Here is a 112,651-nt window from a genome sequence, read left to right on the forward strand (position 1 = left end):
GGTTCGCCGCTAAACGCCGCTTCCACGATGCCGAACGCGTGCTGCTGCGCCTGCGAGACACCAGCGCAGAAGCGAAAAAAGAGCTGGAAGAAATTCGCGAAAGCCTGAAGGTAAAACAGAGCGGCTGGGCGCTATTTAAAGACAACTCCAACTTCCGCCGCGCGGTATTCCTCGGCGTTCTGTTGCAGGTAATGCAGCAGTTCACCGGCATGAACGTCATCATGTATTACGCGCCGAAGATCTTCGAAATCGCCGGTTTTGCGAATACCACCCAGCAAATGTGGGGCACCGTCATCGTCGGCCTGATTAACGTCCTGGCGACCTTTATTGCCATTGGTCTGGTTGACCGCTGGGGCCGTAAACCTACGCTGGTTCTGGGCTTCCTGGTCATGGCCGTGGGTATGGGCGTGCTGGGCACGATGATGCACATCGGCATTCACTCCCAGGGTGCACAATACTTCGCTATTGCCATGCTGCTGATGTTTATCGTTGGTTTTGCTATGAGCGCTGGCCCGCTGATTTGGGTACTGTGTTCCGAAATCCAGCCGCTGAAAGGCCGCGATTTCGGTATCACCTGCTCCACCGCCACCAACTGGATTGCCAACATGATTGTCGGGGCTACTTTCCTGACCATGCTGAATACGCTGGGCAACGCCAACACCTTCTGGGTTTACGGGGCGCTCAACCTGTTCTTTATTGTCCTGACCCTGTGGCTGATTCCGGAAACCAAGCATGTCTCTCTGGAGCACATTGAACGTAACCTGATGAAAGGCCGTAAGTTGCGCGAGATTGGCGCCCACAACTAAGTTTTACCTGCCCCTCTCCTCCACGAGAGGGGCTTGCACCTTGCCTCCACCCACTTTATTCTCTGCCGCTATGAAAGCCCCCCGACTCCCCATTGCCATTCAGCAGGCCGTTATGCGCTGCCTGCGAGAAAAACTCCAGCAGGCGAACTCGCATCTGGGCCGTAGCTACCCCGAGCCCAAAGTGGTGTATCAGCAGCGTGGAACCGCGGCAGGTACCGCGTGGCTCGAAAGCTATGAAATCCGCCTCAATCCCGTTTTGCTGATGGAAAACCAGCAGGCTTTTGTTGAGGAAGTGGTGCCTCATGAGCTTGCTCACCTGCTGGTCTGGAAGCATTTTGGCCGCGTCGCGCCGCACGGCAAAGAGTGGAAGTGGATGATGGAAACCGTGCTCGGCGTTCCGGCTCGCCGCACCCACCAGTTTGAAGTCGAGTCGGTACGCAAGAACACCTTCCCCTATCGTTGCCCCTGCCAGCAGCATCAACTCACCGTGCGCCGCCATAACCGCGTGCTGCGCGGCGAAGCCGAATATCGTTGTACACGCTGTGGTCAATTGTTAAAGCCTGATGTTACAACTCACTGTAATTAATAACTATTCCAGAAAAATTTTCCGTCCTGACTGATTGAAACTGGATAAACGATCAGGTAGGGTGCGGACACGTTTTAGCAAGGATTCTGGAAATGTCTCGCAAATTTTCTTTGGCTGTTGCATTCGTTGCAGCCATCAGCTCTTTCTCCGCATTCAGCACGGGTATCAATAGCTTCTCACAGGCCAAAACGGCCGGCGTTAAGGTTAATGCCGACGCACCGGGCGATTTCTATTGCGGCTGCAAAATTAGCTGGCAGGGTAAAAAAGGCGTCCCCGATCTTGAATCGTGCGGGTATAAGGTGCGGAAAAATGAAAACCGCGCCACGCGTATTGAATGGGAACACGTCATGCCGGCCTGGCAGTTCGGCCACCTGCTGCAATGCTGGCAGGATGGCGGGCGTAAAAACTGCGGTAAAGACCCGGTATACCGCAAGATTGAAAGCGATATGCACAACCTGCAACCCGCAGTCGGCGAGGTGAACGCCGACAGAAATAACTTTATGTACAGCCAGTGGAACGGCGGCGAAGGCCAGTACGGCCAGTGCGCAATGAAGGTTGATTTTAAAGATAAAGTTGCCGAGCCGCCGGAACGCGCACGCGGCGCCATCGCCCGCACCTACTTCTACATGCGTGACCAGTACCAGCTCTCACTTTCACGCCAGCAGACCCAACTGTTCCAGGCCTGGGATAAGCGCTATCCGGTCACCGACTGGGAATGCGAACGCGACGAGCGTATTGCCAAAGTTCAGGGTAACCATAACCCATATGTGCTGCGGGCTTGCCAGGCGCGAAACAGCTAACCTACACTAGCGGTCATCTTCTATTACCGTGCAATCTTGCCTCTCTTTGCATAGAGAGGCTGAAACATGTTTGCCTCTGCATTCGGATCTTATAAACCATGCGTATACCCCGCATCCATCACCCTGAGCCCCTTTCCGTCGGCGAGGATATTGCGCTGTGCGAAGACGCCGCTAACCACGTTGGCCGCGTACTGCGCATGGGCGCCGGGCAGGCCGTTCAGCTGTTCGACGGCAGTAACCAGGTATTTGACGCTGAGATAGTTCAGGCGGATAAAAAAACCGTTCGAGTGAAAGTGCTTGCCGCCAGCGAGGACGACCGCGAATCGCCGCTCTGGCTGCATTTGGGCCAGGTGATGTCGCGTGGAGAAAAGATGGAATTTACCATCCAGAAAGCCGTCGAGCTGGGCGTCAACGTGATTACCCCATTGTTTTCCGAACGCTGTGGGGTAAAACTGGATGCCGAAAGGTTGAATAAAAAGCTTCAGCAGTGGCAGAAAATCGCCATCGCCGCCTGCGAACAGTGTGGCCGCAACCGGGTGCCTGAAGTACGCCCTGCGATGGAGCTGGACGCCTGGTGCGCCGAGCAAGATGACGCGCTGAAGCTCAACCTGCACCCGCGCGCCAGCGCCAGTATTAATACCCTGCCGCAGCCCGTAGAGCGGGTACGCCTGCTGATTGGCCCGGAGGGCGGCTTAACCGCCGATGAGATTGCCATGACCGCGAACCATCAATTTACTGATATTCTGTTGGGACCGCGCGTTCTGCGTACTGAGACCACCGCGCTCACCGCCATTACCGCCTTGCAGGTGCGCTTTGGCGACCTGGGCTAAAGGAGAACAACAATGATCAAGCTCGGCATCGTGATGGACCCCATCGCACACATCAACATCAAAAAAGACTCCAGCTTCGCTATGCTGCTGGAAGCGCAGCGTCGCGGCTATGAGCTGCACTATATGGAAATGGCCGACCTGTATCTGAACAACGGCGAAGCGCGCGCCCGCACCCGGCTGCTTAGCGTCGAGCAAAACTACGATAAATGGTACGAGTTCGGCACCGAGCAGGACATCGCCCTGGCCGACCTGAACGTTGTCCTGATGCGCAAAGATCCGCCGTTCGATACCGAATTTATCTATGCCACCTACATCCTTGAGCGCGCTGAAGAAAAAGGCACCCTCATCGTCAACAAGCCGCAGAGCCTGCGCGACTGTAACGAAAAGCTGTTCACCGCCTGGTTTGCTGATCTGACCCCGGAAACGCTGGTCACCCGTAACAAGGCGCAGCTTAAAGCCTTCTGGCAGCAGCACGGCGACATCATCATGAAACCGCTGGACGGCATGGGCGGCGCGTCTATATTCCGCGTGAAGCAGGATGACCCAAATATCGGCGTGATTGCAGAAACGCTGACAGAGCTGGGCAGCCGCTACTGCATGGCGCAGAATTACCTGCCGGCGATTAAAGACGGCGACAAACGCGTACTGGTAGTGGACGGCGAGCCGGTTCCATACTGCCTGGCACGTATTCCGCAGGGTGGCGAAACTCGCGGTAACCTGGCCGCAGGTGGCCGCGGCGAACCTCGCCCGCTGACCGAAAGCGACTGGGAAATCGCCCGCCGCGTTGGGCCAACATTGAAAGCGAAGGGCCTGATTTTTGTTGGCCTGGATATCATCGGCGACCGCCTGACCGAAATTAACGTCACCAGCCCGACCTGCATTCGCGAAATCGAAGCGGAGTTCCCGGTTTCTATTACCGGCATGCTGTTTGACGCCATCGAAAAGCGCCTGGCTAACTAAGCGTGACGGCGGGCGCCTTGCCGCCCGCCGCTTAACTCGCTACGGCTCAGCGGCCGGCCGGGTAGCCCGCACTCCTTCATTAGTGATAAACTGACCACTCTTCGCGCATCCACTGCCGCTTTTTCAACCGGGATCAGAACCTCTGACAATGAATTTACAGCATCACTTTCTTATTGCCATGCCGGCTCTCCAGGACCCCTTATTTAAGCGCTCCGTAGTCTATATCTGCGAATACAACGATGAAGGCGCGATGGGGATTATCATCAATAAGCCGCTGGAAAACCTTCAGGTTGAAGGCGTTCTCGAAAAGCTGAAAATCGAACCTGAACCGCGCGACAGTAGTATTCGCCTCGACAAACCGGTGTTTATCGGCGGCCCGCTGGCGGAAGACCGCGGCTTTATTCTGCACTCTACGCCGGACTCGTTTGGCTCCAGCATTCGTATTTCAGACGACACGGTGATTACCACCTCTCGTGATGTGCTTGAGACGCTGGGCACCGCTAAGCAACCGAAAGAAGTGATGGTGGCACTGGGCTACTCTTCGTGGGAGAAAGGCCAGCTTGAGCAGGAGATTCTGGAGAATTCGTGGCTAACGGCCCCGGCAGCTCCGGAAATCCTGTTCCACACCCCGATAGCCGAACGCTGGCGCGAGGCCGCTCGCCTTATCGGTATAGACATCCACAATATGCCAAACGAAGCGGGGCACGCCTGATGAGCAGCGGAACCCTGATGGCCTTCGATTTTGGCACCAAAAGCATCGGCGTAGCCATTGGCCAGAGAATTACCGGCACCGCCCGCCCGTTAACCGCGCTAAAAGCTCAGGACGGCACGCCGGACTGGAACGCGGTAGAAAAAATTCTGAAAGAGTGGCAGCCGGAAGAAGTCGTGGTTGGCCTGCCGCTGAATATGGACGGCACCGAACAGCCGCTTACGGCGCGCGCACGTAAGTTCGCAAACCGCCTACACGGCCGCTTTGGCGTTAAGGTTTCATTGCAGGATGAGCGCCTGAGCACGGTAGAGGCTCGCGCCGGGCTGTTTGAGCACGGCGGTTTTCGTGCGCTGAACAAAGGCAGCATCGACTCGGCTTCCGCCGTTATCATTCTCGAAAGCTGGTTTGAATATAACCCTTAACGGGTTTACCTGTCGGGCGCGTCGTTACCTGCGCTCTGCAGTTCATGCCTCGCGGCAATTGCCAGAAAATGGCTGCGGTCCCGGTAGCCTGATGAAGGCTGCTTCACCCGGGAGTCAATACGCCGCAGCAGCGCGTCCGGCAGCATAATGTTTAGCCGCAGCTGCTTCCCTTCCAGCGCAGATAAATCCACATCGACCAGTAACCACTGGGTGCAGTAGGCGTAGTCCGGGTTTGCCGCATAAGCAAAAGGCCCGGCATCGCGGAGCTGAGTAATATCCTTTCCGCTCTCCACCATTAAATCGGCAATCGACAGCACCGCATCCTGCACCATCGGCGCAATATCAGCCTGGGTATCTGCCGCCGACACGCAGCCAAAATCATCGTTGCATAACGCGGGTACAACCAGGCCAAACGCTTCGTTTTCAGTTGCGGGTAACTCCACACCAACAGAAAAAAACATCATCAACCTCCGGCAGCGGCAGGCTAAATACCCGCCATTTTACGAATGGATTTGACAGTACCGATGGGCAAATCCTTTTTGGGATGAGGGATCGGGAACGTTTTTCCGGTATCAGGCGACCACCAGATCCAGTGGCTACCTCCCGAACGCCTGACGGGTTCACAACCTGCATCCTTCAATTCCTTTATCAGCTCAGCGGAAGTCATGCTGACCTCCAGAACGATAACCAAAATACACACTAATACACACAAAAGCAATAAAAGCGTTCAAAATATCTTCTCCCATAGCCCGCCGACTGCCCGGTCATCTTCAGCAATTTTTCCTTCACGCAGCCGCTGCGCCTCGCTTTGGGAAAAATTCTGCATGCCGTGCTGCTGGCCGGTTTGCAGCGCGCCCGGTAGCTGATGGGTTTTACCTTCGCGTATCAAATTAGCCACTGCCGGGGTGTTCACCAGCAGTTCGTACAGCGCCACCCTTCCGCCGCCGCTGGCGGCTACCAGTTTCTGCGCCAGCACCGCTTTCAGGCTGCCGGCAAGCTGGGTGCGAATCAGGCTTTTCTCTTCGGCCGGGAAAACGTCAACCAGCCTCTCAACCGCCTGCGTAGCTCCGCGTGTGTGCAGAGTGGCTAATACCAGATGCCCGGTTTCGGCAGCGGTAAGTGCGAGGCGAATGGTTTCGCTGTCCCGCAGTTCACCCAGCAGGATAACGTCGGGATCTTCCCTCAGAGCGGCCTTAAGCCCGGCCGCAAAGTTCTCACAGTGGCTTCCTGGCTCGCGCTGCTGGATAAGGCATCTGGCGGAGGAGTGAATAAATTCAATCGGGTCTTCGAGCGTTAAAACATGGTAATCAGCGTGGTGATTCAGATGCTGGATCATTGCCGCAAGCGTGGTGGACTTGCCGCTCCCCGTCGCGCCGGTGACCAACACAAGCCCCTCCTGCTCCTGTAAAAGCCGGGCAACAAGCGCCGGAGTGCCAATCTCTTCGAGAGACGGGCAGGATGATGCCAGCAGGCGAAGCGCCAGAGAGTACCCCTCACGCTGGCGAAAAGCGTTAGCACGCAGGCGGAGACCGCTCTCAAGCGTGAGGGCAAAATCAAGCTGCCCTGTTTGTTCTAGCTGCCGCCGCTGCTCTTCGACAAGCCAGATATTAAGGAGCGACTCAACCTCAGGGGCCGCTTCCGGGCATAGCTCCAGCCTGCCACATCTTCGCCAGCGCGGCGGTTGACTCGCGCACAGGTGTAGATCGGAGACATTATGCTTTACACTAAGGGCCACAATTTCTTCGATATCCATATCACTCTCCAACGATCATGAATGAGATAGCGCACAATCTGGCACAGGTTCACGGGAAGATCTCAGCCGCTGCGGCACGCTGCGGCCGATCCCCCGAAGAAGTTACTCTGCTTGCAGTAAGCAAAACCAAGCCTGCGAGCGCCATCGCAGAAGCGATTGCGGCGGGGCATTCTGCCTTTGGCGAAAACTATGTTCAGGAAGGTGTGGATAAAATTCACCACTTTGCTGAGCAGGGCGTTGAAGGGCTGGAGTGGCACTTTATCGGGCCGTTGCAGTCGAATAAAAGTCGCCTGGTGGCGGAGAATTTTGACTGGTGCCATACCGTTGACCGGCTGCGTATTGCCAGCCGTTTAAGCGAGCAGCGCCCGCCAAACCTGCCGCCTTTAAATGTGCTGATTCAGGTAAATATCAGCGATGAGCAGAGCAAGTCCGGCATCGCGTTAAGCGAGCTGGAACAGCTGGCAGCAGAAGTCGCTGCCCTGCCGGGCCTGACGCTGCGGGGGCTGATGGCCATCCCGGCTCCGGAACCCGATTACGAGCGCCAGTTTGCCGTCTGCCGCCAGATGGCGGAGGCCTGCGAAGCGCTTAAACACCGTTACCCAACGGTAGATACATTATCTCTGGGCATGACCGATGACATGGAAGCCGCGATAGCCGCAGGCAGCACCATGGTGCGCATTGGAACCGCTATTTTCGGCGCGCGGGATTATTCCGCTCGTTAATCACCATCATTTTTGAGGAACACCATGCTAACGTTGACTTTCCTGGTCAAAACCCTGATTGAGCTTTACGTAATGGTGCTGCTTATCCGCATCTGGATGCAGTGGGCGCGCTGTGATTTCTACAATCCGTTTGCCCAATTTATTGTAAAAATTACCCAGCCCGTTATCGGGCCGCTGCGCCGTGTTATTCCGTCAATCGGGCCGATTGATACATCGTCCCTGCTGGTGGCTTTTATTCTCACCACGCTTAAGTACCCGATTCTGCTGCTGATTCAGTCCGGCGGCCTTTCGCTGGATCCGTTTAATTTAGTCATCGGCGTGCTGTCGCTGCTGAAATCCGCCGGTACGCTGGTATTTTGGGTGATTATTATCCGCTCTCTGATGAGCTGGATAAGCCAGGGCCGCAGCCCGGTTGAATATGTGCTGATGCAGTTGACCGAGCCGATGATGGCGCCAATCCGCCGTATTTTGCCTGCTATGGGCGGCATCGACTTCTCGGCAATGGTGGTCATTCTTATCCTCTATGCGCTGAACTACCTCGGTATGGATCTGTTCCCGGGTCTCTGGTACGCGCTTTGAGTCCAGTGACTCAACTGCCCGACGGGCTGGTGCTAAGGCTGTATATTCAGCCGAAGGCCAGCCGCGACAGCCTGGTTGGCGTGCATGGCGACGAATTAAAAGTCGCCATCACCGCTCCGCCGGTTGACGGGCAGGCCAATGCCCACCTGGTGAAGTTCCTCGCAAAGCAGTTCCGGGTCGCTAAAGGCCAGGTGGTGATAGAGAAAGGTGACCTTGGCCGCCATAAACAAGTTAAAATTATTGGCCCGCAGCAAATCCCGACGGAAGTCGCGGCATTGATTGAACCCCTCGAATAAATACAGGATTCGCTATGCAAAAAGTCGTATTAGCTACCGGGAACGCCGGTAAAGTGCGTGAACTCGCCAGCCTGCTGGCGGATTTTGGCCTCGACGTGGTGGCACAAACCGAGCTGAACGTAGAGTCGGTGGAAGAGACCGGACTGACCTTTATTGAGAACGCCATTCTGAAGGCTCGCCACGCGGCTAAAGTTACCGGGCTACCGGCGCTTGCCGACGACTCCGGCCTGGCGGTGGACGCGCTGGGCGGCGCGCCGGGCATTTATTCCGCACGCTATGCGGGTGAAGAGGCAACCGACCAGCAGAATCTTGAGAAGCTGCTGGTTGCCCTGAAAGATGTACCCGACGATGAACGCCAGGCTCAGTTCCACTGCGTGCTGGTGTATATGCGCCACGCCGAAGACCCAACGCCGCTGGTGTTCCACGGCAGCTGGCCGGGCGTTATCGCCCAGACATCGGCAGGCCAGGGCGGCTTTGGCTACGATCCTATTTTCTATGTTCCGTCCGCAGGTAAAACGGCGGCGGAGCTGACCCGCGAAGAAAAGAGCGCGATTTCCCATCGTGGGCAAGCGCTGAAACTGTTACTGGAAGCAATGCGTAATGGCTAATTTGCCACCCCTGAGTCTCTACATTCACATCCCCTGGTGCGTACAGAAGTGCCCGTACTGTGACTTCAACTCCCACGCGCTAAAGGGCGACGTGCCGCACGAAGAATACGTTGGCCATCTGCTACGTGACCTGGACTGCGATGTGCCGCTGGCACAAGGGCGTGAAATAAAGACCATTTTTATCGGTGGCGGTACGCCAAGCCTGCTCTCCAGCGAGGCCATGCAGATGTTGCTGGACGGCGTTCGTTCGCGCTTAAAACTGGCAGATGACGCGGAAATCACCATGGAAGCCAACCCCGGCACGGTAGAAGCCGACCGCTTTGTTGGCTACCAGAAAGCGGGCGTGAACCGAATTTCCATCGGCGTGCAGAGCTTCAGCGAGCCGAAACTAAAACGCCTCGGGCGCATTCACGACTCAGGTGAAGCGAAAAGAGCGGCAAACCTTGCCAGCGGTCTCGGCCTGCGCAGCTTTAACCTGGACCTGATGCACGGCCTGCCGGACCAGTCTCTGGAAGAAGCACTGGACGATTTGCGCCAGGCGATTGAACTGAATCCCCCACACCTTTCCTGGTATCAGCTGACGATTGAACCGAATACGCTGTTTAGCTCACGGCCGCCAAAATTGCCGGATGACGATGCGCTGTGGGATATCTTCGAGCAGGGCGATAAGCTGCTAACCGCTGCGGGCTACCGGCAATATGAAACCTCGGCCTATGCAAAACCGGGTTACCAGTGCCAGCACAACCTGAATTACTGGCGCTTTGGTGACTATCTCGGCATCGGCTGCGGCGCTCACGGCAAAGTGACGTTCCCGGATGGGCGTATTATGCGTACCGCCAAAACTCGCCATCCTCGCGGCTATATGGAAGGGAAATATCTCGATCGCCAGCACGACGTGGCGCTGGAAGATAAGCCGTTTGAGTTCTTTATGAACCGCTTCCGCCTGCTGGAAGCTGCGCCTCGCAGCGAATTCACGCTGTATACCGGGCTGGATGAAGCGACAATTCGCCCGCAGCTGGATGAGGCGATGGCGAAAAACTATATGACTGAAACGGATGAGTACTGGCAGATAACCGAGCACGGGAAGCTGTTTTTAAACTCCCTGCTTGAACTGTTCCTTGCCGAGTAACCTCTTCCTGTGATGCCCTGGCTGGACGGCCAGGGCGGGCGTACGGATCAGTACTGGTTAAACATTTCCTGAATTTGCTTCGGATCTTTGGTTTTAGTCAGCGCCAGCTGCAACAGCACGCGGGCTTTTTGCGGGTTCAGCGAACCAGAGGCGACAAAACCATACTTCCCATCATCCACTTCCGCATCACGGGTGGTGTAACCTGTCGGCACTCGCGATGAGCGAACCACAACGGTCCCCTCGTGCGCGGCGGTCGCAAGAGTATCGAACACGGTCTTATACAGGTTACCGTTGCCCACACCGGCGCTAACGATCCCTTCATAGCCAGCGTCCACCAGCGCTTTCACCGGCAGGTCAGAGGCATTAGCATAGTTATAGATAATACCCACCTTCGGCAGCTCGCTCAGCGTCGATACGTCAAACGGCGTGGACGTTGTGTGCTTACGCGCCGGAGTGCGTTGATAGTCAATTTTGCCATTATGGATATAGCCCAGCGGACCAAAGTTGACTGACTTGAACGTCGCAACATCCGTAGTACTGGTTTTGGTGACGTCACGCCCATCCAGCACGGTATCATTCATTACGACCATCACCCCACGGTTGGCAGACTGCGGGTCAACGGCCGCGACCACCGCGTTATAGAGGTTAAATGGGCCATCGGCGCTCATCGAGGTCGACGGACGCATCGCGCCTACCAGAACCACCGGCTTATTACATTTCACCGTGAGATCGAGGAAATAGGCGGTTTCCTCCATCGTGTCCGTACCGTGGGTAATAACAAATCCATCGGTTTTATCGCAGTCGGTGTTAATTTTCTTCGCCAGCGTCAGCCAGACCCGATCGTTCATATCCTGCGAACCGATATTAACGACCTGCTCGCCCTTCACCACCGCCAGATCTTTTAGCTGCGGTACCGCGTTAACCAAATTCTCTACGCCGACTTTACCGGCGGTGTAATTAGATTTCGTTGCCGAATCACCGCCTCCGGCAATAGTGCCGCCGGTTGCCAAAATAGTGACATGAGGCAAAGCAAGGGCTGCACCGCTGAACCCCATAACTACTGTGAGAAGCGCCATTTTTCCAAAAAACTTCATTTTAATTCTCCAGTTATGTGAATTTGCCGCATTATCCCAGCATCAAAGATGAATAATGTGACTACAGCCCATTAACCAGATAAACGCTCTCTAATAATCACGATTATTAGATACAGAAACCAATAAAAGGAAAATATTAATAAATAGCAGGAAGCGGGATTCCATTTTTTATCTTTTGCGCTGACGGGAAAAAGTGTTGGTTCTTATATTGTCGATATGTCTGTTACAAAGCCATGCTTAGCGGATAAGCCAGGATAACTGAAAAGGCGGAGTTCAGTTCTGCGGGTAAACCGAACAGCCGCCATGTTGGAACCGGCCGGGAGAGAGCCGGCCTCTGGATTACTTAAGCCCGCTCACCAGCGCCTTGCGGCTCTGCTCGAGGGTGATCACGCGGTCACACACATCTTTACCGAACCTCTGAAAATCCGCTTCCTGATTATTCCACTCTTTCTGAATAGCGGTTTGCAGCCCGCCCAGGCTACCCAGCACGCCCTGCAACGGGTTACCGCCGCCCTTCAGAACCGCCTGCGCGCCCATTTCGTTAATGCTGTCCTGCAAAATCCCGCCCAGCGCCTGGTTCACCAGCTGCTGCCCATCCGCCCGCACCTGATCGATAGCTTTATAGTGGAAGGTCAAACCATCCTGGCGGCGTTCGATAATGCGATTCATCTGCTCTTTGAGCTGAGCATCCAGCTTGGTCAGACGGCCGCGCATGCTGCTGCTTTCGCCCACCTCTTTAGCAATAATGCCGTCCAGCGCGATGCGGCTTTTCTCCACCCGCGAGCGAGCGCCGTTATCGATCCACGGAAGATCCGCGCGCAGAGATTTCTGATAATTCAGCGCCTGTTGGCGTTGGGCGGCGTTCAGCGTTTTCTGCGCGCCGTTGAATTGAACGCTACCGTCAGGGGCAATAACCAGATTACCGTTCTCGCCAACGACCTGAACGGACTGCGGGCTGATAACCACGTCATCACGCGGGTTCACGCTGCACTGATAGTCTGCGTGCGCCGAGGCGGCGGTTACCAGCAGCGCGCCTAAAAGAAGCTTACGGATCATGTTTTCTCCTGAAAATTCAGCTCCTGAAAAAAAGGCCGGTTAATTAACCAGCCTGTTTTTTGCTAATGCTTAATCCCACCAGACGTCGAACAGATCGCTGATGCGAATATCTTCGAGCTTGCGCTCTTCAAGCCATTTACGAATTTGCGCCTGATGCTCTTCGGTGCATTTGCCTATCTCTTCCATGCACACCAGCCCTTCCCAGGCCAGATAACCGCTGCCGTCAAACGCCAGTTTGTTTGGCGCAATGACTTCGGCGATCAGCTCGTCCACGGTTTTATCAATTTGCTCTTCGGAAGTGCCCTCCGGGAAGCGCCAGGCAATAGAGAAACCCAGTTCCTGGAACTCTTCGATATGCATTTTCTTACGCAGACGACGGCTACGATTCTTTGCCATTATTTCACCCTCTCGAACATTAAGTCCCATACGCCGTGGCCAAGACGATGGCCACGTTGTTCAAATTTGGTCACCGGTCGCGTGTCCGGACGCGGTACGTAGTCGTTGCTCTCCGATTGGTTTTTATACCCTTCGATAGAGGACATCACTTCGAGCATATGTTCGGCATAAGGTTCCCAGTCGGTTGCCATATGGAACACGCCGCCCAGCTTCAGCTTGCGTTTCACCAGGTCGGCAAACGGAGCCTGAACGATACGGCGTTTATTATGGCGCGCTTTGTGCCATGGATCAGGGAAAAACAGCTGAACCATGGTCAGAGAATTGTCAGGAATCATGTTTTCCAGCACTTCTACCGCATCGTGGCACATTACGCGCAGGTTCTCTACGCCAGCTTCATGCGCGGTGCTCAGGCAGGCGCCCACGCCCGGCGAGTGCACTTCAATTCCGAGGTAGTTGTGCATCGGGTTCGCCTGCGCCATCGCCACCAGCGAAGTTCCCATACCAAAGCCTATCTCCAGCGTGACCGGCGCTTCACGGCCAAACAGGGTGCCAAAATCGGCTGGTTCGGCCTGGAACTCAACGCCCATCACCGGCCAGTAGTTATCCAGCGCATGCTGCTGGCCCTTCGTCAGACGCCCCTGGCGACGAACAAAGCTGCGGATACGGCGCAGCACGCGGCCTTCTTCATTAAATTCCGGTGAAATGACGTCATTCTTCATGATTTCGTTAACGCTTCGCTTAGTGTTCGGGAAACGGGCATTATCCAAAGTTAAGCATGAGAAGCAAGCACAGGAAAGTTCCGGTTTACAGCTTTAACGCTCTGTGCTGGAATCGGCAGCCTTATTCACCCTTTGCCGGATGCCCAGCATTGACGATGCAAGCGCCTCAATTTGCCCAACAGGTACTCGACTGGTACCACAAGTATGGGCGCAAAACTCTGCCGTGGCAGCAGGAAAAAACGCCTTATAAAGTCTGGCTCTCGGAAGTGATGCTGCAACAAACGCAGGTCGCGACGGTTATCCCCTACTTTGAACGCTTTATGGCGCGCTTCCCAACCGTTACCGACCTCGCCAACGCTCCGCTGGATGAGGTGCTGCACCTGTGGACCGGCCTGGGCTATTACGCTCGTGCGCGCAATCTGCACAAAGCCGCGCAGCAGGTTGCCGATAAACACGGTGGCGTGTTCCCGGAAACCTATGACGAAGTAGCCGACCTCCCGGGCGTTGGGCGTTCTACAGCCGGAGCGATTCTTTCGCTTTCGCTGGGTAAACACTTCCCCATTCTGGACGGCAACGTTAAGCGCGTTTTGGCTCGCTGCTATACCGTTTCGGGCTGGCCGGGCAAAAAAGATGTTGAAAAACGCCTGTGGGAAATCAGCGAGCAGGTAACGCCGGCCAAAGGCGTTAGCCAGTTTAACCAGGCGATGATGGACCTGGGGGCGATGGTTTGCACTCGCTCAAAACCGAAATGCGAGCTTTGCCCCCTGAGCAACGGCTGCATGGCTTACGCCAACCATAGCTGGGCCAACTATCCCGGCAAAAAACCTAAGGTTACGCTGCCCGAGCGCACTGGCTATATGTTAATGATGCAACAGGGCGACGAGGTCTTCCTCGCTCAGCGCCCTGCCGTGGGCCTGTGGGGCGGGCTGTTCTGCTTCCCGCAATTTACGGACGAGCAGGCGCTGCATAACTGGCTGGAACAGCGGGGAATTCCATCGGATAATCTCACCCAGCTAACCGCCTTCCGCCATACTTTCAGCCATTTCCATTTGGATATTGTGCCTATGTGGCTTCCGGTGTCGTCGCCGGGCGGCTGCATGGATGAAGGAGCGGCTCTCTGGTATAACTTAGCCCAGCCGCCATCCGTCGGACTGGCTGCTCCCGTGGAGCGCCTGTTACAACAATTACGCGTCGAACCGGTCGCTATAGCGCCCGTCCGAGCCGCAGAAGAGGATTAATAATGAGCAGAACTATTTTTTGTACTTACCTGCAGCGCGATGCTGAAGGCCAGGATTTCCAGCTCTACCCTGGCGAGCTGGGCAAGCGAATCTATAACGAAATCTCTAAAGAAGCCTGGGCGCTGTGGCAGACTAAACAGACGATGCTTATCAACGAAAGAAAGATGAGCATGATGAACCCGGAACACCGTAAAGAGCTGGAAAACGAGATGGTCAACTTCCTGTTTGAAGGGAAAGACGTCCACATCGAAGGCTTTACCCCGCCGGAAAAACAGTAACCGTCGGCCTCTTTTTGCAAACACAACACGCATACACGGAATGATGAAAAAACTTCTCGCGCTGGCCCTCGTGGCTCCGTTACTCATCTCCTGTTCCAGTAAAAGAGACGGTGATTCTTATAACGAAGCTTATATAAAGGACACCAACGGGTTTGATATTTTGATGGGGCAATTTGCTAACAACATCGAAAATATCTGGGGCATGAAAGAGGTGCTGATCGCCGGTCCTAAAGACTATGTCAAATATACCGATCAGTACCTGACCCGCAGCCACATTAACTTCGACGAAGGTACGATTACCGTTGAAACCATTGCGGGAACTGACCCGGCTGCGCACCTGCGCCAGGCCATCATTACCACCCTGCTGATGGGCGACGATCCGGGTTCTATCGACCTCTATTCCGACGCCAACGACGTGCTTATCTCCAAAGAGCCATTCCTTTACGGACAGGTGGTGGACAACACCGGGCAGCCTATTCGCTGGGAAGGTCGCGCGTCGAAATTTGCCGACTACCTGCTAAAAACTCGTCTTCAGAGCCGCAGTACCGGCCTGAAAATCGTGTATAGCGTTACCATTAACCTGGTGCCAAACCACCTCGATAAACGTGCCCATAAATACATCGGCATGGTGCGCAAAGCCTCGAAGAAATACGGCGTGGATGAGTCGCTGATTCTGGCAATCATGCAGACCGAATCGAGCTTTAACCCTTATGCGGTGAGCCACGCGGACGCACTGGGCCTGATGCAGGTTGTTCAGCACAGCGCCGGGGTAGATGTGTTTAAAGCGCAGGGGAAATGGGGTAAACCGAGCCGCAGCTATCTGTTCGATCCGGAGAGCAACATCGATACCGGCACCGCTTACCTGGCGATTTTGCAGAACAGCTATCTGGGGCAGATTGATAACCCGACCTCACGCCGCTATGCGGTGATTACCGCCTATAACGGCGGCGCGGGCAGCGTGCTTAGAGTGTTCTCAAACGATAAGACTCAGGCGTTTAATCTGATCAACAGCATGGATCCGGGCGACGTTTACCAGACGCTGACCACACGCCATCCTTCTGCTGAGTCTCGCCATTATCTTTATAAGGTGAATACCGCGCAGAAGAGCTACCGTCGGCGATAGTCCAGAACGTTACCCTCACCCTAACCCTCTCCCTAAAAGGGAGAGGGGATCTTCTGGGAGCAAGTTTGCCCCCTCGCACCACTGGAGAGAGGGATCTTCTGGAAGCTCGTTTACCCCCTCGCCCCTCTGGGGAGAGGGCCGGGGTGAGGGGCAATTTCCTCTTAATTCAACATGTACCCATACAGCCGCTTAATCCCATCGGCATCCGTCTCGCTATACACACCCTGTAGCTCAGGCGAGAAGCCAGGCAGCATATTCACGCCCTCTTCCAGAGCCAGGAAATAGCTCAGCGCCGCACCGCCCCACGCCTCTCCCGGCACCACGCACAGCACGCCAGGCGGGTAAGGTAGAGCGCCTTCGGCAGCAATGCGCCCTTCTGACTCACTCAGGCGCACCAGCTCGACGTTGCCGCGAATAAACTCGATATTTGCATCCTGCGGGTTCATAACCACTTTCGGCAGGCTCTGCTTGCGGAACATAGCCTTTTGCAGCTCTTTCACCTCGAAGCTGACGTACAGGTCATGCATCTCCTGGCAGAGCTGGCGCAGCGTGTAGCCCTTGTAGCGCACCGGGTATTTCTGATAGATGGTTGGCAGCACATCCGCCAGCGGCGTGTCGTCCTCAATATGCTGCTCAAACTGGGCCAGCATTGCCACCAGTTGGGCCATTTTCTCAGCGCTTTCGGCCGGAGTAAGCAGGAACAAAATGGAATTGAGATCGGCTTTTTCCGGCACGATCCCGTTTTCACGCAGATAATTAGCTAGGATCGCCGCCGGTACGCCAAATTCGGTGTAATCACCCGTTTGCGGATCGATCCCCGGCGTGGTCAGCAGCAGCTTGCAGGGATCGACGAAGTATTCATCCTTCGCATAGCCTTCAAAGCCGTGCCAGCGCTCGCCCGGCTCGAAGCTAAAGAAACGACGTTCCTGGGCTATCGTTTGCGTTGGATGATCCTGCCATGGGCGCCCCGCGACTTCCGGCGGAATAAACGGTTTGATCATCTTACAGTTAGCGATGATCGCCTTGCGCGCTTCAATCCCCAGAGCCACGCATTCAGCCCAAAGACGGCGCCCGCTTTCGCCCTGGTGAATTTTGGCATTCACGTCCAGCGCGGCAAACAGCGGGTAAAACGGGCTGGTTGAAGCATGCAGCATAAAGGCGTTATTCAGCCGCTTATGCGGGCAGAAACGAGCCTGGCCGCGTATATGGTTATCTTTTTTATGGATCTGCGAAGTCTGCGAGAAACCGGCCTGCTGCTTGTGAACCGACTGGGTCACAAAAATTCCCGGATCGTTCTCGTTCAGCTCAAGCAGCAGCGGCGAGCAGTCCGCCATCATCGGAATAAACTGCTCATAGCCCACCCACGCTGAATCAAACAGGATGTAGTCACACAGGTGGCCGATGTTATCCACCACCTGCCTCGCGTTGTAGATTGTACCGTCGTAGGTGCCAAGCTGGATAACCGCCAGGCGGAATGGCCGGGCCTCATTTGCACGTTCCGGTGCGACTTCTGCAATCAGCTCACGCAGATGTTTTTCTTCGAAACAGTGGGCATCAATCCCGCCGATAAAACCAAATGGATTGCGGGAGGCTTCCAGGTAAACCGGCGTCGCTCCGGCCTGAATCAATGCGCCATGATGGTTTGATTTATGGTTGTTGCGATCAAACAGTACCAAATCCCCGCGCGTCAACAGCGCATTGGTCACCACTTTATTCGCGCCCGATGTCCCGTTCAGAACAAAGTAGGTTTTGTCGGCATGGAATACTTTTGCGGCAAACTTCTGCGCGTGTTTGGCAGAACCTTCATGGATCAGCAAGTCGCCCAGCTTGACGTCGGCATTACACATGTCGGCTCGAAATACGTTTTCACCGAAGAAATCGAAGAACTGGCGGCCAGCCGGATGTTTTTTAAAGAACTCACCGTGCTGGTGGCCGGGGCACGCGAAAGTGCTGTTGTCCATCGCCACATATTTGCTCAGGGTGTTGAAGAACGGCGGCAGCAGGTCTTCTTCGTAGTCGCCGGCTGCGGTTTCCAGCTCCAGAAAATCCTGTGCTTTACCGCTAATCACGCCCGTAACCTCGGGCAGCTCTTCCACAATGCTCTCGCTGAAGATAAATACAGGCAGATTAAAGCCGGTTCGCTTCAACAGCGCCAGAATGCCACTGCGGCTGTCCGCAATGGAGATGACAACTGCCGCAACATCGGTAAAGTCGGTATCGGCAAGCGTGACCACTTCGCGATGAGTTGAGAGTAATGCCACCACGTCGTGGCTTGCGGCAATTTTCAATGATTTCATAAGCACAAATCCCCGTCTTCAAGGATGAGTGAGTGCCAACCGGCACGGCAAAGGGAAAGTTCCCCGGTGAAGGCGTTCTGAAGGTCTTAGGGTGTGAGTCCACTCCGACCGCCAGACATCAGTAAAACCAGGTCAGCCCTGATTTTACTGTTGTCCTGCAGCGAGCATACGTTGCCCTCACCGCATGGTGAGCAAGGGACTTCGGAAGGAAATAACTGCACGGACGAGCGCTATCCCGAAAGATGCGTGGGAATTGAGAGTGAACATCAAAGCGCCCCGTGGTGGATAAGAAAATTCGCGCAATCATGGCACCTTCTTTCGGCAGGTTCAACCTGAACTCTGTAACAGCCAGCACATAAATCATGCAAACGAACGGCCTTATGCAACAAAGCGATTGACGCGGAATAGGGTTTACGGTTTAATGCGCCCCGTTGCCCGGATAGCTCAGTCGGTAGAGCAGGGGATTGAAAATCCCCGTGTCCTTGGTTCGATTCCGAGTCCGGGCACCACTCATTTATAACCCTCGCTTCGGCGGGGGTTTTTGCATTATGAGTCAACAACTTGTTGGTTTACCAGTAGTTACCGCCCTTATCTCTCCTCCGGCCCTGCTTCCCGGTGGTACAAAAAGGTGGTACAAAATGGGCATTATGATACAGCCAACCAAGAACAATTTCGGCGTTTACCTCATCCGTAAAGTCGTCCCCAAACACCTGCAAGGCATACTCAATAAACGTGAGATCAAGTTCACCCTTGATACCAAAGACGTGAGGGAAGCCAGAGAACGTGCACCCGCAAAAATCATTCAGATCGACATGATGCTCAGGCTGGCAGAAAAGCAGCTTAAAGCGGAAGAGTCCTTAACTGATGCTGATATCGAAATGATCGCTGGTGTATGGGCTTCACGATCCATGCAGAATGACGAGCTAATCCGGGAGCGATATCTCGTTGAAGATGTTCTCGATGGTAAAACAGTGCTGCTCCACTCGCCGGAAAACGACATCATTCACGACTGGCTGGAAGACCGCGAACACAAGCCCCGGTACAAGTCAGAAACATGGCAGGCAGAACGTGACGAGTCCATCTGTAAACTGATGGCCTTAGAGCTGGATGAGGCTCTCGAATACACACCAATCGTTCTTACCTCGCTCTGGAGGAAACGTCTGGCTTGGCGGCTTGCTGAACGCCGTAGCGATATCACGAATGCTTACCTTCTGAATCTTCGCCCGCAGATCTACGCAAAAAGCAAAGGTCTGGACGTTCTCCCTACAGAAAGACCCGAAACTCTCACCTTCGCAGACCTGTTCGAACGCTATAAAGAACACGTTCAACGTCATGAACCACTGCGGGCAGAAAGCCGGATTATAGCCTACACAACATCGGCAAATCGCTTCATTGAGTTTATCGGGCAGAAGGCTGTAGAGGACATCACCGTTACTGACCTCGCCGACTTCCGTAACCTGCTCGAAAAGCTCCCTTCCCGTCCTTCTAAGGCGGTACGGTTACTGCCACTGCACAAGCAGGTGAACGCTGAAGGTGAAAAAATCAGCCCTGTCCGCGTTGAAAATATGCTTAAAGAGCTGTCGTCGGTCTTCCGCGTCGCGGTAGAGGACGGCAAACTAACTGAGAATCCGCTAGGTAAGCTGAAGAAACGTAAGATCGTCGCTGGCCCGACAGTCGTCAGATCTTTTAGTCGCGATGAAATCAGCCGAATCTTCTCTCTGCCCGTATTCCACGGTGAAGAAACGCCGTATGGGGCTATGGCGTACTGGATACCATTAATTCTCTACTACTGCGGTGCCCGCGTTGAGGAAATCGCCCAGCTCCGTAAGGGTGACATCGTGGAGGTGGACGGTACCCCCTGCTTCAGGCTGACAATGGGTGAAGGACAGTCGATCAAGATGGGTAACACACGCCAGTTCCCGATACACAGTCATCTGATTGAGCTAGGCTTCCTTGGTTTCGTACAGTCCAGCACCAACCAGCTCTTTACCGAAAAGTCGGAAACAAATGGTAAGTACTCCTACAATTATGTCCGCTGGTGGGGTAACTACATTCGTGAACATGGCCTGACTCGAAAAGGCATCAAACAAACCCACAGCTTCCGCCACTCACTCGTTACCCTGTTCCGCGATTTGGACATCCGCGAAGAAATTCAGGATAGCATTCTCGGGCATAACGAGAACTCACCCGACAGAGCAAAGGCCAGCCACGGATACGGGGAGAAATCCGTGGAGGCTCAGCGTCGCGCTATTGAACAAATCCCCAGACTGGAGCTAAAGCGGCTAGAAAACTGACTTTCAGCAGTATAAGGCACAGTAAACTCACTGGAGATTATCGATATGCTAAGAATTCCTGATACCGACTGGCGGACCGTTGACGGGGTCCCCCAAATTTCCGTTGATTTCTTGCGGAAAAGGACACCTCAGGCAGTACGATTCACGCAATGGGTGCAGCGTACACATGCAAATTTACTCAAGGCTCACGAAAATGTCCTGTCACGCTGCACACCCGGGCTAATTAAGGGGGAAATCCCGGACAAAAACGGCTGGATCTCTGCTAGTGATGCCCTCGCCCTGCTTACCTACAGTATCTATAGCAGCCAGAATGAACCGCTAATTGACTCGATCGGACAAAAAGCGGGTTTAGAGCTGCCAGTCAGACCCGGCGAAAGCAGGCTTGAGGGACAATTTGGCATCAGATTACGCGATCTAATAGCCGAGCTGAGGAAGCAGCCGCATTTTGTCCATTACGAACTTGAGCAACAGAAACTCATTGGCCACTATCGGGTAGATTTCTTCCTAACCGAGCAGTGGTATACCGATATGGCAAAAGGGGAAACAGCTAAACGCCAGTTCATCATTGAATTCGATGAGGCTGCTCACAGAACAACGCGGTATCGGCTCAATGATAAACGTCGGGACAGGTGGTTCAGGGAAAATCTGCCCGGTGTAACGCTAATCAGGGTCAGGCATGAGGAACAGGAAACATGGCTTCAGGCCGTCCGCCATCTGAAAAGATTCATTCGGCTGGAAGATTGTTATGCTCACTGCCTGCGGAAGGCATGTATTGCTCGACCGGGTCCCGAAATGCGAATAAACAACATGTCCGTTCGAAATGCTTACAATGCAGAGCAAAACATGTGTAGTTTTCTGCTTAAACGGCCTACTCAACCCCTCCGCGAAATGGAAAATCTGCTTCTACGACTTGATATTCCTTATGAGAAACCCCGTGATGTCCGCTTCCGGCGGGCGTATCTCAGAGCATACGGGATTTAAACGGGCAGGTTACAGGAAAAGTTACAAAGAAAGCCTCATAGGACGGGGCTTTCGGGCTGTTCAAACGTTGTAACCTTTTAAACCTCCCCCAACACACCCTTATATAGGATTCTATAGTTTTATTATTATTTACTACTCAAATTCATCTTACTCCTCGGTAGACTAACGGTAGATATTCCTTAAGGCAATAACTTAATCAAGAACTTAAACATGCCATAAAAAACTGCAATCTTCCCCCCCATCATCAAAGCTGGTATCGCCCTTAACTCAATGAAATCTCCCTGCGTAGGTATAAGAAAGTTGTCTATAACCACACAGGAGTTCCTTGATGAAACATACCCCCGTAAAACGTCCTCAGAAGCCTCGTGAGAGACTCTGTATTTCGCCCTGTCACTCATCAGCAGATGGGGCTTGGAGGGCCGTAGAATGAATCTGAAGCGTATCCTATGGCAAGCCGCTCGGGCAGCACTAGCTGCCTTTCTGGCTGCAATCCTGAAAGCATTATCATCGGGTTTCCCACCACCAGAAACGGCGTAACCCCTTCCCCCTTAACTTATTGTTCCCCTGCCAATAACCATGCTCTAAACATTGCCGCCCGTACAACGAAGGAATGCCCGCTCAGGTTATACCGCAGGGTGGTTTCTGCGTTTTGGCAGAATAGCATGTTCTATTGGCAGGGTAAGGAGTTCACATGGCTTCTATCGGCTACGCCCGTGTATCGACATCTGGGCAGCACCTTGATTCACAACTGGCAGCGTTATCTGATTGCGAAAAAGTATTTCAGGAAAAAATCAGCGGAGCCAAGGACGATCGCCCCGAGCTTCAGGCAATGCTCGAATGGGTCCGGGAAGGTGACATCGTTCATGTAACGAAACTGGACCGTCTCGCCCGTAATACCAGACATCTGCTTGAAGTGTCAGAATACCTTCAGAGAAAAGGCGTGGCGTTAAACATTCTTAATATCGGCATTAACACAGCTACACCGACTGGAAAACTCATGCTAACCATGATTGGTGCAATCGCCACGTTTGAGCGAGAAATGATGCTGGAACGGCAGGCCGAAGGGATCGCACTAGCGAAACTCAAAGGCAAGTATAAAGGCCGTAAACCGACAGCTCGCAGCAAAGCTAAAGAAGTCATAGAATTAGTCGAAAATGGTACTAGTAAAGCAGAGATTTCCCATCAGCTGAAAATTGGTATCACCAGCATTTATCGAATTATTCGAGATGAGCGTCCAGACCTCTTAGACAAACAATAAGGATTAACGGTATGAAATGGATACTTATGGTAGTCAGTTTTGTGACTCTTCCGACCTTGGCGGCATACCAGCCGACAGATGAGGAGGCACAGATGCTACAAGCCAATCGTGTAGGATTGGAAAGAAATATGAAAAATGCCCTCCCACTTCAGGCCAAAACGGATATCTGCATAGGTTACATTAAGAATTCCGGAGTACTCAAAAACCAAGCAGGTTACGTTCCCGAAGCCGTAAGCATCCTTGAATACTGGGGAAGGGTAAAACATTATGTCGATCAGTCTGTTGATTATGCTGGAAACAGGTACCCACGGCTTTACTACTATGACCAGAAACTGTATGAAAAGTATGGCCCATATCCAAAAGATAATGCTGATACCGATAAGTTGTTCAATGATGCTCTTAGCAACAATTATCTAAAAGCAAAAGATTATATTGCAACAACACAACAGTATTCAGAGGATCTTCGTAAGAAAGACTTGCACAAGATTTGCCTGGAGTCAGTTACGAAAAAAATGAGGGGGCAACTTTCACCAGCAACGGCAAGTATGGATAAATTGTTCTATCCGGGCATAACATCGGATGATACTGGTGAAAAATTCAATGAGTACCGAGCCCAGTTTTATGGGCACCTGCAATTTACTCAGCTACTCAACAAAATAGAAGCATCCTACTATTGATACTGAGTTGCTTGATGGTACAAAGTAGTGGTACATTCGGAATCGAAGCGTAAAGGTAACTTACTGTTATTCGGTGATTTCGTTGCTATGACAACGAATCCTTGGTTCGATTCCGAGTCCGGGCACCACTATTTAGAAAAACCAGCCTACGGGCTGGTTTTTTGCTTTCTGGCGTATGGACTCTTTATCGAACAAGTTCAATTATTCGCCTGAACCTGATACCCACCCTGCGGGCCAGCGCAAGCGCTGTTCAAAAACGTTCCCGACGTTTTTGTACTCGTATCATCTGACACCCACCTCCATAGGAGGTGGGTAATGATTTTTTTATCACTTAGTCAAGAGCGTAGGCAATCACATAGTCACCGCGATCCGGTGACTGACGTCCCCCTCCCGCTGAGATTAAAATATACTGTTTACCCGTTTTCGGTGAGACGTAGCTGACGGGTCCCCCCTGGCTCCCCACCGGCAAGCGAGCCTTCCAGACTTCCTCGCCTGTTGAGGAATTGAAGGCTCGTAGATAGTAATCCTGCGTACCAGCGATAAACACCAGTCCGCCCTGAGTCACCAAAGTACCTCCGAGAGTTGGCATACCCACCGGCATTTTCATCCGCATTTTTATACCAAATGGCCCCGTATCCTGCACGGTGCCTACAGGTACCTGCCAGACAACTTTTTGGGTTTTCAAGTCAATGGCAGAGAGTGTACCGAACGGCGGTTTTTGGCACGGGATGCCCAGCGGTGACATAAAGCGATTTTTATTCACGGAATACGGCGTTCCTTTCATTGGAACGGCCCCCATTCCCGCATTGACCGCTTCGCCACCCGTGTTCGCTACCGCGCTTTGCGGATCCTGCTTAATCAGTTGAACCCACAGCCCCAGCCGCATATCGTTCACGAAGATATAGTGATTGTTCGGGTCGGTAGAAAGACCTCCCCAGTTCATACCGCCAAGAGAGCCCGGATAGCTCAGTGATACATCTGTGCCCGGCACGGTGTAGAGACCGTCATAGCGCATAGATTTAAAGCTGATACGGCAGGCTAGCTGGTCAAACGGCGTAGCTCCCCACATGTCCGATTCTTTTAACGTTTCAGCCCCGATTTGTGGCATCCCGGTCGATTTCGGCTGCGTGGCGGAATATTGCTCGTTAGGAATATCTGATTTTTTGACCGGCACTTCACGAACTTCGGTCAACGGTTTACCCGTCAGACGATCCAGGACATAAATTTGTCCGGCTTTCGTGCCGACCACCACAGCGGGTTTATTACCCTCTTTCGTAGGGAAATCCACCAGACTCGGCTGCATGGGAATATCAAAATCCCAAAGGTCATTGTGGACCGTTTGATAAACCCATTTCTCTTTGCCGGTAGTGGCGTCCAGCGCCAGTATCGACGTGGCGTATTTATGGTCTTCAGGAATACGATCTGCGCCCCATAAATCAACAGACGAGCTTCCCATTGGGATAAATACGGTGTTCATGTCCGCATCCCAGGACATAGGAGCCCAGGAGTTAGCGGAGCTGCGCATGTAGTGCTCACCAGGCTTCAGAACATGGTTTGGATCAGGATTACGGGCATCAAACGCCCAGCGCAGTTTTCCCGTAATCACGTCGTAACCACGGATAACACCGCCTGGCATGTCTGTGCTGACGTTGTCAGCCACGCGCCCACCGACCACCACGGTTGTACCGGCAAGTGTCGGTGCTGAAGTCACGACATAGCTCGGATCGTCCGCTTTCCCCATACCCTCTAAAAGACTAACGGTGCCGTTATGGCCAAAATCAGGGCAGTACTGGCCGTTATCAGCATCGAGCGCAATCAGACGATCGTCGATGGTGTTCATCAGAATACGGCGCTGGCAAGCTGCACCCGAGGCGACTTTAGGTTCAATAACAGGGGAAGAACCTGAAATCGTAGGTTTTGCGACCGGTTTGGTAGCATCAAAATAAGCGAGACCACGACACCGCATCCAGATAGCGGATTTCGCATTAATTTCAGCTTTCCAGATCTCTTTCCCGGTATCAGCATCAACTGCAATGACGTTATTGTGCGGCGTGCAAAGGAATACACGATCGCCGACCTGTAATGGCGTTTGCTGATCTTCAGCACCATTACCATCCGGGCTTAAAGGAATATCACCGGTGTGATAGGTCCAGACAGGCTTAAGCTTTTGAATATTATCACGGTTAATCTGATCGAGAGCAACAAATCGGCTCCCCCCCGCTGTATTACCGTAATGATCCCAGTTTTGCTGTTGCTGGCCCTTATTTACCGGCACCAAAGGTAACTCTTCCCCTTTAAATGCCACCGTCGGATGAGGCTGAAACATTTGAATAAAGGTCGCGCCTATACCAATGATTAATACTGCACAAACGCCGTACGCCCCTTTGGCACGGGCCTTTTTCCCTTCAGATTTACGCAGCCCAGGCCACGCGACAGCAGCCAGCAGCAGCAGGCCTGCGGGTACCATCAAACGTGACACCAGCGGCCAGAAATCCATCCCGGCATCGTATAAAGACCAAAGCAGGGTCCCTGCAAATACCAGAGCGAAAACCATAACTGCTGAGGATTTACGACGGAAAAATTGTATTGCGGAAATTAAAGACACAATACCGGCAATCAGAAAATACCAGCTCCCCCCTAAGGAGGCTAATTTAATACCCCCAATGATAAAGGCCAGGCTGAACGCCAGTAGGATGATTGACAAAAACAGACAGTAGATACCCAGCCAACCGGTGCGGCGGGAGGAATTTTCATTCATATTGATTCTCCGAGAAACTTACGCGAATCTTAACGCCTTTCGAATGAAGGTTTCTACCTTAAACATCCTAAAAACTTTACATATAATTAACCTTCGGTGCGGTTATTAACATAATCGTTCACCTGTCTGGAGGTTCAGGGCGCTAGCCTACCGCACATTTATCTTGATAAACGCCTGCGGTGCAGTCGCCCCTACTGGCTCCATTACCCCTGTTCCGACAACCGGTTACTGCTTATCCTTCACCACAATCAGCGGTTCGATATCGCTCTCTTTCTTAATCACCAGCGAATCATCCCCGCGCAGGCAGGTGCCGCCGTAGCTTCCGCCGACGGTAAAGGTGCATACCTGAATATACTTGCCGTCTACGTTTGGCAGACACCACAGCTGCTGGTAAATATTCTTGCGATCCACAAAGTTGCCGCTGGTTTTATCCAGCAGTTCATCGTGGTGGCTGATAAGGTCGATATTGCTCCCACAGCGCCCGGCTATCGGTTTTACCGCATAGCCTGTTTTTGCCAGCAGCTCATTGACTTCGAAGTCGGTATCCAGCAGGTAACGGTGGTTCGGGAACAGCTGCCACAGCACCGGCAGAATAGCTTTATTTCCCGGAATAACCGTCCACAGCGGCTCAAACACCAGCACCTCCGGGCGCAGCAGCACGTCAATCAGCCTCACCTCGTTCTGAGGATGCCCGGTGCGTATCGGTACCGCCGCATATTCGGTTTCACTTACCTCACGAATTTGCTCGATGGCCGTTTCCCACGCCCAGGTCTTCCATACGCAGTTGACCGGCCGCCCGTCGCTATCAATAAGCTGCCCCGCAGCATCCCAGCTCAGCTCGCCGAGACCATGCAAGATTTTGGTGTCAAACCCGGCCTGCATCAGCGAACGCTGCATAAACAGGGCGTGGTAATCTTCCTCGGAGTCGTTATCCTGCATAATATGAACAAACGGCCTGGCACTGCTGTGCTTCCATGCACCCGTTAGCTCTTCAAGCAGCCCCTCCGCCGGGTTGTGTCCGGTTCCGCGATAGCCCGTTTTCACCCACTCTTCGAGGATCAATCCACCTTCGGTATGGCAGGAAGCAGAATCGGCGTTGTACTCATAAACCTTCAACCCGCGCTCATCCATACAGAAATCCATGCGCCCGGTAACCATCTGGTGCCGACGCCACTGCCAGGACAACCGCAGGCGCGGCCAGAGGATTTTCGGAATATCAAAAAGCGCCAGCAGGTTATCGTCTTTCAGCACTTTATCCGTTGCATGGAGGTACATCAGATGCAGCTCGTTGGTCGCCTTGATCAACTCCTGCTCTGCGGTTTCGGTAATGGTGAAATACTGGCAGGGATCTTTATTAATAAAGTGACCATTCGCCCCGATATAAGCCCGCTGTAAAGCATCTTTTTCATTCAGCCATTTACCGTCGAACTGCCGTTTATTAGCCAGGCGAGCGCCGCCAATTTTTAACGCATCTCCGCCAATATCGGGCTGTGGAAGGCTATGTTCGCTATCCTCAGTCTGGATCATCCAGCCAAGAATCGAGGTATCCTCGAAGGTATCTTGCAGGGTGTAGAGGCCGTCCTGCTCAACCAGGGTCAGCTCGCGCGTCCATTGCTGCCCGGCAGGTAGAGGGGCGTGAATGACATTCTGCTCGGCAATGCGCACTTTATTTCCCACAAGCTGGGTAACAACGGCTACATGCCCGGTTTCATCAAACTCGCCGCCTTTCTGCCAGATCAGCAGCGCACCCGCTTCAGGCGCGCGTTTAGAGCCGTTAGCAAACGCCCGAAGCGGAAGAATATTGTCGTTGATTACCTGGCGTAAAAAGCGCAGAGAGAAGATTTCCCACGCCATGCCAACGTCGGTGAACACAAAGCCATAGTTCAGAAACAGGAAGCGGCGTGCGAACTCAACGCACTGCCATTTGTGGCCCATGTATTCGTTGCCGATGTAGCTACGGAACTCGGCATCTTCGGGGTAGTTTCGCGGGTCGAGGCTGCCGTAATTAGAAGAGTAAATCGCTACGCCGCCCGGGGCATAGCCTAACAACGTCCCAAAAGGCGCATCACTATCTGGTGTTACTGTATGCATGTATCCAACCTATAACAGGCAGGCGGCAAAGGTAACGATAATTGTCGTCTGCACGTTGAAATTAACCTGACAGAGGAAGCTTTATCATACACCTGCATCCCAGGCTTTGTGCAGTGCTGCTTCGTTTAAACTGAACGGCAGCAAACCCGGCCATAATCTACACGCGAGATATATTTCCCAACATTCAATTCATTCATCAAAGAATATTTCATACAACTTAAAAAAACCACTCAGAGTTATTTTCTACAACATATATTAAGATAACTAATTATTGAGTTTTAGTTGGCCGAGGCCGATCAAAAAAATATCATCAACAAAAACGGCAATAGCATTATATCTTTCTCTAAAGATGACCTCGCCAAAACAAAAGATTACTGGACTGAAGAGCGATTAAAAAAAGCAACACCTAAGGAAGCACCAGAAATTACAGAGCAAGAAATAGAGAAAATGAAAAAGGAAAAAACTCAGCTAGTTAGCCCTAAAATAATAGCAAAACCTGGCCCATCCAAAAACGCCGCCCGGACACCAGCAAAAACAGGTGTTCCATCAGAAGCTGACGTCGATGATTATCCTTTTAACACTGCCGGGGTACTCTATTTTACTGAAGGTGATGGCGGTGAGCATCGTTGCTCTGCGCAATTTGTTGCCCCAAATGTTCTATTGACGGCGGCCCACTGCGTCAGGGATAAAGAAACAGGGGAGTATTATACCAACTTTGAATTCCACCAGGGCTACCGCAAAGGCAAAGAAAAAGGCATTATTTATGGTATCTCAGCAGCCACTCGTGACTCCTGGGTCGTAGGTGAAGGAGAAGACACAAACAGAAAAGTCGATTACGGTTTTATTATAACCGAGACCGAAACTCTGACTAGCTGGCTAGGGGGGGAAATAGGTTTTAAACATGACAATTTGTATGCCATAGGTTATCCATCAAACTACTCAGATGGTAAAATTTTGCAGAAAGTTAAGGGTCATAACGCTGGTGTAGAGGATGGGGTTGCGGCTATGTCCGATAACCCTTATGGGTCAGGCGCCAGCGGCGGCGCATGGATAGTAGATAAAGAAGATGGAAGCTATGCCATCGGTAATAACGCATCACATAAACATGACGATCCCAACACCGACTACGGTCCTTATTATGACCACAAATTTGAGTCACTTTATGATGAGGTCGCATCCCAGGCTACAAAACTGGGAATCAAAAAATAGACAGAATGAAAGATAAAAGCATGCCGGTAACCCGGCATGCTTTTTACTAAACACAGTGCAGACAGACATCACGCCCAACACATTCTACCTTTCCCCATACGCATCGCTGTTCACCCAGGCGTGATCTTTCTCCCAGCTAAACATCCACTTGCGCACCGGACCGGCCATTACGTTGAGGTAATAGCTGTCGTACCCGGCCATAGTAGCAACAGGGTGGTAACCTTTGGGCACCATTACTACATCTTTGTCGTACACGGCCATACATTCGTCGAGCGTGCGGTCGTCAGTGTATACACGCTGCATGCAGAAGCCTTGCGGTGGGTTCAGGCGATGATAATAAGTTTCTTCGAGATACGTTTCATTTGGCGGATTATCGGTATCGTGCTTGTGGCTTGGGTACGAGCTGGTGCAGCCTTCATTGGTGTAAACCTCCACCACAAGCAGGCTGTCTGCCGGTTTATCTTCCGGCAGAATGTTATGCACATAACGCTGATTATGGCCTTTGCCGCGAGCTTCAGCGTCAATGTCCTGCGGGGCGATAAGCCGCGTGGAGTAAGTGCCTTTCCCCGGAGCCGAGCACACCGCCAGCTCAAGATGCGTAAGCGCCTCAACCTTAATCGCCTCGCCGGATGTCACGTAAACCGCCCAGGGCTTACGGCGCTCAAAAGGACTCATGCGGTCACCAATTTCGGGGAAACGAGCCAGCGGCGTATCGATAGTGGCGCGCCCCGCAACCAGCACCAGACAGCGCTCTTCTTCTACCGCAGGCAGGTCCAGCCGCTGGCCCTCGCTTAGCTGGTAGACTTCAAAGCCTACGTAGCCCCAGCCCGCGCTTTCAGGCGTGATCCGCTGAGTTTGCCCTTTAGGGCCCGGCAGTTGCCCGCGAGAAAGTAATCTGGACATTTCCCCTCCTTAAATCAGCCCGGCATGGCGTGCCAGCTGGCTCAAATTATTGTAGCCAAGGCGCGCGTAAGTGAGCGGATGTGCAACAGCGGGATCCTGCTCGGCCTCAACCACCAGCCAGCCCTGATAACCCTGTTTTTTCAGCAGAGCCATAATCGGTGGGTAGTTAACACAGCCGTCGCCAGGTACGGTAAATACGCCGCTCAGCACCGCGTCGAGGAAACTGGTTTTACGGTTTTTCACATCTGCCAGCACGGCCGCGCGTACGTCTTTGCAGTGCACATGGTTAATGCGGGAGAGCCAGCGCTCGGCCACGGCAATCGGGTCAGCTCCGGCAAAGGTCAAATGGCCGGTATCCAGCAGTAGCCCAACTTCTGGGCCGGTATGAAGCATTAGATTATCCACGTCCTCGGCGCTTTCAATCACCGTTCCCATATGGTGGTGGTAGGCAATCTGCACGCCCTGCTGCTGCGTATAGCGAGCAAATTCGGTGAGCTTCTCGCCATACTCTTCCCAGCGCTCAGCCGGGAAACGCGGGCGCAGGTGAACAGGCGTTTGCTGCTCGCCGTGAATACAATGAGAAACTTCAGCAAACACCAGCACCTTCGCGCCCAGCTCACGCAGCAGCGTTAAGTGCGGCTGCACGGCCTCTATTTCCTGTTCAACAGATCGTTCTAGCAGGCGGCCTGAATACCAGCCAGAGACCAGTTTTAAATCATGCTTGCGGAGAATCGGCCCCAGAATACCGGCCTCGCGTGGGAATTTATTTCCCAGTTCAAAACCTTCAAACCCCGCTTCTTTTCCCTCGCTGAGACAAGTTTCCAGCGGCGTATCGGCCCCCAAAGAAGGAAGATCGTCGTTGGTCCAGGTCAGCGGGTTAATGCCTAAATGCACGGTCATGATGCTCTCCTTAATGTTGATTCAGTCCGCGCTCGCGCCACAGGGCGATCAGCCGCAGGTAATTGTCCCGGATGCGAGCCACCAGCTGCGCATCGTCGATATCTCGTTTTAACCAGGCTTGAGACGCTTCGCCGAACAGCGTGCGCCCAACCGCGAAGCCTTTAACTATTGGGTAGCCAGCAGCGGCATTAAAGCCTTCACGCAGCACCTCCACCGGGGCATCCAGACCGAGGATCACTACGCCACGGCAGTGCGGGTCGCGCTGTTCCACCAGCCTGCTCAGCGCCGCCCAGCCATCGCTGGAAAGCGGCGGGAGTTTCCACCAGTCCGGGTAAATGCCGAGATTGTAAAAACGCGAAATGGCCCGCAGGTACAGCTCGTCGCTGCGCGGCATATCGGCAGGCAGAATCACCTCCAGCAGCAGCTCATGGCCGGACTGACAGCAGGCGCGATAGACCTCGGCAATTTTCTGTTCCTGTTCAAGCCGCAGGGCATGGGCGTCTTCCGGGTGGAAAAACACCAGGCACTTGACGATGTGTTCCTGCGGCCAGCTGATGAGCTGAGAGCCGATGTTGCCGTGCTCCATCTCCAGCGGGCGCGAGCCTGGCAGCTCTATAGGCCTGCCAATCCACCAGCCTTCTCCGGTAATCGAGTTAAGCGCGTCCTGGCCAAAGGTACCGTCACACAGCAGCCCGGCTTTCCCTTCCAGCTCTGCAAGCCCGGCGGCCTCGCGGCTGGCCTGCAAAATAAGCTGCTTGAGAACCGGAATGCGCCGCAGGTCGGCCCCGCTTTTGAGCGCCATCTCTTCAAGCTGGCTGCGGTGGTCAAAAGCCATGACGCAGAGTTCAGGCCACTGGCGGCGACGGGTTGTTACGCGGTGAAGGTGGTTCAGGCGAGCATCAAGATCGGGGCGTGGAACCTGGTGCTCACGCGCCAGATAATCATCCAGCTCTATTTTGCTCGGCATTGCGGGCGCGCAGCCATGGCGCGAAACCACCAGCGCCCCGCAGGCATTGGCGTAGCGGCAGGCCTGCTCCCAGCCTTCGTCATTGAGATAGCCGCGCAGCAGCCCGGACATAAATGCGTCCCCCGCGCCCAGTACGTTGAGTACTTCCACGCGCACGCCGCTGACGTTGATGCCGCCGTCCAGCGAGGCAGGGATAGCGCCAATAAACACCGAGCAACCTTGCGCCCCGCGCTTGCAAACCAGCGTTGCCTCAGTGGCCCCGCGTACATTTTTCAGAGCGGCCAGCGTGTCGGTCGAGCCCCCGGCGATGTGGAATTCTTCTTCCGTGCCGACGATAACGTCAAACAGATGAAGCACTGACTGTAACTGCTGCGTGACCTGCTCAGCGGCGACAAAGCGCGTCTCACCGTCCCCCAGAGATGTCAGCCCCCAAAGCACCGGGCGGTAATCTATATCCAGCACGGTGCGCACATCGTTTCGCCGCGCATAATTCAACGCGGTGAGAACTGCCTCACGGGTGCGCGGGTTGGAAAGGTGCGTGCCGGTGATAGCCAGGCAGCGGGAAGATGCAATGTAGTCCTCACTGAAGTCGTCGGCGGTAATCGCCATATCCGCGCAGTTGTCGCGGTAAAAAATCAGCGGGAAGGTATCCCTGTCTTTAATCCCAAGGAGTACCAGCGCCGTCAGCCGTTCGCTGTCGGTAATCAAGTGGCTGGTATCGCAGCCGACCTGGCTAAGTTCCTCGCGTAAAAAACGCCCCATGTGCTCGTCGCCAACGCGCGCCAGCATTGACGATTTAAGCCCCTGCCGCGCCGTGCCGTATGCCACATTTCCCGAGGAGCCGCCAAGATAGCGAGCAAAGCTGCTGGCATCCTCCAGCCGCGCGCCTATTTGCTGGCTGTAGAGATCTACCGCGACCCGCCCCATGCAAATCAGATCCAACTGCTTTTGTTTCATGCTTCGTCCTCAAACAATGTCAGATACGTTTACCCAGCGGCCCTGGCGGTGAGACAGGGCGATAGCATCGAGGATGCGCGAGACTTTCCAGCCCTCTTCAAAATCTGGCCACAGCGGCTTACCAGCAGCAATGCCGTCGATCAGGTCACGCACTTCCACGGCTTTTTGATCGTTAAAACCGATGCCGTGCCCCGCCCCCATGCAGAACGATCCGTAATCCGGGTGAGCCGGGCCGGTCAGCAGAGTACGAAAGCCCTGGCGACCTTCAGGATCGCTTTGCAGATAGAGCTTCAGCTCCGCCATGCGCTCCTGGGTAAAGCTAATCGCGCCTTTGGTGCCGGTTATCGTCCACGTCAGCCCCATTTTTCGGCCGCTTGCCACGCGTGAAGTCTCGATAACGCCCTGCGCACCGCCCTCAAACCGCACCAGGGCATGGGCCTGATCTTCGTTTTCGACGGCGATCATTTCGCTACTGCCCGCAGAAGCCGGGCGCTGCGGCACAACAATCTTCAGGTCGCCGCACACCTCGCGAATATCGCCGACCAGGTATTGCGCCATATTGACGATATGCGCGGCCAGATCCCCAAGCGCCCCGAGACCCGCGGTCTCTTTAAAGCAGTGCCAGTGGATCGGCGAAAGCGGGTCGGCCATATAGTCTTCGTTATGGGTGCCGTAGAAATGGATGACTTCCCCGATTTCCCCGCGCTCGATTATCTGTTTCGCCAGTTGCGCGGTCGGGTTCTTCATATAGTTGAAGCCCACCAGCGTTTTTACCCCTGCGAGATCCGCAGCATCTACCATCAGCCTTGCGTCACGGGCATTGAGCGCCAGCGGCTTTTCCGAATAGACGTGTTTGCCGTGGCGGATAGCCTCCAGCGCCATCTCTTTATGCAGATGGTTCGGTGAACAGATGTCCACCACGTCGATATTTGGGTCAGCTACCAGCTCGCGCCAGTCGCCGGTAGAGCGGTTAAAACCAAATGCCGCGGCGCGTTTTGCCGCCAGCTCAGGCGTCACTTCAGCCACCATTTCGCGTACCAGCTCGCCCTGTAAATCAAATACCGTCGGCGCCTGGGCATAGGCGATGGCGTGGGCTTTACCGATGTAGCCTGTGCCGATTAACCCAATTCTGACCTGTTTCATATATTGACCCTTCCTCAAAGCGCGCCGCGACGGTTCTTGGCGTAGGTATCAAACGCTACCGCCAGCACGATGATCAGCCCGGTAATAATCTGCTGGTAGTAAGCAGAAACGTTCATCAGCACCAGGCCATTGATCAGGATGCCCATGATGATCGCGCCGATAATGGTGCCGCTGATCCGCCCGTATCCGCCCATCAAAGAGGTTCCGCCGATAACAACCGAGGCGATTACTCGTAGCTCAAAGGAGATCCCGGCCACCGCCTCGGCGCTGCCCAAACGGGCGCTGAGTACAAAGCCCGCCAGCCCGGCAAGGCAGCCAATCAGGACATATACGCTGACCAGCACACGCTTAACGTTGACTCCGGCCAGGCGAGCGGCCTCCGGGTTGCCGCCGATGGCGTACACAAAGCGCCCCCAGCGGGTTTTATGCAGCGCCAGATAACCCAGAACGGCAACAATCGCGAAGATCCAGATTGGGATTGAGATCCCCAGCATTTCGCCGCGTCCCCACCAGCGGTAGCCGGGGTCGAAGCCTGCAATCGGCGCGCCGTCGTTGATGACCAGCGTCAGGCCGCGCCAGATGGTCATGCCGCCGAGGGTGACAATAAAGGGAGGCAGGCGCAGGCGGGTCACGCCCAGGCCGTGAAGGAAGCCGATAACCGTGCCCAGCGCCAGGCAGATCCCAAGCCCCAGCAGCCAGCTAAAGCCGCCCCATGCGTTGGGATCGACGGTGGTAAAGTTGTCACCTTTGATAACATAAGCCGCGGTCATCGCGCAGACGGCCAGGATAGAGCCAACGGACAGGTCGATCCCCGCAGTCAGGATCACAAAAGTCATGCCAACCGCGATGATCCCGTAGATAGAAACTTCGGTAAGGATGTTGAAAATATTACGCTCGGTCAGGAAGTTACTGTTCTGCGACTGAAAGAAGATCAGCAGCAGGAACATAAAGATCAGCACCCCGAAGCGTTCGAAGAAAGCAATTGGATCGATGCGTGAAGCCTTCTTCGCTGGGGTCTCAGATTTGGAAATTATTTGCGTCATGGGCTCCCCCGTTATGCGGCACTTAAGGCGCTATGGTTGATGGCCATCATGGTCATCAACCGTTCTTCGTTGGCGTCGTCGCCGTGCAGTTCGCCGGTTATACGCCCTTCGCTCAGGGTGATTATCCGATCGGATACCGCCAGAATTTCCGGCAGATCGGAAGAGATAACGATCACCGCCACGCCCTGCTTAGCCATGTCGAAAAGCACCTGATGAACTTCCGATTTAGTTCCTACATCGATGCCGCGCGTGGGTTCATCGACAATAAGCACCCTGGGGTTAAGCGCCATGCAGCGCGCCAGAATGACCTTTTGCTGGTTGCCGCCCGAGAGCTTTCGCACTTCCTGTTCGGCGTTAACCATCTTGATTTGCAGCGCCTGGCGGTAAGCCTCAATCAGCGCATCTTCTTTGCGCGGGCTAACGAAATAGCGCCACGTCAGCAGCGATGACAGGCTGGAAAGCGTCAGGTTGTCGCGGATAGACAGCCCCAGCACCGCGCCCTCCTTTTTTCGATCTTCCGGTACCAGAGCGATGCCCTGGTCTAAGGCATGCATTGGGTTTTGCGGCTGGTAGGGCTTGCCGTCCAGCTCAAAGCTGCCGGTGGTAAATTTGTCCGCCCCAAACAGGCAGCGAGCCACTTCCGTTCTTCCCGCCCCCACCAGGCCCGCAATGCCAAGCACTTCCCCGGCGTGAACACGGAAGCTGATATCTTTCAGCGCGATGCCGTGCGGGTCGAGCGGCGGCTTCTCCCGGCTTAACCCCTTCACGGACAGGCGGACGGGCTTATCTTCATGGTGGGTAAGGCTGGAATCACGGCGGTTAAACACCACGTCGCGGCCAACCATCAGGCGAATGATCTGCTCGACGTTGGTTCCGGCAACCTCGCCGCTGCCGGTGAAGCGCCCATCCTGAAACACCGTAAAGCGGTCGCACAGCTGGAACACTTCATGCAGGCGGTGGGTCACGTAGATAATGCTGACCCCGCGCCCTTTGAGTTCACGAACCACGCGGTGCAGGCTTTCAACTTCACTGTCGCTAAGTGCGGCAGAAGGCTCATCCATAATGATGAGTTTGGCGTTAAGCGTCAGCGCCCGGGCAATCTCCACCATCTGCTGCTGCGCCACGCTAAGACGGGCAACGGCGGTAGTGGGCGCAACGTTGAGCTGCAAATAGTCCAGAATGACCTGCGCTTCCTGGTTTACCGCTTTGCTATCAACAATGAGGTTGCGGCGGCGCGGTTCCCGGCCAAGGAACATGTTTTCCGCCACCGTCATGTTGGGCAGCAGGTTAAACTCCTGGTAAATGGTAATAATGCCCTTGTTCTGGCGCTCTACCGGCGAATCCTCCAGAGCAAGCGCTTCCCCGTTAAACCAGATTTCACCGCGAGTTTGCGGCTGCGCTCCGGCCAGCGCTTTTAGCAGCGTGGATTTTCCCGCGCCGTTCTCCCCGAGCAGGGCATGAATTTCGCCTTGCCCAACGGTGAGCTGGGCGCTGGTCAACGCCCACACGCCGGAGAAACTTTTTGCCAGGTCGGTCACTTTTAATAAGGGTTGCGACATCAGACTGCTCCTCTGTAGCGCCCGCCGGACGGCGGGCGCGGTCAGGCTTATTGACCGGCTTCGCCGATACGCTCTGCTTGATCGAGGTTATCTTTGGTGATCATGGTCGGCGCGTAGTCCGCCCCGGTGATCTCCTTTTTCTCGCGGATATTGGCCACCAGCTGGCTCATCGCCGTTTTCACCGCAAAACCCGGGCGCTGATCGGCCGTTGCCGCCAGCCAGCCATCACGCACTCGCGCCAGCGCTTCCGGTACGGCGTCAAAGCCGGTAACCATGACTTCGCCCGGCTTCATTCCCTGCCCCTTCAGCGCTTCGATAGCCCCCAGCGCCATATCGTCGTTAGCCGAGAGGATCACCTGAGGTTTTTTCGGCAGAGAAGGCAGCACGCTTTCAACAATGCGCATCCCTTCGGAACGCATCCAGTTACCCGTTTGATCGGCAACTATCTTGTATTTATCACCGCCCGCTTTCAGGCCGTCGCGTATCCCTTTAGTACGTTCGATGTTGGAAGAGGAGCCAGGCTGGCCGGTAAGCAGGATAATCTCCGCTCCGTTGGGGAATTTGGATTTCACAAAGTCCGCCACAGCCTGGCCGCCTTTGTAGTTGTTCGCCCCGAAGTGCGGAACTTTTTTATCGCTGACAACCGAGCGGTCTAGCGTGACTACCGGCAGCTTAGCGTCCTGGATTTCTCCTACCGCGCTGGACACCGCATTAACGTCGTTAGGCGAAACAATAAATCCCTGTGCGCCGCGGGTAATGGCGTTTTCCAGGTCAGCCACCTGCTTCGGCGAGCTGCCCTGGCTGTCCAGCACCTGCAATTTCACGCCTATATCCTGGGCGGCTTTGACCGCAGTACGCTGCATATGAACCTCAAACGGCATTGCCAGGTTCGGGGTACTAAAAACAATCTGTTCGTTTTCGGCCAATGCCGAAGTGGTGGTCAGGGCGATGAGGGCGGCGAGGATGAGCTTTTTCATTATTCTCTCTCTTATGTGTGTAGGGTCTTCGGAGCTTACAAAGCAACTTCGCGCTGGTTACGCAGAGACTCCAGCGCCTTATCGGCCAGGTACAGGGCACGTTCACCGTCATCGCCGCTGCACTCGGGTTTGGCCTCACCGCGCAGTACCGCAACAAAATGCTGCCACTCGGCGGCGTAGGCATCTTTGTAGCGCTGGAGGAAGAAGTGTTCCGGCAGCGCGCTGTTGCAGCCGCTGGCGCTAAAATGCTGCACCTGGTTTTCCAGGATATTCCCCGCCGTGAGCAGGCCGTTCGCGCCATGCAGCTCAAGACGCTGATCGTAGCCATAGGCCGAGCGGCGACTGTTAACGATGGTGGCCAGCGCGCCGGAAGTGTATTTCAGAACGATAAAAGCGGTGTCGATATCGCCAGCCGCGCCGATAGCAGGGTCCACCAGGTTACTGCCCTGGGCGTAGATAGACACAGGCTCTTCACCCATGATGAAGCGCGCCATATCAAAGTCGTGGATAGTCATATCCCGGAACATGCCGCCGGAAACACGAACATATTCAGCGGGCGGCGGAGAAGGATCGCGCGAAATAATCAGCAGCGATTCCGGCTTGCCGATGCGCCCCTGAATAACTTCGTTTTTGACCTTGCGGAACTGCGGATCAAAGCGGCGGTTAAAGCCGATGAACAAAGGAACGTTATGCTCCTTCACCACTTTCAGGCAGTCGCGCACGCGGGCGAGATCAAGGTGAACGGGTTTCTCACAGAAAATGGCTTTGCCGTTTTTTGCCGCCAGTTCAATCAGGTCTGCGTGGGTATCGGTGGCTGAAGCAATCAGCACCGCATGGACTTCCGGGTCGGCCATGGCCTCATCCACGCTTTGCCGACGAGCCTGATACTTGCTGGCAATACGTGAGGCGTTTTCTTCATTAGGATCGACAACCGACCAGAGGGTGGAATGCGTGTGGGCAGCAATATTCGCGGCATGGATCTGGCCGATGCGGCCCGCTCCGAGTAAAGCAATGTTAAACATAGCAACTCCCGATATTGGCATAGCTGTTGGGTTATGCGCCGGGTCCCCCGGCTCCGTTTGCAGCTGGATAACGACGCCCTAAATAAAACATTTATTTCATTTCAATGCAGAGTGAAAGTTTCATTTTTGCGCAGAGGTTAACATTTTGGTTATTTATCGGCTGTGTTTTGCTATCAAAATCACAACATTTTGCGAATAAGAACAGCGCCAGGGTGGGGGTCTGCGAGTGAGAGCGCATACGCCAGGGGAAGTCCCTTATAGAGGAAGGGTTAATGAAATAAATATTCCGCCAGGATTTCTGGCGGAATGGGGGGGATTAATACTGCCGGGCGTGTTTCAGCTGCTCCAGGGTCTGGCCTGACGCCTCAGTTATCGAATCAGAACGCGCTATTTGCGCATCGCCGGTACGCCACCAGGCTTCGTAATCATGAGTCATGGTTTTTGGCAGCACTTTGATGTCCAACAGCGTCGGGCCAGGGTGGTGCCGGGAGGCTTCCAGGGCGGCCAACAGTTCAAACTCGTCGTTGACTCGCCAGGCTTTGCAGCCGTAGCTTTCGGCATTTTGGGCAAAGTTCACTCTCACCAGCGGGCCGTCAAGCCTCCCGCTTTTCGCACAGCGATGGCGATTTTCGGTGCCAAAACTACCCATTCCATGCCCCATTTGCAGGTTGTTGATGCAGCCGAAACCGGCGTTATCAAACAGCAGAATGGTAATTTTAATCCCCTCCTGCACCGCCGTTTGCAGCTCGGAATGCAGCATCAGATAAGATCCATCGCCCACCATCGCATAAACCGGCTGCTCCGGCCTGGCAAGCCTTGCGCCAACGGCAGCGGCGACCTCATAACCCATGCAGGAATAACCATATTCCAGATGATAGCTGTCCGGCGTTTTTACCTGCCAGAGCCGCTGAAGGTCACCGGGAAGTGAGCCTGCGGCGCCCACCACGATAGCATCGTCTTCAATATGCTGATTGATTAACCCAAGTACGCGGGTCTGCGTTAATGAAGTCCCCAGAGCTTCACTGTATTCCTGCAACTCAGCATCGAGATGCCCGGCCACTTCGGGGGCTTCGCCGGGCCGCCAGCTGCGCGACCATAGCCGCTGGCACTCATCGTTCCATTCTGCTTTCGCCTTCTCAACTTCACCCCGCCAGGCCGAGCGGTAGCCCGCTTCACGCAGGCCCGCCGTTAAGCGTTCAAGCCCGACACGAGCATCGGCCAGCAGAGGCGTGGCGTCCAGCTTCAGCGCATCAAACTCGACGACGTTGAGCAGCAGAAATTCCGCATCCGGGGCAAATAGCGACTTTGAACCGGTGGTGAAATCGGTCAGCCTTGTCCCCACTCCGATGATTAAATCCGCCTCGGGAGCCAGCCGGTTAGCGGCAAGCCCGCCGGTTACGCCAAGGCCGCCAAGGTTAAGTAAGTGTTCACTTACAATTGCGCCTTTACCCGCCTGGGTTTCGGCAAAAGGGAATCCTGCGCTTTCAACAAATTCCTGAAACGCCCGATGCGCGCCGGAGTAGCGAACCCCCCCGCCGCAAATCACCAGCGGCCTGCGCTTGCTGGCTATTAGCTCCAGCGCGATATGCAGGCGGTATTCATCCGGCGGGCGTCGCTCAATATGGTGAATACGTCTTTCAAAGAAGCTCTGCGGATAATCCCACGCTTCACCCTGAACATCCTGCGGGAGGCAAATTGTAACCGCGCCGGTATCAGCGGGGTTAGTAAGCACTCGCATAGCGCTTAACATCGCGCTCATCAGTTGCTCCGGGCGGTTAATACGGTCCCAGTAGCGTGAAACGGGCCGGAAGCAGTCGTTAGTGCTGATGCTAAGATCATGATACTGCTCAATTTGTTGCAGTACCGGGTCCGGCTGGCGGCTGGAGTAAATATCCCCCGGCAACAGCAACAGCGGAATGCGGTTCGCTGTTGCCGTTGCCGCCGCGGTGACCATATTTGCCGCCCCGGGCCCTACGGACGAAGTCACGGCATAAATACGCTGGCGCCGGTGCTGTTTGGCAAATCCGGTAGCAATGTGGGCCATGCCCTGCTCATTGCAGCCCTGATGCACCCTGAGGTGGCCGGGCTCTTCCTCAAGCGCCTGGCCAATACCGAGCACGTTGCCGTGCCCGAAAATGGTCAACACGCCTTCGATAAAGGGCTGCTCTTCGCCATCGATTTCAACGTATTGCTGGTTTAAGAACCTGACCAGCGCCTGCGCCATGGTCATGCGTTGTGTTGTCATCTTTCCTCCTGTCAGCCAAGCGTTGGCATCGAGAATGCGGAACCCTGCTGCTGGCTGCTTTCCGGCCAGCGAGCGGTGATGGTTTTCATACGCGTATAGAAGCGCACGCCGTCACTGCCGTGAACGTTCAGAGGCCCGAAGATTGAGCGCTTCCAGCCGCCAAAACTGTGGAACGCCATCGGTACCGGGATCGGCACATTAACGCCCACCATACCGGCCTGAACTTCTTCGCAGAAACGCCTTGCGGTGCCGCCATCGCGGGTGAAAATCGCCGTACCGTTGCCGTATTCGTGTTTGTTAATCAGCCCCAGCGCGCTGTGATAATCTTTCGCCCGCACCACGCAAAGCACCGGGCCAAAGATCTCTTCTTTATAGATGGTCATTTCAGGCGTGACGTTATCGAAAAGCGTAGGACCAACGAAGTAACCGCCTTCGTTACCCGCCAGCTTCAGGCCGCGGCCGTCAACGCGCAGCGTTGCCCCCTGCTCCTCACCGCTATCAATGTAGCCGAGAACTTTAGCGCGGTGCGGTGCGGAAATCAGCGGCCCCATTTCGTTTTCAGGCTCCTGCCCCAGGCCCGGTCCGACCCGCAGAGTGGCAATCTGTTGCTCGAGGCGCGAGCAAAGCTCATCTGCGGTTTCATCCCCGACGGCTACCACTACGGAGAGCGCCATGCAGCGTTCACCGGCGGCGCCATAGGCCGCCCCCATAATCGCGCTGGTAGCCATATCCATGTCCGCATCCGGCATTAAAATACAGTGATTTTTGGCCCCGCCCAGCGCCTGACAGCGCTTACCGTGCGCCGAGGCTGTCTGGTAGATATATTCCGCAATGGGCGTTGAGCCAACAAAGCTGACCGCCTGCACTCTCGGGTCGGTTAACAGTACGTCTACCGCTTCTTTATCGCCCTGCACAACGTTAAACACGCCGTCCGGTAGCCCGGCCTCTTTCAGCAACTGCGCCAGCCGCACCGCCAGCGAAGGATCTTTTTCTGAAGGCTTGAGCACGAAGGTGTTTCCGGTTGCCAGCGCAATCGGGAACATCCACATCGGCACCATCGCAGGGAAGTTAAACGGGGTTATCCCGGCGCACACGCCGAGCGGCTGCATCAGGGAGTTGCTGTCAACGCCGGTGCCTACGTTTGCCGAGTGCTCGCCTTTTTGCAGATGGGGAATGCCGCAGGCAAATTCGACCACTTCAAGGCCGCGCGTTAGCTCGCCCACCGCGTCTGAATAAACTTTGCCGTGCTCTTCGCTGATGAGTCGCGCCAGGCTGTCCATATGTTGCTCAAGCAGGCTTTTAAAGCGAAACATGACGCGAGCGCGCTTCAGTGGAGACTGTCTCGCCCAGCCGGGGAACGCCTGCTGGGCAGCGGCAATAGCCTGCTCCGTCTGCCTGGCGGTGCTCATCGCCACCTGACGAATCTGCGCGCCGGTCGCCGGGTTGAAGATCGCCTGAACGCGCTGGCCTTCGCCCGTAACGCTTTCACCGTGAATAAAATTCGCTACCGTCTCCATCTCTACCCTCTCGCTGTTATGTTGATCACCTGAACACTGTATATGAAACAAATATTCCATTTTAAGTTGAAATAAAACAAATATTGATTATTGTGATCAACACTCCGTTTTTATGTTAACTCGCTGCCGATATACACAGACGTGGTGAACGGAAGATTTTCAGGCCCGACAGCCGCCGGTGCATCTGTTTCATTTTGCGCGTGACTGCGCTTAAATACGTTTCAATAAACATTTTTGAGGAAGGCAAATTGACCACGGCGAATACCCTGAGCGAGCTTCAGCAGCAGATCCGCGACCGCTATGAAAGCCTGAGTAAAAGGCTTCAGCAGGTTTCCCGCTACGTGCTGGATAATACCAACAGCGTGGCTTTCGATACCGTGGCGACCATTGCAGAAAGGGCTGAAGTACCGCCTTCTACGCTTATCCGTTTTGCCAATGCCTTTGATTTCAGCGGCTTCAATGAAATGAAACAGCTGTTTCGCATGAACCTGGTGGAAGAGACGGCAAGCTACACCGACCGGGCACGCCTGTTTCGTGAACTGGGGAGTGAAACGGTGCCGGAGACGCCGCTGGATATTTTGCAGGAATTCGCCCGCTCGAACGCTCAGGCGCTACAGCAGTTGGCCGCCCGAACCGAGCCAGAAATGTTACAGCGTGCGGTTGAACTGTTAGCCGGAGCCGACACCATTTACGTTGTCGGCCTGCGCCGCTCGTTCAGCGTGGCGGCCTACCTGACTTATGCCCTTAGCCACCTTGAATGCCGTGCGGTACTGCTCGACGGACTGGGCGGCATGCTGCGTGAACAGGTCAACCGCGTGAAGGCAAAAGACATTGTCGTGTCGATTAGCTTCTCACCGTATGCCGAAGAGACGCTGATGGTCAGCGAAATTGCCGCCAGGGCTGGCGCGAGCCAGATAGTGATTACCGACAGCCAGATAAGCCCGTTCGCCACCTTTAGCGACCTGTGCTTTGTGGTAAAGGAAGCCCAGGTGGACGCCTTCCGCTCCCAGTCCGCAACCCTTTGCCTGGTGCAGTCGCTGATGGTGGCGCTGGCCTATTACCAGGGCGCTTCACAGGGCTCGCTTTCGCCGGAAGCCTGATTTTCAGATTGCCGAACGTCGCCACAATCCTGTGGCCAAAGCGGCCTGCTGGATGCTATGGCGCGATGCTGGCGTGGAGCTCTGGAGAGTGGATGGCCCCTGCCAGGTAATCGCAGGGGCATTAAAACTAGTATTTGGCGCTGCGGGAAAGCTTGTCGAGATAGCCCATGACAAATGCCGACAGCACAAACGTCAGGTGGATAATCACGTACCACATCAGCTTATTGTCCGGCACGTTTTTGGCGTCCATAAAAATGCGCAGCAAATGGATGGAAGAGATAGCAACAATCGACGCCGCCACTTTATTCTTCAGCGAGCCGGAGTCCATTTTCCCCAGCCAGTTAAGCTTCTCTTTCCCTTCCGAGATATCCAGCGTGGAGACAAAATTCTCATAGCCCGAGAACATCACCATCACCAGCAGGCCGCCGACCAGCGCCATATCCACCAGCGAGAGCAGCGTCAGAATTAAATCGGCTTCCGCAATCGAGAAGATATTCGGGATAACGTGAATAATCTCCTGGAAAAACTTAATCGTCAGGGCAAGCAGCGCCAGCGACAAACCGAAGTAAACCGGGGCCAACAGCCAGCGCGAGGCGTACATCGCATTCTCAATAAAACGTTCCATAATGTCCTGTCTGGAAATCCAAAAAGAGCGCCAGTATAGCGAATTCAGGTTAACAATAGTGAGGCTAACGTTGTGTCCGCCCCACCTTGCCGTGCCAAAGCCTTAAATGCTCGCGAGGTCTATCTCCGGGCGCTGATACTGCGGCCAAACCAGCGCTACCAGCTCAGGGTAAGCTTCGCGGCTGAACTCATTAAAGCACTGACGCAGGTTAAGCACTTCGATATCCGTCAGCGGCACCTCTTCGCCTTCGGCGCAGCGCTTTTTGATATTGTCATAATATTTGTACACCGCCGAGTTTAAATCGCTGCAGCGGCGTTGAGCACTAAATAAAATTGGCTGTGAAGTCAGTTCTTCGATGCGCATCTTTTTAATAGTGGCATGCGTGAAATCTATATACTCACTATTAATACGCCAGTAATAGTTGGGGGTAATTTTTGACATCAACATGCCAAAATAATCCTCACGCTCTTCGCTACTGGACACCGGCTCTATTTTCCCGGAGCCATTTTTCTTTTTATTATCAGGCGAACTAAATTCCTTGCGCATTACCAGCACCGCGCATAACAAAATCAAAATTGTGACAATAGAATAAAATATGCTGTGCATAAGAAACTCCTGTTTTTTTTATTTTAGATTTGAGGCATCATACCGCGCATCTCTGAACCTGAATATTGAACCCGATATCAAAGGATCGCATGCGATGCTGCCTGAACACTTCTTACCACGGCGCTATCCTGTCGTTGCACCGTCAACGCTCCCTGCAGAATCAGAAAATAGTAACACGCCGCAAGTCGTTCAGGATAAGATTTTAACGCTGGAAAAAACCATCCTTAGCGGCAGCCATTACGCCGGGCAGGCTAAGAACCGCCTGCTTGAAGAAACCGATCGCCATATAAAAGAACGCTTACTCTGTGCGGTAAGGATTGAGGCGCTGCACGCCCTGATGGAAGAACTGGTAGAAAAAGAGCTTATTAGCGCCGCCGATTTACAGATGCTCATTGAAGATAAAACAGCGCTGGTTAACGGTAAGCAACAGGAAATTTGGGTTAATCAAATGACCCAGGAAAAACCCTGGCCGTTATGCTATTCCATTGAGGATTAATGTCATGGCACAACCTGATAAAAATCCGCCGGTATTAATCAACGCCGACGAGAATAAAGACCATGAATTTACGTTAAGTAAAAATATGGCAATACTGGTACGCCTTAAGAATGAAAATATTACCCGTAATACACAAAAGGTAACGGATATTACTTCGGCGCTGGTTGACCTTAAATGGATGAACCGTCGTGAGATTTACCCGTGGCGGGTTAAAGAAGAGGTGTACGGCGCGGTGCTGGAAGAGATTCTTAGCGGCCAACCCAAGCTTAAAGCGCAGATCCTGAAGCGGCTGGAGGGCCATTACCAGCGCCTGAAAGAGCAGGAAACCGAGACGCTTTCTATTACCCGGGGTTTAGCTGAGAAGACGTGGAAAAGCTCGACGCTGTAGATTAAAACCCTCTCCCCGGCAGGGAGAGGGACGCTACTCTTACTTCGCCTTCGTGACTTCCTGGCCTACCAGACCAATCTTCAGATACCCCGCCTGGTGCAGCGTATCCATTACGTCCATCAGCGTTTCGTAGTCCACGGTTTTATCCGCACGGAAGAAAATAGTGGTGTCTTTCTTGCCTTCCGTTGCGGCTATCAGCGCGTTAACCATCGACTCTTTGCTTACCTGATCGTTACCGATAAACATCGAATGGTCTGCCTTAACCGACAGGTAAACCGGTTTTTCCGGGCGCGGCTGCGGCTGGCTGCTTGAAGCCGGAAGGTTAACCTTCACGTCCACCGTTGCCAGCGGCGCTGCCACCATAAAGATGATCAGCAGAACTAACATTACGTCGATAAACGGCGTGACGTTAATTTCGTGCATTTCACCATTGTCGTCGAGATTTTCGTTTAGACGCATTGCCATGGGGCATTAACCTACACGCAGTTGCTGGGCGTTACGCACCGGACGAGGCTGTGCGTTGCCGTCCAGATCGAGGTCACGGCTTTGCAGCAGCAGAACCTGCGCCGCAACGTCGCTTAGCGTAGCTTTGTAGCTGCCTATCATACGGGCGAAGATGTTATAGATAACAACCGCCGGAATAGCTGCTACCAGGCCAACCGCCGTTGCCAGAAGCGCTTCTGCGATCCCCGGCGCAACAACAGCCAGGTTGGTAGTTTGTGACTGGGCAATACCGATAAAGCTGTTCATGATGCCCCAAACGGTGCCGAACAGGCCGACAAACGGGGAAATCGCACCGATGGTCGCCAGGAAGCCGTTCCCGCGCCCCATATGGCGCCCGACGGCCGCAACGCGGCGTTCAAGACGGAAGCCGGTACGATCTTTAATGCCTTCGTTATCTTCAACGCCGGCGGAGAGTTCCAGCTCATTCTGCGCTTCATTGATTAACAGAGTGCTGAGGCTTTTGCTGTCGAAAGCTTCTGCCGTGCTGCTCGCTTCGTTAAGAGAGCGGACGTTAGCCAGCTGCTGTTGTTCGCGCTTGAGGCGACGTTTTTGGGTAATCAGCTCCACGCTTTTGCTAAAGAAGATTGCCCAGGTGACAACGGAGGCCAGAATCAGGCCAATCATCACTATCTTAACTACGATGTCAGCATGGTTATACATGCCCCAAACGGACAGATCCGTCTGCATCAGGTTACTCGTCACGTCTTACGCTCCAGCGAGAAATAAATGTCAAAACTGAGACTAATATATCAAAAAACTATCGAATTGATAGTCGTTCTCATTAGTATTTGCAGAGTGCCCGAATTTGTTGAGTCATTCCTTGAGCTTACGCAGGAAAAGCGGCCGGTTGGCGAAATGATGACTTTTTTAGCCAACCTGAAAAAACGCCATGATGCCCTTTGCCCATTCTGTGTTAATTTACGTCCAGACATCCAGATGGTTAAACGGGGCATAAAAAATGGCGGAAAAGCACATCGAAACGGCGCTGGTGAACGCCGGGCGCAGCAAGAAATTTACCCAGGGTTCGGTTAACAGCGTTATTCAGCGCGCTTCTTCTCTGGTCTTTGAGAGCGTTGAGGCCAAAAAACAGGCCACCGCCAACCGCGCAAAAGGCGAGCTGTTTTATGGCCGCCGGGGTACGTTGACCCATTTTTCTCTACAGGAAGCGATGTGCGAACTTGAGGGAGGTGCCGGATGCGCGCTGTTCCCGTGCGGAGCCGCCGCCGTCGCCAACACCATTCTGGCCTTTGTTGAACAGGGCGATCACATTCTGGTCACCGGCACGGCGTATGAACCCACCCAGGATTTCTGTAGCAAAATCCTCTCTAAGCTCGGCGTCTCAACCACCTGGTTTGATCCGGAAATTGGCCCGGCTATTGCGAGCCTCGTTCAGCCCAACACCAAAATCGTGTTTCTTGAGTCCCCCGGCTCTATCACCATGGAAGTCTACGATATCCCGGCGATTGTCCAGGCCGTCAGGCGTGTTGCGCCCGAAGCCATTATTATGATCGACAACACCTGGGCCGCAGGCGTGCTGTTCAAAGCCCTCGACTTTGGTATCGATATCTCTATTCAGGCGGGCACGAAATATTTAATCGGCCACTCCGATGCGATGGTCGGCACCGCCGTGTCAAACGCCCGATGTTGGGACCAGCTTCGCGAAAACGCCTATCTGATGGGGCAAATGGTGGATGCAGATACCGCCTATATGACCAGCCGGGGAATACGCACGTTGGGCGTTCGCCTGCGCCAGCACCATGAAGGCAGCCTGAAAGTCGCCGAATGGCTGGCGCAGCATCCTCAGGTAGAAAGAGTGAACCACCCGGCGCTGCCGGGCAGTAAAGGACATGAATACTGGAAACGAGACTTTACGGGCAGCAGCGGCCTGTTTTCGTTTGTGCTGAAAAAACGGCTGAGCGACGCTGAGTATGAACAGTATCTCAACCACTTCGACTATTTCAGCATGGCCTATTCCTGGGGCGGCTATGAATCGCTTATTCTCGCTAATCAGCCCGATGAGCTGGCGGAGATCCGCCCCGCAGGCGGAGTAGACTTCAGCGGCACCCTGGTTCGCCTCCATATTGGGCTGGAAAACGTGGACGACTTGATTGCCGATCTGGCGGCAGGTTTCCAGCGTATAGCCTGATTTTTCCGCCCTGCGGCCAACGTGGAGCATTTTTTTGCCATCATCGGCGTTTTGTTGAGCCTGGGATCAAGGTGTCGCAGGCATTTTAGCGGTACAATGTGTAGAAATTAAGGTGAGCCTAAGTTGCGGGTGCAATACTCAGGCAAGCTCAATAAGCGGTTCCACAGGAATACCCATGGCTGTTATACAAAATATTGTCGAGGCGCTCTGGCATCACGATTTTGCCGCGCTGGCCGACCCCCACGTTATTGGTGTTGTTTATTGCGTTATGTTCGCAACGCTGTTTCTGGAAAATGGACTGCTTCCCGCCTCGTTTTTACCGGGAGATAGCCTGTTGCTGCTCGCGGGTGCGCTGATAGCGAAAGGGGTAATGGGATTTGTTCCGACGCTGGTTATTCTGACCGTTGCCGCAAGCCTGGGCTGCTGGCTGAGCTACTTGCAGGGCCGCTGGCTCGGCAATACCCGAACCGTAAAAGGCTGGCTGCACCAGCTCCCGACGCAATACCACCAGCGCGCGACACAAATGTTTGACCGCCACGGCCTGCTGGCATTGCTGGTTGGCCGCTTCCTGGCATTTGTACGCACCCTGCTGCCAACCATGGCGGGCATTTCCGGCCTCAGCAACCGTCGTTTCCAGTTCTTCAACTGGCTGAGCGGCCTGCTGTGGGTGGGCGTGGTGATTAGCCTGGGCTACGCCCTGAGCATGATCCCGTTCGTGAAGCGCCATGAAGACCAGGTCATGACCTTCCTGATGATCCTGCCGGTCGCCCTGCTGATTTTCGGCCTCGTCGGCACCCTGTTTGTGGTGCTGAAAAAAAAAGTTAGCGCCGCATAACCCGGTTAACCAGAGCGAATAAGGCCCTCTTATTCGCTCCGCCTCTCATTCTTAACTCACCCGCATCCGCGCCATATCCTCTCCCGGCGTGACGCCAAAATAGCGCTTAAATTCCCGACTAAACTGAGAAGCACTCTCGTAGCCCACTCGAATAGCCGCCGCGCTTGCTTTCATGCCGTCATGCAGCATCAGCATCCGGGCCTTATGCAGCCGGTAGCTCTTCAGGTATTGCAGCGGCGAGGTGCTGGTGACGGACTTAAAATTATGGTGAAACGCCGAGACGCTCATGTTCGCCTCCGCGGCAAGCTGGTCCACCGACAGGTTCTCGGTGTACTGGTTTTCAATGCGGCGCAGCACGCGGCTTATCAGGCTAAAGTGCGTCTGGCGGCTTACCAGAGCCAGAAGCGCACCGCCGCTTGGCCCTGTCAAAACATGGTAAAGAATTTCGCGGATAATCTGTTTACCCAGAACTCGCGTATCAAGCGGTCGTTCAAGAACGTCCAGCAGTCGCTCGGCGGCACAGAGAATCTCTTCCGAAAGCACGGCGGAGTTGATCCCGTCCGAACAGGACTGAGGATGAAACAAATCGTCTTCGCCAATATCCATCAGCAAATCCTGGAGCTGCTGGATATCAACCTTTATACGCATTCCCGCCAGCGGCACTTCCGGCGTGGCAAAAGTTTCGCATTCAAAGGGTAAAGGCACCGTCAGCAGCAGATATTCGTTAGCGTCGTAGCGGAAAACGCGGTCATTGAGATAACCCGTTTTATGACCAGAAAAGAGAAAAACAATGCCCGGGTCGTACATTACCGGAGTGCGCACCATGGGCTTACTGCCATACATCAGGCGTACGCCATCAAAAAAGTTTTCACTCTTTTCTTTTAAAATCAGCTCATTAATTTTTTCTGTCAGTTGTAAGCAGACGGCTTTGCGGTTCATGTTCAGGCTCTCCACGGCGCTTTTCATCCGGGATACAGTGTGCGATGAATTTCGCCGTTTCTCCAGCCATATGGAGAAATAGGCAAGACAAAGGCAGGAATATGCATTGAGAGAGACTCTCCTGAAGACCACAATGGCTGCCATCAGATTTAGCAATGTCACTCATCTAACCAACGGGAAACACCTCATGAATAATTTTAATCTTCATACCCCTACCCGCATCCTGTTTGGCAAAGGCTCCCTCGCAGAGCTGCGCGACCAGATCCCTGCCGGGGCGCGCGTACTGATTACTTACGGCGGCGGCAGCGTTAAAAAAACCGGCGTGCTGGACCAGGTTTATGAAGCCCTCAAAGGCCTCGACGTACTGGAGTTCGGCGGCATCGAGCCTAACCCGTCTTATGAAACCCTGATGAAAGCGGTCGAAATCGCCCGTAAAGAAAAAATTACTTTCCTGCTGGCCGTAGGCGGCGGTTCCGTTCTGGACGGCACCAAATTCATCGCGGCGGCGGCTAACTATCCTCAGGATATCGACCCGTGGAACATTCTGCTGACCCGCGGTGACGATGTTAAAAGCGCTATCCCGATGGGCTCCGTACTGACCCTGCCGGCAACTGGCTCCGAGTCTAACAAAGGTGCAGTGGTCTCCCGCCGCTCAACCGGCGACAAACAGGCGTTTATGTCTGATTTCGTGCAGCCTGTATTCGCGGTACTTGACCCGATTTACACCTACACTCTGCCGCCTAAGCAGGTTGCTAATGGCGTGGTCGATGCCTTTGTTCACACCATCGAGCAGTATCTGACCTACCCGGTTAACGCCAAGGTTCAGGACCGTTTCGCTGAAGGCATTCTGCTGACGCTTATCGAAGATGGCCCGAAAGCGCTGAAAGATCCGGAAAACTACGACGTACGTGCCAACGTCATGTGGGCGGCAACAATGGCCCTTAACGGCCTGATTGGCGCAGGCGTGCCGCAGGACTGGGCGACCCACATGCTGGGCCACGAACTGACCGCAATGCACGGCCTGGATCACGCTCAAACGCTGGCGGTGGTGCTGCCTTCGCTGATGAACGAGAAGCGCGCTGAGAAGCACGCCAAACTACTGCAATACGCAGAGCGCGTCTGGAATATCACTTCCGGCAGCGAAGAAGAACGTATTGATGCCGCGATTGAAGCAACCCGCAATTTCTTCGAGAAAATGGGCACCGCTACCCGCCTGTCCGCTTACGGTCTGGACGGCAGCTCCATCCCTGCTCTGCTGGTAAAACTTGAAGAAAAAGGCATGACCAAACTCGGCGAACGCCAGGACATCACTCTCGACGTTAGCCGCCGTATTTACGAAGCGGCACGCTAAGAGAATCGAGGTTCCGTCTTTCGTTGCCGGAGTTTCTACTAGACTTAATGCAAATGTTACACCGGGCTTGCCCGGTGTTTTTCGCACCATTAAGGAGGTACATATGACTCATCCAACCCTGATTAAGCTCCAGGATGGGAACGTGATGCCGCAGCTTGGGCTGGGCGTCTGGCAGGCGAGTAACGACCAGGTAAAGACTGCTATCGAGGCCGCGCTCGAGGTCGGTTACCGTTCCATTGATACCGCCGCCGCTTATAAAAACGAAGACGGCGTTGGCGCTGCGCTTAAAGGCGCGGGGCTGGCGCGTGAAGAGCTGTTTATCACCACCAAGCTGTGGAATAGCGACCAGCAGCGTCCTCGTCAGGCGCTGGAAGACAGCCTGAAAAAGCTCCAGCTGGACTATGTTGATCTCTACCTGCTGCACTGGCCGGTGCCGAGCAAGGACCATTATCTTGAAGCCTGGAAAAGCCTGATCGAACTGCAAAAAGAGGGGCTGGTGAAAAGTATTGGGGTGTGTAACTTCAATATTAATCACCTGCAGCGGCTGATCGACGAAACCGGCGTCAGCCCGGTTATCAACCAGATTGAGCTGCACCCGCTACTTCAGCAGCGTCAGCTCCACGCCTGGAACGCGACCCACAAGATCCAGACCGAATCCTGGAGCCCGCTGGCGCAGGGTGGCGAAGGGGTATTTGACCAGAAAATTATTCGTGATTTAGCGGATAAGTACGGCAAAACGCCTGCTCAGGTAGTTATCCGCTGGCATCTCGATAGCGGCCTTGTGGTTATCCCGAAATCCGTAACGCCTTCACGCATTGCCGAAAACTTCGATGTCTTCGACTTCCGTCTGGACAAAGAAGAGCTTGCTGAAATCGCTAAGCTGGACAGCGGCAAACGCCTGGGGCCGGATCCGGACACCTTCGACGTAACATCCATCTAGTTGATTAGACTATAAATAAGCCACCTTTTGCACAGACTGCGTCAGGTGGCTTTTTCACCTCTCTGCCCTGTCCTCCCTCGCATATCACACTCTCCCCGGCAAGTAGCGCAACAGCATGACTGCTGAGTGAATTTTTACGGCGTTCATTATTTGTTCTTTTAGTCGTAATCAAAAAGTCACACAACACCACGATAAATAGGGCCAGCTTCGCTAACTCATTTTGGAATGGTTATGAACCGATCGCTTGCTGTCGTCACCCATACTGACCTCGATTCTTTGCCGCAGTTTGCGCCTGCTCCAGGGCGTAAGGTCTTGAGCGTAAAGAGCCTGAGTAAAGCCTATAACGCCCATCAGACCGTGCTGCATGACATTAATTTCGACCTGCATGCCGGTGAACTGGTTGGCGTTGTTGGCCGCTCCGGCGCGGGGAAATCAACCCTGCTACATATCCTCAACGGCACCCATACTGCCACGTCGGGCGAGATCCTCAGCTTTCCGGAAGTCGGGATGCCGCACGATGTGTCTAAGCTGAACGGCCGCGCGCTGAACCAGTGGCGTACCGAATGCGGGATGATTTTCCAGGACTTCTGCCTGGTGCCCCGTCTCGATGTACTGACTAACGTGCTGCTGGGCCGCCTGAGCCAGACCTCTACGCTCAAATCGCTGTTCAAAGTCTTCCCGGAAGCCGACCGCGCCCGTGCGATTTCCCTGCTCGAGTGGATGAACATGCTGCCGCACGCACTTCAGCGTGCGGAAAATCTTTCCGGCGGCCAGATGCAGCGCGTAGCCATTTGCCGCGCCTTGATGCAAAACCCAAGTATCTTACTGGCCGATGAGCCAGTTGCGTCTCTCGACCCGAAAAATACCCAGCGCATCATGAAAGTGCTGCGCGAAGTGTGTGAGCAAGGCATCAGCGTGATGGTGAACCTGCATTCCATCGAGCTGGTGAAGGAGTACTGCACCCGCGTTATCGGGGTTGCAAAAGGAAATATCGTGTTTGACGGTCATCCTTCGATGCTGACGGACGACGTGCTGCATCTTTTGTACGGCGATGAAATCAATCAAGTGCATTAATTCTCTCTCCAATTGATACAACACAGGCAATGATAATGAAAAAGCAACTGACTGGCGCATTACGTTTATCTGCAGTGATTACTGGCCTTGTGATTGCGGGCCACGCTATGGCTGCCGACCAGCCGCGCGAACTGAACCTCGGGATCCTCGGCGGACAGAATGCGACCCAGCAAATTGGTGATAACCAGTGTGTGAAGCAGTTCATGGATAAGGAACTGAATGTCGACACTAAATTGCGTAATTCTTCTGACTACTCTGGCGTTATTCAGGGCCTGATCGGCGGCAAAGTCGACCTGGTGCTGAGCATGTCTCCTTCTTCTTACGCGTCGGTCTATATGAACGACCCAAAAGCGGTAGATATCGTTGGCATCGCGGTTGACGATAAAGATCAGTCTCGCGGCTACCATTCGGTCGTTATCGTGAAGGCCGATAGCCCGTACAAAACCATCGAAGATCTGAAAGGCAAATCTTTCGGCTTCGCCGATCCGGACTCGACTTCCGGCTACCTTATCCCTAACCACGAATTCAAGCAGAAGCTCGGCGGCACCCCGGACAACAAATACAACAACTTCTTCTCCAGCGTCACCTTCTCAGGCGGCCACGAGCAGGACATCCTGGGCGTGCTGAACGGCCAGTTCGCAGGCGCGGTAACCTGGGCTTCAATGGTGGGTGACTACAACGACGGCTATACCACCGGCGCGTTTAACCGCCTGATCCGCATGGATCACCCGGACCTGATGAAGCAGATCCGCATTATCTGGACTTCACCTCTGATCCCGAACGGCCCGATCCTGGTGAGCAACAAGCTGCCGGCTGACTTCAAGGCCAAAGTGGTTGATGCGGTGAAGAAACTGGATAAAGAAGATCACGCCTGCTTCGTGAAGGCGATGGGCGGCACCCAGCACATCGGCCCGGCTTCCGTAGCGGACTTCCAGAAGATTATCGATATGAAGCGCGAGCTGGTTAGCGCCCGTTAATCACAGCAAGCCGCATAAAAATCGCACCCAGGCGACCTGCCGGGGTGCTTTTTTATCAGGGCGGGGCAACCCGTCGCCGGAAACAAACCGGATAATAAGTGATGATGTTGAATACGGAATTTGAGCGTTACTATCGCCAGGTCAGAATGCGCCAGAAACGCGACACGCTGATTTGGTCTCTACTGCTGGTAGGGCTTTATCTTACCGCCGGTCATTACGCTGAGTTTAGCCTGACCACCATTTGGCAGTCTCTGCCGAACTTCCTCGATTACATGTTCGAAACTCTGCCGACGCTGCACCTTTCGGTTCTGCTGGCCGACGTGCACACCAAAGGCTCGCTGGCTTACTGGGGCTACCGTTTGCCTATCCAGTTGCCTCTTATCTGGGAAACGCTCCAGCTGGCGCTGGCTTCGACGCTGATATCAACTTGTATTGCCGCCGTGCTGGCCTTTCTCGCCGCGGGCAACACCTGGACGCCACCGGCGGTACGCTTTGGCGTTCGTGCGGCGGTTGCGTTCCTGCGCACCATGCCGGAACTCGCCTGGGCGGTGATGTTCGTGATGGCCTTCGGCATCGGCGCCATACCCGGTTTTCTGGCGCTGGCCCTGCATACCATCGGCAGCCTGACCAAGTTGTTCTACGAAGCCATTGAAAGCGCCTCCGACAAGCCAGTCCGCGGCCTGGTCGCCAGCGGCGCAACGCCGATTCAGCGCATACGCTTCGCCCTGTGGCCGCAGGTCAAACCTATCTTCCTCTCCTACAGCTTTATGCGTTTTGAGATTAACTTTCGCTCCTCCACTATCCTCGGGCTGGTCGGCGCGGGCGGCATTGGCCAGGAGCTGATGACCAATATCAAACTCGACCGCTACGATCAGGTGAGCATTACCCTGCTGCTGATAATCGTGGTGGTTTCAATCCTCGATGTGCTGTCCGGGCGGCTGCGTCGCTGGGTTCTGGAGGGGAAAAAATGAGTGCTTCTCATATCAAACCGGATATTGCAAAAAGCCGCGAGCAGCATCGCGAACTGTACCGCATGCAGGGGCGCTATCTGCGTAATATTGGGCTGCTGGCGCTGGCCGTGCTCGGCTATTACGTGTGGTTCTTTTTCACCTTCGGCATAGATTCCAGCCAGATCCTCAGCGGTATGGTTCAGCTGGGCCGCTATTTCCTGCGCATGTTCGTCTGGCATGATTTTATTAACTGGCCGTTTGCCTATTACTTCTCGCAGATAGCCATTACGCTGGCGATAGTCTTCGCCGGGACCCTCACCGCCACGGTGCTGGCGCTGCTGCTGTCGTTTTTTGCCGCCCGCAATATTATGCAGGGGCCGGTTGCACGGATTGTCGCGCTGCTGGTGAGACGCCTGTTTGACGTGCTGCGCGGTGTGGATATGGCGATTTGGGGGCTAATTTTCGTGCGCGCCGTTGGGCTTGGCCCGCTGGCTGGCGTACTGGCGATTGTCGTGCAGGACACCGGCCTGCTCGGCAGGCTATATGCCGAAGGCCACGAAGCCGTGGAACGCTCTCCCAGCCGGGGATTAACCGCCGTGGGTGCGGCTGGCGTTCAGAAACATCGCTTCGGGATCTTTACTCAGTCGTTCCCGGCGTTTCTTTCCCTCAGTCTGTACCAGATTGAGTCCAACACGCGTTCAGCCGCGGTGCTGGGCTTTGTTGGGGCGGGCGGCGTCGGGCTGGTTTATGCCGAGAATATGCGGCTGTGGAACTGGGATGTGGTGATGTTTATCACCCTGATTCTGGTTTGCGTGGTCATGGCGATGGACACTATTTCCGCCTGGCTGCGCCGCCGCTATATTACCGGCAAGCCCGTGCCGCTGTTTACTCCGCAGTAAAACGTAATGCCGGGGCGCGGCTGGAATGCGCCCCACATTCCTACAGAGACCAGTTCAGGGTCTGCCAGTCGTAGCGAGCGCCCTGCGCCGCCAGCTTCTGGCAAGGGTTAACCATCAGCACACGATCGGCTTCCAGGCACAGCGGTAAATCGTTAATGGAGTCGGTATAGAAGGTCAGCTCGCCGCCGTATTCCGGGTGAGCGTTCTGCCACTCCTTCAGCCTGGTTATTTTGCCCGCCTGATAGCTCGGCACGCCGCTGATCACGCTGGTGTAGGCATTATTTCCCGTCGCCAGATCAACGCCTATCGCATGCTGAATACCGAGCCGCGGCGCAATCGCTTTAACCAGCAGGCTCACGGAGGCAGAGATAATCAGCATCTGCTGGCCCAGGGCGTGCATTTTTTCGATCAGGCGTTTTGCCTCAGGGTAAACCAGCGGCAGGATATCCGTTTCCACGCAGCGCGCCACCAGGCTGTCTACATCGGCAATTGTCATCCCCGCCAGCGGCGAGAGCGTCACACCCACGTATTCATGGATGTTCATTTCGCCACGCTGATAGTCCAGCATTAGCTTGTGCTCTTTAGCCAGGTAATCAGCGTCTTTAATCAGCCCTTCGCGGGAGAGAAAACGGCTCCAGACCGTGCTGCTGTCGCCATGAATGAGGGTGTGGTCGAGGTCAAAGACATAAAGCGGATTGGACATGTTCATTTCTCATTTCAACAAAGAGAGCCGCCAGACATCTTACAGCAAGCCTGGCGGGCAAGGATTCCATTCCCTCTTTGTCGCAGAAAAAAATGACAGCGGCATGAAAGCTTATCGTTACTTCGCTATTGGCTTCCGTTTCCCTGGCCCTGCCGGGCGGCGCTGGTGCGCAACCGGAGTATGTTTTGTGAGTGCAGGCTGAGCCTTGCGGTTATACCTGCGGGCTTCCCGCATTTCATCCAGCGTTGGCGCAGGTACCAGACACTCGCGGCGGCCGCCAATCAGATGCTTTTTGCCCATCGCTTCCAGCGCCTCGCGGATCAGCGGCCAGTTAGCCGGATCGTGATAGCGCAGCAGGGCTTTATGCAGGCGGCGCTGGCGGTCACCTCGCGGCACTACAATGTCCTCACTTTTGTAGCTCACCTTGCTCAACGGGTTTTTGCCTGTGTAATACATGGTGGTGGAGTTAGCCAGCGGTGAAGGATAGAAGTTCTGCACCTGATCGAGGCGGAAACGGTGCTGCTTAAGCCATATCGCCAGATTCACCATATCTTCATCACGCGTACCCGGGTGAGCAGAGATAAAGTATGGGATCAGATATTGTTCTTTGCCAGCCTGTTTCGAATAGGTATCAAACAGCTCTTTGAAGCGGTGATAGCTCCCCATTCCGGGCTTCATCATCTTCGACAGCGGCCCTTCTTCGGTATGCTCGGGCGCAATTTTCAGGTAGCCGCCAACGTGGTGAGTAGCCAGCTCTTTGATGTAGCGCGGGTCGGCAACGGCTAAGTCGTAGCGCACGCCCGAAGCAATCAGGATCTTCTTCACGCCCTTCAGGTCACGGGCGCGGCGATAGAGGTCAATCGTCGGCTGATGGTTGGTTTCCATATGTTGGCAAATTTCCGGATACACGCACGAAAGGCGGCGGCAGGTTTGCTCGGCGCGCGGCGACTTGCAGCGCAGCATGTACATATTGGCGGTGGGGCCGCCAAGATCGGAAACCACGCCGGTAAAGCCCGGCACGCTGTCGCGCATCGCTTCGATCTCGCTGATTATCGAGTCCTCGGAACGGCTCTGAATAATGCGGCCTTCATGCTCGGTAATCGAACAGAATGAACAACCGCCAAAGCAGCCGCGCATAATATTCACTGAGAAACGGATCATCTCGTAGGCCGGAATGCGCGCCTTGCCATATGAAGGATGCGGCACGCGCTGAAAAGGCAGCGCAAATACGCTATCCATTTCTTCGGTGGAAAGCGGGATCGCCGGCGGGTTGATCCAGATATAGCGATCGCCGTGCTTTTGCATCAGCGCCCGGGCGCAACCCGGGTTGGTTTCGTGATGCAAAATACGCGATGCATGGGCATACAGCACCTTGTCGGCTTTAACCTTTTCAAAAGACGGCAGCAGGACGTAGGTTTTTTCCCATGGCTTGGGGCGCGGCGGCTGTACGGTAACAGACTTAGCCTCATCGGCCTTTTTTTCCTGAGGTTTGTTGCCCTCCGCGCAGGGGAGATCTTCGCCATAAGGATGCGGGATCGGATCGATTTTGCCCGGCGTATCGAGCCGCGTGGAGTCAACGCCGGACCAGCCTGGCATCGCCTCTTTACGCACGATCGCAGTATTGCGCACGTCGCAAATCGCCTCGATCCCTTCGCCGTTGGCAAGACGGTGGGCCACTTCCACCAGCGGGCGTTCCCCGTTACCAAAGATAAGCATATCGGCTTTAGCATCGACCAGGATCGAACGCCGCACGGTATCGGACCAGTAATCGTAATGCGCGGTGCGGCGCAGGCTGGCCTCAATACCGCCGAGGATCACCGGCACATCGCGCCAGGCCTCTTTACAGCGCTGGGTGTAGACCAGAGATGCACGATCCGGGCGTTTACCCGCTACGTTATCCGGCGTGTAGGCATCGTCATGGCGCAGTTTACGATCCGCCGTGTAGCGGTTAATCATTGAGTCCATATTCCCGGCGGTTACGCCAAAGAACAGGTTCGGCTTACCCAGGCGCGTAAAGTCGTGTTTAGAGGTCCAGTCCGGCTGGGCGATGATACCGACCCGGAACCCCTGCGCCTCCAGCATGCGGCCGCAGATAGCCATTCCGAAGCTGGGATGATCAACGTAGGCATCGCCGGTAACCAGAATGATGTCGCAGCTGTCCCAGCCGAGTTCGTCCATCTCCTCGCGGGACATGGGTAAAAACGGCGCCGGACCGAAACAGGCGGCCCAGTATTGTGGCCACGAAAAGAGTTCGCGATCCGGCTGGATCAGGCTTTGGGCGCTCATAGGTTTTCCGAAAAAATGATGTAGAAATAAACAGAGGGCGGCGATTATACGCCTTATAGCAGTAGTTTTTGAAGGGATATTCGGTATTTTATCTGCCCCTCACCCCGGCCCTATCCCCCAAAGGGCGAGGAGGAAAAGGCCTGGTGTAGGGCGAGGGTAAAAACTACGGTGCGGGCTGAACCAGCAACTGGCCGATAGAGCCTCTGTCCGCAAGTTCCAGCGTCTGGCTTGAGTAGAGGAACGGGAAATGCTCCCAGGATGGCTGGCCGAAATAAACCAGCAGCTCAACCTGGCCGTCCACCCAAACTGTGTCCTTCCAGCCGCGATCTTCACCGAACGGCGAAGCGCCGTTGACGTTGCGGATCAGGAAGCTTACACCTTCGATATGGAAAGACTGCGGCGTGTCGGCTCTTACCGTCCATCGCTCCCAGCTGCCCTGCTGGGTTTGAATATCAATACGCTTCATATCCCACAGCTGACCGTTAATGCCAGGATCGTCACCGAGGGTGATTTCACGGCTGCGCGCCGGGTTACCGCCGAGGATCTCTTCAGGCAGCAGGCGCATTGGCAGAGTATCGGTAACCAGCGGCAGCAGGCCGGTAGGCCGCAGCGTCAGAACCAGGGTGGAAATCAGGATACTCGAAGGCTCGAAGAAGCCGCGAATGCGATCCATAATGCCCGCCGCTTCCCCGCAGGTTATCGAAACCTCTTTGCCTTCCGTCATGTCTATCAGGATTTCACGGCGTTCACCCGGCGCAAGCGACAGTTGCTTTACGGAAACCGGCGCGGGTAAAAAGCCCTGATCGCTTGAGATAACCGCCATCGAACGGCCGTCGCTCATCTGTAACTGATAGCGGCGCGAGTTGGATGCGTTAAGCAAACGCAGGCGCACCCAGCCGCGAGAAACCTCAACGTACGGGCTTTGCGCCCCGTTCACCAGCAGCGTATCGCCAACAAAACCACCGCTGCCCGGCTCCTGGTATTCCGGCGCACCAAAGTTATCGAGGCGTTTGTCCTGAATAATAATCGGGAAGTCGTCCACGCCGTAATGGTTAGGAATAGGCAGCGATTTGCTGACTTCATCCTCAATCAACCACATTCCCGCCAGGCCGTTATATACCTGCTTCGCGGTGCGGTTTGGCGTATTGGCGTGATACCACAATGTGGCGGCTCGCTGGCGAATCGGCAGAACAGGTGCCCAGTCAACGTTAGGCGACATCATACGGGCTGCGCCGCCGATAAGCGGGCCGGGGACCTGTAAACCAGCAATGGTCATGGCAACGTTTTCCTGTAGACGATTGCTGTAAATCATCTTCACGTCGTCACCATTCCAGACGCGGATGGTCGGGCCCATATAGCGCCCGTTAAGCCCCCAGACAGGAGCCTTTGCGCCACCGGTAAATGACCAGTGCGCGCGCTGTAACGTCAGAAAAAGCGGCTGACCGCGACGGGATTCAAGAAGAGGAGGAACCGGTAACGGTTGCTGCTGCCCTGCCGCGTTTGCCCTCAGCGGCACCGAACCCGCACAAAGCGCGACCCCGGATGCCTGAATAAACTGACGCCGACTGAGTGACATAATTGCTCCATGTAAAACTGAATAACGTAAGGCGGTACAAACCGTACCGCCAAAAGCGGCGTTTAGTGCGCCTGTTTCTTTGCAATCTTGCCGTCGGCTTCACGCGCGGCGACTTCTTTATTTAATTCATCGATTTTAGCCATCATCAGCTCGCGGCAGTCGGTAGCGAGCTTGCGCACCTGATCCTTGCCGTAGGTGCTGGTGTCGATAGGCGGCAGCATTTCGACAATCACCAAACCGTTGTTCCAGCGGTTCAGCTTAATTTTATTACTGGTATTGGAAACGCACACCGGAATAATCGGTACCCCGGCGGCTATCGCCGCGTGAAATGCCCCGGTTTTAAACGGCAGCAGGCCACGGCCGCGGCTGCGGGTTCCTTCCGGGAACATCCAGATGGAGACTTTACGTTTTCGCATCTGCTCAACAACCTGAGCGATAGTCCCGTGGGCTTTCGCACGGTTATCCCTGTCAATCAGCAGGTTGCCGGTTATCCAGTAAAGCAGACCAAAGAACGGGACCCAAAGCAGGCTTTTTTTACCTACCGTCACCGTCGGCGGCTGAACAATGTTTGCCGCCGTCACCATATCGTAGTTGTTCTGATGGTTGCCGATGTAAATCGCCGTTGGATGGTTTTCTGCACCTGCCGGTAAGCGGGTTTCAACCTTCAGGCCGAACACCGGTGCCAGGCGCCCAAAGAGGTGACCGAAAGTTGCCACATGGCGCGGATTACGCGGGCTGAACAGACAGTAAATACAACCAAAGATGCATACCAGGATGCAGTAAATAACGACAATGATAAAACGAACAATCGCTAACATAACTACCTCATGAGCCGAAGCCGCTGATAAGTATACCGGCTTTAGCGTAAAACACACCGGACGGCGGCAGAGATACCGCCGCGCCCCGGATTATTCTTCGCTGTCTCCAGCCCCCGCACGAGCCGGGGAATCCACTTCTACCCGGTCGATTCGCTGCAAACCACGCATCAACGTACCGCGTCTGCCGCGTTCGCCGGTGATTTTTTGCAATTCTTCAGGGCGCAGCTTAATTTTGCGTTTGCCTACGTGAAGCGTCAGCGTGCTTTGCGGCGGCAGGATAAACAGATGGGCCAGCTTATCTTCGCCTTTAGCCGCTTCGGCTGACGGGATAGAGATAATCTTGTTGCCCTTGCCTTTCGACAGTTCCGGCAGGTCGCTTACCGGGAACATCAGCATACGCCCGGCGGCGGTGATAGCCAGCAGCATGTCGTCCGCGCTATGAATTTCCAGCGGCGGCAGCACGCGTGCGTTATCCGGCAGCGATATCAGCGCCTTGCCTGCACGGTTGCGTGAAACAACATCGTTGAAAGTGCAAACGAAGCCGTACCCTGCGTCAGAAGCCATCAGCAGTTTCTGCTCATCGGCGGCCATCAGCACATAGTCAACGGTCGCACCCGGCGGCGGCGTCAGCTTGCCGGTTAACGGCTCGCCCTGGCCACGCGCAGACGGCAGCGTGATGGGATCTAATGCGTAGCTTCTGCCCGTGGAGTCGATAAACGCCACCGGCTGGTTGCTCTTACCTTTTGCCGAGCCGAGATAGCTGTCGCCCGCTTTATAGCTCAGGCCCGGAGCATCGATATCATGCCCTTTGGCGCTGCGAACCCAGCCCATCTGCGACAGTACAATTGTTACCGGTTCGGACGGCACCATATCGTGCTCGCTCATGGCTTTGGCTTCGCCACGTTCACGCAGCGGGGAACGACGGTCGTCCCCAAAGGCATCGGCATCAGCCTGCAATTCTTTCTTCAGCAGGGTATCCATTTTACGCTCGGAAGCGAGAATGCCCTGTAGCCGATCGCGCTCTTTTTCCAGCTCGCTTTGCTCGCCGCGGATCTTCATTTCTTCGAGTTTGGCGAGATGGCGTAACTTCAGCTCAAGAATGGCTTCGGCCTGGGTTTCGCTGAGTTCAAAGCGGGACATCAACTCCTGCTTCGGCTCATCCTCAGTGCGGATGATGTGAATTACGTCGTCGATATTGAGGAACGCCACCAGCAAACCTTCGAGGATATGCAGGCGCTTAAGGACTTTTTCCAGACGATAGCTCAGGCGGCGACGCACCGTATCGCGGCGGTAAACCAGCCATTCGCTGAGGATCTCCAGCAGGTTTTTCACCGCCGGGCGGCCGTCCAGGCCAATCATATTCAGGTTGATGCGGTAGCTTTTTTCAAGATCGGTGGTCGCAAACAGGTGGTTCATCACCTGTTCCATATCGATGCGGTTAGAGCGCGGCACAATCACCAGACGAGTCGGATTTTCATGGTTCGACTCATCGCGCAGGTCTTCCACCATCGGCAGCTTTTTAGCGCGCATCTGGTTGGCGATCTGCTCCAGAACGCGAGCGCCGGAGACCTGGTGTGGCAGCGCGGTGATGACAACATCGCCATCTTCTTTTTTCCACACAGCGCGCATGCGCACCGAACCACGGCCATTTTGGTAGATTTTGCGAATGTCTTCGCGCGGGGTAATGATTTCCGCTTCGGTCGGGTAATCCGGGCCGTGAACGATATCCAGCACGTCCTCGAGAGTCGTGTTCGGCCGATCGATAAGCGCGATAGCAGCCTGAGCGACTTCACGCAGGTTGTGCGGAGGAATATCTGTCGCCATACCGACAGCGATGCCGGTGGTGCCGTTCAGCAGGATATTGGGCAGGCGCGCAGGCAGCATCTTCGGCTCCTGCAGCGTTCCGTCAAAGTTCGGGATGTAGTCCACCGTGCCCTGGCCAAGCTCGCCGAGCAGCAGTTCTGCATATTTTGACAGGCGCGACTCGGTATAACGCATCGCCGCAAAGGACTTAGGATCGTCCGGCGCACCCCAGTTGCCCTGCCCGTCTACCAGCGGGTAGCGGTAGGAAAACGGCTGCGCCATCAGCACCATGGCTTCATAGCAAGCGCTATCGCCGTGCGGGTGATATTTACCCAGTACGTCACCAACTGTACGCGCGGACTTCTTAAACTTCGCGCTGGCGCTTAGCCCCAACTCCGACATCGCATAGACGATGCGCCGCTGAACGGGCTTAAGCCCGTCGCCGATAAACGGCAGCGCACGGTCCATGATGACGTACATGGAATAGTTGAGATACGCATTTTCCGTGAATTCGTGCAGCGCAAGACGCTCAGCACCATCATGAGTCAAATCACTCATTGCTCATTCATCCTCAAACTGACGAGCCGATTGTGGCCACAATCGGCGTAATTGCCGCCGATAGTACCTTATCTGGCCTGTCGAGTCATAGAGATGAATAGCTTTATGCGCGGCGGCAGAGCGTCAGCAAAGGCCGCGCGCCGGGCCTTATTTCACTTTACTAATTTGCTTTACGTCTATTTCTACAGAGTTCCAGTCTTTGTCGACTTCGCCCTGAATTTCAACGGTGTCCTGCGGCGTAACCGTCAGGCCGTTCCAGCGCTTGTGGTCAATGTCCACATTTACGCTATCGGTCGCATCGCGGAAAATATAGTGCTCGCCGCCGATGCGCTGTTCAATTTTACCGGTCAGAGTAACCCAGGTGTCGTCAGAGAAGCTTTTTGCCTGCTTCACGGTGGTTTTATTCCCGGTCGGGCCAACAAAACCACCCTGCTGCCCAGGCTGCGTTTGCACCTGCGCATTCGGGTCCACAAAACCACCGCCGGTTTGCGCCGCAAATACCGGGGCAGAGGTTAAGGCAACGATCGCGAACATAGCTGCTGTCTTTTTCATTATTGTATTCTCCTTAGGTTGTGTAGCCCCATTAAACCAGGCAAATCTTAACCAGATCTTAATCCCACATATCAAACATGCTTTTTCTTGCGAATTTGCGGCATGCCCCGAAGGCATTGGCTTTAGAGCTGTACAGCCCGCGGCTTCCGGTATTTACTTCACCGCATAAAGGCAGCAACAAGGAGTTCGCCATGCGCATATTATTAATTGAAGACGATCCGCTGATTGGAGATGGCATCAAAGCGGGTCTGGTCAAAATGGGCTTTGCCGTCGACTGGTTTAGCGACGGCCAGCAGGGAAAACTGGCGCTTGGCCAGGCACCTTATGATGCGGTAGTGCTTGATCTCAGCCTTCCGGGGATGGACGGCTTAGATATCCTGCGAGCATGGCGTAAAGACGGGCGCAATGAGCCGGTACTGGTTCTTACAGCGAGGGATTCGCTGGACGAACGCGTAGAAGGGCTTCAGCTCGGCGCGGATGACTATCTGTGTAAACCTTTTGCCCTGGCAGAAGTGGTGGCGCGGCTACAGGTGCTTGTGCGTCGCGCTCACGGCCATGCCCAGCCTGAACTTACCCACGGCGGCGTTGTTCTTTCCCCTATCAATCTTACCGTCTCATTAAACGGCGAACCGTTGCAGCTGAAACCCAAAGAGTTTGCTTTGCTTGAGCTGCTGATGCGCAATGCGGGCCGGGTGCTCCCGCGTACCTTAATTGAGGAAAAACTTTATAACTGGGACGACGACGTATCGCGAAATGCGCTGGAGGTTCATATCCATCACCTGCGCAAGAAACTGGGCAGCCATTTTATTCGCACCGTCCACGGCATCGGTTATACGCTGGGTGACGCATGCTGAGAACCCTGACGAAAAGCTTACGCACCCGCCTTACCGCTGGCTTTATTGCGCTCACCCTTGTTGCCGCGGCGCTGGCAAGTACCGCCGCCTGGTATGAAGCCCGGCACTCCCTGAACAAGCTTTTTGATACTCAACAACTGCTGTTTGCCAAAAGATTAAGCGTGCTGGATTTTGACACAACGCCAGGCGCAGAACCCCAGCTGCCACGCAGCAAAAGCATGATAAAAAAACATCGCGGAAAGCTGGACGATGACACTCTTGCCTTCGCTATTTTTAGCGCCGACGGCAGGCTGGTACTCAACGACGGTGACAGCGGCAAAGGGCTAACTTACAGCTGGCACAGGGATGGATTTGTCGATGGGCAATTGGCGAATGATGACGATCTCTGGCGGCTGGTTTGGCTAACCACGCAGGATGGCCGCTACCGCATAGTTGTGGGCCAGGAGTGGGACTACCGGGATGAGATGGCGCTGGACATTGTCTCTTCCCAACTGGCTCCCTGGCTTATTGCCCTGCCGTTAATGCTGATTCTGCTGATTTGGTTAGTCAGCTCAGAGCTTGCGCCTTTAAGCAGGCTGGCACAGAAGCTTCAGCGCCGTTCACCGGGAGACACCACTCGCCTGGAAACAACGGATTTACCGCTGGAAGTAAAACCGCTGGCCGAAGCGCTAAACCAACTCTTTGAGCGAACAAATGAACTGATGCAGCGCGAGCGTCGCTTTACGTCGGATGCCGCACACGAGCTTCGCAGCCCGCTGGCTGCCCTTAAGATACAGGCAGAAGTGGCGCAGCTTGCTGAACAGGATGCTCCGGTAAGAGAGCAAGCGCTGATTAATCTCCATCAGGGCATAGACAGAGCGTCCCGCCTGGTAGAACAGCTGCTGACGCTTTCACGCCTGGACTCGCTCGACGAGCTGAACGACGTGCAGTCGATATCACTCCAGGCGCTACTTCAGGAGGCCGTGATGGAAGCCTGGCATAATGCCCAGCGTGAAGGCGTTGATATCAGGCTGAAGATGCAGAATGAGCCGGTTATTCACCGCGGGCAGCCGCTGCTGCTGGGCTTAATGTTGCGCAATATTCTGGATAATGCGGTGCGCTACAGCCCTCCGGGCAGCATTGTGCAGGTTATTTTACGGGGCAATTCGCTGGAGATTATCGATAACGGACCGGGCGTTAGCCCGGAACACCTTGCGTCGCTCGGTCAGCGCTTCTTCCGCCCGCCGGGCCAATTAAAAAACGGCAGCGGTCTTGGATTGTCCATCGTTAAGCGTATCGCCGCCCTGCACGGCATGAATGCCGCCTTTGGCAATGCGCAGGACGGTGGATTCCGGGTGCTGCTGAGCTGGTCTTAAGGCTTTCCGGTGTCGATTTTTGCGCAAATAGCAAAAGTCTTTGCACATTTTAGCCATTTTTTCGTGACGCCACTCTCATTATAATGATTGGCAAACGTAATTATTTAAGGGCTAACGATGAGCAACATACTGATTATCAACGGCGGTAAAAAATTCGGCCACTCAAACGGCCAGCTTAACGACACCATGACTGAAGTCGCGGAAACCTATTTGCGCGACCTCGGACATGATGTTCAGGTGACCCGCGCCGACGGCGAATACGACGTTAAAGCAGAAGTTGAGAAATTCCTGTGGGCCGACACCGTGATTTGGCAAATGCCGGGCTGGTGGATGGGTGCTCCATGGACCGTGAAAAAATATATCGATGATGTATTTACCGAAGGCCACGGTTCTCTGTACGCCAGCGACGGCCGTACTCGTTCAGACGCCTCCAAAAAATATGGTTCCGGCGGCCTGATCCAGGGGAAAACCTACATGCTGTCCCTGACGTGGAACGCACCTATGGAGGCTTTCACCGACAAAGATCAGTTCTTCCACGGCGTTGGCGTAGACGGCGTTTACCTGCCGTTCCACAAAGCTAACCAGTTCCTGGGAATGGAAGGTCTACCGACCTTTATCGCTAACGACGTTATCAAACAGCCAGACGTGCCACATTATGTCGCAGAATATCGCAAGCATCTGGCAGAGATTTTTGCTTAACTGTTGGCCGGATAACATAAGGAGTTAGTCATGCTGACAGTGATTGCTGAAATTCGCACTCGTCCTGGTTCACATCATCGCCAGGCGACCATCGCGGCATTTGAGAAGATTATTCCGACCGTGCTGCAGGAAGAAGGTTGCCACGGCTATGCGCCGCTGGTGGACCATAACGCTCAGGTAGCGTTCCAGACCACCGCACCGGATTCCATCTTCATGCTGGAGAAATGGGAAACCATCGCGCATCTGGAAGCCCACCTCCAGACCACGCACATGAAGGAGCACAGCGCCCGCGTGAAAGACGACGTGCTGGAAGTTCATATCCGCATTCTCGAAGAAGCCGTTAAGTAACCGGCTGGATGGAATGCAAAAAGGGATGGCTATGCCATCCCTTTTACGTTTTGGAGAAAGGTTCTTTAACCCTCGATATCCGCCATATCGCCCTTCTCCTGTAGCCAGTTACGGCGGTCTTCGGAGCGCTTTTTGGCCAGCAGCATATCCATGGTTGCCAGCGTGCGCTGGTCGTCTTCATCGCTGATGGTTAGCTGCACCAGGCGCCGAGTGTTCGGATCCAGCGTGGTTTCACGCAGCTGAAGCGGGTTCATCTCGCCCAGCCCTTTAAAGCGCTGTACGTTCGGCTTGCCCTTCTTACGCTTAAGCTGCTCCAGCACGCCCGCCTTCTCTTCTTCGTCCAGGGCGTAATAAACCTCCTTGCCGAGGTCGATACGGTAGAGCGGCGGCATCGCGACATAAACGTGCCCGCCCTTAACCAGGGAGCGGAAGTGGCGTACAAACAGCGCGCACAGCAGCGTGGCAATATGCAGACCATCCGAGTCCGCATCCGCAAGAATGCAAACCTTGCCATAACGCAGCTGGCTAAGATCTTCGCTGTCAGGATCGATCCCGATAGCCACCGAGATGTCGTGAACTTCCTGCGAGGCAAGCACTTCGTCGGAAGAGACTTCCCAGGTATTCAGGATCTTACCTTTCAGCGGCATGATTGCCTGATATTCGCGATCGCGAGCCTGCTTGGCCGATCCGCCCGCCGAGTCCCCTTCTACCAGGAACAGCTCGGTGCGGCTCAGATCCTGCGCGCTACAGTCGGCCAGTTTCCCCGGTAAAGCCGGGCCGCTGGTTAACTTTTTGCGAACCACTTTCTTAGCGGCGCGCATACGGCGCTGGGCGCTAGAAATAGCCAGTTCGGCAAGCTGTTCGGCCGCCTGCACGTTTTGGTTCAGCCAGAGGCTAAAGGCATCTTTTACCACGCCGGAAACAAATGCGGCGCATTGACGAGAAGAGAGACGTTCTTTGGTTTGCCCGGCAAACTGAGGATCCTGCATTTTTACCGACAGCACATAAGCGCAGCGTTCCCAGATATCTTCGGCAGAGAGCTTCACGCCGCGCGGCAGAATATTGCGGTACTCGCAAAATTCACGCATCGCATCCAGCAGGCCCTGGCGCAGGCCGTTAACGTGCGTTCCGCCCTGCATAGTTGGGATCAGGTTTACGTAGCTTTCGGTCAGCAGCTCGCCGCCTTCGGGCAGCCACAGCAGCGCCCAGTCTACCGCTTCGGTATCGCCGGAAAAGTTGCCGATAAACGGGGCTTCCGGCAGCGTAATCAGGCCGTCAACCGCTTCGCACAGGTAATCCTTCAGGCCATCTTCATAGCACCAGCGCTGTTCGGTATTGTTGACTTTGTCGGTGAAGGTTATCTCCACGCCCGGGCACAGCACGGCTTTAGCCTTCAGCAGGTGGCTGAGGCGAGAAACGGAGAAACGCGGGCTGTCGAAGAAGCTTTCGTCCGGCCAGAAGTGAACGCTGGTGCCGGTATTACGTTTGCCGCAGGTGCCGATCACTTCCAGATCCTGCACCTTGTCGCCATTTTCAAAAGCGATGCTGTAAACCTGCGCGTCGCGGCGCACGGTCACTTCAACGCGTTTGGAAAGGGCGTTAACCACCGAAATCCCCACGCCGTGAAGGCCGCCGGAGAACTGGTAGTTTTTATTCGAGAACTTACCGCCAGCGTGCAGGCGGCAAAGGATCAGCTCAATTGCCGGGACTTTTTCTTCGGAATGGATATCAACAGGCATTCCTCGCCCGTCATCGATAACTTCCAGAGACTGGTCGGCGTGCAGGATGACATCCACGCGCTTGGCGTGGCCAGCCAGCGCCTCATCGACGCTGTTATCAATGACTTCCTGACCCAAATGGTTAGGACGAGTGGTGTCGGTGTACATTCCCGGGCGGCGGCGAACTGGCTCAAGCCCGGTGAGCACCTCTATATCATCGGCATTATAGGATTGCGTCATGGTTTATTCATTCAGATAGCGAAACAGGAAATCGGCCGGCTGGCCTCAGCTCAAGCCGAGGAAGTCGACAATCTGTGTGAAATAATCTTCGAAGCCCGTAAAGGCGTGATTGCCGCCGGGTTCCACCGTCTGGCGGCAGAGCGCGTAGTAAGCTACGGCCTGGCGGTAATCAAGCACCTCGTCGCCCGTCTGTTGCAGCAGCCAGATAAGATCCGGCGCTTCCAGCGGGTCAATCTGCATGACTTTTAGATCGTAAATATGGCGTGACTCTAGCACATATTGCTGCCCGGTGTAGGGGTTCTCGTTTTTGCCAAGATAATCAACCAGCAGCTCGAACGGGCGAACGGCAGGATTTACCACCACCGCCGGCAGGGTGAAACACTGCGACAGCCAGGTGGCGTAGTAGCCGCCAAGCGAGGAGCCGACAATACCAAGCTGCTCGCCACCGCGCTCCAGCACCAGCGACTCAAGAAGCTCGGTGGCATCCGCAGGATAGGGCGGCAATTGCGGAATGATCATCTCAATTTCCGGGTGATGCTGTGCAAGCCATGCCTGCATCCGGGTCGCCTTTGCAGATGCCGGAGAGCTATTAAACCCGTGTAAATACAGTAGAGCTGACATCAATAACCCTCGGAAGCCGTATCCGGGTTAAATTTGCAGCCCTGCAGGCGGCACACTTCGGTCGTCAGGCTCCCGTCCGGATAGAGATCCAGCCAGCGCCAGCCCGGTTCGATGGTATCGAGGGTAAAGTTAGCGCAGTGCGGCTTGAACTGGACGCAGGTAGAAGGCGTGGCCAGCATTCTGCGGCCGTTCCAGTCGAGATCCAGCTCCTGGTGAATATGCCCGCAGAGCAGGGTTTTAACCTGCGGCCAGGCCTTAAGTGCGGCATCCAGCGCGGCGGCGTTACGCAGGCTGTGCTGATCGAGCCAGCTGCAGCCGGCCGGAAGCGGATGATGGTGAAGCAGAAGCAGCGTGTGGCGTTCCGGGGCAGCGGCAAGCTGGCGCTCCAGCCATTCCAGCTGATAATCACTCAGCTCTCCGTGCGGGACGCCAAAGACCTGACTGTCCAGCAGCAGAATTTGCCAGTGTTCGCCAATATGCACGCGTTTGGCAGGAGAAATACCCGCTTCCAGAAGCGCGCTGAACATGGCAGGTTGGAAATCGTGATTTCCTGGAAGCCAAACGCAGGGCGCAGAAAATCTGGAGATGCCCTCAGCAAAGTGCTGGTAGGCCTCCGCGCTATGATCCTGCGCTAAATCACCGGTTGCGACCACCAGGTCACAGGCATGCTGTTCGGCAAGAATGGCGGCAATCACCGCCTGGTAGCTTTTCCAGGTATTAATACCCAGCAGCGTTTCGTCTTTTCCGGCGAACAGATGAGTATCGGTTATTTGCAATATCCTGATCCGGCCCCCATCGGCCACAGGAAGGGTTAACAGGCTTTCCAAATGGTGTCCTTAGGTTTCACGCACACTTACATACCATCCATTATTCAGGGCGTTGTGCCGTTAGCCGTCTTACTCCCCAAAAAACTAGGTATAAACCGGAACCGCCATTGCTCCATGCGCTAAACAGTAGCGCAGCCAATCAGCAAGAAACTGGTTAATTTGATGCTTTTCGTCGCGTTGATGCAACTTTTTATTCGGATAATCATAGCGTGCTTTGAAGCGAAAGATCTGCTGGCTTGAACACACTTCCGCCACCATCGCATCATGATACAACCTGACCGACATAGACGGCAGGCTCCAGTAGCTAACGCTTGGGTGCGTTTGCTCAATTTCCACAAGCGTAGTGTAACGAGTTGATTCTGATATAGTTAAGCGATATCTGGCGCTATTAACCTGATACGTTACCGTCTCGCCCGCTGCGTCATTTTGCGGCAGTAAGCGGCGCAGTTGTGCGAAGTTGGTTTCGCACAAACGCATCATTTCAGGGAAGTCAGGGGTATAGCGCTTCATAATCAGTGATTCCACTCTTTTCTTAATTGCTCATAATGCAGTTGCAGCCATTGCAAAGCGATGACCGACGCTGCGTTGTCGATGCTCCCCTCTTCTACACACTGGTAGGCCTGCTCCCGGCTTACCACATGAACACGAATATCTTCGTTTTCTTCCGCCAGGCCGTGAATGCCTTCGGCCAGGCTGGCGTCCACTTCACCAACTAAAATAGACAGTCTTTCACTGGTGCCGCCGGGGCTTGCTAAATAACTCAGCACCGGCTTTGTGCGGCCAACAACCAGGCCTGCTTCCTCTACTGCCTCGCGGCGCGCGACATCTTCAACGCTTTCGCCTTCTTCAATCATTCCGGCTATCATTTCCAGCAGCCACGGGCTTTCACTGGAGTCATAAGCGGCAATGCGAATCTGCTCAACCAGCACCACTTCATCACGCACAGGGTCATAGGGTAGCAGCACCGCCGCGTGCCCGCGCTCAAAAATTTCTCGCTTAACTTCCCCGCTCATTTCGCCGTTAAACAGGCGATGACGAAAACGATAAAGATCGAGCGAAAAAAAACCGCGATAAAGCGTTTCCCGTGCAATAATTTCTACATCCTTTTTGGCGAAAGTCACTGTCGGCTTTACTGACTTATTCATAGATGATGTCCTGATGGCAAATGGGCGCTGGCCGGGCGATTTCAACCCCGCACGACTGCCCTTTCAATTTTGATGTGGTAGATTGGTGAAAATTAAGGTAGATGGCACTTTACGCCAACCTGCCCGGCTGGCGGAATCTGTAGAATCGGCAATCATTTTCGACTCCTGTCGGCGTTAACAAAATAATTCTGCTTCACAACAAGGAATGCAAATGAAGAAACTGCTCCCCATTCTTATCGGTCTGAGCCTAACGGGTTTCAGCGCCATGAGCCAGGCAGAAAACCTGTTGCAGGTTTACCAACAGGCCCGCACCAGCAACCCGGACCTGCGTAAATCCGCCGCTGACCGTGACGCCGCATTCGAAAAAATCAATGAAACACGCGGTCCATTATTACCACAGCTTGGTCTGGGTGCAGACTATGGCTACGGCAGCGGTTACCGCGATTCAAACGGCGTTAACTCCAATGCTACCAGCGCGACTCTGCAACTGACGCAAACCATTTTCGATATGTCGAAATGGCGTGCGCTGACTTTGCAGGAAAAAAGCGCTGGCATTCAGGACGTCAGCTTCCAGACCGATCAGCAGGCGCTTATCCTGAGTACCGCCACCGCCTACTTTAATGTTCTGAGCGCTATCGATGCACTGTCTTATACCGAAGCTCAGAAACAGGCGATTTACCGCCAGCTTGATCAAACCACCCAGCGCTTTAACGTTGGCCTGGTTGCCATTACCGACGTGCAGAACGCCCGTGCGCAGTACGATAACGTGCTCGCCAACGAAGTGACGGCGCGTAACAACCTGGACAACGCCGTTGAATCTCTGCGTCAGGTTACCGGCAACGACTACCTTAGCCTTGCCTCTCTGAACGTAGACGGTTTCAAAACCAGCAAGCCGGATGCGGTAAATAACCTGCTGAAAGAAGCAGAGAAGCGCAACCTCAGCCTGCTGCAGGCTCGCCTGAGCCAGGATCTGGCACGCGAGCAGATTCGCCTGGCGGAAGATGGCCACCTGCCGACGCTGAACCTGACCGCATCTACCGGCGTGTCTAATACCAGCTATAACGGCTCTAAAACCAGCGACCAGACCCGTTATGGCAACAGCTATGACGGTCAGAACAAAGTAGGCCTGAGCTTCTCCCTGCCGCTGTATCAGGGCGGCCAGGTTAACTCTAAGGTGAAACAGGCGCAGTACAACTTTGTTGGCGCCAGCGAGCAGCTTGAAAGCGCGCACCGCAGCGTGGTGCAGACCGTTCGCTCTTCCTTCAATAACGTGAACGCGTCCATCAGCACCATTAACGCCTACAAACAGGCCGTGGTTTCTGCCCAAAGCTCTCTGGACGCGATGGAAGCGGGTTACTCGGTGGGTACACGTACTATCGTGGACGTGCTGGATGCAACCACCACGCTGTACAACGCGAAGCAGCAGCTTTCCAGCGCACGTTACAACTACCTGATTAACCAGTTGAACATTAAATCCGCTCTCGGCACGCTGAACGAGCAGGATCTGGTGGCTCTGAACGGAGCACTCGGCAAACCAGTTTCAACTACCGCCGAAAGCGTTGCTCCACAAACCCCGGATCAGGATGCTCGCGCTGACGGTTACTCTGCGACAACCGCAGCGTCAAGCAAAGCTCCGCGCGCAACACCGGCGGCGGCAACCAGCGGTAAAAAAGCGAACCCATTCGCTAATTAATCGTCGGAATGTCGACAAAAGGGGCGTCTAATCACGCCCCTTTTTTTCTGCCTTCGCTCTGAACGTAAGGCAACGTAAAGATTCCCTGCCAACAGGCCTTGATCGCTTCAATTTCGACCATTCATCCCCTATCCTTAGCACCAAACCTACTGGGCTCAGGACTAAGTCAATGAAACGGACAAAAAATATAAATCATTCATCGTTCCGCAAAAGCTGGAACGCACGCCATTTAACGCCGGTAGCCCTGGCCGTTACCGCCGTCTTTATGCTGGCTGGTTGTGAACAGAGCGACGAAACCGTCTCTATGTATCAAAACGCCGACGACTGCTCTCAGGCAAACCCGGGCAAGAGCGCGGAATGCACCACCGCCTATACCAACGCCCTGAAGGAAGCCGAGCGCACCGCGCCGAAGTATGCTTCCCGCCAGGAATGTATCGCCGAGTTTGGTGAAGGGCAGTGCCAGCCAGCTCCGGCTCAGGCAAGCCTTGCCGGTGAAAACCAGGCTCAGGCCCAGCCTCAGCAAAGCGGCAGCTTCTGGATGCCGCTGATGGCAGGCTACATGATGGGACGCCTGATGGGCGGCGGCGCAGGCTTTGCTCAACAGCCGCTGTTCACCTCGAAAAACCCGGCCAGCCCGGCCTACGGCAAATATGCCGATGCCAGCGGTAAGAGTTACGGCGCAGCAACGCCGGGGCGCACCGCCAGCGTACCAAAAACCGCAATGGCCCCTAAGCCAGCGACAACCTCCACCGTAACGCGCGGCGGCTTTGGTGAGTCGGTTGCTAAGCAGTCCACCATGCAGCGCAGCAGCGCTTCCGGCACCAGCCGCTCGATGGGCGGCTGATAGACATGGAAAGAGTCTCTATTGTCGAGCGCCCGGACTGGCGCGAAAAAGCGAACGAATATGGCTTTAATTTCCACACCATGTACGGCGAGCCTTACTGGTGCGAAGACGCTTATTACAAGCTCACGCTCGCTCAGGTTGAGCGTCTGGAAGAGGTGACCGCCGAGCTGCATCAAATGTGCCTCAAGGTGGTGGATAAAGTTGTCGCCAGCGACGAGTTAATGGCCCGCTTCCGTATTCCAAAACACACCTGGGAGTTCGTGCGCCAGTCGTGGCGTACTCAGCAACCTTCGCTCTACTCACGTCTTGACCTGGCCTGGGACGGCGTTGGTGAGCCTAAGCTGCTGGAAAATAACGCCGACACGCCTACCTCGCTGTACGAAGCGGCCTTCTTCCAGTGGATCTGGCTGGAAGATCAGGTTGCGGCCGGTAAGCTTCCTGAAGGGGCAGACCAGTTCAACAGCCTGCAGGAACAGCTGATCGAGCGCTTTGCCGAGCTCAAGCAGCAGCACGGTTTTAATCTTCTGCATTTTGCCTGCTGCCAGGACACGGTAGAAGATCGCAGCACCGTGCAGTATTTACAGGATTGCGCGGCCGAGGCGGAAGTTGCCAGCGAATTCCTTTATATGGAAGAGATCGGCCTTGGCGAAAAAGGCCAGTTCACCGATCTTCAGGATCAGGTTATCAGTAACCTGTTCAAACTCTACCCGTGGGAATTCATGCTGCGCGAAATGTTCTCCACCAAGCTGGAAGACGCTGGCGTACGCTGGCTGGAGCCCGCGTGGAAAAGCATTATTTCCAATAAAGCACTGCTGCCGATGCTGTGGGAAATGTTCCCGAACCATCCGAATCTGCTGGCGGCTTATTTTGCCGAAGATAATCACCCGGAGATGGAAAAATACGTGGTGAAACCTATCTTCTCGCGCGAAGGTGCCAACGTGAAGATAATCGAGAACGGCCAGGAGATAGCGCGCGTTGACGGGCCGTACGGCGAAGAAGGCATGATAGTGCAGGAGTTCTATCAGCTACCAAAATTTGGCGACAGCTACACGCTTATCGGCAGCTGGCTAATCAACGGTAGTCCAGCCGGGATTGGCATCCGCGAAGATCGCGAGTTAATCACCCAGGATCTTTCTCGCTTTTACCCGCATATTTTCGTCGAATAACCGGCGATAAACGTTAAAAAGGCGCGAATTACGCGCCTTTTTTATTACTTAGCCGACCTGCACCGAAAGCATACTTAACGATCCCATTTCAATACCATCCACCGGAATACTCACCGGTTCTTTGCCGTCCCACGCGCCGAGCACATAAAGCAGCGGCAGGAAGTGCTCCGCCGTAGGGTTCGACAGCGAGCCACCTTCATGCTCAAGATAATTGACCAGCGGATGTTGCCCGGCAGGCCCCTGCCAGGTCAGATTATCCTTCACATATTGATTAAACGACTCCGCCCACGGGTAAGGAGTGTTTTCCCCATGCCAGCGCGCGGTCCGCAGGTTGTGCACCACATTGCCGCTCGCCACCAGCATAATGCCCTGGTCACGCAGCGCGGCCAGTTTGCGGCCAGTTTCAAAGTGCCATGCCGCAGGTTTTGTGCTGTCGATACTCAGTTGCACCATTGGAATATCCGCCTCCGGGTACATTTTTATCAGCACGCCCCAGGAGCCGTGGTCAAATCCCCAGGCTTCTTTATCCAGCGCAACCGGCGTTGGGGCCAGCAGCTCACGAAGCTGCTCTGCCAGCTCCGGCGAGCCGGGTGCCGGATAATGTGTGTCATACAGCGCCTGCGGGAAACCGCCGAAATCATGGATAGTCTTCGGCGTTTCCATCGCCGTGACGCCCGTTCCGCGGGTAAACCAGTGAGCCGACACCACCACAATCGCTTTAGGCCGCGGCAGCGTTGCGCCTAAGTGCGCCCAGGCTCTGGTATAGCGGTTATCTTCCAGCACGTTCATCGGGCTACCGTGACCAAGGAACAGCGCGGGCATACGTTGGGTTGTCATGATGGTGTCCTTAAAAGAGATTTAATGAACACAGATTACGCCCAATTTTTAGCGGAAGAACTCAGATAAGTATGATGAAGATCATCAGAAATTTTGAACAGGGGAAAAGCGCGGTAACGAGGGAAAAACGAAGCAGGAAAGCAGAAGCCCGACCGTGCCGATCGGGCCTGATTTTTTAGCTGGCTTTGCGTGCCTGAGCCTGGCGATATTCCACCAGATCTTCAATGGTCACAACGGCCATATTGTGTTTACGGGCGAACTCGATGCACTCCGGCGCACGCGCCATGGTGCCGTCGTCGTTGGTCAATTCACACAGCACGCCGGCTGGTTTGAAACCGGCCAGAGAAACCAGATCGATGGTTGCTTCGGTGTGGCCGCCGCGGGTCAACACGCCACCCGGCTGCGCGCGCAGCGGGAATACGTGCCCAGGACGGTGCAGATCGCTCGGCTTCGCGCCGTCGGCAATTGCCGCGCGCACGGTAGTCAGACGGTCGGCAGCGGAAACGCCGGTGGTTACGCCATGCGCGGCTTCAATGGTCACGGTAAAACCGGTGCCAAAGGCGCTGGTGTTGTTTTCGACCATCATTGGCAGGTCGAGCTGTTTACGGCGTTCGTCGGTCAGGCACAGGCAAACGATCCCGCTGCCGTGGCGAATGGTCAGCGCCATTTGCTCAACGGTCATGGTTTCGGCCGGGAAGATCATGTCGCCTTCGTTCTCGCGATTTTCGTCGTCGAGAACCATTGCCCCACGGCCTTCACGAAGCGCATTAAGAGCATGCTCTACGCGCTCTGTCGGGGTGCCAAATGCAGAAAGTAGCGTCTGATTCATGGTAATAAAAACCTCATTAAAATTATGGTTACCAGAATCAGGGCAGTCTTAGGAGCTAAAAAAATAACGCGGGCAGGCCTCAGCCTGACTTGATCGTTACTCTCTCCCATCCGGACTTTAACCGTCGGCCCCGGAATTACACCGGATCTGCTGACCTTCAGGCAGAGCCTGAAGCGCTCGCGGGCTTTCAGCGTAAGCTGATTTACCGCCGGTGGGGAGTTTCGCCCCGCCCTGAGAATAAGCAGGTTCACTATAGCGCTAATCATTTTTGTCGGCAACGATTACGCAGGCAACATTTCCGGTTTATCGCCTGTCAATCAGGCATTACAATTAGGCTAATTACTCCCCCAGATAATGGAAGCCACTATGATTGACCCGAAAAAAATTGAACAAATTGCCCGCCAGGTTCATGAGTCTATGCCGAAAGGGATCCGTGAGTTCGGGGACGACGTGGAGAAGAAGGTTCGCCAGGTATTGCAGTCTCAGCTTACCCGCCTGGACCTGGTCAGCCGTGAAGAGTTTGACGTGCAGACTCAGGTACTGCTGCGCACCCGCGAAAAACTGGCTCTGCTGGAGCAGCGTCTGAGCGAACTTGAAAACCGCGAAGCGCCAAAAGCCGCAGAATAATTATCGAGCGCTGAATTTCCCGTAAGAGACAAAAGAAAAAGCCGCAGCGATTTGCACCGCCGCGGCTTTTTTAGCTTAAGGGAATTAGAACGTTTCCCAGTTATCGTCAGACGCAGCGGCAACCGCTTTACGCGGTGCGGCCGTCGCACCGGCCAGCTTCGGCGCAGAAGCTTCCTGTGCTTTAGCTTTACGCTCCTGGGAGATGCGGAACACGGAGACGGACTGCGTCAGGCGGCTGGCCTGCTCTTCCAGCGCAGCGGCAGCGGCGGCGGACTCTTCCACCAGCGCGGCGTTTTGCTGAGTCACGCGATCCATCTCGGCAACGGCAAGCCCAACCTGGTCGATACCGCGGCTTTGCTCATCGGATGCGGAAGCAATTTCACCCATGATATCGGTCACGCGGGTGACCGCATTAACGATTTCACCCATCGTTTCCCCGGCGCTTTCAACCAGGGTTGAACCGGTATCCACTTTGCTGACCGAGTCTTCAATCAGGGTCTTAATCTCTTTAGCGGCCTGGGCGCTGCGCTGCGCCAGATTACGAACCTCACCGGCGACAACCGCAAAACCACGCCCCTGCTCACCGGCACGGGCCGCTTCAACGGCGGCGTTCAGCGCCAGAATATTGGTCTGGAAAGCAATGCCGTCAATCACGCTGATAATGTCGGCGATTTTCTGAGAACTCCCGGCAATTTCGCTCATGGTGTGAACCACGTTATCAACGACCTTGCCGCCGCGCTGTGCGGTTTCAGAAGCGCTAAGCGCCAGCTGGCTTGCCTGACGAGCATTTTCAGCATTCTGCTTAACCGTTGCGGTCAGCTGTTCCATGCTGGCAGCGGTTTCTTCCAGAGAAGCCGCCTGCTGCTCGGTACGAGAAGAAAGATCGTTGTTACCAATAGAGATCTCGCTGGCACCGCTATATATAGCGTTTGCCCCGTTACGCACTTCACCGACGGTTATCACCAGCTCGTTCTGCATGTGGCGCAGGTTGTCGGCCAACTGGCCCATTTCATTGGTGCCTTCGACGTCGATTTTGCTAACCAGATCGCCGCCGGCAATATGGCGAATGCTCGCAATCAGGCTATTCAGCGGAGAGATAAGCGTGGTTCGGATCCCCTGCCAGACGACAATAATCACCAGCAGTACCACAATCAGCACGCCAATCAATATCCAGATAGCCATGCTGTAAGAACTGTTGCTGCTGTCCACCGCTTCTTGATAGAGATGGTCATTTTGCTGGAGATAATTTACGTACTGCTTCTCAAAACCGTCCTGATAGCTTTGGGTCGGCTGATCGAAGAATTGGTTAATTTTCCCGGCGCCGAGCAGTTGAATCAGCTCCGCCAGCGCGCCGTGATAAATATCGTAATTACGTTTAATTTCCTGAGCGGCAGCATCGTTCTGACGCGGATCGCGCGGCAACGCTTCATAAGCGGCCCACTCGACTTCAGCCTGCTTGAGCGAAGTGCTGGCGATACCCATCAGCTCTTCTACGGTAGCGCCGCTGCCAATTTTGCTGGCATCCATCATATAGCGGATCCCGGCGCGGTTCAGGGTATTACGGGTTTGCAGCAGGGCAACCCAGCTGCCGTTCAGCGTTGACTGCTGCTGCCGGATAGTTTGTAAAACGGTGAAATTTTCTTTGTCCTGCTTCAGCGCGTTAAAGAACAACCCGCCGGAAGCTATTTGTAGAATGCCAAACAGCCCCAGGACTACCAGTAAGCTTGTGACGATCTTGATTCGATTTAACATTGCTTCTCATTCCCTGTAAGACAAGTCTTAATCATCGGCGCAACAGCAGAAAACTTTACCTAAAGCGTTTCTTTGCCGTTTTTTCTGCTACCCCCAGGAAATGACCTGGCAATAATTCATCCTCCACGGCTGCGGGGTTAAGTCGTAACACATTCATAACCTGAGTTTTTTTCACTATGATTTTTAGACGACCCACCCCGTCCGGAGGAAAGACATGCTTACCGTTGCCATCAGTGAACGAAACAGCCATTTTGCGCATGGCATCAAAATTATTATTGAGCAACTCTGTCGCCAGTTTAGCGAAACTTATCATTTCTTACCGTTAGCGGATCAGGACGTTGCCGACCTGGTCTTTGTCGCACTCGATGATAATTGGCAGACGGCAAACTGCTACAAAATCCCGCAAACCACGCGCCAGCAGCGGGTTATTCTTATTTGCCGCAAGCGGGATCAGGAAAAACTGATGTTTCGTCCCTGTCTGTACATGCTGCCGTCTATTTACCGCGAGGATGAAGTCGATGACGTCCGGCTTAAGCTTGCGCCATGGGTCGATCCCGAGCGGCGTAAGAAAAATGCATTACCGGTACCAGCGGCGATTTGCCACTACTGCGCCACCCGTCATTTCAACATGCAGGAACGTGAATTACTGAAGTTAATGGCCTGCGGATACACCCTCAAAGATGCAGCATTTATTATGCATATTGATGAAAACACCGCTCGGGATAAACGACTATCAATTATGAAAAAACTTAATATCAAGAATCAATTTAAGCTAATGAATTATATAAAACTTAATTTGCCGTTTCTGCTCGACTGAATAATTTATCCAGGCGTTTTCTTATTTGATCAGGGAAATATTCTTAATTAATAAAATCATTACCCCTTCACACAGCAGGGTTGCGAACTTTCGCGGCCTGGAATAAGCCATCTCTGGTATTCACTCATTAACAGCGCTGAGAGAATACCTTTCAAAATCATCTTTAATTTAGCTAAATGACTGCCTTGCCTTCCTTTTCGCTCGTCGCTCCTTTAGCAATACTGTAATCACTGTCACAATTAGCGACAAAATAATGATAAATACTCCTGGTGATAACATTTTATTATCTGCCCCAGAACATATATACGGAGTGCGCCTTGAACCGATCGTTGATTTATTTTCCAGGCAAATTATTAGCTACGAAGTCCTGAGCCGCCTGGCCCCGCAGCAAGATCCCGAAGCGTTTTTTGCGCAATTACCGACATCCGATAAAGTGACGCTCTTTTGCCATCAGGTGGGGCAACTAAAGTCCCTGTATAAACCAGGTAAATACTTCCTTAATCTGCCGCTGGAGGCGCTGATCGAAAGTCGGCACTTCGAGCGACTGCTTGATGTATGCGCGCCATGGGTAACAATTGAAATACAAGATGCCTCATTTTTTGACTCACTCTCATTGCGGCATAAGCTGTGCCTGCGAGAACGGATCGGGCAATTACGCCAGCAAAGGATCGCAGTCTGGCTCGACGATCTTTGCGAACATTCCGTTTTGCCATTTTACCACTACGGCATTGAAGCCGACGGTGTGAAAATTGATAAGCAGGCGTTCTGGAGACTCAGCAACCATTCGCCCGCACTGTGCCAGCTTGTTAACCAGTGTAAGGGCATCTCTGCGCAAATTATCATTGAAGGAATTGAAGACGCTGTTCATCTCGAGGTGGCTCGCGAGTCCGGTGCAAGATTTGGTCAAGGCTACTTATGGCCATATGAACGCTGGCTGCACGCCGATTTGTCGTCGTTGTGAAAGCTTCTATGTGCGCAGCTATGAGGAGAAATAAACACCGACGGGGTCGAACAGACTATTTTCTAAACCCCTCCTGCTACACTGCGCCACTTTTTTTTGACCGACTGGAATACCTTGAGCAGCAGACAGGAGCGCACAAGCCAAAGAAGCCCGATGTGATTCTGGTTTCGACCGACTGCTTTCTCAGCGACGCCATCACCAGCACACTCTTCAATCATCAACACACTCTGGTCTCTCCCTCAATAGAGGAAGTGGTCACGCACCAGACGCTATCTTCCGCCCCGCGAATCATTATCGACCTCGACAGCCTTGAGACTCCCGTGCTCGAGGTGCTGGAAACCATTCGCCAGCAGCACATCTCCACACCGCAGCACCAGATAACTCTCCTGAGCGCCCTGCGTAAGCCCGAAATTACCCGGTTTATGCGCTACGCGGTTGACTGCCAGATTGTCGAGCGCCGTCTGCCGCCCAATCGGCTAAAGCAGGCTCTGGGCGGCACTCTTCTCGATCTGGCCGCCCTTTATGGCACGCCGCGCTTTTCCCTCAGAGAGTGGGGACTTTTGCTGGCTCTGAGCCGCGGGGAATCATTGAAATCCATCGCCCTTTTACTGGAGAAGCCCTATCATCACGTCGTTTATCGATTCAATGTCTTACTGGGGCGCCTGGCGCTGGGTAACCGCAGCAAATTACTGCACCTACTGCATGAAATTTCTGTTGCCAATAAGCTACAAAGCTGATGGCACTAACCTACTGAGTCGTAAGATATTTTAAGAATTTACTTAATTTTCATGTATCAAATGAGTTAAAAATAAACAAATTAGTAACAATTATAACTATTCCTGGAAGCAACTTTTCCCCTCTAGCGCCGTTTTGCGATTTTTGATCCAGAACAAACCAACAACATTTGGAATTTAATGTCATTTTTACCGCAATAAAAAGTCTTTTCATCCAACTTAACTTAAAACCAAAGTTCGTTAATTCAATTTATAAATGACGTGATTAATTACACAGCATTTCATATGGGCAATGATTACATCCAGGAACATCAGACTTTTCCCACATGAACTGCGCTGTATAATCACCTCATCACATTTATATATTTGCCAGGGCATTTATATTATTTAAATGTGACGTTATTTGGAGCACGATACCTTCGGCTCTGAATAAAGGCATTCAAAAAGGAGATGTTGAATATTAACATGGAGGTTCCCGCATAAAGACCGGCAACCGCCAACTCACTGTTTATCACTTTCGCTGCCAATGACGCTGCGTCAACGCGATGTTTTTTACCAAACAATCGAGGCAAAAAAAATGAAACCGGCATCCGTAATCATTATGGACGAGCACCCTATTGTCAGAATGTCGATAGAGGTTCTGCTCCAAAGAAATAAAGATATCAATGTTGTTTTGAAAACAGATGATGGTCGGGAAGTTATCGACTATATGCGAGCAAACCCGGTGGATCTGGTTATTCTTGATATTGAATCAGCCAATACCGACGGCTTTACATTACTCAAAAGAATCAAGGGAATACAAGAAAACACCAAAATTCTCTTTCTTTCTTCAAAGTCAGAATCCTTTTACGCCGGGCGCGCTATTCAGGCCGGTGCCAATGGATTCGTGAGTAAACGTAAAGAACAAGATGATATATTTAATGCGGTGGAAATGTTGCTTTCGGGCTACTCTTTTTTCCCTTCGGAAACCCTGCATTTTATCAGCAGCCATAAATCCCGCAGAGGAACGATGGATGATATGCCATTATCCAACCGTGAAGTAACGGTGCTGCGCTATCTGGCAAATGGTTTATCCAATAAAGAGATTGCGGAGCAATTATTGCTTAGCAACAAAACAATCAGCGCCCATAAGGCAAATATATTCTCTAAACTTGGACTCACTTCAATCGTCGAACTTATTGATTATGCCAAGGTGCATGAACTGCTATAAGGGACGACGACGCACTGGAAGCGAAAAGACCGGGAAAACATCTCCCGGTTATTTTTTGGAAACATTGAGATAAAGCTCTAATTATAGGTAATCATAAAAGTCGCATCGGCATCGGCCCGTCCGGCATCGGCGTTATCGGCCGTAGCAATATAGTTGGCCCAAAAGTTAAGCGTCACGTCCCCGTTCCCGTCCACCTGTTTCTCTTTGCTGGCCTTATCCAGCAGCAGACGCGTTTTATCCTCATCAAGCAGCTCAACGGCGACATGGGTTGCCGTACTGGCGCTGTTCAGGGCCAGCAGGCCGCTGCCGGTATCTTTCCCTGCAAAGGTTATCGACGCGGTTCCGCCGGGCGGGCAGCCGGTGAGCTTAAGGTTAAACGGCATTGGCTGAGTGGTACTTCCGGCGGTGCGTAGCTGTTTGGTCGGCCAGGAGCCAAGCTGGATAGTTTTATTATCGCTGCCGGTTTCCACCACGCAGGTAAAATCGACAATATTCCCCCGCAGCTCAACGTTGATTTCACCCAACGGCGAATCGGCATTAGCTCCCGCGCTAATAAACAACGCACCCAGCATCAGCCCGGCCAGAGTCATTTTGTTCATCGCCCGCTCCTTAGTCAAAATCAACACGCAGATAGCCGCGAGCGGTAAACGGCCCTTCCGTTGGCTTTTTACCCGTTACGCTGACCGGCCAGGCACGAATGCCGACTCTTGCGGCCGCAGAGTCATCCAGCTGGAAGTTAATCTTGCTGCCAAGATTGTTTGGCGTCAGCGGAGTGCCGCTGGAATTTGAGATGACAAACCCCAGGTCACTGTTGTCCGACACCATCATGTTGCCGCTGCTCTTCTCGGCTTCGAGACGCAAGGTGAGGTACGCCTGCGCATCAATATTGGTACATTTAATGCCCATGGTTTTGGTTTGAGGCGTGACGCTTTGCGGGCGGTTACCCGCGCCTGCCTGGCTAAACAACGAGGCACCAATACTGCCGAAATCAAACTCAACCACCTGCCCGGCGTTGATTTCACAGGTTTGTGGCACCTCAACTTTGCCGCTGTAGCTGATGGTGTAAACCACCGTGCTTAACGGGTCGGCATTGGTCGTCGTCACATACACACGGAACATCGTCTGGCGAGGAATGGGCACCATATTGATAAAACGGCGGGTGACCTTTAGACGAAATACCAGCTTCGAGTCCGTGACGCCAAAAGGCTTATTCTTCGACACGTTAGGGTGCGAACCCATCTGCATGTACTCTACCGGCGGATAAAAATCACCGGCGTAGCTGTCGTGGATCTTCATTCCGCCATTAAGATAGTCATTTATCTTCAGATATTTATAACCACCAACCACTTCCTGAATGGGCAAATCGGTCACATAGCTACGCTTGGTGGTATTCCCCGAGGTCCCTTTCGGGCAAATCGCGTTCACGCCAATAAGGCCCGATTTCTCTGCCAGGGTGACAATCTGCCCGACGTTGTTATTGCTGCTATTAAATTTATCCGACAAATCATACGAGATATCGGTCGCCGTACCGTTGGCGTTAGAGCAAACCGTAGCCGAGGCCGGTGCCGCGCAGGCAAACAGCAATGCAGCGGTTAAATAACTGTTCAGTTTCATCTTTATCTTCCTGAATCTCGCCGTGCGCTATGAGCAGGTGGCGGTCGCCATGACGACGGCCTGTTTCAGGCTATCCTCCGGCAAAGTGTAATTAGCGCGGCACTGAGAACCTTTGCCGTCACCCCACTGGATAAGCAACTTGCCGCTCAGCGGCAGCCCGCTAAGATAGATTTGCCCTTCATCGCCAACCATACTGGTGACGCCGCTCCCCTCTTCCCGTACTACGGAACCAAACGGCACCGGGCGATCGCCACGTTTCACGGTGATAATGGCGCGCACACCAATACGGGCATCAAAGGTAGCCCGCACCAGAGCACCCTCCGTCGGCACTACGCTGCTGACGTTATTTTCAATATCGGTGTGGTTATCCATTGAGTTGGTATCCAGCGCGACGCGGTTGTAGCGATAAACCGTGGCGTAAGGCATGACCGCGTAGCCTCGCCAGTCGGTTTTGACGCCGGTCTGGTTTTCCACGCTCACGCCGGAAGCGCCGGGGGCTTTAATCAGCACGTTGGTGTCCCCAAGCGGCTGGCTGAAGGTCACGCCGTCAGCATGGCCCACCACGCCGCCGGAAGCCTGCCAGTTCACGTCGTGCTGGTTGCGGTCGTAGTTGTAACCCAGCCCAACCGTGCCGTAAGTTCCCTGCCAGTTGGCGTTGGCGCTGCCGGAATAACCGTTGTTGCTGGCGTGTCCCTGGGTGACGTTGTAGTTCAGGTTGCGCCCTTCCAGCAGCGTGCCGCCGATGCCGCTCTGCCAGGTATTTTTACCGTCAGAGCTGCGGCTGGTTGCCAGCGTAGCGTAGGCACGATCCAGCGCCGTATCCCGTGAATAGCCGTGACCAAGCAGCGTGCTAAACGGAACCGAGAGGTTAAACGCGACGATACGGTTGGTGTCGGAAAGCCCAAGCGACTTGCTCCACGACCATGACAACGAATAGCTGATGCCGCGCCAGCCGCTGGAGTAGCCCAGCTGATACCAGGTGTTGTTCTGATCCGTTCCCCAGTAGGTTTGCTGGCTGCCGGAAACATACAGCGAGCCATAATCACCAAGCGACTGGGAAATATTGACCTGAAATCGTCCTTTTTTGTTGTAGCGCAGGTTGTGGTAGCTGGTCGCCACCAGCTCTTTTTTGTGGCTGCCGTCGTCCTGAAGCTCATATTCGTAGCCTTCCATATTGCGGTAAGCCACGTCATCGAGGGTATAGAAGCCGCGAGTTGAATAGCGGTAGCCCAGCAGCTGGAAGTTGGTGCCGTAGCCGCTAAGGGATTTTGCATACAGGAAGCGCATAGACTGGCCCTGATGCTCGCTGTCATCCGCCAGTTTGCTGCGGGCGTGGGTCACGTCCAGCGAGATAGCGCCCCAGTCTCCGAGATTCTTACCCGCCCCCAGCGCAACAGAGGTGTAGCGCTGGGCAAGCTGGGTCCCGCCGTAGGCCGTGTAGCCATCGGGCAGACCGGCAATCAAAGTTCCCTGGGTGAAGAAAGGCTTATCCTGCTGGCTATTACCGCTGCGGAAATCCCCCATTACCAGGTCGTATTTCAGGCGCCCTTCACGCTGTAACAGCGGCACGGTGGAGTAAGGCACCGTATATCTCTGCTGAGTACCATCTTTCTCTTCTACGGTGACTTCGAGGTCACCGCTCGAGGAGGTCGGGTTAAGGTCGCTGATGGCAAAAGCCCCCGGCGACACATAGCTCTGATAGATGACATAGCCATTCTGGCGAATCACGATTTTGGCGTTGGTGCGGGCAATCCCGCGCACGGTTGGCGCGTAGCCCTGCAGGCTGTCCGGGTACATGCTGTCGGAAGAGTAGACGCGCGCCCCACGGAAGCCGAGGCTGTCGAACACGTCGCTGCCGGTGTTGCTGTCGCCCATGACCAGCTCGCCTTTCAGCGGAATAAGAGTGCGCTGAACCGTGGTATTGATGTTCTTCCAGCTGTTGCTGTGGTGGCCGTCGCCGCTGGTGTAGCTCCACGCTCCGTTATTGCGCAGACGCCATGGTCCATAATTCAGGCCGCTTTGCAGGTTCAGATAATAGCTGTCGTCGTAGGTGCCGCGGTTGCCGGTAAAGGTGTAGTTGAGCAGCGCGGCAGGGATGCCCTCATCCCACTGATCCGGCGGAATATAGCCTCGGGCGCTGTTGATCAGAGAAGCCTGAGGCAGGCTGATGTTGAGCCGCAGGCGCGCGAAGTCATAGCCGATTTCTGCGCCGGGCACCGCCTCGGTCACCGGCACGCACTCTCCGGCCTTAAACTTAGCCAGCTCAGGGTATGCCAGCATATTCAGCCCAAGGTGCCTCAGCCACTCAATATCCAGGCAAGGGGTCAAGCCACCGGATTTCACCGCTTCAGCGGTGGAGTCTTTATGCTCTGCGGCAGTAAAACGCACGTCTTCGGTGGCAATAAACTCGTCATTACGCCAGATGTCCACGCGATAAACGCCCGCAGGCTGCTGGCTGCCTTTTTCAAAGCGAGAGAGATCCGCCACCGTCGCGGTATCCTCGGACAAAAATGCCGGGTTGAAGTAGCTCTCAGCGGCGCTAAGCCCCGGCCAGAACGATGCCACGATGGTTGCCGCCAGCGGCGTGAGCGTAAAAATTTTACGCGTGACTGATGTCTTGATCATTTCCCTGCTTCCCTTTGCCAGCCTGGCTTTTACTGCATTACGCCCGGTTGTGCTTTGGTCACTGCGCCATAATCATTTACGGTCTGGAAGCTAACCGCCCCCTGCACGCCCGAAGGCACGACAACCTGAGTGCTGTTTTTCGGCGCAACCATGGTGTTAGGAAGCTTTTCATTACCCAGCTTCAGGTTGACCAGCGAAACGTAATAAGGCGAAGGATTGCTGATTTTCAGGTACTGCCCGCTGCGGGCGAAGCGGATTTGCTTCACCGCATCTTCAGGCTGCATTTGAAGATTCTTAGGGCGAACAAACAGCTTGATGCGCGAGAGGATCGCCAGTTGCAGTACGTTCTTGCCTTCAACGCTGTTTTTATCCACCGACGGGATAGCCTTCACGTTCATCCAGAAGATGGATTCACGATCGCCCGGCAGCTGCGGTCCTACGTAGATAATACGCAGCGTGTTTTCACTCTTTGCCTCGCTAACAAACAGCGGCGGGGTAACAACAAAGCTTTTATCTTTCTGGCCGAGATCGTTTTCAACCCAGGAGTTCACCAGGAAGCGTTCTTTAGGATCGCTATTGGTAATAGCCAAAGAAGTTTGCTTTGCATCGGCGGGATAAATAACTCGCGTCGCACCAAGAGCAATACCACCGGCCGCCTGGGCATAAGAAGAAATCATCATTAAAGAAAGCGTTAATGCCGAAGCGGCCTTACATAATATGTTCATCACGACAGATACCATTAAAATAACCAGGAACGGAAAAACGCTGATTCAGGGATAAACCAGCGTGAACCAAACGTCAGAACGAATATTTCCCGGCGTCATATGTTTAGAGACCGAGCGATAGCGAGCGGTGAAATGAACACTCATTTCCTGAGTGGTAATCGGCAAATAAGTTGCCGGCTCGCTGTTGGGAATAATCAGCTGCTGCTGTTGGTCAAATAACGCAAGGCCAATACCGCTGCTGGCGTCATTGCCGGTCACGCTGGACGTTGCCAGAAAGACCTGAGGATCTTCGGCGGGCGTTGAGCCCTGAAACGCAATGCCAACGTGGTCATAAACCTCCGGGCGACAGTCGGTCAGCCGGAGCGTAAAAGGAATGCTGGGCGGCGCGTAGCTGCCAACATCTTTGAAAGCGTTGCTTGGGTACTGGCCCATTTGCACGGTCATTTCCTGGCTTTCCGGCGCGACGGCGCAGGCGCCGTTAACCAGCTCGCCCTGCATATGCACATCACCACCGTTGATAACTACCACCCGCTTTGCCTGAGCCGGGTTCGCCGCTGCCAGAATGACCAGAAGCAGGATTTTCCTTATCATTATCGTCCTCTCCGGGCTTGCGTCGGGCAGGCCTCTTCCTTGAGGCTGAATCATCCCTGAGATTTCAACCGTCGCCGATTATTCGTATTTCATTACGAAGGTAGCGTCGGCATTTGCCAGACCAGCGGTCGCGGTTGCTGCGGTCGCTTTATAACGCGCGGTGAACGGAATGGTGTTCTCGCCGTCGTTCAGGGTCTGAGCGGTAGAGAAGGTAGAGCCGTTTGGTGCCAGAGTTTTGGAAGTACGATCCAGAATCTCGATACCCACGCCTTTTGCGGTAGTCGCGTTGCCGCCGGAGTTCACCGCCAGCAGAGTTGGGTCGGTCGCATCAGTCTGGCCGGAGAAGGCAACGGAAGCGGTGGCCGCAACGGTGCTATCGCAGTCGGTCAGCACGATGTTGAATGGGATCTGGGAAGAGGTATCGCCCACTTTGGTGAAAGCAGCGGTACGGTACTGGCCCAGTTTTACAACCTGACCGTCAGACTGAGTGCTTACCGCACAGGCGGCATTAACCAGTTCGCCCTGGAAGTGCACGGTGCCACCGTTGACGGTTACCGGATCGGCAGCGTTAGCAGCAGCGCTAACCAGGGCAAGAGTGGCAACCAGTGAAGCGGCGATTTTGCTTAATTTCATGAGTATTCCTTCATTTATAAAATGCACATCCGGTTAATGCATCCTTCATTATTCCGTTTGAATCATTATCGGCCAGACAAGGCCGAATAACCCACTTCCCACATCCTGTAGGAATGTCCTTTAATAGCTCATAAATTTCATCAAATTAAAGGCAAGCAATTCCATGACTTCTAATTAAGCCCGGCAGAACAACTTGTCCTTAATAAATAAAATGAAATTTTTAAGTATTCGTGGTGTTTTACGAAGTGAGGGTAAATTAATCCAAATTTTGATTAAGTCATAGATGCTGATTCTTTATGTTATATAAGCCCGGTCTTAATAAGACCTAAGAATGCACCGTGCCGATAATTCGGAATAACAGGGGAAAAAGACCTAAAGCCTCGCTTATTTAGGGGGTTACTCTCAACATAAGCATTGGGATTTTTGTGTGTTTTTTGTTAATTTTGTATGTTTTTTGTTTCACTGAGGAGGGCGTGGGTTTCAATCTTCGGATTCGCCCAGGGGGAAAGTTGCCAAATCGTTAAAGGCGTTGCGCAAGCGATGATACACTGAGCGGCTTGCTATCAAAACTTACCAGGATTTCAGGATGAATGAGACCGCCCCCCACGCCATCCCGGCCAATTCGATAACCCGCCCCAACTGGTCGGCGGTATTCTCCATCGCATTTTGCGTCGCCTGTCTGATTACCGTTGAATTTCTGCCGGTCAGCCTGCTGACGCCGATGGCGCAGGATTTGTCGATTTCGGAAGGTGTTGCCGGGCAGTCGGTTACCGTCACCGCCTTTGTGGCGATGTTCGCCAGCCTGTTTGTCACCAATATTATTGGCACCGCCGACCGCCGCCGCGTGGTGCTGATGTTTGCGGTGCTGCTCACCCTCTCCTGCCTGCTGGTTTCATTTGCCGGTAGCTTCTCGCTGCTTCTGCTGGGGCGTGCCTGCCTGGGGCTGGCGCTCGGTGGCTTCTGGGCGATGTCCGCCTCGCTCACCATGCGGCTGGTTCCGGCGCGTACCGTGCCAAAAGCGCTATCCGTTATCTTTGGCGCGGTGTCTATAGCGTTGGTGATTGCCGCCCCGCTTGGCAGTTTCCTCGGCGGTATTATCGGCTGGCGTAACGTATTCAACGCCGCCGCGCTGATGGGCGTGGCCTGTATTATTTGGGTGTGGAAAGCGCTTCCTTCCTTACCGGGCGAGTCCACCCAACAGAAGCAAAATATGTTCGGCCTGCTAAAACGCCCAGGCGTGCTGGCGGGCATGCTGGCTATCTTTATGGCCTTTGCCGGGCAGTTCTCGTTCTTTACCTACATCCGCCCGATTTATATGACCCTGAGCGGGTTTGACGTCGACGGCCTCACCCTGGTGTTGCTGAGCTTCGGGATAGCCAGCTTCGTCGGCACTTCGTTTTCCGCCCCGGTATTAAAACGCTCTTTGAAACTGGCGCTGGCCTGCGCCCCGCTTATTCTCGCCATTAGCGCGGCTGTACTGGTGCTGTGGGGAGAAAATAAAGTTGTCGCCTCAACAATCGCCATCGTCTGGGGGCTGGCTTTTGCATTAGTCCCGGTGGGCTGGTCAACGTGGATCACCCGTTCTCTTGCGGACCAGGCGGAAAAAGCGGGATCTATTCAGGTTGCCGTCATTCAGTTGGCAAACACCTGCGGCGCCGCGATTGGCGGCCTGGCGCTGGACAACCTCGGCCTGCTCGCACCGCTGATGCTTTCCGGCAGCCTGATGCTGCTGACGGCTTTACTGGTCGCGGTGAAGGTTCGGGCTTAACCCTTCGTTTTAAACATTAAAAGCCGGGGACATGATTTCTTGCTCTCCCCGGCTAATCCCCAGCGCATTTGCAACATCACGCCATTTGCTAACGCTTCTGATAACTTCATTTTTAATTTCATCCGCCTCTGAGCGAGTTAAACTAAAGAAATCAATAACCTCCATAGCAAGGCCATAGTCCAGACTATTATCACTGTCGTTAATATTAAGATGGAGTCCCTTCGCCGGTGTGACGGGGTTAATATCGTAAGCAGGTGAAAGCAACCATCCATTTTTGCAAAAAATAAAACCATGATTACGTAAGTGATCGTCAGTATTGGACACCGCGATATTAAAAACTATACGTCGCCAAAGTTGAGCTAAGTCTTGCCTGGTATTTTCCCCTTTTTCGACAAGGAACTGCGCCAGTTCAAGGTAACTGGCTTCGTACTCACCATCATAATAACCAAGCTGCGTCATGGCGGAGGTAAAATGGAGTCGGCCAGATACGGTACGATCAAAACGTTTGGTCAGGAAAGTATGATGGTGGCTATTAAATCTTTCTATTCTTGACTCTGCCATTTCCACACCGGCCTCAAGCGCCAGGCGATAAGTTAAAAACTCCCAGGCGGCAATATTATAGTCGTCATAGCGACTGGGGAATTTTGCTATCCATAACTGACCGTTTTCATCAACCACGCTAGCTTTTGGCCGGGCACCGCCTAATGAGGAGCCAGGCGACATCAGCATATAAAGCCACTTCAAATAATCCGGGTCGTCACTGCCCCGGTTATCCTCAACCTGCTGTGCCGCGTACTCAAGCTCCCTTAACGAGGAGAATGGCGGGGCTGCTAATTGATCATTGGCATCCAAAAATGGACCTTGCATCTCGGTTTTAAACCTCAGCGCCCCTTGTCGATAAAAATCATGTACGCCGAGAAGATAATCAATTTCACCGAGGATATTTACGCGGCGCCCTTCCTGCTTCGCAAGGATAGCTTCCCGCCTTTTCATCAACAGCTTTCCCCACCTGTCCGGGCAAGAGTCGAGAAAAATACGAAAATTATGTGAATCAGCGCCGTGTTGCTCTCCCTGATAAAGCTCTAAATCCGGGTCAATTTTCTGTACATAGGGCGATCTAAGCCACTCGCTGTCATAGCTAAAGCTAAAATGCTCTCCATTACGAATCGTCTCCGAACGCAATCGCCCGACTAACAGAGGCTCAGAAAGCACCTGCCAGTCGGCAAAAACAAAAGTTTCTCTACTCATGATGACTCCTTGTCAGTTCAGCAACGCTAAGTCCTGAAGCTTACGCCCCAGCTCATCATCCCGGGCGACCTGTTCTAAATCGCCCACCAGCCCCAACACGCCTAATACCATAACGTAATGACCAATAGAGACGCCGGGATCGCCTTGCTCAATTTTACGAATAGTTAAACGACTCAGCCCGGTTCGTTCTGCAATAAGAGTTTGCGTGTATTTGCGTCGACGGCAGGCCAGCCTGATGTTCTCGCCAAGCTGCTTCAGGGACTTTTGATTGGAGGGAAAGACAACGGCTTTTCGTCTCTGGATATTATCGCTGGTCACTGTCATTACCATTTTCTTGATTTTTGGTAAGTATAGTGACCAGCACACTTAATGTCCAAAAACAAATGGTCACTATGCTTACCACATCCTCATTTTTTGGTAAGTATAGTGACCAGAAAGGAAACTCAGCCGCGCCAGAAAGGCTTATCGCCCAAGATAGTGGCGCGGTGCATGATGCGGCGAGCCGGAAGATAATCGGCGTTGGCGTAATGCTGCGTCACGCGGTTATCCCAGATGGCGATATCGTTCTGCTGCCAGCGCCAGCGAACCTGGAACTCGGGTTTGGTGATATGGGCGAACAGGAAGCCGAGCAGCGTTTCGCTCTCTTTTTCCGTGAGGTTGACGATGCGGGTGGTGAAGCCTTCATTAACGAACAGCGCCTGCCTGCCGCTGACCGGGTGGGTGCGGATAACCGGGTGGCGCAGCGGCGGGTTCTTCGCTACCGCCTCGCGCCAGCGCTGGTGCTCGACTTCGTTATGGGCGTATTTGTATTCCTGGAAGGATTTGCGGAAATCATGCTCCGCCTCCAGCCCGGAAAGCAGCTTTTTAAACGGCTCAGACAACGCTTCATAGGCCGCAATGCCGCTGGTCCACAGCGTATCGCCCCCGGTTTCCGGCAGCTGCTTCGCGGCAAGAATTGCCCCCGCCGGAGGCGTTTCGATAAAGGTCACGTCGGTGTGCCAGTTATCGTTATCCGGCGGATTATCGTTGTGGGTATCCAGCACGATTATCTCCTCCACGCCTTCGGCATGCGGATAAACCGGGTGGATATGCAGGTCGCCAAAGCGCAGGGCCAGGGCGCGCTGCTGCGAGGGCGTAATTTCCTGTTCGCGGAAAAACAGCACCTGATGGCGAATCAACGCGTGGTAAATCTGCTCGAACTGGTTATCGCTCAGGCCGCGCGTCAAGTCCACGCCGCTAACCTGCGCTCCGATGTACGGCCCCAATGGCTTAACGTTCACTTTTTCACTCATTGTCCTTCTCCATGCCAGGGGGTTAACCGGCGCTGCAATGCGCGTAGCCCCAGTTCTAAACAAAATGCGATAACGGCTATCACGCCGATACCGGCCAGCACCACGTCGGTTGCCAGGAATTCTCCGGCGGACTGCACCATAAAGCCCAGCCCGCGCGTGGCGGCGATAAGTTCGGCGGCCACCAGCGTGGACCAGCCCACGCCCAGCCCGATGCGGAACCCGGTCAAAATTTCAGGGAGTGCGCCAGGCAGAATGACGTGCCAGATAACCTGTAAACGGGAAGCGCCCAGCGCCTGCGCCGCACGAATACGAACCTGTTTCGCGCTGCGCACCCCCGCCATGGTGGACATCGCCACCGGGGCGAAAATCGCCAGATAAATCAGCAGAATTTTTGAAGTCTCGCCAATACCAAACCAAATCACCATCAGCGGCAAATAGGCCAGCGGCGGCACCGGGCGGTACAGCTCGATAAGCGGGTCGAGGATGCCGCGCACCGTGGTGCTAAGCCCCATAGCAATCCCCACCGGGATACCAATCAGCACCGCCGCTGCCAGGGCGGTAAGAATACGCCCCAGGCTGGCGGCCAGATGCTGCCAGAGCGTGGCATCCATAAAGCCCTGCGGCCCGGCGATGGTAATCAGCTTCGCCAGAACCTGCCCCGGCGGCGGCAGAAATAGCGGGCTTACCCAGTGCTGGGCGGCTACCCACCACCACAGCAGCACCAGCGTAACCAGCGTGCCCGCGCTGAGAGTAAGCTGGCGGGAGAGCGGCCAGCGCAAAGCAAGGCGGCGGCGAGCCGGTTTATCCTGAATCACAACGCTCATAAGAAGCCCTCCCGCTGTTCGAATACGCGGCTCAGCACATATTCACGTTTAGCGATAAATTCGGGGTCGGATTTAATGCTGCGGCACGGTTCCCCGGCGGCAAAGCGACGGCCAAAATCAAGCGGCAGCCTTTCCAGCACGCGCCCAGGCCCCGGTGAAAGCAGCACCAGCTCCGTTGCCAGGAACACCGCCTCTTCAATATCATGAGTTATCAGCAACACCTGGCGGCGGCTTTCATGCCAGAGCTTGAGCAGCAGGGTCTGCATCTGCTCGCGGGTGAAAGCATCCAATGCGCCAAAAGGTTCATCCAGCAGCAACAGCTGCGGCTTCGTTGCCAGCGCTCTCGCAATGCCGACCCGCTGCCGCTGGCCGCCGGAAAGCTGCCAGATGGCCCGCTTAGCTTTATCTTCCAGGCCAACCTTGCGCAGCATGTCGAGCGCTATCTCTTCACGCTGCTCTTTAGCCTGCCCGGCAAGCTGCAAGCCAAAAGCGACGTTATGCAGCACCGAGCGCCACGGCAGCAGCCCTTCGTTTTGAAAAACAACCCCGCGTTCGGCGCCGGGGCCTTCAACCGTTTTCCCCTGCAACGTAATGCTGCCGGAGTGATAAGGCGCAAAACCGGCGATCAGATTAAGCAGCGTCGTCTTACCGCAGCCGGAAGGGCCGAGCACTACCAGCAGCTCGCCCTCATCCACCGTCAGATTGATATCGTCGAGTACCGCTTTGCCGCCGTACTCCGCGCTGAGATGCGAAACCTGTAACATCGCCGTGCCTCCTGTCCGTTTACTGCGCCAGCGGCTTCACGAAGCGGTCGGTCACAAACTGGCTGTAATCAGGCGCAATCGCCGGAACCTTGCCCTGTTCTTTCAGGAACTGCGCGGTATCGACAATCGCTTTATTAACCGGCCCGCTGAGTTGCTCAACCTGCTGCTTCGCGGTGAGGTAGGTATTGCCCTTCACCAGCCCCGGCACATCGCTTTCAGGCACGCCGCTCAGGCGCGACAGCTTGCTCAGGTTATCCGGCTGCTTGAGCCATTGGTCCGGGTTATCGATGTAACCCTTCTGCGCCGCAATTGCGCCGCGGGCAAAGGCGGTCACCACGTCAGGATGTTTCTCGGCAAAGTCTTTGCGTACAACCCAGACGTCAAGCGTTGGCGCGCCCCATTTACCTACCTGAGCGGAGTCCGTAAGTACCGTGCCGTCTTTTTCCAGCTCGTTTACCGCAGGCGCCCAAACATAGGCTGCGTCAATGTCGCCGCGCTGCCAGGCGGCAATAATCGCCGGAGGCTGAAGATTAAGGATCTGAACCTGATCCGGCTTAATCCCCCAGTGTTTGAGGGAAGCCAGCAGGCTGTAATGCGTAGTGGAGATAAACGGCACCGCTATGCGTTTACCTATCAAATCCTGCGGGGTTTTAATCGCTTTTTTAACCACCAGCGCCTCGGAGTTACCAAGCTGGGAGGCCAGCAGGAACACTTCAATCGGCACGTTCTGGCTGGCGGCCACGGCAAGCGGGCTGGAGCCGATGTTGCCTATCTGCACGTCGCCGGAGGCCAGGGCGCGCACCACGCTTGCGCCGCTGTCGAATTTGCGCCATTCCACCTTCGCCCCGCTGTCTTTGGCAAAAGTATCGTCGGCCTGGGCGACTTTGGCAGGCTCCGCGGATGTCTGGTACGCCACGGTAACGTCCACGGCGTGGGCCTGAGTGGCAATAAGGGCCAGTGCTACCAGCCAGAGTGAGTGTCGTTTTGCTGCCATGATCCTGCTCCTGTCTCGGGGGAGAGAGCAGTATTTCCAACAGCAACGATTCCATAAAAGAATAAAAAATTATCGCTAATGCCTTTCCGTCATTAGAAAAAAAGTGGCTATAGATAGTCGCTGGCCAGCAATGGAAAAAAATGCCTCCGGGCTGCGGCACGATCCGCGCTTCGTTCTGCACGAAAGCACAGGTGTTCGAAGGTTTTAGCCAATGCCGGTGCTTGCCGGGCGGCAGCTGTTTATGTCTGCTTCTACGCTGCGCCAGGCATCGAAAGCGTAACGACTCAGCTTAAATCAACGTTCTTGCTGCCGAAGAACCAGGTCATCACGAAACCGGCAGCGTAAGCAATAAAGATCCCGGCGACGTAAACCGCCATTCCTGCGAAGATCCCCTGGCTTGAAGTCATCAGTGGGATAGAAACCAGCCCGGACGGGCCGAACACGGTATTCAGCCCCACCGGCAGCCCAAGCCAGGCTACCAACCCGATAAAGAACCCGCCGATGCCGCCGCCGATACAGGCGGTAATAAACGGCTTAAGGCGCGGCAGCGTTACGCCGTAAATCAGCGGTTCGCCAATCCCCAGCAGGCCGGGGATAATGGCGCCTTTGATTTGCGTGCGCAGCACCGAGCCTTTCTTCGAGCGGGCAAACAGCGCCAGCGCCGCGCCAACCTGCCCCGCACCTGCCATCGCCAGAATGGGGAACAGCGAGTTAAAGCCCTGGGCATCCATCAGCGCGAAATAGACCGGAACAAAGCCCTGATGAATACCGAATACCACGGCGATCAGGAACAGCCCCGCCAGCACCGCCGTGCCAAACGGGTTGCCGTTGAGGTGCATAAACAGCCACGACATGCCTTTAAACAGCTCGCCGCCTATCGGCATAATCGCCACGAAGGTTATCGCCCCGGTGATGAGCAGCGTGATTGTTGAGGTAAGGATCATATCCAGATTGTCGGGGATCATCCGTCGCACCTGGCGCTCGATCCACGCCCCGAGAATACAGGCCAGCAGCACGCCGATAATGTTGCCTCGCGGGTCGATAGCCAGGCCAAAGAAGGTGTCCATCCCCGCGTAATAGCCCACCTTGCCTTCCGGCACGTAGCGCAGGATAAACAGCGAAGCGATTATCGCCCCGTTAACGCCGGTGCCGCCAAACGCCTTCTGGGTGTTAAAGCCGATAAGAATGCTCAGGAAGGTAAACAGCCCGATGCTGAACACTTTCATGTAGGCGATCAGCTGCGGCAGCCAGGCCGCCGGCGTAACGCCTTCCACAATCAGGGTCTGTTGCAGCAGGGTCGCTATCCCCAGCAGCAGCCCGGCGGCAATAAAGCCGGGAATAAGCGGGGTAAAAATGGTGGCGAACTTAGTCAGGAAGTTATGCACCGCGCTGTTCTGCTTTGCCTTCATCTGCTTTTTGTTCTGGCTGGCGAGCGCCTGTAAATCGGCGCTTTCAGCTTTCTCCGGCTCGCTCACGGCTCCCGGCTTCAGCATACAGTTCATCAGCTCGCTGGCGGTTTGTGCTTTGCCGGGGCCAAGAATAATTTGCAGCTGATCGTCGCCGTTGACCACGCCCAGCACGCCGGGGATGATCTTCAACTCGTCATGCTGCACGAGATCGCGATCTTTAAGCGTCAGGCGCAGCCTCGTCATGCAGTTGCCGCACAGTATGATGTTGCCGCTGCCGCCCGTCAGGCGCAGGATCTGTTCAATCATCGAGCCGGTGATTTTCGCCATAGCTATCCGTTTATCCCCTGCAATGCTTTACGTATAAAGCCCTGGTTTTTCGCCAGCAGCTCGCCCGCCGCTTCGGCTGACAGGCCGCTAAGCAGCATGAAGATCGCCGTTTTGCAGTGACGGTTGCAGGCGTTAAGCGCCTGCCCGGCCTGCTCCGGGGTACATTCCGTTGCCTCCACGACGATATTGACCTGGCGCTGGAGCAGCTTGGCGTTGGTCGCCTCTACGTCCACCATCAGGTTGCCGTACACCTTGCCGCTGCGGATCATCGCGCCGGTGGTTATCATATTCAGCACCAGCTTTTGCGCGGTGCCAGCCTTCATGCGCGAAGAGCCGGTAACCACTTCCGGGCCGACAACCGGCTCGATGGCGATGTCCGCCGCCAGGCTCATTTCACTGCCCGGATTACAGGAGATAGCCGCTACCGTTGCGCCCACGCTTTTTGCGTACGCCATCGCACCCAGCACATACGGCGTGCGGCCGCTGGCGGCAATCCCCACCAGCACATCGCGAGCGTTAAAGTCCAGGTTACGCAGATCCTGCTCGCCCATTTCCCGGTTATCTTCGGCGTTTTCTACCGCCTGCAAAATGGCCGGATGGCCGCCAGCAATCAGCCCTACGACCTGCTCACGCGGGGTTCCGTAAGTTGGCGGGCACTCACTTGCATCCAGAATCCCCAGACGCCCGGAAGTCCCTGCCCCGCTGTAGATAAGCCTGCCGCCGTGAGCAAAAGCCTCAACGACCTTATCTACCACCAGCGCGATTTGCGGCAGCGTAGCCTCCACCGCCAGCGGCACCTGCTTATCTTCGTTATTGATAACCGCAAGCATCTCTAAAGTAGGCAGCGTATCGATCGCCGCGCTCGCCGGGTTGCGGCTCTCGGTGACCAGTTTGGTTAAATTAATCTTCATCGGGACATCCATTAGTGTGTTCTGCTGTGCATAGTATGGAATATTTTATTCCATGTGCGTGAGCATAATCACGAATATTTTATTCCAAACGAAGGGGAATAGCGGAATAACCCGGGAGGAAAAGCCGCCCCTGTGGGCGGCGAAAGAGGGAAATCAGGCAATGCGGGCGAAACCGGCTTCCAGGTCGGCTATCAGTTCTTCAACATTTTCCAGGCCGATGTGCACGCGCACCAGCGTGCCGGTGAAGTCTACCTTTCCAGCCGGGCGAATTTCGTTCAGCTCTTCCGGCTGGTTTGCCAGGATAAGCGATTCAAACCCGCCCCAGGAATACGCCATATGGAACAGCGTGAAGTTATCGAGATAACCGGCAAGCTGCTCGTCCGACAGGCGATTTTTCAGCACAAAGGAGAACAGGCCGGAGCTGCCGGAAAAATCACGCGCGAAGAACGAGTGCCCCGGGCATTCGGCCAGCGCGGGATGATTCACCCGCTCCACCAGCGGATGAGCCGACAGCCAGCGGGCAATCGCGATGCTGCTTTCCTCATGCTGCTTCAGCCTCACGCCCAGCGTACGCAGGCCTCGGGCGGCCATATACGCCGTATCAGCATCAAGCGTCTGGCCCATCAGGTATGAGTTCTCGCGCAGGCGATCCCAGCAACGCTCATTGGCCACCGCCGTGCCCAGCATGCCGTCCGAATGGCCGATGGTGTATTTAGTCCCGGCCTGAATCGAAATATCCACGCCGTAATCCAGAGCGCGGAACAACACGCCTGCGGCCCAGGTGTTATCCAGCATGATGACAATTTCCGGGTTAACGGCGCGGATTGCCTTAATCATGCCGGGAACGTCCTGAACTTCCATGGTAATAGAACCGGGAGACTCCAGGAAAACGACCCGGGTATTCGGCTGAATAAGCCCGGCGATCCCGGCTCCGATCATTGGATCATAGTAAGTCGTTGAGACATTGAATTTACTCAGGATCTTATTACAGAAGTCCTGCGTTGGCTCATAGGCCGCGCCGGTCATCAGGATGTGGTCTCCGCCGCTGACGAAGGCCAGAATCGCGTTGGTGACCGCAGCCGCGCCGCACGGATAAAGCGAGCACCCGGCTCCGCCTTCCAGGTCGGTCATCGCCTTCTGGAAGGAAAAATGCGTCAGCGTGCCTCTGCGCCCGTAAAACAGCTCGCCTTTCGCCCGGTTGGCGGTGGCAAATTTTTTGTCTTTAACACTGTCAAAAACCAGCGAAGAAGCGCGCTGAATTACCGCATTTACCGCGCCCTGGGTATAGCGTTTTTCACGCCCTGCGGTGACCAGCTGGGTTTCAAGATGCATTTTCTTTTTCATAAGATTCTCCCGTTATTTCCTTAATTCATTCCATTCAGATGACTTAACCAGCGAGACTATCTGCCGCCAGCGGGGCGCTTGCTGCGGGTTCACCGCGCTTCTTTCCGGCGAAGCGTTCAACAATTTGTGCCGCATTAAGATCGTGGATAACGTTGATGAGCGTGGCGGGTGCGTCAGTTATGGTGCCGAGCACCACCAGCAGCGGGATGGCCTCCATCGGCAGGCCGAGCGTGGTGACGATAAAGATTTCCCCGAGGAAAGCTCCGCCCGGCACGCCGCCAACGATAATGGCGGACAGCACGGCAATCAGCATTGCGAGGAAGAAGGTTTCGCTGGTAAACGGCAGGCCGAGAACCGAATAGATAAAGACGATTTTCAGCGCGGCAATCATCGCTACGCCGCCTTTATTGAGATTCACCAGCAGCGGAATAGAGACATCGACGATTTCAGGATTGATGCCCATCGCCTTACCCGCGCGCAGCGTAACCGGCAGCGTACCAAGCGAAGAGCAGGTGCCCAGCGCTGTCGCAGAAGGCTCAATAGCGTGCCGCCAGAAGGCCTTCACCGCCGGCAATCCGCCGCCAATCCACGAGTAGAAAATAGAACCCAGCACGTAGTAGATAAGCGTTGCGGCCATAAACAGCCCGATTGCGCGAGCGAAGGTCATTAGCAGCCCTGCGTCCTGGCTCGCCATAGTGGCGGCGAAGTAACAACCCAGGCCAATTGGTGCCACCTTCATGATAATTGAGACAATTTTCATGATAACGGTGTTGGCATCTTGCAGCAGAGCGGCGATGCGTTTGCCCGCCTCTGCCGACTGACCAATCGCCACCCCGGCGATAATGGCGATGACGATCAGCGCCAGAATGTTCGACTTGGAAAACAGGCCGACGAAGTCGCTGGTGGTCACCATGCTGACAAAATCCATCTCTCCCGCGCCGCTTTTAACCGAGTGGGAAAGATCGATAGTCACGCCCTGGGCCGGGTTGTACCAGAGCGCCAGCAGCACAATGCCCGCGGCAGGAATAAGCGCCATGGCGATGGACACAATAAAAATAACCACCATGATGCGACCAAGCCGCTTGAGGTCAGTCATGCCGGCGATAGAAGACATCACGCTTACGCCAACCAGCGGCACAATAATCATAAACAACAGGTTGAGGAATATTTGCCCGATGGGCTGTAATTTAATGGCGTAAGACGGGGCATAAATACCCAGCAGGCCACCGATAATAAGCGCAAATAAAAGAACAAATGATGATTTGTAGGGTTCGAGGCGTGTCCACATAAAGGATACCTTCTCAATAAAAGTAATAATAACTGGGACGAAAATCACAATTACCAACTGCTGTAATTAAATCCCCGGGGCTTTTGTGATGTAAATCACTAATGATGTATAAAATTCATTTTCTAACTTCTTTATTTACCTCAACTCAATAGTTACACTTTTATAATTGGATTGGTATGGGGAATTAATACCGTTTCCGCAAATCACTTGTGAGTAAAAGGAAATAATGAGCGCGCCAATTTCACTCAAGCATCTTGAGGTTTTCGTCAAAATTATCGACTGCGGGGGGCTGACTGAAGCGGCGGCTCAGCTCAGCGTCTCGCCTTCTGCGGTGAGCAAGAGCCTGGCGGCGCTGGAGGATTTGCTGGGCACTACGTTGATAAAAAGAACCACCCGCAGCATTACGCTTACCGATGCTGGGCAATATTTGTTTAACCGCGCTAATAAGTTAATTAAGGAATTTGACGATACGCTGAATACCACATCCAGTTATTACAACAATCCACAGGGGGAATTACGCATAACCTGCTCTATTGCCTTCGGCTATGCCAGACTGGTCAACCTTGTTGATAAATATCGGGCGCATTTCCCGGATGTGAATCTTTATATCGACCTTAACGATAACTTTATTAATCTTAATGAATCCGACTTTGATATCGCCCTGAGAATATCCACCTCTCCGCCGCAAAATTACGCCATGCGCAAGCTGGCCCCTGTGCGCTGGGCCTACTGCGCCACCGCGGACTATCTCAGTAAGAAAGGGATGCCGGGAAAACGCACCGACCTGGTGACCCACGACTGCCTGGTTTACCCCGGGCTGACGCCGTTAATTAAAACCACCGACGAACACGATCGGCAGCATCAGTTAAAAATGCGCACGCCCATCCAGGCGAACAGCAGCCTGGTATTGCTCAAATCGGTGCTGGAAAACCAGGGCGTGGCCTACCTGCCCACTTACCTGATTGGCGACCATATTCAAAAAGATGAGCTCACCCCCCTGCTGCTGGACGGCATCATCACCTATGAAACCCACGCGCTGTACGCCCTCTACTTCCCGAGCAAATACAGCAACCCGAAGGTCAGGTCGTTTATTGATTTCCTGGTTGAGCAACTAGCGCCGCAGCCAGCCTGGGATAGCTGGATACCTTAACGAGGGAGAAGTGGTTTGCAGTCAAACATAGCAAGGCTGCTTAGCCGGCACGATAAGTCGTGTAAATCTTTTGTACTTCAGGATTATCCAGGCTTTCATATGAGACATTTTCTTTGTCCAACCCATCCAGCCCTCTGATACCGCCGATAATCTGCGGCCAGCTATCACGGCTGGCAATACTGACGACAAAGGGTTGCAGATATCTATCCAGATGCCGTTTAGAAGGCTCCCCGATCTCATTGCTGAGCGCCCGCAGATAATCATCTTTATTGGTCTGCGACCAATTGATGGTAAATCCGGCCCGAAAAGCCAGTTCCATAAATACCAGCAGAATAGTGCGACCATTTCCGTCAAGAAAAGGGTGAGCAAAAGCCAGTAGCCCCATGACTTCACCCGGTTTGTTACGAAAGCTTGCCTGGTTACTTGCCAGAGAAAGCGCATATTCAGCCGCCCGGCGAATAGAATCGGGGCGTTCAAAAACAGTATGACGGGGGTTATCCTGAGAGCCTTTAAAGACGGCCAGATGCGGGACCAGATCATTGCGATCTTTTCCCGCCCAGGGATAGAAATCTGAGAAAAGAATTTCGTGGACTTTAAGAATCGATGAGTAGCTTACGACTTCCGTCTCAGCCAAATAAGCGAGTGCATCTTCAATACTTAACTCGAAAACAAGATGTTCCGCTCTTTTGACCTCATCAGGTTCTTTAAGCTGAAGAGCGTTTTGGAGGTATCCTGCTTTCGTAAAGTCACCAAAGGGATCAAAAGTCATGCATTAATTATCTTACGAAAATGCCTTTGCTCACTAAAATAACGCCCCTGGATCTCAATAATCTCGGCTTTAGTTAGCACACCCCTTCTTCTGAGATTAACGAGTAATTGTTCCACATCATCCAGCTCCACAATATCGTCAGCAAGGCCGGTAATAGCAACGGCCATACGGCTTATGTCATCACGACCTGGTGTAACATCATGATCTTCAGCTATTTTTTTAACATAGTTTGCAACACTTTCGAGCATCATCTCGGCCATAGAACACCCCTCAGTTGTTGGTTAAATTTTAGCACATCGGGATAATGATGTCTCCAGGCGGCACTGGCTCGCCCCGACCAAGCTCAAACACTCTTCAGGTAGTAAAACTCAACGGTGCCTTGCCAACATAGCCGCCTCGATTCTGGCTCGCGCATCGTCAAAACGGGGGCTGCGGGCTCTGAGCACTTCTTTCTCCCATAACGGGTTCAGCGGCACATGGTAGCCTGCGTTTTTGGCCTGCATCACCAGTTCCGCAAGTTCATCTTTGTTCTCTATTACGCACAGCGCGTTGAAGCGCCCTATCCTGCCGGGCAGAGCGAAGGTTGCCGGGTAATTACTTTCCGGGTCGGTAACCGGGTTGGCGCTGTCCGTCGCGTGGTGGACCACCGGCTCGCCTTTGCCCACCAGCGCCTGATTAATTACACCGACCATATGCCGCACTCGTTGCGACGAGTTGCCCATCTCTTCGTCGCTCCTGCGGTAGAAGCTGGCGGCGTCTTCGTAGTCGCGCCTTAGCTCCGGGTGAAGCGGGAGCTTGCTGTAGCTTTCCAGCCGCTGGCGGAAGACCTGATGCGAGACGTCCGGCACCTGCAAATTGTCCTCCCGCCCCAGGTCGCGGACGTGAGGGGCGATAAGCATTAAATCGTAATCTGCGGTGAAGGCTCGCGCCTGCGCATGCGGGGCAAGCACCTCAAGCGGCGCGCCTTTGTGCAGGATGCGATAACGCGCTTCTCCGCGGCCCGGTAGCCGCTGCGCTTCAAACTCATAATGCTCGCCGCTTGGCCCGCTGGAGCGGACTCTGCAAACGCCTTTTGCATCTTCGGCAGAGAATTGCCCGAGCATGCCGCTCTGAAACAGGCTTTGCAGGCGGCTTTGGGAGACGTCCAGCGGCACTGCCGCCGCATAGCCTTCGCGTATGCAGGACTGCGTTTGCTGGTTGAATTTGGCTATACGCTCGCCTGCGTCGCGCTCCAGTTTGCTGAAACGCTGGTCAACGCAGATAAACCCCGCCTGCGGCCCCCAGGAAGCGCTTTTCCCCTTGATATGGAACCCCTTGGTCGGGTGCCCCGCCGCAATCAGGTCCGTCGCCAGTTTATCTACCGGGCGAATACCGATGATGCAGTTGTATTCAGAGGCAACGCGCTGCAAAGGCAGAAGATGGGCGGGCACCATGCCCGTTTTAGCCGTGATCTGCGCGACCTGCTGCTCAAGCGCGTTGCGGCCAGGCCTGCTGGCAGCCTGCGTGGCACTGGCAGGAGGGCTGAAAGGAACAAGAGGAACGCCAACTTTCATTACGGGCCAGCTCCGGTGGGCATCAGGTATTTATCCAGCCCTGGCCTCGCCGGGGCAGCATCACGCAAAGGCACCAAGGCGGCGTGTGCTGCCCCTTGCATCACCGTTAAGTGTTGTCTTTCACCGTTTCAGTTCCACCGTTGGTTTTCACCGAGGCGATACCCTTCTCGCGCGAGGATTCGCTGGCGTACATCTGGCTGGTGCCTATCACCTGATGGTTCCCGGCTTTGAGGTTGAAATAGAACTTACCGTTGGCGGCAACCTTCCTGTCGTAGCGCTCATCTAAGGGGCTATTGGTGCGCACGGAGGCAATGCCGTTATCCGCCGAGCTGCGCGTTGTATACAGCTCGCTGGTGAGAATGACTTCGCCGTTTCCGGCCTTGAGAACGAACTTATATTGCCCGTCGCTGCTTTTGCTTAAGTCGAACCAACCTGACATGTTAACTCCTTGATTAAAATCATAAACAGTTAATGGATTGGGTGAACTACAAAATGAGTATGTACGAAAAACCGGCAACCTGCTTATTCCCGCTTTTACCCGGCCGGGACAAATGTCCTGACCGTTACGCCGATTTAAGATCCCGCTGGCAGTTTTCAGGCTAATCTGTTGGCAACGCAGGACGGGCGTCCTGTCCTTATTTGACGGGAAATTTTATATTGAGCAGCATGAAAAGCGAGAGCAGACAGAGCGACTGGCTAAGCGTCATCGAAAGAGTGACCGGTGACCCGGTGCTGTACGAACTGTTGAAATATTGCCCGCTGGACATTTTACGCAGCTGGCAGTTGAAGCAGTTTCCCCGCGGGGCGCTGGTTTTCCGCCAGGGTGAAATATGCGACGAATTTCACCTGATAATAAAAGGCGAGATTGACGTATTTACCACCGCCGACGATGGCCGTAAATACTCCCAGGCACGCTATAAAAAAGGCGACATGCTGGGTGAACTGGAGATATTTGAACAGCGCCAGTACATCTGCTCGGTGGAAGCGGTTAGCGATGCAGCGTTATTAGTTTTAGCCCGGGAAGATTTTTGCCGCTGGCTGGCATTAGATAACTACTTTAATCAAAAAATATTACAGGCCGTTAGCCACCAGTATTACCAGCTATCGAAAAAGGCCGGAGAAGACATTCTTTATTCGTTACATCAGCGTATTTGCCTGGTTTTATGGCAAAAGCTCCTGCAAACCGGGAGCAATACGCCCCAAAGCATTGTGATTAACAAGCAGCAATTAAGCGAGCAATTCGCCGTTGCGCCGCGCAGCATTAACCGGATTTTATCCGAACTGCGGGAAGAAAATATTATCGCGATTAACGGCGAGCAGATTCAGGTTATTGACCCGCAGCGCCTGCACCAGCACGCCGAACATTAACTAAAACGATAAACCCGGAGCCCTTTTAAATGGCTCGCTCTACGACCAGGTAAAAACACCATGACCCAACTCCAGCCCCATATCCGGCTCCGCCGGGAGATGACGCACGCCCGTTATGCGCTGCTGCCGGGCGACCCGAAACGCGTGGAACACGTCGCCAGACATCTGGACAACGTGGAAGACTTTGGCAGTAACCGGGAATACCGCTCCCTGCGCGGCTGGTTCCGGGGCGTGGAAGTCCTGGTGATGTCCACCGGCATGGGCGGGCCTTCAACCGCCATCGCCGTGGAAGAGTTGCGCCAGATTGGCGTCACCAACCTTATCCGCATCGGCAGCTGCGGTGCTATGCAAAACCATATTCGCCTCGGCGACCTGGTGATTGCCACCGCCGCCGTTCGCGACGAAGGCACCAGCAAGATGTACATCGACCCCGGCTACCCGGCCTGCGCGGACATCGGCCTGGTACACCACATAGCGCAGCAGGCTAAGCACCTGGGCTACCCGAGCCACTGCGGCTACGTGCGCAGCCACGACAGCTTCTACACCGAGCGGGAAGACGAGATTAACCAGTACTGGTCCGCCAAAGGCATTCTGGCGGCGGACATGGAAACCGCTCCGCTGATGGTGGTCGGCTCGCTGCGCGGAATGCGTATTGCCTCGGTGCTTAACGTGGTGGTTGAACACAGCGGCAGCCTGGAAGAAGGCATTAATAACTACCAGCAGCAGGAACATACCTGCCAGCAGGGTGAATCCCGCGAGATCTTACTCGCCCTCGAAGCGCTCTACCTTGACAGCCAGGAGCAGTAATCATGGATTTCTTCAGCATTAAGAATGTGATGGTCACCATCCCGCTCGGCGAAGGCGGCTACGCGCTGTCCTGGATTGAGGCCATCGGCACCGTTTTCGGCCTGCTTTGCATCTGGTTTGCCAGCAAAGAGAAAATAATTAACTACCTGTTTGGTCTGATTAACGTCACGCTTTTTGCCGCGATCTTCTTCCAGATCCAGCTTTACGCCAGCCTGCTATTACAGGTGTTCTTCTTCGCCGCCAACCTCTATGGCTGGTACGCCTGGAGCCGCCAGAACGAAGCCAACGAAGCCGCCCTGAAAATCCGCTGGCTGCCGCGCAGCAAAGCCATGACCCTGGCACTGGTTTGCGCCGTTGCCATCGCCCTGATGACCTTCTTTATCGACCCGGTATTCGCGGTGCTGACCCGCATTGCGGTGGGCGTGATGCAAAGCCTCGGCGTGGCGGTAGAAATGCCACAGCTACAGCCGGACGCCTTCCCGCTCTGGGACTCTGCAATGTTGATCCTCTCCATTGCGGCCATGGTGCTGATGACGCGTAAATACGTCGAAAACTGGCTGCTGTGGATAGTCATTGACGTTATCAGCGTGGTTATCTACGCCATTCAGGGCGTGTACGCCATGTCGCTGGAGTACATCCTGCTGACGGCGATTGCGGTGATGGGTTCCGTGGCGTGGATTAAGAGCGCTAAGCTGATTGGCTCCCGGCCTCTGGAATAATTATTACTGTTTATCGGGGCCGCTTAGCGGCCCTGACTTTTCAAGCCACCAACTCTGCTCATCCTCACATTACCGGCCTTACAACCGGCACTTCTGATTGACACAACACTCCACCGATAGTTTACTTATTTTTATTTAGTGACACCGATGGTTAATCTATGTCGTAAAAATTAAACTGGCTTTTGCAAAATTTTCTACCCGGAGATCTCGTCCTGCAATCGTGGATGACCCTGCATGGCATCAGCCCGTCGCTGGCACATAAATACGCGCAAAATGGCTGGTTAAACAAATTGCGTGCCGGTGTCTATGCGCGTGCGGGGCGGCAGCCGGAATGGAGCGATGCCGTTTTTTGCCTGCAATATCAGCTGTCCATCCCTGTTCGCCTTGCGGGCTTGAGCAGCCTTTCTTACCAGGGCCGTTCGCATTACCTGCAACTTTCGCAGAAGCAGGTTTGGCTGACCGTAGAAGGCAACGTAGCCCTGCCGAAATGGTTCAGGGAATTTCCGGGTGTGGAATGGCTGATTATTTCCGGCCTGAAGCTACCCAATCCTGGCGAAAAATACCGGACCAAATGCGAAGTAAGCGGCAAAACGCTCACGGCCAGCACGCCAGAGCTGGCGGCCTATGAAATACTCAGAGCAGTGCCGGGGAATATATCTTTTGAGCATGCCGCAGAATTGTTTCAGGGGCTGATCAATCTCAACCCGCGCAAAGTGCAGCACCTGCTATCTGTAAGCCAGTCGGTTCAGACAAAGCGACTGTATCTGTTTTTTGCCGATTACTATCAGCATGCCTGGGGTAAAAAGCTTGAGAGAGAGCATATCGATTTAGGCGCAGGAAAAAGACAGGTAATCCCCGAAGGGGAGCTGGATAAGCGTTACCAAATAACGATCCCCGAGGCGTTTTTTCGTAACGCTAATGGCTGAGGTTTAAAAGAACGGTTCGCCCACCTTGCAGCCCTTTTCACGTCAGATATATCTGATATAGAAAGCCTGATGAAAATAATAAGCTTTTTATTAATCTCGTTACTTTAAGCGACGGGCCACGCCTCTCTCAGCTTAATCATCTATGCTTGATTCACGGCTTAGCAGCTTCATTATTTTTAACGATCGTTAGACGACTATTTTCACTTCCCTGAACCTCTGTTTATCCTTTTTAAATTTTCATTCAGACACAATCCTCTAATCAACCATGACAGCAGGATAACCTTATGAAAATATTATTATTTAAAATCTTCAGGCTGATATTTACGCCACAATTTTACCTATCAGAGCAATCAAACAAGCGGGAGAACAGTTTGTTATAACCGGCTGGCTGCGACGTATACGACCGCAGCAGAAAATGTTGCGACATCTGTCTCTGTGCACCATCAGATAAAAATACAGGGTTAACTATGTACATGTTAAAAACGCTAAAACAGACGCTTTGTATTGCCGCCCTGGCCTGTACCGGCCTGGCGCAGGCAGCCACCGTAACCATGAACACCGTGGACGCCAGCGGTACATCCACTCCGGCGGGCACCGTTGAATACCACGCCACCCCGTATGGCGTGCTGTTCACCCCGAACCTGAAAGGCCTGCCGCCGGGTATTCACGGGTTCCACGTTCACACAAACCCGAACTGCGGCCCGGCAATGCAGGACGGCAAAATGGTGGCGGGCCAGGCGGCTGGCGGCCACTTCGACCCGGCGCACACCGGGAAGCATGAAGGCCCGTGGGGCAATGGCCACCTCGGCGACCTGCCAGCTCTGTATGTGGACAGCGACGGGACGGCAACCTACCCGGTACTGGCCCCGCGCCTGCGCCTGGCCGACCTTAAAGGCCACTCGCTGATGGTCCACGCCGGGGGCGACAACCACTCAGACCACCCGGCAATGCTGGGCGGCGGCGGCGCACGTATTGTTTGCGGAGTCACACAATGAGAAGCGGCCTCTTAAGCGCGGCCTGCCTCACGCTGATGGTCAGCGGCTTACCGGCCCTGGCAAACGCGGCAGCCCCCTCCATAGACGCGCCAAAAGGCGAGCACCTGCAAACCGAGCTTTATGCCCGTGGGGTGCAGATTTACCGCTGCGCGGCGGCGGACGCAGATGCGAAAACCGGCAGCTGGGTGTTCCAGGCCCCGGAAGCGGACCTGTTCAGCGACAAAGGCCTGAAGCACCTGGTCGCGAAACACTTTGACGGCCCGCACTGGCAGGCAACGGACGGCAGCGTGGTAGCCGGAACGGTAAGCGCCACTCGCCCGGCGAAAGATAAAGGCTCGATCCCGTGGCTGCTGCTGACCGGCAGCGCTGAACCGCAGCCGGGCCTGTTCGCCAGCGTGAGCAGCATCCAGCGCGTGGACACCCACGGCGGCGTGACCGGGCCAACGGCCTGCGACCCGGCCACCTTTGGCGCAACGCTGAAAGTGCCCTACACCGCAACCTACCGTTTTTACAGCAAATAACCGCCAACAAAGTCCTGGCTGCGGAGCCGGGACTTTTGTTTAATGGGCGTGACTACGTGAACCAGGGCAGGCGTTTATGAAAATCCTTAAAAGCGGCATCCGGGATGTGATTGCGGGCGACGACGTAACGGTTGTTGAGCCGGTTAATCTCTACGAATGCACGCTGCACAGCGGCGTATTCGTCGGGCCGTTTGTTGAGATACAGCGCAACTGCGTTATCGGCTCCGGCACGCGGGTTCAGTCCCATTCGTTCCTGTGCGAGAACGTAACCATCGGCAGGAACTGCTTTATCGGCCACGGCGTCACCTTCGCCAACGACCTGTTCCGCAGCGGCAGGCCAGACCCCAACCCGGAGAACTGGATAGCCATCACCCTTGGGGATAACGTCACCCTGGGCAGCGGCTGTACCATCCTGACGGCGCATATATGCAGCGGCGCGGTGGTTGGGGCGGGCAGCGTGGTGACGAAGGATATTCTGGTGCCTGGGGTTTATGTTGGCAGCCCTGCCCGGCTGATGCGGAATATTTAGATTTCTAACGCACTCCGTTAGCCGTAATGCTGATAACTGGCATCACCGCAGTATTACCATCGTAGAACAAATCAGAGTTGGTGAACGAATAGACCCGGCCAGTTAGCGTAACATTGATATGGCTGGCATAGCCTGTGACCTTTGCATCCCCCACTCCCGCAACCAGAAACGGAACACGTTTCTTCAGGTGAGGCATTGGGTCACCTGGCAGGTTGCCGTCCAGATAATAGCGATAGACCTCCGAAACCGTAGCTCCACCGCGGTTGTAGCGGGTGATATATAAAAACGTGGTAGCTGTGACTTTTTGGCGGGAGAAAAATACATCGTCCCGAGGGCCATTGAAGTAATACTGATACGCAGCAAAGCTCACAACAAGCAACAGCAGCACGCCGGTTAAGGTGCAGTGCAGCCGCTTAATAACCGTGCCGTTTAGCATAATCTATTCCCTGTTTAATCCAGAACTGGTCGTGTGGGTTGTCTCCATACGGAAACTGACCATGCCACGCACCCCATTGTGGTTGCGATATTCCCGCACGCTTATATCATCAGAGATAATGTCCTCTCAGTTATTCAACTCCATAAATTAGCACGCTTACTTAAACACCCAATAATAAATAAAATCATCCACGCGACATTTAAATAAATTTAAAAC

110 protein-coding genes, 1 tRNA gene, 2 pseudogenes and 1 riboswitch (1 of these 114 cut by a window edge) are annotated in these 112,651 nt (G+C 54.3%); of the genes and pseudogenes, 53 read left to right on the top strand and 60 right to left on the bottom strand.

Going from position 1 to position 112,651, the window contains the following annotated elements; translation table 11 throughout:
- The 7 genes from HMPREF0201_RS17900 to ruvX all read left to right on the top strand — a co-directional run.
- On the top strand, positions 1–806 hold the 3' portion of the coding sequence (locus tag HMPREF0201_RS17900) for a sugar porter family MFS transporter (protein ID WP_016538157.1). The gene continues 589 nt to the left of window position 1, outside the view; only the last 806 of its 1,395 coding nucleotides appear in the window; the start codon falls outside the window, past its left edge; its stop codon occupies positions 804–806.
- A 70-nt stretch (positions 807–876) separates the two neighbouring features.
- Positions 877–1,392 (top strand): SprT family zinc-dependent metalloprotease, encoded by a 516-nt coding sequence (locus tag HMPREF0201_RS17905; RefSeq protein WP_071704115.1) that lies wholly within the window; start codon positions 877–879, stop codon positions 1,390–1,392.
- Between the two features lie 92 nt (positions 1,393–1,484).
- Positions 1,485–2,192, top strand: coding sequence for a deoxyribonuclease I (gene endA, locus HMPREF0201_RS17910; RefSeq protein WP_016538159.1), 708 nt, complete (start codon positions 1,485–1,487; stop codon positions 2,190–2,192).
- Between the two features lie 98 nt (positions 2,193–2,290).
- Entirely contained in the window at positions 2,291–3,022 is a 732-nt protein-coding gene (gene rsmE / locus HMPREF0201_RS17915; RefSeq protein ID WP_016538160.1) for a 16S rRNA (uracil(1498)-N(3))-methyltransferase, read from the top strand.
- Positions 3,023–3,034: 12 nt separating this feature from the next.
- Positions 3,035–3,982 carry a glutathione synthase gene (gene gshB, locus HMPREF0201_RS17920; RefSeq protein WP_016538161.1) on the top strand — a complete coding sequence of 316 codons (948 nt, stop codon included), beginning with the start codon at positions 3,035–3,037 and terminating at the stop codon, positions 3,980–3,982.
- Between the two features lie 148 nt (positions 3,983–4,130).
- Positions 4,131–4,694, top strand: coding sequence for a YqgE/AlgH family protein (locus tag HMPREF0201_RS17925; protein WP_016538163.1), 564 nt, complete (start codon positions 4,131–4,133; stop codon positions 4,692–4,694).
- Entirely contained in the window at positions 4,694–5,113 is a 420-nt protein-coding gene (gene ruvX, locus HMPREF0201_RS17930) for a Holliday junction resolvase RuvX (protein WP_016538164.1), read from the top strand. Before HMPREF0201_RS17925 ends, ruvX begins: the two co-directional genes overlap by 1 nt.
- 5 nt (positions 5,114–5,118) lie before the next feature.
- Here the strand turns inward: ruvX and HMPREF0201_RS17935 are convergent, their stop codons facing one another.
- Genes HMPREF0201_RS17935 through HMPREF0201_RS17945 form a run of 3 tightly spaced genes read right to left on the bottom strand, consistent with a single transcriptional unit; the run spans position 5,119 to position 6,866 of the window.
- Complete coding sequence (locus tag HMPREF0201_RS17935) at positions 5,119–5,574, bottom strand: type II toxin-antitoxin system HicB family antitoxin (protein WP_039898815.1); 456 nt, start codon at positions 5,572–5,574, stop codon at positions 5,119–5,121.
- A 23-nt stretch (positions 5,575–5,597) separates the two neighbouring features.
- Positions 5,598–5,780: a type II toxin-antitoxin system HicA family toxin gene (locus HMPREF0201_RS17940; protein WP_016538166.1), complete on the bottom strand. Its 183-nt coding sequence runs from the start codon at positions 5,778–5,780 to the stop codon at positions 5,598–5,600.
- 60 nt (positions 5,781–5,840) lie between these two features.
- Positions 5,841–6,866: a type IV pilus twitching motility protein PilT gene (locus HMPREF0201_RS17945; RefSeq protein WP_016538167.1), complete on the bottom strand. Its 1,026-nt coding sequence runs from the start codon at positions 6,864–6,866 to the stop codon at positions 5,841–5,843.
- Between the two features lie 17 nt (positions 6,867–6,883).
- On the opposite strand from HMPREF0201_RS17945, the gene HMPREF0201_RS17950 reads away from it, so the two are divergent.
- From HMPREF0201_RS17950 to hemW, 5 genes are read left to right on the top strand one after another with little or no spacing between them, the layout of a single operon-like run.
- Positions 6,884–7,588, top strand: coding sequence for a YggS family pyridoxal phosphate-dependent enzyme (locus tag HMPREF0201_RS17950; protein ID WP_016538168.1), 705 nt, complete (start codon positions 6,884–6,886; stop codon positions 7,586–7,588).
- A 24-nt stretch (positions 7,589–7,612) separates the two neighbouring features.
- Entirely contained in the window at positions 7,613–8,167 is a 555-nt protein-coding gene (locus HMPREF0201_RS17955) for a YggT family protein (protein ID WP_016538169.1), read from the top strand.
- Positions 8,164–8,463, top strand: a complete 300-nt coding sequence (yggU, locus tag HMPREF0201_RS17960) for a DUF167 family protein YggU (RefSeq protein WP_039898816.1) — start codon at positions 8,164–8,166, stop codon at positions 8,461–8,463. The genes HMPREF0201_RS17955 and yggU overlap by 4 nt, the downstream gene beginning before the upstream one ends.
- A 14-nt stretch (positions 8,464–8,477) precedes the next feature.
- Positions 8,478–9,071 (top strand): XTP/dITP diphosphatase, encoded by a 594-nt coding sequence (locus tag HMPREF0201_RS17965; RefSeq protein ID WP_016538171.1) that lies wholly within the window; start codon positions 8,478–8,480, stop codon positions 9,069–9,071.
- Positions 9,064–10,200, top strand: a complete 1,137-nt coding sequence (hemW, locus tag HMPREF0201_RS17970) for a radical SAM family heme chaperone HemW (protein ID WP_016538172.1) — start codon at positions 9,064–9,066, stop codon at positions 10,198–10,200. Before HMPREF0201_RS17965 ends, hemW begins: the two co-directional genes overlap by 8 nt.
- Positions 10,201–10,247: 47 nt before the next feature.
- Here the strand turns inward: hemW and ansB are convergent, their stop codons facing one another.
- The 4 genes from ansB to trmB all read right to left on the bottom strand — a co-directional run bounded on the left by ansB (position 10,248) and on the right by trmB (position 13,465).
- Positions 10,248–11,294, bottom strand: coding sequence for an L-asparaginase 2 (gene ansB, locus HMPREF0201_RS17975; protein ID WP_016538173.1), 1,047 nt, complete (start codon positions 11,292–11,294; stop codon positions 10,248–10,250).
- A gap of 339 nt (positions 11,295–11,633) precedes the next feature.
- Entirely contained in the window at positions 11,634–12,350 is a 717-nt protein-coding gene (locus HMPREF0201_RS17980; protein ID WP_016538174.1) for a YggN family protein, read from the bottom strand.
- 69 nt (positions 12,351–12,419) lie between these two features.
- Entirely contained in the window at positions 12,420–12,746 is a 327-nt protein-coding gene (locus tag HMPREF0201_RS17985; protein ID WP_016538175.1) for a YggL family protein, read from the bottom strand.
- Positions 12,746–13,465 carry a tRNA (guanosine(46)-N7)-methyltransferase TrmB gene (gene trmB, locus HMPREF0201_RS17990; RefSeq protein WP_016538176.1) on the bottom strand — a complete coding sequence of 240 codons (720 nt, stop codon included), beginning with the start codon at positions 13,463–13,465 and terminating at the stop codon, positions 12,746–12,748. Before trmB ends, HMPREF0201_RS17985 begins: the two co-directional genes overlap by 1 nt.
- A 149-nt stretch (positions 13,466–13,614) precedes the next feature.
- On the opposite strand from trmB, the gene mutY reads away from it, so the two are divergent.
- The 3 genes from mutY to mltC are packed head-to-tail and all read left to right on the top strand — an operon-like array spanning position 13,615 to position 16,104.
- Positions 13,615–14,703 (top strand): A/G-specific adenine glycosylase, encoded by a 1,089-nt coding sequence (gene mutY, locus HMPREF0201_RS17995; protein ID WP_039898818.1) that lies wholly within the window; start codon positions 13,615–13,617, stop codon positions 14,701–14,703.
- 2 nt (positions 14,704–14,705) lie between these two features.
- A complete protein-coding gene (locus HMPREF0201_RS18000; RefSeq protein ID WP_016538178.1) occupies positions 14,706–14,981 on the top strand; it encodes an oxidative damage protection protein in 276 nt (91 codons plus the stop codon).
- 43 nt (positions 14,982–15,024) lie between these two features.
- Entirely contained in the window at positions 15,025–16,104 is a 1,080-nt protein-coding gene (gene mltC, locus HMPREF0201_RS18005; protein WP_115586331.1) for a membrane-bound lytic murein transglycosylase MltC, read from the top strand.
- 161 nt (positions 16,105–16,265) lie between these two features.
- Here mltC and HMPREF0201_RS18010 read toward each other — a convergent pair whose 3' ends face one another.
- A complete protein-coding gene (locus HMPREF0201_RS18010) occupies positions 16,266–18,401 on the bottom strand; it encodes an ornithine decarboxylase (RefSeq protein ID WP_016538180.1) in 2,136 nt (711 codons plus the stop codon).
- Between the two features lie 433 nt (positions 18,402–18,834).
- Here HMPREF0201_RS18010 and HMPREF0201_RS18015 point away from each other — a divergent pair.
- The 5 genes from HMPREF0201_RS18015 to HMPREF0201_RS18035 all read left to right on the top strand — a co-directional run bounded on the left by HMPREF0201_RS18015 (position 18,835) and on the right by HMPREF0201_RS18035 (position 23,611).
- Positions 18,835–18,910, top strand: a tRNA-Phe gene (locus HMPREF0201_RS18015).
- A gap of 39 nt (positions 18,911–18,949) precedes the next feature.
- Complete coding sequence (locus tag HMPREF0201_RS18020) at positions 18,950–20,695, top strand: site-specific integrase (RefSeq protein ID WP_016538182.1); 1,746 nt, start codon at positions 18,950–18,952, stop codon at positions 20,693–20,695.
- Between the two features lie 45 nt (positions 20,696–20,740).
- Entirely contained in the window at positions 20,741–21,676 is a 936-nt protein-coding gene (locus HMPREF0201_RS18025; RefSeq protein ID WP_016538183.1) for a hypothetical protein, read from the top strand.
- Between the two features lie 691 nt (positions 21,677–22,367).
- Positions 22,368–22,934, top strand: coding sequence for a recombinase family protein (locus tag HMPREF0201_RS18030; RefSeq protein ID WP_016538185.1), 567 nt, complete (start codon positions 22,368–22,370; stop codon positions 22,932–22,934).
- An 11-nt stretch (positions 22,935–22,945) separates the two neighbouring features.
- Positions 22,946–23,611, top strand: coding sequence for a hypothetical protein (locus HMPREF0201_RS18035; RefSeq protein ID WP_016538186.1), 666 nt, complete (start codon positions 22,946–22,948; stop codon positions 23,609–23,611).
- Between the two features lie 331 nt (positions 23,612–23,942).
- Here the strand turns inward: HMPREF0201_RS18035 and HMPREF0201_RS18040 are convergent, their stop codons facing one another.
- Entirely contained in the window at positions 23,943–26,369 is a 2,427-nt protein-coding gene (locus HMPREF0201_RS18040) for a glucose/quinate/shikimate family membrane-bound PQQ-dependent dehydrogenase (RefSeq protein ID WP_016538188.1), read from the bottom strand.
- A 225-nt stretch (positions 26,370–26,594) separates the two neighbouring features.
- The gene (gene gss / locus HMPREF0201_RS18045) at positions 26,595–28,460 is read right to left on the bottom strand and encodes a bifunctional glutathionylspermidine amidase/synthase (RefSeq protein WP_016538189.1); all 1,866 of its coding nucleotides are present in this window, start codon (positions 28,458–28,460) and stop codon (positions 26,595–26,597) included.
- Positions 28,461–28,742: 282 nt separating this feature from the next.
- Between gss and HMPREF0201_RS18050 the strand changes: the two genes are divergently transcribed.
- Complete coding sequence (locus HMPREF0201_RS18050) at positions 28,743–29,669, top strand: trypsin-like serine peptidase (protein WP_016538190.1); 927 nt, start codon at positions 28,743–28,745, stop codon at positions 29,667–29,669.
- 84 nt (positions 29,670–29,753) lie between these two features.
- On the opposite strand, the gene iolB is transcribed toward HMPREF0201_RS18050, so the two are convergent.
- From iolB to HMPREF0201_RS18100, 10 genes are all read right to left on the bottom strand, one after another.
- Positions 29,754–30,572: a 5-deoxy-glucuronate isomerase gene (iolB, locus tag HMPREF0201_RS18055; RefSeq protein ID WP_016538191.1), complete on the bottom strand. Its 819-nt coding sequence runs from the start codon at positions 30,570–30,572 to the stop codon at positions 29,754–29,756.
- A gap of 9 nt (positions 30,573–30,581) precedes the next feature.
- Entirely contained in the window at positions 30,582–31,472 is an 891-nt protein-coding gene (gene iolE, locus HMPREF0201_RS18060) for a myo-inosose-2 dehydratase (protein WP_016538192.1), read from the bottom strand.
- A 10-nt stretch (positions 31,473–31,482) separates the two neighbouring features.
- Positions 31,483–33,396 (bottom strand): bifunctional 5-dehydro-2-deoxygluconokinase/5-dehydro-2-deoxyphosphogluconate aldolase, encoded by a 1,914-nt coding sequence (locus HMPREF0201_RS18065; protein ID WP_016538193.1) that lies wholly within the window; start codon positions 33,394–33,396, stop codon positions 31,483–31,485.
- 9 nt (positions 33,397–33,405) lie between these two features.
- The gene (locus HMPREF0201_RS18070; protein WP_016538194.1) at positions 33,406–34,539 is read right to left on the bottom strand and encodes a Gfo/Idh/MocA family protein; all 1,134 of its coding nucleotides are present in this window, start codon (positions 34,537–34,539) and stop codon (positions 33,406–33,408) included.
- A 14-nt stretch (positions 34,540–34,553) separates the two neighbouring features.
- Entirely contained in the window at positions 34,554–35,582 is a 1,029-nt protein-coding gene (locus HMPREF0201_RS18075; RefSeq protein ID WP_016538195.1) for an ABC transporter permease, read from the bottom strand.
- An 11-nt stretch (positions 35,583–35,593) separates the two neighbouring features.
- On the bottom strand, positions 35,594–37,141 hold the full coding sequence (locus HMPREF0201_RS18080) for a sugar ABC transporter ATP-binding protein (RefSeq protein ID WP_016538196.1): 1,548 nt from the start codon (positions 37,139–37,141) through the stop codon (positions 35,594–35,596).
- 47 nt (positions 37,142–37,188) lie between these two features.
- Positions 37,189–38,118, bottom strand: coding sequence for a sugar ABC transporter substrate-binding protein (locus HMPREF0201_RS18085; RefSeq protein WP_016538197.1), 930 nt, complete (start codon positions 38,116–38,118; stop codon positions 37,189–37,191).
- Between the two features lie 35 nt (positions 38,119–38,153).
- A complete protein-coding gene (gene iolG / locus HMPREF0201_RS18090; RefSeq protein WP_016538198.1) occupies positions 38,154–39,140 on the bottom strand; it encodes an inositol 2-dehydrogenase in 987 nt (328 codons plus the stop codon).
- A 316-nt stretch (positions 39,141–39,456) separates the two neighbouring features.
- Positions 39,457–41,385 (bottom strand): 3D-(3,5/4)-trihydroxycyclohexane-1,2-dione acylhydrolase (decyclizing), encoded by a 1,929-nt coding sequence (gene iolD / locus HMPREF0201_RS18095; RefSeq protein WP_039898820.1) that lies wholly within the window; start codon positions 41,383–41,385, stop codon positions 39,457–39,459.
- Between the two features lie 11 nt (positions 41,386–41,396).
- Positions 41,397–42,902, bottom strand: a complete 1,506-nt coding sequence (locus tag HMPREF0201_RS18100; protein ID WP_039898821.1) for a CoA-acylating methylmalonate-semialdehyde dehydrogenase — start codon at positions 42,900–42,902, stop codon at positions 41,397–41,399.
- A 248-nt stretch (positions 42,903–43,150) separates the two neighbouring features.
- Here HMPREF0201_RS18100 and HMPREF0201_RS18105 point away from each other — a divergent pair, with 248 nt between their 5' ends.
- The gene (locus HMPREF0201_RS18105) at positions 43,151–44,002 is read left to right on the top strand and encodes a MurR/RpiR family transcriptional regulator (RefSeq protein WP_039899431.1); all 852 of its coding nucleotides are present in this window, start codon (positions 43,151–43,153) and stop codon (positions 44,000–44,002) included.
- A 127-nt stretch (positions 44,003–44,129) separates the two neighbouring features.
- Here HMPREF0201_RS18105 and HMPREF0201_RS18110 read toward each other — a convergent pair whose 3' ends face one another.
- Positions 44,130–44,627 (bottom strand): TIGR00645 family protein, encoded by a 498-nt coding sequence (locus HMPREF0201_RS18110; RefSeq protein WP_016538203.1) that lies wholly within the window; start codon positions 44,625–44,627, stop codon positions 44,130–44,132.
- 102 nt (positions 44,628–44,729) lie between these two features.
- On the bottom strand, positions 44,730–45,233 hold the full coding sequence (locus tag HMPREF0201_RS18115; protein ID WP_016538204.1) for an ESA_00282 family adhesion-associated protein: 504 nt from the start codon (positions 45,231–45,233) through the stop codon (positions 44,730–44,732).
- A gap of 94 nt (positions 45,234–45,327) precedes the next feature.
- Here HMPREF0201_RS18115 and HMPREF0201_RS18120 point away from each other — a divergent pair, with 94 nt between their 5' ends.
- Complete coding sequence (locus HMPREF0201_RS18120; protein WP_039898822.1) at positions 45,328–45,729, top strand: hypothetical protein; 402 nt, start codon at positions 45,328–45,330, stop codon at positions 45,727–45,729.
- A gap of 4 nt (positions 45,730–45,733) precedes the next feature.
- Positions 45,734–46,117, top strand: a complete 384-nt coding sequence (locus HMPREF0201_RS18125) for a hypothetical protein (RefSeq protein WP_016538206.1) — start codon at positions 45,734–45,736, stop codon at positions 46,115–46,117.
- A 39-nt stretch (positions 46,118–46,156) separates the two neighbouring features.
- Here HMPREF0201_RS18125 and exbD read toward each other — a convergent pair whose 3' ends face one another.
- Together exbD and exbB are read right to left on the bottom strand one after the other, a co-directional pair.
- Entirely contained in the window at positions 46,157–46,582 is a 426-nt protein-coding gene (gene exbD / locus HMPREF0201_RS18130) for a TonB system transport protein ExbD (RefSeq protein WP_016538207.1), read from the bottom strand.
- Positions 46,583–46,588: 6 nt separating this feature from the next.
- Entirely contained in the window at positions 46,589–47,323 is a 735-nt protein-coding gene (gene exbB, locus HMPREF0201_RS18135; RefSeq protein ID WP_039898824.1) for a tol-pal system-associated acyl-CoA thioesterase, read from the bottom strand.
- A 256-nt stretch (positions 47,324–47,579) separates the two neighbouring features.
- Here exbB and metC (HMPREF0201_RS18140) point away from each other — a divergent pair, with 256 nt between their 5' ends.
- Together metC (HMPREF0201_RS18140) and yghB are read left to right on the top strand one after the other, a co-directional pair.
- Positions 47,580–48,767 carry a cystathionine beta-lyase gene (metC, locus tag HMPREF0201_RS18140; RefSeq protein WP_016538209.1) on the top strand — a complete coding sequence of 396 codons (1,188 nt, stop codon included), beginning with the start codon at positions 47,580–47,582 and terminating at the stop codon, positions 48,765–48,767.
- A gap of 175 nt (positions 48,768–48,942) precedes the next feature.
- Positions 48,943–49,602, top strand: a complete 660-nt coding sequence (gene yghB / locus HMPREF0201_RS18145; RefSeq protein WP_016538210.1) for a DedA family general envelope maintenance protein YghB — start codon at positions 48,943–48,945, stop codon at positions 49,600–49,602.
- A gap of 51 nt (positions 49,603–49,653) precedes the next feature.
- Here the strand turns inward: yghB and HMPREF0201_RS18150 are convergent, their stop codons facing one another.
- The gene (locus HMPREF0201_RS18150; protein WP_039899434.1) at positions 49,654–50,541 is read right to left on the bottom strand and encodes an AraC family transcriptional regulator; all 888 of its coding nucleotides are present in this window, start codon (positions 50,539–50,541) and stop codon (positions 49,654–49,656) included.
- A 187-nt stretch (positions 50,542–50,728) separates the two neighbouring features.
- Here HMPREF0201_RS18150 and yqhD point away from each other — a divergent pair, with 187 nt between their 5' ends.
- From yqhD to phnE (HMPREF0201_RS18180), 6 genes are all read left to right on the top strand, one after another.
- Entirely contained in the window at positions 50,729–51,892 is a 1,164-nt protein-coding gene (yqhD, locus tag HMPREF0201_RS18155; protein WP_039898825.1) for an alcohol dehydrogenase, read from the top strand.
- A 103-nt stretch (positions 51,893–51,995) separates the two neighbouring features.
- On the top strand, positions 51,996–52,832 hold the full coding sequence (dkgA, locus tag HMPREF0201_RS18160; protein WP_016538213.1) for a 2,5-didehydrogluconate reductase DkgA: 837 nt from the start codon (positions 51,996–51,998) through the stop codon (positions 52,830–52,832).
- Between the two features lie 231 nt (positions 52,833–53,063).
- A complete protein-coding gene (gene phnC / locus HMPREF0201_RS18165; protein ID WP_039898826.1) occupies positions 53,064–53,906 on the top strand; it encodes a phosphonate ABC transporter ATP-binding protein in 843 nt (280 codons plus the stop codon).
- A gap of 35 nt (positions 53,907–53,941) precedes the next feature.
- Positions 53,942–54,883, top strand: a complete 942-nt coding sequence (phnD, locus tag HMPREF0201_RS18170) for a phosphonate ABC transporter substrate-binding protein (RefSeq protein WP_039898827.1) — start codon at positions 53,942–53,944, stop codon at positions 54,881–54,883.
- A 101-nt stretch (positions 54,884–54,984) separates the two neighbouring features.
- Positions 54,985–55,854: a phosphonate ABC transporter, permease protein PhnE gene (phnE, locus tag HMPREF0201_RS18175; RefSeq protein ID WP_016538216.1), complete on the top strand. Its 870-nt coding sequence runs from the start codon at positions 54,985–54,987 to the stop codon at positions 55,852–55,854.
- Positions 55,851–56,732, top strand: a complete 882-nt coding sequence (gene phnE / locus HMPREF0201_RS18180; protein WP_016538217.1) for a phosphonate ABC transporter, permease protein PhnE — start codon at positions 55,851–55,853, stop codon at positions 56,730–56,732. The genes phnE (HMPREF0201_RS18175) and phnE (HMPREF0201_RS18180) overlap by 4 nt, the downstream gene beginning before the upstream one ends.
- A gap of 40 nt (positions 56,733–56,772) precedes the next feature.
- Here the strand turns inward: phnE (HMPREF0201_RS18180) and HMPREF0201_RS18185 are convergent, their stop codons facing one another.
- From HMPREF0201_RS18185 to HMPREF0201_RS18210, 6 genes and pseudogenes are all read right to left on the bottom strand, one after another.
- Positions 56,773–57,435 (bottom strand): HAD family hydrolase, encoded by a 663-nt coding sequence (locus tag HMPREF0201_RS18185; protein ID WP_039898828.1) that lies wholly within the window; start codon positions 57,433–57,435, stop codon positions 56,773–56,775.
- A gap of 120 nt (positions 57,436–57,555) precedes the next feature.
- Positions 57,556–59,755: pseudogene (locus HMPREF0201_RS18190) on the bottom strand (YgiQ family radical SAM protein); the annotation flags it as partial.
- A gap of 129 nt (positions 59,756–59,884) precedes the next feature.
- Entirely contained in the window at positions 59,885–61,297 is a 1,413-nt protein-coding gene (gene ftsP / locus HMPREF0201_RS18195; RefSeq protein WP_016538220.1) for a cell division protein FtsP, read from the bottom strand.
- Positions 61,298–61,359: 62 nt separating this feature from the next.
- A complete protein-coding gene (locus HMPREF0201_RS18200; RefSeq protein WP_016538221.1) occupies positions 61,360–62,115 on the bottom strand; it encodes a 1-acylglycerol-3-phosphate O-acyltransferase in 756 nt (251 codons plus the stop codon).
- Between the two features lie 90 nt (positions 62,116–62,205).
- A complete protein-coding gene (parC, locus tag HMPREF0201_RS18205; RefSeq protein WP_016538222.1) occupies positions 62,206–64,476 on the bottom strand; it encodes a DNA topoisomerase IV subunit A in 2,271 nt (756 codons plus the stop codon).
- 147 nt (positions 64,477–64,623) lie between these two features.
- Positions 64,624–65,028 carry a YgiW/YdeI family stress tolerance OB fold protein gene (locus tag HMPREF0201_RS18210; protein ID WP_016538223.1) on the bottom strand — a complete coding sequence of 135 codons (405 nt, stop codon included), beginning with the start codon at positions 65,026–65,028 and terminating at the stop codon, positions 64,624–64,626.
- A 191-nt stretch (positions 65,029–65,219) separates the two neighbouring features.
- On the opposite strand from HMPREF0201_RS18210, the gene qseB reads away from it, so the two are divergent.
- The 4 genes from qseB to HMPREF0201_RS18230 all read left to right on the top strand — a co-directional run bounded on the left by qseB (position 65,220) and on the right by HMPREF0201_RS18230 (position 68,284).
- Positions 65,220–65,882, top strand: a complete 663-nt coding sequence (gene qseB / locus HMPREF0201_RS18215) for a quorum sensing response regulator transcription factor QseB (RefSeq protein WP_039898829.1) — start codon at positions 65,220–65,222, stop codon at positions 65,880–65,882.
- Entirely contained in the window at positions 65,876–67,237 is a 1,362-nt protein-coding gene (gene qseC, locus HMPREF0201_RS18220; protein WP_016538225.1) for a quorum sensing histidine kinase QseC, read from the top strand. The genes qseB and qseC overlap by 7 nt, the downstream gene beginning before the upstream one ends.
- A 117-nt stretch (positions 67,238–67,354) precedes the next feature.
- Positions 67,355–67,936 (top strand): NAD(P)H-dependent oxidoreductase, encoded by a 582-nt coding sequence (locus tag HMPREF0201_RS18225; protein WP_016538226.1) that lies wholly within the window; start codon positions 67,355–67,357, stop codon positions 67,934–67,936.
- A gap of 30 nt (positions 67,937–67,966) precedes the next feature.
- Complete coding sequence (locus HMPREF0201_RS18230; RefSeq protein ID WP_016538227.1) at positions 67,967–68,284, top strand: putative quinol monooxygenase; 318 nt, start codon at positions 67,967–67,969, stop codon at positions 68,282–68,284.
- 65 nt (positions 68,285–68,349) lie between these two features.
- Here HMPREF0201_RS18230 and parE read toward each other — a convergent pair whose 3' ends face one another.
- The 5 genes from parE to nudF form a co-directional block, all read right to left on the bottom strand.
- Entirely contained in the window at positions 68,350–70,242 is a 1,893-nt protein-coding gene (parE, locus tag HMPREF0201_RS18235; RefSeq protein ID WP_016538228.1) for a DNA topoisomerase IV subunit B, read from the bottom strand.
- Positions 70,243–70,287: 45 nt separating this feature from the next.
- On the bottom strand, positions 70,288–70,863 hold the full coding sequence (gene yqiA, locus HMPREF0201_RS18240) for an esterase YqiA (protein WP_016538229.1): 576 nt from the start codon (positions 70,861–70,863) through the stop codon (positions 70,288–70,290).
- Entirely contained in the window at positions 70,863–71,690 is an 828-nt protein-coding gene (gene cpdA / locus HMPREF0201_RS18245; protein ID WP_039898831.1) for a 3',5'-cyclic-AMP phosphodiesterase, read from the bottom strand. Before cpdA ends, yqiA begins: the two co-directional genes overlap by 1 nt.
- A gap of 84 nt (positions 71,691–71,774) precedes the next feature.
- Positions 71,775–72,200 (bottom strand): DUF1249 family protein, encoded by a 426-nt coding sequence (locus HMPREF0201_RS18250; RefSeq protein ID WP_016538231.1) that lies wholly within the window; start codon positions 72,198–72,200, stop codon positions 71,775–71,777.
- A gap of 2 nt (positions 72,201–72,202) precedes the next feature.
- The gene (gene nudF, locus HMPREF0201_RS18255) at positions 72,203–72,835 is read right to left on the bottom strand and encodes an ADP-ribose diphosphatase (protein ID WP_016538232.1); all 633 of its coding nucleotides are present in this window, start codon (positions 72,833–72,835) and stop codon (positions 72,203–72,205) included.
- Between the two features lie 211 nt (positions 72,836–73,046).
- Between nudF and tolC the strand changes: the two genes are divergently transcribed.
- The 3 genes from tolC to HMPREF0201_RS18270 all read left to right on the top strand — a co-directional run bounded on the left by tolC (position 73,047) and on the right by HMPREF0201_RS18270 (position 76,538).
- Positions 73,047–74,528 carry an outer membrane channel protein TolC gene (gene tolC / locus HMPREF0201_RS18260; protein WP_039898832.1) on the top strand — a complete coding sequence of 494 codons (1,482 nt, stop codon included), beginning with the start codon at positions 73,047–73,049 and terminating at the stop codon, positions 74,526–74,528.
- A gap of 169 nt (positions 74,529–74,697) precedes the next feature.
- The gene (locus HMPREF0201_RS18265; RefSeq protein ID WP_016538234.1) at positions 74,698–75,372 is read left to right on the top strand and encodes a DUF1190 family protein; all 675 of its coding nucleotides are present in this window, start codon (positions 74,698–74,700) and stop codon (positions 75,370–75,372) included.
- 5 nt (positions 75,373–75,377) lie between these two features.
- On the top strand, positions 75,378–76,538 hold the full coding sequence (locus tag HMPREF0201_RS18270; RefSeq protein ID WP_016538235.1) for a glutathionylspermidine synthase family protein: 1,161 nt from the start codon (positions 75,378–75,380) through the stop codon (positions 76,536–76,538).
- A 48-nt stretch (positions 76,539–76,586) separates the two neighbouring features.
- On the opposite strand, the gene ygiD is transcribed toward HMPREF0201_RS18270, so the two are convergent.
- Positions 76,587–77,375: a 4,5-DOPA-extradiol-dioxygenase gene (gene ygiD, locus HMPREF0201_RS18275; RefSeq protein WP_039898833.1), complete on the bottom strand. Its 789-nt coding sequence runs from the start codon at positions 77,373–77,375 to the stop codon at positions 76,587–76,589.
- Between the two features lie 175 nt (positions 77,376–77,550).
- Positions 77,551–78,204, bottom strand: coding sequence for a 3,4-dihydroxy-2-butanone-4-phosphate synthase (gene ribB / locus HMPREF0201_RS18280; RefSeq protein ID WP_016538237.1), 654 nt, complete (start codon positions 78,202–78,204; stop codon positions 77,551–77,553).
- Between the two features lie 94 nt (positions 78,205–78,298).
- A riboswitch (FMN riboswitch) is annotated at positions 78,299–78,447 on the bottom strand.
- 123 nt (positions 78,448–78,570) lie between these two features.
- Here ribB and ubiK point away from each other — a divergent pair.
- Complete coding sequence (gene ubiK, locus HMPREF0201_RS18290; protein ID WP_039898836.1) at positions 78,571–78,831, top strand: ubiquinone biosynthesis accessory factor UbiK; 261 nt, start codon at positions 78,571–78,573, stop codon at positions 78,829–78,831.
- Between the two features lie 84 nt (positions 78,832–78,915).
- Here the strand turns inward: ubiK and tsr are convergent, their stop codons facing one another.
- Positions 78,916–80,583, bottom strand: coding sequence for a methyl-accepting chemotaxis protein (gene tsr / locus HMPREF0201_RS18295; protein ID WP_016538239.1), 1,668 nt, complete (start codon positions 80,581–80,583; stop codon positions 78,916–78,918).
- A 214-nt stretch (positions 80,584–80,797) separates the two neighbouring features.
- Between tsr and fimW the strand changes: the two genes are divergently transcribed.
- The 4 genes from fimW (at position 80,798) to fimZ (ending at position 84,305) form a co-directional block, all read left to right on the top strand.
- Complete coding sequence (gene fimW, locus HMPREF0201_RS18300) at positions 80,798–81,400, top strand: fimbria biosynthesis transcriptional regulator FimW (protein ID WP_016538241.1); 603 nt, start codon at positions 80,798–80,800, stop codon at positions 81,398–81,400.
- Between the two features lie 253 nt (positions 81,401–81,653).
- Positions 81,654–82,361 (top strand): EAL domain-containing protein, encoded by a 708-nt coding sequence (locus HMPREF0201_RS18305; protein WP_016538242.1) that lies wholly within the window; start codon positions 81,654–81,656, stop codon positions 82,359–82,361.
- Between the two features lie 155 nt (positions 82,362–82,516).
- Positions 82,517–83,098 (top strand): DNA-binding response regulator, encoded by a 582-nt coding sequence (locus HMPREF0201_RS18310; protein ID WP_244878518.1) that lies wholly within the window; start codon positions 82,517–82,519, stop codon positions 83,096–83,098.
- Positions 83,099–83,672: 574 nt separating this feature from the next.
- A complete protein-coding gene (gene fimZ, locus HMPREF0201_RS18315; protein WP_039899435.1) occupies positions 83,673–84,305 on the top strand; it encodes a fimbria biosynthesis transcriptional regulator FimZ in 633 nt (210 codons plus the stop codon).
- 77 nt (positions 84,306–84,382) lie between these two features.
- Here fimZ and sfmF read toward each other — a convergent pair whose 3' ends face one another.
- The 6 genes from sfmF to fimA all read right to left on the bottom strand — a co-directional run bounded on the left by sfmF (position 84,383) and on the right by fimA (position 90,493).
- A complete protein-coding gene (gene sfmF, locus HMPREF0201_RS18320) occupies positions 84,383–84,895 on the bottom strand; it encodes a fimbria assembly protein (protein ID WP_371810766.1) in 513 nt (170 codons plus the stop codon).
- A 19-nt stretch (positions 84,896–84,914) separates the two neighbouring features.
- Positions 84,915–85,919: a type 1 fimbria D-mannose specific adhesin FimH gene (fimH, locus tag HMPREF0201_RS18325; protein WP_016538248.1), complete on the bottom strand. Its 1,005-nt coding sequence runs from the start codon at positions 85,917–85,919 to the stop codon at positions 84,915–84,917.
- 27 nt (positions 85,920–85,946) lie between these two features.
- Positions 85,947–88,544, bottom strand: a complete 2,598-nt coding sequence (locus tag HMPREF0201_RS18330; RefSeq protein ID WP_016538249.1) for a fimbrial biogenesis usher protein — start codon at positions 88,542–88,544, stop codon at positions 85,947–85,949.
- A gap of 29 nt (positions 88,545–88,573) precedes the next feature.
- On the bottom strand, positions 88,574–89,269 hold the full coding sequence (gene fimC, locus HMPREF0201_RS18335) for a type 1 fimbria chaperone FimC (protein WP_115586328.1): 696 nt from the start codon (positions 89,267–89,269) through the stop codon (positions 88,574–88,576).
- A gap of 45 nt (positions 89,270–89,314) precedes the next feature.
- Entirely contained in the window at positions 89,315–89,860 is a 546-nt protein-coding gene (fimI, locus tag HMPREF0201_RS18340) for a type 1 fimbrial protein subunit FimI (RefSeq protein ID WP_039898837.1), read from the bottom strand.
- A gap of 78 nt (positions 89,861–89,938) precedes the next feature.
- Positions 89,939–90,493 carry a type 1 fimbrial major subunit FimA gene (gene fimA / locus HMPREF0201_RS18345; protein ID WP_016538252.1) on the bottom strand — a complete coding sequence of 185 codons (555 nt, stop codon included), beginning with the start codon at positions 90,491–90,493 and terminating at the stop codon, positions 89,939–89,941.
- 586 nt (positions 90,494–91,079) lie between these two features.
- Between fimA and nepI the strand changes: the two genes are divergently transcribed.
- Entirely contained in the window at positions 91,080–92,261 is a 1,182-nt protein-coding gene (gene nepI, locus HMPREF0201_RS18350) for a purine ribonucleoside efflux pump NepI (protein ID WP_016538253.1), read from the top strand.
- Between the two features lie 9 nt (positions 92,262–92,270).
- On the opposite strand, the gene HMPREF0201_RS18355 is transcribed toward nepI, so the two are convergent.
- The 10 genes from HMPREF0201_RS18355 to HMPREF0201_RS18400 all read right to left on the bottom strand — a co-directional run bounded on the left by HMPREF0201_RS18355 (position 92,271) and on the right by HMPREF0201_RS18400 (position 102,662).
- Positions 92,271–93,509: a type II toxin-antitoxin system HipA family toxin gene (locus HMPREF0201_RS18355; protein WP_016538254.1), complete on the bottom strand. Its 1,239-nt coding sequence runs from the start codon at positions 93,507–93,509 to the stop codon at positions 92,271–92,273.
- A 12-nt stretch (positions 93,510–93,521) separates the two neighbouring features.
- Positions 93,522–93,833: a helix-turn-helix domain-containing protein gene (locus HMPREF0201_RS18360; RefSeq protein ID WP_174232931.1), complete on the bottom strand. Its 312-nt coding sequence runs from the start codon at positions 93,831–93,833 to the stop codon at positions 93,522–93,524.
- 119 nt (positions 93,834–93,952) lie between these two features.
- Positions 93,953–94,801 (bottom strand): taurine dioxygenase, encoded by an 849-nt coding sequence (gene tauD, locus HMPREF0201_RS18365; protein ID WP_016538256.1) that lies wholly within the window; start codon positions 94,799–94,801, stop codon positions 93,953–93,955.
- Complete coding sequence (gene tauC, locus HMPREF0201_RS18370) at positions 94,798–95,625, bottom strand: taurine ABC transporter permease TauC (protein ID WP_016538257.1); 828 nt, start codon at positions 95,623–95,625, stop codon at positions 94,798–94,800. The genes tauD and tauC overlap by 4 nt, the downstream gene beginning before the upstream one ends.
- On the bottom strand, positions 95,622–96,389 hold the full coding sequence (tauB, locus tag HMPREF0201_RS18375) for a taurine ABC transporter ATP-binding subunit (protein ID WP_016538258.1): 768 nt from the start codon (positions 96,387–96,389) through the stop codon (positions 95,622–95,624). The genes tauC and tauB overlap by 4 nt, the downstream gene beginning before the upstream one ends.
- Positions 96,390–96,408: 19 nt before the next feature.
- Positions 96,409–97,383 carry a taurine ABC transporter substrate-binding protein gene (gene tauA / locus HMPREF0201_RS18380; protein ID WP_016538259.1) on the bottom strand — a complete coding sequence of 325 codons (975 nt, stop codon included), beginning with the start codon at positions 97,381–97,383 and terminating at the stop codon, positions 96,409–96,411.
- Positions 97,384–97,667: 284 nt separating this feature from the next.
- Positions 97,668–99,119 carry a PTS N-acetylmuramic acid transporter subunit IIBC gene (gene murP / locus HMPREF0201_RS18385; protein ID WP_016538260.1) on the bottom strand — a complete coding sequence of 484 codons (1,452 nt, stop codon included), beginning with the start codon at positions 99,117–99,119 and terminating at the stop codon, positions 97,668–97,670.
- 2 nt (positions 99,120–99,121) lie between these two features.
- Complete coding sequence (gene murQ, locus HMPREF0201_RS18390; protein WP_039898838.1) at positions 99,122–100,030, bottom strand: N-acetylmuramic acid 6-phosphate etherase; 909 nt, start codon at positions 100,028–100,030, stop codon at positions 99,122–99,124.
- 153 nt (positions 100,031–100,183) lie between these two features.
- Complete coding sequence (metC, locus tag HMPREF0201_RS18395; protein ID WP_016538262.1) at positions 100,184–101,374, bottom strand: cystathionine beta-lyase; 1,191 nt, start codon at positions 101,372–101,374, stop codon at positions 100,184–100,186.
- 43 nt (positions 101,375–101,417) lie between these two features.
- A complete protein-coding gene (locus HMPREF0201_RS18400) occupies positions 101,418–102,662 on the bottom strand; it encodes a dicarboxylate/amino acid:cation symporter (protein WP_039898839.1) in 1,245 nt (414 codons plus the stop codon).
- Positions 102,663–102,888: 226 nt separating this feature from the next.
- On the opposite strand from HMPREF0201_RS18400, the gene HMPREF0201_RS18405 reads away from it, so the two are divergent.
- Positions 102,889–103,812: a LysR family transcriptional regulator gene (locus HMPREF0201_RS18405; RefSeq protein WP_016538264.1), complete on the top strand. Its 924-nt coding sequence runs from the start codon at positions 102,889–102,891 to the stop codon at positions 103,810–103,812.
- Between the two features lie 40 nt (positions 103,813–103,852).
- On the opposite strand, the gene HMPREF0201_RS18410 is transcribed toward HMPREF0201_RS18405, so the two are convergent.
- The 4 genes from HMPREF0201_RS18410 to HMPREF0201_RS18425 all read right to left on the bottom strand — a co-directional run bounded on the left by HMPREF0201_RS18410 (position 103,853) and on the right by HMPREF0201_RS18425 (position 106,573).
- Positions 103,853–104,581, bottom strand: a complete 729-nt coding sequence (locus HMPREF0201_RS18410; RefSeq protein WP_016538265.1) for a Fic/DOC family protein — start codon at positions 104,579–104,581, stop codon at positions 103,853–103,855.
- The gene (locus HMPREF0201_RS18415) at positions 104,578–104,841 is read right to left on the bottom strand and encodes a hypothetical protein (RefSeq protein ID WP_016538266.1); all 264 of its coding nucleotides are present in this window, start codon (positions 104,839–104,841) and stop codon (positions 104,578–104,580) included. Before HMPREF0201_RS18415 ends, HMPREF0201_RS18410 begins: the two co-directional genes overlap by 4 nt.
- Positions 104,842–104,949: 108 nt before the next feature.
- On the bottom strand, positions 104,950–106,134 hold the full coding sequence (locus HMPREF0201_RS18420) for an anthrax toxin-like adenylyl cyclase domain-containing protein (protein ID WP_016538267.1): 1,185 nt from the start codon (positions 106,132–106,134) through the stop codon (positions 104,950–104,952).
- 106 nt (positions 106,135–106,240) lie between these two features.
- Complete coding sequence (locus HMPREF0201_RS18425) at positions 106,241–106,573, bottom strand: YegP family protein (protein ID WP_016538268.1); 333 nt, start codon at positions 106,571–106,573, stop codon at positions 106,241–106,243.
- Between the two features lie 218 nt (positions 106,574–106,791).
- Between HMPREF0201_RS18425 and HMPREF0201_RS18430 the strand changes: the two genes are divergently transcribed.
- From HMPREF0201_RS18430 to HMPREF0201_RS18460, 7 genes and pseudogenes are all read left to right on the top strand, one after another.
- A complete protein-coding gene (locus HMPREF0201_RS18430) occupies positions 106,792–107,502 on the top strand; it encodes a Crp/Fnr family transcriptional regulator (protein WP_392397293.1) in 711 nt (236 codons plus the stop codon).
- 60 nt (positions 107,503–107,562) lie between these two features.
- The gene (locus HMPREF0201_RS18435) at positions 107,563–108,309 is read left to right on the top strand and encodes a nucleoside phosphorylase (protein ID WP_016538271.1); all 747 of its coding nucleotides are present in this window, start codon (positions 107,563–107,565) and stop codon (positions 108,307–108,309) included.
- Positions 108,310–108,311: 2 nt separating this feature from the next.
- The gene (pnuC, locus tag HMPREF0201_RS18440; protein ID WP_016538272.1) at positions 108,312–109,028 is read left to right on the top strand and encodes a nicotinamide riboside transporter PnuC; all 717 of its coding nucleotides are present in this window, start codon (positions 108,312–108,314) and stop codon (positions 109,026–109,028) included.
- Positions 109,029–109,195: 167 nt separating this feature from the next.
- Positions 109,196–109,954, top strand: a pseudogene (locus HMPREF0201_RS18445) (type IV toxin-antitoxin system AbiEi family antitoxin domain-containing protein); the annotation flags it as partial.
- A gap of 467 nt (positions 109,955–110,421) precedes the next feature.
- On the top strand, positions 110,422–110,949 hold the full coding sequence (sodC, locus tag HMPREF0201_RS18450) for a superoxide dismutase family protein (protein WP_016538274.1): 528 nt from the start codon (positions 110,422–110,424) through the stop codon (positions 110,947–110,949).
- Positions 110,946–111,470 (top strand): DUF3455 domain-containing protein, encoded by a 525-nt coding sequence (locus HMPREF0201_RS18455; protein ID WP_016538275.1) that lies wholly within the window; start codon positions 110,946–110,948, stop codon positions 111,468–111,470. The genes sodC and HMPREF0201_RS18455 overlap by 4 nt, the downstream gene beginning before the upstream one ends.
- A gap of 76 nt (positions 111,471–111,546) precedes the next feature.
- Positions 111,547–111,999 carry an acyltransferase gene (locus HMPREF0201_RS18460; RefSeq protein ID WP_016538276.1) on the top strand — a complete coding sequence of 151 codons (453 nt, stop codon included), beginning with the start codon at positions 111,547–111,549 and terminating at the stop codon, positions 111,997–111,999.
- A 4-nt stretch (positions 112,000–112,003) separates the two neighbouring features.
- Here the strand turns inward: HMPREF0201_RS18460 and HMPREF0201_RS18465 are convergent, their stop codons facing one another.
- Complete coding sequence (locus HMPREF0201_RS18465) at positions 112,004–112,435, bottom strand: hypothetical protein (RefSeq protein ID WP_016538277.1); 432 nt, start codon at positions 112,433–112,435, stop codon at positions 112,004–112,006.
- Between the last annotated feature and the right edge of the window lie 216 nt (positions 112,436–112,651).

It is taken from the genome of Cedecea davisae DSM 4568 (genome assembly GCF_000412335.2).
In the GTDB taxonomy this organism is placed as follows: domain Bacteria; phylum Pseudomonadota; class Gammaproteobacteria; order Enterobacterales; family Enterobacteriaceae; genus Cedecea; species Cedecea davisae.

Excerpts from the sequence above, each read along its gene's own strand:
- HMPREF0201_RS17905 (WP_071704115.1), top strand. The coding sequence starts at position 877 with ATGAAAGCCCCCCGACTCCCCATTGCCATTCAGCAGGCCGTTATGCGC.
- endA (WP_016538159.1), top strand. The coding sequence starts at position 1,485 with ATGTCTCGCAAATTTTCTTTGGCTGTTGCATTCGTTGCAGCCATCAGC.
- rsmE (WP_016538160.1), top strand. The coding sequence starts at position 2,291 with ATGCGTATACCCCGCATCCATCACCCTGAGCCCCTTTCCGTCGGCGAG.
- gshB (WP_016538161.1), top strand. The coding sequence starts at position 3,035 with ATGATCAAGCTCGGCATCGTGATGGACCCCATCGCACACATCAACATC.
- HMPREF0201_RS17925 (WP_016538163.1), top strand. The coding sequence starts at position 4,131 with ATGAATTTACAGCATCACTTTCTTATTGCCATGCCGGCTCTCCAGGAC.
- ruvX (WP_016538164.1), top strand. The coding sequence starts at position 4,694 with ATGAGCAGCGGAACCCTGATGGCCTTCGATTTTGGCACCAAAAGCATC.
- HMPREF0201_RS17935 (WP_039898815.1), bottom strand. The coding sequence starts at position 5,574 with ATGTTTTTTTCTGTTGGTGTGGAGTTACCCGCAACTGAAAACGAAGCG.
- HMPREF0201_RS17940 (WP_016538166.1), bottom strand. The coding sequence starts at position 5,780 with ATGACTTCCGCTGAGCTGATAAAGGAATTGAAGGATGCAGGTTGTGAA.
- HMPREF0201_RS17945 (WP_016538167.1), bottom strand. The coding sequence starts at position 6,866 with ATGGATATCGAAGAAATTGTGGCCCTTAGTGTAAAGCATAATGTCTCC.
- HMPREF0201_RS17950 (WP_016538168.1), top strand. The coding sequence starts at position 6,884 with ATGAATGAGATAGCGCACAATCTGGCACAGGTTCACGGGAAGATCTCA.
- HMPREF0201_RS17955 (WP_016538169.1), top strand. The coding sequence starts at position 7,613 with ATGCTAACGTTGACTTTCCTGGTCAAAACCCTGATTGAGCTTTACGTA.
- HMPREF0201_RS17965 (WP_016538171.1), top strand. The coding sequence starts at position 8,478 with ATGCAAAAAGTCGTATTAGCTACCGGGAACGCCGGTAAAGTGCGTGAA.
- hemW (WP_016538172.1), top strand. The coding sequence starts at position 9,064 with ATGGCTAATTTGCCACCCCTGAGTCTCTACATTCACATCCCCTGGTGC.
- ansB (WP_016538173.1), bottom strand. The coding sequence starts at position 11,294 with ATGAAGTTTTTTGGAAAAATGGCGCTTCTCACAGTAGTTATGGGGTTC.
- HMPREF0201_RS17980 (WP_016538174.1), bottom strand. The coding sequence starts at position 12,350 with ATGATCCGTAAGCTTCTTTTAGGCGCGCTGCTGGTAACCGCCGCCTCG.
- HMPREF0201_RS17985 (WP_016538175.1), bottom strand. The coding sequence starts at position 12,746 with ATGGCAAAGAATCGTAGCCGTCGTCTGCGTAAGAAAATGCATATCGAA.
- trmB (WP_016538176.1), bottom strand. The coding sequence starts at position 13,465 with ATGAAGAATGACGTCATTTCACCGGAATTTAATGAAGAAGGCCGCGTG.
- HMPREF0201_RS18000 (WP_016538178.1), top strand. The coding sequence starts at position 14,706 with ATGAGCAGAACTATTTTTTGTACTTACCTGCAGCGCGATGCTGAAGGC.
- mltC (WP_115586331.1), top strand. The coding sequence starts at position 15,025 with ATGAAAAAACTTCTCGCGCTGGCCCTCGTGGCTCCGTTACTCATCTCC.
- HMPREF0201_RS18010 (WP_016538180.1), bottom strand. The coding sequence starts at position 18,401 with ATGAAATCATTGAAAATTGCCGCAAGCCACGACGTGGTGGCATTACTC.
- HMPREF0201_RS18020 (WP_016538182.1), top strand. The coding sequence starts at position 18,950 with ATGAGTCAACAACTTGTTGGTTTACCAGTAGTTACCGCCCTTATCTCT.
- HMPREF0201_RS18025 (WP_016538183.1), top strand. The coding sequence starts at position 20,741 with ATGCTAAGAATTCCTGATACCGACTGGCGGACCGTTGACGGGGTCCCC.
- HMPREF0201_RS18030 (WP_016538185.1), top strand. The coding sequence starts at position 22,368 with ATGGCTTCTATCGGCTACGCCCGTGTATCGACATCTGGGCAGCACCTT.
- HMPREF0201_RS18035 (WP_016538186.1), top strand. The coding sequence starts at position 22,946 with ATGAAATGGATACTTATGGTAGTCAGTTTTGTGACTCTTCCGACCTTG.
- HMPREF0201_RS18040 (WP_016538188.1), bottom strand. The coding sequence starts at position 26,369 with ATGAATGAAAATTCCTCCCGCCGCACCGGTTGGCTGGGTATCTACTGT.
- gss (WP_016538189.1), bottom strand. The coding sequence starts at position 28,460 with ATGCATACAGTAACACCAGATAGTGATGCGCCTTTTGGGACGTTGTTA.
- iolB (WP_016538191.1), bottom strand. The coding sequence starts at position 30,572 with ATGTCCAGATTACTTTCTCGCGGGCAACTGCCGGGCCCTAAAGGGCAA.
- iolE (WP_016538192.1), bottom strand. The coding sequence starts at position 31,472 with ATGACCGTGCATTTAGGCATTAACCCGCTGACCTGGACCAACGACGAT.
- HMPREF0201_RS18065 (WP_016538193.1), bottom strand. The coding sequence starts at position 33,396 with ATGAAACAAAAGCAGTTGGATCTGATTTGCATGGGGCGGGTCGCGGTA.
- HMPREF0201_RS18070 (WP_016538194.1), bottom strand. The coding sequence starts at position 34,539 with ATGAAACAGGTCAGAATTGGGTTAATCGGCACAGGCTACATCGGTAAA.
- HMPREF0201_RS18075 (WP_016538195.1), bottom strand. The coding sequence starts at position 35,582 with ATGACGCAAATAATTTCCAAATCTGAGACCCCAGCGAAGAAGGCTTCA.
- HMPREF0201_RS18080 (WP_016538196.1), bottom strand. The coding sequence starts at position 37,141 with ATGTCGCAACCCTTATTAAAAGTGACCGACCTGGCAAAAAGTTTCTCC.
- HMPREF0201_RS18085 (WP_016538197.1), bottom strand. The coding sequence starts at position 38,118 with ATGAAAAAGCTCATCCTCGCCGCCCTCATCGCCCTGACCACCACTTCG.
- iolG (WP_016538198.1), bottom strand. The coding sequence starts at position 39,140 with ATGTTTAACATTGCTTTACTCGGAGCGGGCCGCATCGGCCAGATCCAT.
- iolD (WP_039898820.1), bottom strand. The coding sequence starts at position 41,385 with ATGACAACACAACGCATGACCATGGCGCAGGCGCTGGTCAGGTTCTTA.
- HMPREF0201_RS18100 (WP_039898821.1), bottom strand. The coding sequence starts at position 42,902 with ATGGAGACGGTAGCGAATTTTATTCACGGTGAAAGCGTTACGGGCGAA.
- HMPREF0201_RS18110 (WP_016538203.1), bottom strand. The coding sequence starts at position 44,627 with ATGGAACGTTTTATTGAGAATGCGATGTACGCCTCGCGCTGGCTGTTG.
- HMPREF0201_RS18115 (WP_016538204.1), bottom strand. The coding sequence starts at position 45,233 with ATGCACAGCATATTTTATTCTATTGTCACAATTTTGATTTTGTTATGC.
- HMPREF0201_RS18120 (WP_039898822.1), top strand. The coding sequence starts at position 45,328 with ATGCTGCCTGAACACTTCTTACCACGGCGCTATCCTGTCGTTGCACCG.
- HMPREF0201_RS18125 (WP_016538206.1), top strand. The coding sequence starts at position 45,734 with ATGGCACAACCTGATAAAAATCCGCCGGTATTAATCAACGCCGACGAG.
- exbD (WP_016538207.1), bottom strand. The coding sequence starts at position 46,582 with ATGGCAATGCGTCTAAACGAAAATCTCGACGACAATGGTGAAATGCAC.
- metC (WP_016538209.1), top strand. The coding sequence starts at position 47,580 with ATGGCGGAAAAGCACATCGAAACGGCGCTGGTGAACGCCGGGCGCAGC.
- yghB (WP_016538210.1), top strand. The coding sequence starts at position 48,943 with ATGGCTGTTATACAAAATATTGTCGAGGCGCTCTGGCATCACGATTTT.
- HMPREF0201_RS18150 (WP_039899434.1), bottom strand. The coding sequence starts at position 50,541 with ATGAACCGCAAAGCCGTCTGCTTACAACTGACAGAAAAAATTAATGAG.
- yqhD (WP_039898825.1), top strand. The coding sequence starts at position 50,729 with ATGAATAATTTTAATCTTCATACCCCTACCCGCATCCTGTTTGGCAAA.
- dkgA (WP_016538213.1), top strand. The coding sequence starts at position 51,996 with ATGACTCATCCAACCCTGATTAAGCTCCAGGATGGGAACGTGATGCCG.
- phnC (WP_039898826.1), top strand. The coding sequence starts at position 53,064 with ATGAACCGATCGCTTGCTGTCGTCACCCATACTGACCTCGATTCTTTG.
- phnD (WP_039898827.1), top strand. The coding sequence starts at position 53,942 with ATGAAAAAGCAACTGACTGGCGCATTACGTTTATCTGCAGTGATTACT.
- phnE (WP_016538216.1), top strand. The coding sequence starts at position 54,985 with ATGATGTTGAATACGGAATTTGAGCGTTACTATCGCCAGGTCAGAATG.
- phnE (WP_016538217.1), top strand. The coding sequence starts at position 55,851 with ATGAGTGCTTCTCATATCAAACCGGATATTGCAAAAAGCCGCGAGCAG.
- HMPREF0201_RS18185 (WP_039898828.1), bottom strand. The coding sequence starts at position 57,435 with ATGTCCAATCCGCTTTATGTCTTTGACCTCGACCACACCCTCATTCAT.
- ftsP (WP_016538220.1), bottom strand. The coding sequence starts at position 61,297 with ATGTCACTCAGTCGGCGTCAGTTTATTCAGGCATCCGGGGTCGCGCTT.
- HMPREF0201_RS18200 (WP_016538221.1), bottom strand. The coding sequence starts at position 62,115 with ATGTTAGCGATTGTTCGTTTTATCATTGTCGTTATTTACTGCATCCTG.
- parC (WP_016538222.1), bottom strand. The coding sequence starts at position 64,476 with ATGAGTGATTTGACTCATGATGGTGCTGAGCGTCTTGCGCTGCACGAA.
- HMPREF0201_RS18210 (WP_016538223.1), bottom strand. The coding sequence starts at position 65,028 with ATGAAAAAGACAGCAGCTATGTTCGCGATCGTTGCCTTAACCTCTGCC.
- qseB (WP_039898829.1), top strand. The coding sequence starts at position 65,220 with ATGCGCATATTATTAATTGAAGACGATCCGCTGATTGGAGATGGCATC.
- qseC (WP_016538225.1), top strand. The coding sequence starts at position 65,876 with ATGCTGAGAACCCTGACGAAAAGCTTACGCACCCGCCTTACCGCTGGC.
- HMPREF0201_RS18225 (WP_016538226.1), top strand. The coding sequence starts at position 67,355 with ATGAGCAACATACTGATTATCAACGGCGGTAAAAAATTCGGCCACTCA.
- HMPREF0201_RS18230 (WP_016538227.1), top strand. The coding sequence starts at position 67,967 with ATGCTGACAGTGATTGCTGAAATTCGCACTCGTCCTGGTTCACATCAT.
- parE (WP_016538228.1), bottom strand. The coding sequence starts at position 70,242 with ATGACGCAATCCTATAATGCCGATGATATAGAGGTGCTCACCGGGCTT.
- yqiA (WP_016538229.1), bottom strand. The coding sequence starts at position 70,863 with ATGTCAGCTCTACTGTATTTACACGGGTTTAATAGCTCTCCGGCATCT.
- HMPREF0201_RS18250 (WP_016538231.1), bottom strand. The coding sequence starts at position 72,200 with ATGAAGCGCTATACCCCTGACTTCCCTGAAATGATGCGTTTGTGCGAA.
- nudF (WP_016538232.1), bottom strand. The coding sequence starts at position 72,835 with ATGAATAAGTCAGTAAAGCCGACAGTGACTTTCGCCAAAAAGGATGTA.
- tolC (WP_039898832.1), top strand. The coding sequence starts at position 73,047 with ATGAAGAAACTGCTCCCCATTCTTATCGGTCTGAGCCTAACGGGTTTC.
- HMPREF0201_RS18265 (WP_016538234.1), top strand. The coding sequence starts at position 74,698 with ATGAAACGGACAAAAAATATAAATCATTCATCGTTCCGCAAAAGCTGG.
- HMPREF0201_RS18270 (WP_016538235.1), top strand. The coding sequence starts at position 75,378 with ATGGAAAGAGTCTCTATTGTCGAGCGCCCGGACTGGCGCGAAAAAGCG.
- ygiD (WP_039898833.1), bottom strand. The coding sequence starts at position 77,375 with ATGACAACCCAACGTATGCCCGCGCTGTTCCTTGGTCACGGTAGCCCG.
- ribB (WP_016538237.1), bottom strand. The coding sequence starts at position 78,204 with ATGAATCAGACGCTACTTTCTGCATTTGGCACCCCGACAGAGCGCGTA.
- ubiK (WP_039898836.1), top strand. The coding sequence starts at position 78,571 with ATGATTGACCCGAAAAAAATTGAACAAATTGCCCGCCAGGTTCATGAG.
- tsr (WP_016538239.1), bottom strand. The coding sequence starts at position 80,583 with ATGTTAAATCGAATCAAGATCGTCACAAGCTTACTGGTAGTCCTGGGG.
- fimW (WP_016538241.1), top strand. The coding sequence starts at position 80,798 with ATGCTTACCGTTGCCATCAGTGAACGAAACAGCCATTTTGCGCATGGC.
- HMPREF0201_RS18305 (WP_016538242.1), top strand. The coding sequence starts at position 81,654 with ATGATAAATACTCCTGGTGATAACATTTTATTATCTGCCCCAGAACAT.
- fimZ (WP_039899435.1), top strand. The coding sequence starts at position 83,673 with ATGAAACCGGCATCCGTAATCATTATGGACGAGCACCCTATTGTCAGA.
- sfmF (WP_371810766.1), bottom strand. The coding sequence starts at position 84,895 with ATGACTCTGGCCGGGCTGATGCTGGGTGCGTTGTTTATTAGCGCGGGA.
- fimH (WP_016538248.1), bottom strand. The coding sequence starts at position 85,919 with ATGAAACTGAACAGTTATTTAACCGCTGCATTGCTGTTTGCCTGCGCG.
- HMPREF0201_RS18330 (WP_016538249.1), bottom strand. The coding sequence starts at position 88,544 with ATGATCAAGACATCAGTCACGCGTAAAATTTTTACGCTCACGCCGCTG.
- fimC (WP_115586328.1), bottom strand. The coding sequence starts at position 89,269 with ATGAACATATTATGTAAGGCCGCTTCGGCATTAACGCTTTCTTTAATG.
- fimI (WP_039898837.1), bottom strand. The coding sequence starts at position 89,860 with ATGATAAGGAAAATCCTGCTTCTGGTCATTCTGGCAGCGGCGAACCCG.
- fimA (WP_016538252.1), bottom strand. The coding sequence starts at position 90,493 with ATGAAATTAAGCAAAATCGCCGCTTCACTGGTTGCCACTCTTGCCCTG.
- nepI (WP_016538253.1), top strand. The coding sequence starts at position 91,080 with ATGAATGAGACCGCCCCCCACGCCATCCCGGCCAATTCGATAACCCGC.
- HMPREF0201_RS18355 (WP_016538254.1), bottom strand. The coding sequence starts at position 93,509 with ATGAGTAGAGAAACTTTTGTTTTTGCCGACTGGCAGGTGCTTTCTGAG.
- HMPREF0201_RS18360 (WP_174232931.1), bottom strand. The coding sequence starts at position 93,833 with ATGACAGTGACCAGCGATAATATCCAGAGACGAAAAGCCGTTGTCTTT.
- tauD (WP_016538256.1), bottom strand. The coding sequence starts at position 94,801 with ATGAGTGAAAAAGTGAACGTTAAGCCATTGGGGCCGTACATCGGAGCG.
- tauC (WP_016538257.1), bottom strand. The coding sequence starts at position 95,625 with ATGAGCGTTGTGATTCAGGATAAACCGGCTCGCCGCCGCCTTGCTTTG.
- tauB (WP_016538258.1), bottom strand. The coding sequence starts at position 96,389 with ATGTTACAGGTTTCGCATCTCAGCGCGGAGTACGGCGGCAAAGCGGTA.
- tauA (WP_016538259.1), bottom strand. The coding sequence starts at position 97,383 with ATGGCAGCAAAACGACACTCACTCTGGCTGGTAGCACTGGCCCTTATT.
- murP (WP_016538260.1), bottom strand. The coding sequence starts at position 99,119 with ATGGCGAAAATCACCGGCTCGATGATTGAACAGATCCTGCGCCTGACG.
- murQ (WP_039898838.1), bottom strand. The coding sequence starts at position 100,030 with ATGAAGATTAATTTAACCAAACTGGTCACCGAGAGCCGCAACCCGGCG.
- metC (WP_016538262.1), bottom strand. The coding sequence starts at position 101,374 with ATGAAAAAGAAAATGCATCTTGAAACCCAGCTGGTCACCGCAGGGCGT.
- HMPREF0201_RS18400 (WP_039898839.1), bottom strand. The coding sequence starts at position 102,662 with ATGTGGACACGCCTCGAACCCTACAAATCATCATTTGTTCTTTTATTT.
- HMPREF0201_RS18405 (WP_016538264.1), top strand. The coding sequence starts at position 102,889 with ATGAGCGCGCCAATTTCACTCAAGCATCTTGAGGTTTTCGTCAAAATT.
- HMPREF0201_RS18410 (WP_016538265.1), bottom strand. The coding sequence starts at position 104,581 with ATGACTTTTGATCCCTTTGGTGACTTTACGAAAGCAGGATACCTCCAA.
- HMPREF0201_RS18415 (WP_016538266.1), bottom strand. The coding sequence starts at position 104,841 with ATGGCCGAGATGATGCTCGAAAGTGTTGCAAACTATGTTAAAAAAATA.
- HMPREF0201_RS18420 (WP_016538267.1), bottom strand. The coding sequence starts at position 106,134 with ATGAAAGTTGGCGTTCCTCTTGTTCCTTTCAGCCCTCCTGCCAGTGCC.
- HMPREF0201_RS18425 (WP_016538268.1), bottom strand. The coding sequence starts at position 106,573 with ATGTCAGGTTGGTTCGACTTAAGCAAAAGCAGCGACGGGCAATATAAG.
- HMPREF0201_RS18435 (WP_016538271.1), top strand. The coding sequence starts at position 107,563 with ATGACCCAACTCCAGCCCCATATCCGGCTCCGCCGGGAGATGACGCAC.
- pnuC (WP_016538272.1), top strand. The coding sequence starts at position 108,312 with ATGGATTTCTTCAGCATTAAGAATGTGATGGTCACCATCCCGCTCGGC.
- sodC (WP_016538274.1), top strand. The coding sequence starts at position 110,422 with ATGTACATGTTAAAAACGCTAAAACAGACGCTTTGTATTGCCGCCCTG.
- HMPREF0201_RS18455 (WP_016538275.1), top strand. The coding sequence starts at position 110,946 with ATGAGAAGCGGCCTCTTAAGCGCGGCCTGCCTCACGCTGATGGTCAGC.
- HMPREF0201_RS18460 (WP_016538276.1), top strand. The coding sequence starts at position 111,547 with ATGAAAATCCTTAAAAGCGGCATCCGGGATGTGATTGCGGGCGACGAC.
- HMPREF0201_RS18465 (WP_016538277.1), bottom strand. The coding sequence starts at position 112,435 with ATGCTAAACGGCACGGTTATTAAGCGGCTGCACTGCACCTTAACCGGC.